The 115,343-nt window shown below is 66.7% G+C and carries 99 protein-coding genes (2 of these 99 running past the window's edge); 34 read left to right on the top strand and 65 right to left on the bottom strand.

What is annotated here, in order from left to right; translation table 11 throughout:
* Together RMCN_RS20080 and RMCN_RS20075 are read right to left on the bottom strand one after the other, a co-directional pair.
* A protein-coding gene (locus RMCN_RS20080) for an AMP-binding protein (protein WP_067392831.1) crosses the window boundary here: on the bottom strand, nucleotides 1-1,417 show its 5' portion. The gene continues 50 nt to the left of window position 1, outside the view; the window shows 1,417 of its 1,467 coding nt (coding positions 1-1,417); the start codon lies at nucleotides 1,415-1,417; its stop codon lies beyond the left edge, outside the window.
* A gap of 1 nt (nucleotide 1,418) precedes the next feature.
* Nucleotides 1,419-2,390 (bottom strand): phosphotriesterase family protein, encoded by a 972-nt coding sequence (locus RMCN_RS20075; protein WP_067392829.1) that lies wholly within the window; start codon nucleotides 2,388-2,390, stop codon nucleotides 1,419-1,421.
* A gap of 75 nt (nucleotides 2,391-2,465) precedes the next feature.
* Here RMCN_RS20075 and RMCN_RS20070 point away from each other — a divergent pair, with 75 nt between their 5' ends.
* Nucleotides 2,466-4,061, top strand: a complete 1,596-nt coding sequence (locus tag RMCN_RS20070; RefSeq protein WP_067392826.1) for an MFS transporter — start codon at nucleotides 2,466-2,468, stop codon at nucleotides 4,059-4,061.
* Here the strand turns inward: RMCN_RS20070 and RMCN_RS20065 are convergent.
* Nucleotides 4,054-8,199, bottom strand: coding sequence for an alpha-(1->3)-arabinofuranosyltransferase domain-containing protein (locus tag RMCN_RS20065; protein WP_067392824.1), 4,146 nt, complete (start codon nucleotides 8,197-8,199; stop codon nucleotides 4,054-4,056). The genes RMCN_RS20070 and RMCN_RS20065 overlap by 8 nt on opposite strands.
* Nucleotides 8,200-8,248: 49 nt before the next feature.
* Nucleotides 8,249-8,422, bottom strand: a complete 174-nt coding sequence (locus RMCN_RS20060; protein ID WP_066810839.1) for a DUF2613 domain-containing protein — start codon at nucleotides 8,420-8,422, stop codon at nucleotides 8,249-8,251.
* Nucleotides 8,423-8,530: 108 nt separating this feature from the next.
* Here RMCN_RS20060 and RMCN_RS20055 point away from each other — a divergent pair, with 108 nt between their 5' ends.
* Nucleotides 8,531-9,703 carry a glycoside hydrolase family 3 N-terminal domain-containing protein gene (locus RMCN_RS20055; RefSeq protein ID WP_165604462.1) on the top strand — a complete coding sequence of 391 codons (1,173 nt, stop codon included), beginning with the start codon at nucleotides 8,531-8,533 and terminating at the stop codon, nucleotides 9,701-9,703.
* 81 nt (nucleotides 9,704-9,784) lie between these two features.
* Nucleotides 9,785-10,414, top strand: a complete 630-nt coding sequence (locus RMCN_RS20050; protein ID WP_067392818.1) for a TetR/AcrR family transcriptional regulator — start codon at nucleotides 9,785-9,787, stop codon at nucleotides 10,412-10,414.
* Nucleotides 10,415-10,422: 8 nt separating this feature from the next.
* Here RMCN_RS20050 and RMCN_RS20045 read toward each other — a convergent pair whose 3' ends face one another.
* Both RMCN_RS20045 and RMCN_RS20040 read right to left on the bottom strand, forming a co-directional pair.
* A complete protein-coding gene (locus RMCN_RS20045) occupies nucleotides 10,423-11,244 on the bottom strand; it encodes a MaoC/PaaZ C-terminal domain-containing protein (protein WP_067393110.1) in 822 nt (273 codons plus the stop codon).
* Between the two features lie 22 nt (nucleotides 11,245-11,266).
* Nucleotides 11,267-12,619: a 3-oxoacyl-ACP reductase gene (locus tag RMCN_RS20040; protein ID WP_067392815.1), complete on the bottom strand. Its 1,353-nt coding sequence runs from the start codon at nucleotides 12,617-12,619 to the stop codon at nucleotides 11,267-11,269.
* 46 nt (nucleotides 12,620-12,665) lie between these two features.
* Between RMCN_RS20040 and RMCN_RS20035 the strand changes: the two genes are divergently transcribed.
* Nucleotides 12,666-13,964, top strand: coding sequence for an acetyl-CoA C-acetyltransferase (locus RMCN_RS20035; RefSeq protein WP_067392814.1), 1,299 nt, complete (start codon nucleotides 12,666-12,668; stop codon nucleotides 13,962-13,964).
* Between the two features lie 159 nt (nucleotides 13,965-14,123).
* Nucleotides 14,124-15,056: a TIGR03564 family F420-dependent LLM class oxidoreductase gene (locus tag RMCN_RS20030; RefSeq protein ID WP_067392811.1), complete on the top strand. Its 933-nt coding sequence runs from the start codon at nucleotides 14,124-14,126 to the stop codon at nucleotides 15,054-15,056.
* Nucleotides 15,057-15,287: 231 nt separating this feature from the next.
* Here RMCN_RS20030 and RMCN_RS20025 read toward each other — a convergent pair whose 3' ends face one another.
* Complete coding sequence (locus tag RMCN_RS20025; RefSeq protein WP_067392809.1) at nucleotides 15,288-17,123, bottom strand: acyl-CoA dehydrogenase; 1,836 nt, start codon at nucleotides 17,121-17,123, stop codon at nucleotides 15,288-15,290.
* A gap of 238 nt (nucleotides 17,124-17,361) precedes the next feature.
* Here RMCN_RS20025 and RMCN_RS20020 point away from each other — a divergent pair, with 238 nt between their 5' ends.
* Nucleotides 17,362-18,444, top strand: coding sequence for an NAD(P)H-dependent amine dehydrogenase family protein (locus RMCN_RS20020; protein WP_067392807.1), 1,083 nt, complete (start codon nucleotides 17,362-17,364; stop codon nucleotides 18,442-18,444).
* 23 nt (nucleotides 18,445-18,467) lie between these two features.
* Here the strand turns inward: RMCN_RS20020 and RMCN_RS20015 are convergent, their stop codons facing one another.
* Entirely contained in the window at nucleotides 18,468-29,309 is a 10,842-nt protein-coding gene (locus tag RMCN_RS20015) for a type I polyketide synthase (RefSeq protein ID WP_067393107.1), read from the bottom strand.
* Nucleotides 29,310-29,488: 179 nt separating this feature from the next.
* Between RMCN_RS20015 and RMCN_RS20010 the strand changes: the two genes are divergently transcribed.
* From RMCN_RS20010 to pe, 4 genes are read left to right on the top strand one after another with little or no spacing between them, the layout of a single operon-like run.
* Nucleotides 29,489-30,910, top strand: a complete 1,422-nt coding sequence (locus RMCN_RS20010) for a condensation domain-containing protein (protein ID WP_067393104.1) — start codon at nucleotides 29,489-29,491, stop codon at nucleotides 30,908-30,910.
* A gap of 27 nt (nucleotides 30,911-30,937) precedes the next feature.
* Nucleotides 30,938-33,949, top strand: coding sequence for an MMPL/RND family transporter (locus RMCN_RS20005; RefSeq protein ID WP_067392804.1), 3,012 nt, complete (start codon nucleotides 30,938-30,940; stop codon nucleotides 33,947-33,949).
* A 26-nt stretch (nucleotides 33,950-33,975) separates the two neighbouring features.
* Nucleotides 33,976-35,688, top strand: coding sequence for an AMP-binding protein (locus RMCN_RS20000; RefSeq protein ID WP_067393101.1), 1,713 nt, complete (start codon nucleotides 33,976-33,978; stop codon nucleotides 35,686-35,688).
* Nucleotides 35,685-36,824, top strand: coding sequence for an acyltransferase PE (gene pe, locus RMCN_RS19995; RefSeq protein ID WP_067392802.1), 1,140 nt, complete (start codon nucleotides 35,685-35,687; stop codon nucleotides 36,822-36,824). Before RMCN_RS20000 ends, pe begins: the two co-directional genes overlap by 4 nt.
* Before the next feature lies 1 nt (nucleotide 36,825).
* Here pe and RMCN_RS19990 read toward each other — a convergent pair whose 3' ends face one another.
* Nucleotides 36,826-37,494 carry a GAP family protein gene (locus RMCN_RS19990; RefSeq protein ID WP_067392799.1) on the bottom strand — a complete coding sequence of 223 codons (669 nt, stop codon included), beginning with the start codon at nucleotides 37,492-37,494 and terminating at the stop codon, nucleotides 36,826-36,828.
* 182 nt (nucleotides 37,495-37,676) lie between these two features.
* Between RMCN_RS19990 and RMCN_RS19985 the strand changes: the two genes are divergently transcribed.
* On the top strand, nucleotides 37,677-38,165 hold the full coding sequence (locus RMCN_RS19985; protein ID WP_064413889.1) for a flavin reductase family protein: 489 nt from the start codon (nucleotides 37,677-37,679) through the stop codon (nucleotides 38,163-38,165).
* A gap of 54 nt (nucleotides 38,166-38,219) precedes the next feature.
* On the opposite strand, the gene RMCN_RS31100 is transcribed toward RMCN_RS19985, so the two are convergent.
* The 5 genes from RMCN_RS31100 to RMCN_RS19965 form a co-directional block, all read right to left on the bottom strand.
* On the bottom strand, nucleotides 38,220-38,381 hold the full coding sequence (locus RMCN_RS31100; protein ID WP_090344556.1) for a hypothetical protein: 162 nt from the start codon (nucleotides 38,379-38,381) through the stop codon (nucleotides 38,220-38,222).
* 210 nt (nucleotides 38,382-38,591) lie between these two features.
* Nucleotides 38,592-39,344 carry a succinate dehydrogenase/fumarate reductase iron-sulfur subunit gene (locus RMCN_RS19980; protein ID WP_066848028.1) on the bottom strand — a complete coding sequence of 251 codons (753 nt, stop codon included), beginning with the start codon at nucleotides 39,342-39,344 and terminating at the stop codon, nucleotides 38,592-38,594.
* Nucleotides 39,341-41,257, bottom strand: a complete 1,917-nt coding sequence (locus tag RMCN_RS19975; RefSeq protein ID WP_067392796.1) for a fumarate reductase/succinate dehydrogenase flavoprotein subunit — start codon at nucleotides 41,255-41,257, stop codon at nucleotides 39,341-39,343. Before RMCN_RS19975 ends, RMCN_RS19980 begins: the two co-directional genes overlap by 4 nt.
* 33 nt (nucleotides 41,258-41,290) lie before the next feature.
* Nucleotides 41,291-42,130 (bottom strand): succinate dehydrogenase subunit SdhC, encoded by an 840-nt coding sequence (locus tag RMCN_RS19970; protein ID WP_067392794.1) that lies wholly within the window; start codon nucleotides 42,128-42,130, stop codon nucleotides 41,291-41,293.
* Between the two features lie 45 nt (nucleotides 42,131-42,175).
* Nucleotides 42,176-42,469 carry an Rv0250c family protein gene (locus tag RMCN_RS19965; RefSeq protein WP_064349304.1) on the bottom strand — a complete coding sequence of 98 codons (294 nt, stop codon included), beginning with the start codon at nucleotides 42,467-42,469 and terminating at the stop codon, nucleotides 42,176-42,178.
* 111 nt (nucleotides 42,470-42,580) lie between these two features.
* On the opposite strand from RMCN_RS19965, the gene RMCN_RS19960 reads away from it, so the two are divergent.
* Nucleotides 42,581-43,339 carry an isocitrate lyase/PEP mutase family protein gene (locus RMCN_RS19960; RefSeq protein ID WP_067392791.1) on the top strand — a complete coding sequence of 253 codons (759 nt, stop codon included), beginning with the start codon at nucleotides 42,581-42,583 and terminating at the stop codon, nucleotides 43,337-43,339.
* A 27-nt stretch (nucleotides 43,340-43,366) separates the two neighbouring features.
* The gene (locus RMCN_RS19955) at nucleotides 43,367-43,660 is read left to right on the top strand and encodes a hypothetical protein (RefSeq protein WP_064413893.1); all 294 of its coding nucleotides are present in this window, start codon (nucleotides 43,367-43,369) and stop codon (nucleotides 43,658-43,660) included.
* 56 nt (nucleotides 43,661-43,716) lie between these two features.
* Here the strand turns inward: RMCN_RS19955 and RMCN_RS19950 are convergent, their stop codons facing one another.
* The gene (locus RMCN_RS19950) at nucleotides 43,717-44,151 is read right to left on the bottom strand and encodes an Hsp20/alpha crystallin family protein (protein ID WP_064413894.1); all 435 of its coding nucleotides are present in this window, start codon (nucleotides 44,149-44,151) and stop codon (nucleotides 43,717-43,719) included.
* Nucleotides 44,152-44,361: 210 nt separating this feature from the next.
* Between RMCN_RS19950 and nirB the strand changes: the two genes are divergently transcribed.
* Entirely contained in the window at nucleotides 44,362-46,917 is a 2,556-nt protein-coding gene (nirB, locus tag RMCN_RS19945) for a nitrite reductase large subunit NirB (RefSeq protein ID WP_067393098.1), read from the top strand.
* A complete protein-coding gene (nirD, locus tag RMCN_RS19940; RefSeq protein ID WP_064413895.1) occupies nucleotides 46,914-47,261 on the top strand; it encodes a nitrite reductase small subunit NirD in 348 nt (115 codons plus the stop codon). The genes nirB and nirD overlap by 4 nt, the downstream gene beginning before the upstream one ends.
* A gap of 26 nt (nucleotides 47,262-47,287) precedes the next feature.
* Here nirD and RMCN_RS19935 read toward each other — a convergent pair whose 3' ends face one another.
* From RMCN_RS19935 to lysE, 11 genes are all read right to left on the bottom strand, one after another.
* Nucleotides 47,288-47,968 carry a sirohydrochlorin chelatase gene (locus RMCN_RS19935; protein WP_067392789.1) on the bottom strand — a complete coding sequence of 227 codons (681 nt, stop codon included), beginning with the start codon at nucleotides 47,966-47,968 and terminating at the stop codon, nucleotides 47,288-47,290.
* The gene (locus RMCN_RS19930; protein WP_067392786.1) at nucleotides 47,965-49,113 is read right to left on the bottom strand and encodes a uroporphyrinogen-III synthase; all 1,149 of its coding nucleotides are present in this window, start codon (nucleotides 49,111-49,113) and stop codon (nucleotides 47,965-47,967) included. The genes RMCN_RS19935 and RMCN_RS19930 overlap by 4 nt, the downstream gene beginning before the upstream one ends.
* Before the next feature lie 186 nt (nucleotides 49,114-49,299).
* Nucleotides 49,300-49,869, bottom strand: coding sequence for a GNAT family N-acetyltransferase (locus tag RMCN_RS19925; RefSeq protein WP_067392784.1), 570 nt, complete (start codon nucleotides 49,867-49,869; stop codon nucleotides 49,300-49,302).
* Between the two features lie 26 nt (nucleotides 49,870-49,895).
* Nucleotides 49,896-50,783 (bottom strand): 5-oxoprolinase/urea amidolyase family protein, encoded by an 888-nt coding sequence (locus RMCN_RS19920; RefSeq protein WP_067393094.1) that lies wholly within the window; start codon nucleotides 50,781-50,783, stop codon nucleotides 49,896-49,898.
* A complete protein-coding gene (locus RMCN_RS19915) occupies nucleotides 50,780-51,469 on the bottom strand; it encodes a 5-oxoprolinase subunit B family protein (protein WP_067392781.1) in 690 nt (229 codons plus the stop codon). The genes RMCN_RS19920 and RMCN_RS19915 overlap by 4 nt, the downstream gene beginning before the upstream one ends.
* Before the next feature lie 75 nt (nucleotides 51,470-51,544).
* A complete protein-coding gene (locus RMCN_RS19910; protein ID WP_067392778.1) occupies nucleotides 51,545-52,246 on the bottom strand; it encodes a queuosine precursor transporter in 702 nt (233 codons plus the stop codon).
* A gap of 12 nt (nucleotides 52,247-52,258) precedes the next feature.
* Complete coding sequence (locus RMCN_RS19905) at nucleotides 52,259-53,176, bottom strand: ABC transporter substrate-binding protein (protein ID WP_067392776.1); 918 nt, start codon at nucleotides 53,174-53,176, stop codon at nucleotides 52,259-52,261.
* A gap of 13 nt (nucleotides 53,177-53,189) precedes the next feature.
* Nucleotides 53,190-54,299, bottom strand: a complete 1,110-nt coding sequence (locus tag RMCN_RS19900) for a YeiH family protein (protein WP_067392773.1) — start codon at nucleotides 54,297-54,299, stop codon at nucleotides 53,190-53,192.
* Between the two features lie 147 nt (nucleotides 54,300-54,446).
* Nucleotides 54,447-54,740: an EF-Tu/IF-2/RF-3 family GTPase gene (locus tag RMCN_RS19890; RefSeq protein WP_067392770.1), complete on the bottom strand. Its 294-nt coding sequence runs from the start codon at nucleotides 54,738-54,740 to the stop codon at nucleotides 54,447-54,449.
* Nucleotides 54,740-55,543, bottom strand: coding sequence for an SDR family oxidoreductase (locus tag RMCN_RS19885; RefSeq protein ID WP_067393091.1), 804 nt, complete (start codon nucleotides 55,541-55,543; stop codon nucleotides 54,740-54,742). Before RMCN_RS19885 ends, RMCN_RS19890 begins: the two co-directional genes overlap by 1 nt.
* Before the next feature lie 52 nt (nucleotides 55,544-55,595).
* On the bottom strand, nucleotides 55,596-56,195 hold the full coding sequence (gene lysE / locus RMCN_RS19880; RefSeq protein WP_067392767.1) for an L-lysine exporter: 600 nt from the start codon (nucleotides 56,193-56,195) through the stop codon (nucleotides 55,596-55,598).
* 62 nt (nucleotides 56,196-56,257) lie between these two features.
* On the opposite strand from lysE, the gene RMCN_RS19875 reads away from it, so the two are divergent.
* Nucleotides 56,258-57,151, top strand: coding sequence for a LysR family transcriptional regulator ArgP (locus tag RMCN_RS19875; protein ID WP_409366062.1), 894 nt, complete (start codon nucleotides 56,258-56,260; stop codon nucleotides 57,149-57,151).
* Here RMCN_RS19875 and RMCN_RS19870 read toward each other — a convergent pair.
* From RMCN_RS19870 to RMCN_RS19835, 8 genes are all read right to left on the bottom strand, one after another.
* Nucleotides 57,108-57,926 (bottom strand): MOSC domain-containing protein, encoded by an 819-nt coding sequence (locus tag RMCN_RS19870; RefSeq protein WP_064413905.1) that lies wholly within the window; start codon nucleotides 57,924-57,926, stop codon nucleotides 57,108-57,110. The two genes, RMCN_RS19875 and RMCN_RS19870, sit on opposite strands and share 44 nt — an antisense overlap.
* Nucleotides 57,927-57,931: 5 nt before the next feature.
* Nucleotides 57,932-58,288, bottom strand: coding sequence for an STAS domain-containing protein (locus RMCN_RS19865; protein ID WP_067392761.1), 357 nt, complete (start codon nucleotides 58,286-58,288; stop codon nucleotides 57,932-57,934).
* Nucleotides 58,285-59,370, bottom strand: a complete 1,086-nt coding sequence (locus tag RMCN_RS19860; RefSeq protein ID WP_234787726.1) for a cobalamin B12-binding domain-containing protein — start codon at nucleotides 59,368-59,370, stop codon at nucleotides 58,285-58,287. The genes RMCN_RS19865 and RMCN_RS19860 overlap by 4 nt, the downstream gene beginning before the upstream one ends.
* A complete protein-coding gene (locus RMCN_RS19855) occupies nucleotides 59,367-61,022 on the bottom strand; it encodes a PP2C family protein-serine/threonine phosphatase (RefSeq protein WP_067392759.1) in 1,656 nt (551 codons plus the stop codon). Before RMCN_RS19855 ends, RMCN_RS19860 begins: the two co-directional genes overlap by 4 nt.
* Before the next feature lie 203 nt (nucleotides 61,023-61,225).
* A complete protein-coding gene (locus tag RMCN_RS19850; protein WP_067392756.1) occupies nucleotides 61,226-62,386 on the bottom strand; it encodes an NDMA-dependent alcohol dehydrogenase in 1,161 nt (386 codons plus the stop codon).
* Nucleotides 62,387-63,841 carry an aldehyde dehydrogenase family protein gene (locus RMCN_RS19845; protein WP_067393085.1) on the bottom strand — a complete coding sequence of 485 codons (1,455 nt, stop codon included), beginning with the start codon at nucleotides 63,839-63,841 and terminating at the stop codon, nucleotides 62,387-62,389.
* A gap of 28 nt (nucleotides 63,842-63,869) precedes the next feature.
* Nucleotides 63,870-64,658 carry an SDR family oxidoreductase gene (locus tag RMCN_RS19840; RefSeq protein WP_067392754.1) on the bottom strand — a complete coding sequence of 263 codons (789 nt, stop codon included), beginning with the start codon at nucleotides 64,656-64,658 and terminating at the stop codon, nucleotides 63,870-63,872.
* Between the two features lie 121 nt (nucleotides 64,659-64,779).
* Nucleotides 64,780-65,412, bottom strand: coding sequence for a TetR/AcrR family transcriptional regulator (locus tag RMCN_RS19835; protein WP_064414040.1), 633 nt, complete (start codon nucleotides 65,410-65,412; stop codon nucleotides 64,780-64,782).
* A 73-nt stretch (nucleotides 65,413-65,485) separates the two neighbouring features.
* Between RMCN_RS19835 and RMCN_RS19830 the strand changes: the two genes are divergently transcribed.
* Nucleotides 65,486-66,631 (top strand): ABC transporter substrate-binding protein, encoded by a 1,146-nt coding sequence (locus RMCN_RS19830; protein ID WP_064414041.1) that lies wholly within the window; start codon nucleotides 65,486-65,488, stop codon nucleotides 66,629-66,631.
* A 36-nt stretch (nucleotides 66,632-66,667) separates the two neighbouring features.
* Here the strand turns inward: RMCN_RS19830 and RMCN_RS19825 are convergent, their stop codons facing one another.
* Complete coding sequence (locus RMCN_RS19825; RefSeq protein WP_067392751.1) at nucleotides 66,668-67,756, bottom strand: dihydrodipicolinate synthase; 1,089 nt, start codon at nucleotides 67,754-67,756, stop codon at nucleotides 66,668-66,670.
* A gap of 125 nt (nucleotides 67,757-67,881) precedes the next feature.
* Here RMCN_RS19825 and RMCN_RS19820 point away from each other — a divergent pair, with 125 nt between their 5' ends.
* The gene (locus tag RMCN_RS19820) at nucleotides 67,882-69,120 is read left to right on the top strand and encodes a cytochrome P450 (RefSeq protein ID WP_067392748.1); all 1,239 of its coding nucleotides are present in this window, start codon (nucleotides 67,882-67,884) and stop codon (nucleotides 69,118-69,120) included.
* 12 nt (nucleotides 69,121-69,132) lie between these two features.
* Entirely contained in the window at nucleotides 69,133-70,185 is a 1,053-nt protein-coding gene (locus RMCN_RS19815) for an NAD(P)H-dependent amine dehydrogenase family protein (protein WP_064413911.1), read from the top strand.
* 16 nt (nucleotides 70,186-70,201) lie between these two features.
* Here the strand turns inward: RMCN_RS19815 and RMCN_RS19810 are convergent, their stop codons facing one another.
* Nucleotides 70,202-71,287 (bottom strand): NAD(P)H-dependent amine dehydrogenase family protein, encoded by a 1,086-nt coding sequence (locus tag RMCN_RS19810; protein ID WP_067392746.1) that lies wholly within the window; start codon nucleotides 71,285-71,287, stop codon nucleotides 70,202-70,204.
* A gap of 97 nt (nucleotides 71,288-71,384) precedes the next feature.
* Here RMCN_RS19810 and RMCN_RS19805 point away from each other — a divergent pair, with 97 nt between their 5' ends.
* A complete protein-coding gene (locus tag RMCN_RS19805; RefSeq protein WP_067392743.1) occupies nucleotides 71,385-72,227 on the top strand; it encodes an SDR family oxidoreductase in 843 nt (280 codons plus the stop codon).
* A gap of 62 nt (nucleotides 72,228-72,289) precedes the next feature.
* Here the strand turns inward: RMCN_RS19805 and RMCN_RS19800 are convergent, their stop codons facing one another.
* Genes RMCN_RS19800 through RMCN_RS19790 form a run of 3 tightly spaced genes read right to left on the bottom strand, consistent with a single transcriptional unit; the run spans nucleotide 72,290 to nucleotide 73,881 of the window.
* A complete protein-coding gene (locus RMCN_RS19800; RefSeq protein WP_064413914.1) occupies nucleotides 72,290-73,048 on the bottom strand; it encodes an SDR family oxidoreductase in 759 nt (252 codons plus the stop codon).
* Between the two features lie 12 nt (nucleotides 73,049-73,060).
* Nucleotides 73,061-73,240 (bottom strand): (2Fe-2S)-binding protein, encoded by a 180-nt coding sequence (locus RMCN_RS19795; protein WP_082680857.1) that lies wholly within the window; start codon nucleotides 73,238-73,240, stop codon nucleotides 73,061-73,063.
* Nucleotides 73,240-73,881 (bottom strand): hypothetical protein, encoded by a 642-nt coding sequence (locus tag RMCN_RS19790; protein ID WP_064413915.1) that lies wholly within the window; start codon nucleotides 73,879-73,881, stop codon nucleotides 73,240-73,242. Before RMCN_RS19790 ends, RMCN_RS19795 begins: the two co-directional genes overlap by 1 nt.
* Nucleotides 73,882-74,034: 153 nt before the next feature.
* On the opposite strand from RMCN_RS19790, the gene RMCN_RS19785 reads away from it, so the two are divergent.
* From RMCN_RS19785 to RMCN_RS19775, 3 genes are all read left to right on the top strand, one after another.
* A complete protein-coding gene (locus tag RMCN_RS19785) occupies nucleotides 74,035-75,264 on the top strand; it encodes a cytochrome P450 (RefSeq protein ID WP_064413916.1) in 1,230 nt (409 codons plus the stop codon).
* Between the two features lies 1 nt (nucleotide 75,265).
* Nucleotides 75,266-76,330 (top strand): spirocyclase AveC family protein, encoded by a 1,065-nt coding sequence (locus RMCN_RS19780; protein ID WP_201028885.1) that lies wholly within the window; start codon nucleotides 75,266-75,268, stop codon nucleotides 76,328-76,330.
* A gap of 199 nt (nucleotides 76,331-76,529) precedes the next feature.
* Nucleotides 76,530-77,486, top strand: a complete 957-nt coding sequence (locus tag RMCN_RS19775; protein ID WP_067393078.1) for a dihydrodipicolinate reductase — start codon at nucleotides 76,530-76,532, stop codon at nucleotides 77,484-77,486.
* Here the strand turns inward: RMCN_RS19775 and RMCN_RS19770 are convergent.
* Nucleotides 77,483-78,295, bottom strand: a complete 813-nt coding sequence (locus RMCN_RS19770) for a mycofactocin-coupled SDR family oxidoreductase (protein ID WP_067393075.1) — start codon at nucleotides 78,293-78,295, stop codon at nucleotides 77,483-77,485. The genes RMCN_RS19775 and RMCN_RS19770 overlap by 4 nt on opposite strands.
* Before the next feature lie 89 nt (nucleotides 78,296-78,384).
* Between RMCN_RS19770 and RMCN_RS19765 the strand changes: the two genes are divergently transcribed.
* Nucleotides 78,385-79,167, top strand: coding sequence for an SDR family NAD(P)-dependent oxidoreductase (locus RMCN_RS19765; RefSeq protein WP_084377579.1), 783 nt, complete (start codon nucleotides 78,385-78,387; stop codon nucleotides 79,165-79,167).
* On the opposite strand, the gene RMCN_RS19760 is transcribed toward RMCN_RS19765, so the two are convergent.
* Together RMCN_RS19760 and RMCN_RS19755 are read right to left on the bottom strand one after the other, a co-directional pair.
* Nucleotides 79,164-80,243, bottom strand: coding sequence for an NAD(P)H-dependent amine dehydrogenase family protein (locus tag RMCN_RS19760; RefSeq protein WP_409366061.1), 1,080 nt, complete (start codon nucleotides 80,241-80,243; stop codon nucleotides 79,164-79,166). The two genes, RMCN_RS19765 and RMCN_RS19760, sit on opposite strands and share 4 nt — an antisense overlap.
* 132 nt (nucleotides 80,244-80,375) lie before the next feature.
* Entirely contained in the window at nucleotides 80,376-81,986 is a 1,611-nt protein-coding gene (locus RMCN_RS19755; RefSeq protein ID WP_067392740.1) for a class I adenylate-forming enzyme family protein, read from the bottom strand.
* Between the two features lie 134 nt (nucleotides 81,987-82,120).
* Between RMCN_RS19755 and RMCN_RS19750 the strand changes: the two genes are divergently transcribed.
* The 3 genes from RMCN_RS19750 (at nucleotide 82,121) to RMCN_RS19740 (ending at nucleotide 85,170) form a co-directional block, all read left to right on the top strand.
* On the top strand, nucleotides 82,121-82,651 hold the full coding sequence (locus tag RMCN_RS19750) for a nuclear transport factor 2 family protein (protein WP_067393066.1): 531 nt from the start codon (nucleotides 82,121-82,123) through the stop codon (nucleotides 82,649-82,651).
* Between the two features lie 72 nt (nucleotides 82,652-82,723).
* A complete protein-coding gene (locus tag RMCN_RS19745; protein ID WP_067392737.1) occupies nucleotides 82,724-83,944 on the top strand; it encodes a CaiB/BaiF CoA transferase family protein in 1,221 nt (406 codons plus the stop codon).
* Nucleotides 83,941-85,170: a cytochrome P450 gene (locus RMCN_RS19740; RefSeq protein ID WP_067392734.1), complete on the top strand. Its 1,230-nt coding sequence runs from the start codon at nucleotides 83,941-83,943 to the stop codon at nucleotides 85,168-85,170. The genes RMCN_RS19745 and RMCN_RS19740 overlap by 4 nt, the downstream gene beginning before the upstream one ends.
* Nucleotides 85,171-85,175: 5 nt before the next feature.
* Here RMCN_RS19740 and RMCN_RS19735 read toward each other — a convergent pair whose 3' ends face one another.
* Genes RMCN_RS19735 through RMCN_RS19700 form a run of 8 tightly spaced genes read right to left on the bottom strand, consistent with a single transcriptional unit; the run spans nucleotide 85,176 to nucleotide 91,887 of the window.
* Nucleotides 85,176-85,778: a TetR/AcrR family transcriptional regulator gene (locus tag RMCN_RS19735; RefSeq protein ID WP_067392731.1), complete on the bottom strand. Its 603-nt coding sequence runs from the start codon at nucleotides 85,776-85,778 to the stop codon at nucleotides 85,176-85,178.
* Nucleotides 85,779-85,807: 29 nt separating this feature from the next.
* Nucleotides 85,808-86,977 carry a lipid-transfer protein gene (locus RMCN_RS19730; RefSeq protein WP_067392728.1) on the bottom strand — a complete coding sequence of 390 codons (1,170 nt, stop codon included), beginning with the start codon at nucleotides 86,975-86,977 and terminating at the stop codon, nucleotides 85,808-85,810.
* A complete protein-coding gene (locus RMCN_RS19725) occupies nucleotides 86,974-87,423 on the bottom strand; it encodes a MaoC family dehydratase (RefSeq protein ID WP_067392725.1) in 450 nt (149 codons plus the stop codon). Before RMCN_RS19725 ends, RMCN_RS19730 begins: the two co-directional genes overlap by 4 nt.
* Entirely contained in the window at nucleotides 87,420-88,532 is a 1,113-nt protein-coding gene (locus RMCN_RS19720) for an acyl-CoA dehydrogenase family protein (protein WP_067392722.1), read from the bottom strand. The genes RMCN_RS19725 and RMCN_RS19720 overlap by 4 nt, the downstream gene beginning before the upstream one ends.
* A 17-nt stretch (nucleotides 88,533-88,549) precedes the next feature.
* Entirely contained in the window at nucleotides 88,550-88,963 is a 414-nt protein-coding gene (locus RMCN_RS19715) for a Zn-ribbon domain-containing OB-fold protein (RefSeq protein ID WP_064413925.1), read from the bottom strand.
* A complete protein-coding gene (locus RMCN_RS19710; protein WP_067392719.1) occupies nucleotides 88,963-89,520 on the bottom strand; it encodes an FAS1-like dehydratase domain-containing protein in 558 nt (185 codons plus the stop codon). The genes RMCN_RS19715 and RMCN_RS19710 overlap by 1 nt, the downstream gene beginning before the upstream one ends.
* 13 nt (nucleotides 89,521-89,533) lie before the next feature.
* On the bottom strand, nucleotides 89,534-90,715 hold the full coding sequence (locus RMCN_RS19705; protein ID WP_067392716.1) for an acyl-CoA dehydrogenase family protein: 1,182 nt from the start codon (nucleotides 90,713-90,715) through the stop codon (nucleotides 89,534-89,536).
* The gene (locus RMCN_RS19700) at nucleotides 90,715-91,887 is read right to left on the bottom strand and encodes a cytochrome P450 (RefSeq protein WP_082680860.1); all 1,173 of its coding nucleotides are present in this window, start codon (nucleotides 91,885-91,887) and stop codon (nucleotides 90,715-90,717) included. The genes RMCN_RS19705 and RMCN_RS19700 overlap by 1 nt, the downstream gene beginning before the upstream one ends.
* A gap of 276 nt (nucleotides 91,888-92,163) precedes the next feature.
* On the opposite strand from RMCN_RS19700, the gene RMCN_RS19695 reads away from it, so the two are divergent.
* Nucleotides 92,164-93,621 (top strand): aldehyde dehydrogenase family protein, encoded by a 1,458-nt coding sequence (locus RMCN_RS19695; RefSeq protein ID WP_067392713.1) that lies wholly within the window; start codon nucleotides 92,164-92,166, stop codon nucleotides 93,619-93,621.
* Between the two features lie 47 nt (nucleotides 93,622-93,668).
* Nucleotides 93,669-96,026 carry a CaiB/BaiF CoA transferase family protein gene (locus RMCN_RS19690; RefSeq protein WP_067393064.1) on the top strand — a complete coding sequence of 786 codons (2,358 nt, stop codon included), beginning with the start codon at nucleotides 93,669-93,671 and terminating at the stop codon, nucleotides 96,024-96,026.
* Between the two features lie 64 nt (nucleotides 96,027-96,090).
* On the opposite strand, the gene RMCN_RS19685 is transcribed toward RMCN_RS19690, so the two are convergent.
* The 5 genes from RMCN_RS19685 to RMCN_RS19665 all read right to left on the bottom strand — a co-directional run bounded on the left by RMCN_RS19685 (nucleotide 96,091) and on the right by RMCN_RS19665 (nucleotide 100,569).
* A complete protein-coding gene (locus RMCN_RS19685; protein ID WP_067392709.1) occupies nucleotides 96,091-96,564 on the bottom strand; it encodes a MaoC family dehydratase in 474 nt (157 codons plus the stop codon).
* Nucleotides 96,561-97,757 (bottom strand): amidohydrolase family protein, encoded by a 1,197-nt coding sequence (locus tag RMCN_RS19680; protein ID WP_064413930.1) that lies wholly within the window; start codon nucleotides 97,755-97,757, stop codon nucleotides 96,561-96,563. Before RMCN_RS19680 ends, RMCN_RS19685 begins: the two co-directional genes overlap by 4 nt.
* 89 nt (nucleotides 97,758-97,846) lie before the next feature.
* Nucleotides 97,847-98,479 carry a cysteine hydrolase family protein gene (locus tag RMCN_RS19675; RefSeq protein WP_064414049.1) on the bottom strand — a complete coding sequence of 211 codons (633 nt, stop codon included), beginning with the start codon at nucleotides 98,477-98,479 and terminating at the stop codon, nucleotides 97,847-97,849.
* A gap of 60 nt (nucleotides 98,480-98,539) precedes the next feature.
* Entirely contained in the window at nucleotides 98,540-99,436 is an 897-nt protein-coding gene (locus RMCN_RS19670) for a TIGR03619 family F420-dependent LLM class oxidoreductase (protein ID WP_067392706.1), read from the bottom strand.
* 14 nt (nucleotides 99,437-99,450) lie between these two features.
* A complete protein-coding gene (locus tag RMCN_RS19665; RefSeq protein WP_067392704.1) occupies nucleotides 99,451-100,569 on the bottom strand; it encodes an acyl-CoA dehydrogenase family protein in 1,119 nt (372 codons plus the stop codon).
* Nucleotides 100,570-100,772: 203 nt separating this feature from the next.
* On the opposite strand from RMCN_RS19665, the gene RMCN_RS19660 reads away from it, so the two are divergent.
* The 4 genes from RMCN_RS19660 to RMCN_RS19645 are packed head-to-tail and all read left to right on the top strand — an operon-like array spanning nucleotide 100,773 to nucleotide 105,699.
* Nucleotides 100,773-101,966, top strand: a complete 1,194-nt coding sequence (locus tag RMCN_RS19660; protein ID WP_067392701.1) for an amidohydrolase family protein — start codon at nucleotides 100,773-100,775, stop codon at nucleotides 101,964-101,966.
* A 6-nt stretch (nucleotides 101,967-101,972) separates the two neighbouring features.
* Nucleotides 101,973-102,959 (top strand): acyl-CoA dehydrogenase family protein, encoded by a 987-nt coding sequence (locus RMCN_RS19655; protein WP_234787722.1) that lies wholly within the window; start codon nucleotides 101,973-101,975, stop codon nucleotides 102,957-102,959.
* Nucleotides 102,956-104,155, top strand: a complete 1,200-nt coding sequence (locus RMCN_RS19650; RefSeq protein WP_064413935.1) for an acyl-CoA dehydrogenase family protein — start codon at nucleotides 102,956-102,958, stop codon at nucleotides 104,153-104,155. The genes RMCN_RS19655 and RMCN_RS19650 overlap by 4 nt, the downstream gene beginning before the upstream one ends.
* Nucleotides 104,155-105,699: a class I adenylate-forming enzyme family protein gene (locus RMCN_RS19645; RefSeq protein WP_067392698.1), complete on the top strand. Its 1,545-nt coding sequence runs from the start codon at nucleotides 104,155-104,157 to the stop codon at nucleotides 105,697-105,699. The genes RMCN_RS19650 and RMCN_RS19645 overlap by 1 nt, the downstream gene beginning before the upstream one ends.
* Here RMCN_RS19645 and RMCN_RS19640 read toward each other — a convergent pair.
* Entirely contained in the window at nucleotides 105,696-106,829 is a 1,134-nt protein-coding gene (locus tag RMCN_RS19640; RefSeq protein ID WP_067393060.1) for an amidohydrolase family protein, read from the bottom strand. The genes RMCN_RS19645 and RMCN_RS19640 overlap by 4 nt on opposite strands.
* A 147-nt stretch (nucleotides 106,830-106,976) precedes the next feature.
* Nucleotides 106,977-107,501, bottom strand: a complete 525-nt coding sequence (locus tag RMCN_RS19635; protein WP_067393058.1) for a TetR/AcrR family transcriptional regulator — start codon at nucleotides 107,499-107,501, stop codon at nucleotides 106,977-106,979.
* Nucleotides 107,502-107,706: 205 nt separating this feature from the next.
* On the opposite strand from RMCN_RS19635, the gene RMCN_RS19630 reads away from it, so the two are divergent.
* Nucleotides 107,707-108,933, top strand: coding sequence for a cytochrome P450 (locus tag RMCN_RS19630; RefSeq protein WP_067392696.1), 1,227 nt, complete (start codon nucleotides 107,707-107,709; stop codon nucleotides 108,931-108,933).
* Nucleotides 108,934-108,944: 11 nt separating this feature from the next.
* Here the strand turns inward: RMCN_RS19630 and RMCN_RS19625 are convergent, their stop codons facing one another.
* From RMCN_RS19625 to RMCN_RS19590, 8 genes are all read right to left on the bottom strand, one after another.
* Nucleotides 108,945-109,703 (bottom strand): SDR family NAD(P)-dependent oxidoreductase, encoded by a 759-nt coding sequence (locus RMCN_RS19625; protein WP_067392694.1) that lies wholly within the window; start codon nucleotides 109,701-109,703, stop codon nucleotides 108,945-108,947.
* On the bottom strand, nucleotides 109,700-110,293 hold the full coding sequence (locus RMCN_RS19620; RefSeq protein WP_067392692.1) for an SDR family oxidoreductase: 594 nt from the start codon (nucleotides 110,291-110,293) through the stop codon (nucleotides 109,700-109,702). The genes RMCN_RS19625 and RMCN_RS19620 overlap by 4 nt, the downstream gene beginning before the upstream one ends.
* Before the next feature lies 1 nt (nucleotide 110,294).
* A complete protein-coding gene (locus tag RMCN_RS19615) occupies nucleotides 110,295-110,699 on the bottom strand; it encodes a hypothetical protein (RefSeq protein WP_110765895.1) in 405 nt (134 codons plus the stop codon).
* Between the two features lie 34 nt (nucleotides 110,700-110,733).
* The gene (locus tag RMCN_RS19610; protein WP_067392689.1) at nucleotides 110,734-111,393 is read right to left on the bottom strand and encodes a hypothetical protein; all 660 of its coding nucleotides are present in this window, start codon (nucleotides 111,391-111,393) and stop codon (nucleotides 110,734-110,736) included.
* Between the two features lie 412 nt (nucleotides 111,394-111,805).
* Nucleotides 111,806-113,251, bottom strand: a complete 1,446-nt coding sequence (locus RMCN_RS19605) for a class I adenylate-forming enzyme family protein (protein WP_067392686.1) — start codon at nucleotides 113,249-113,251, stop codon at nucleotides 111,806-111,808.
* Nucleotides 113,248-114,048 carry an enoyl-CoA hydratase/isomerase family protein gene (locus RMCN_RS19600; RefSeq protein ID WP_067392683.1) on the bottom strand — a complete coding sequence of 267 codons (801 nt, stop codon included), beginning with the start codon at nucleotides 114,046-114,048 and terminating at the stop codon, nucleotides 113,248-113,250. The genes RMCN_RS19605 and RMCN_RS19600 overlap by 4 nt, the downstream gene beginning before the upstream one ends.
* Nucleotides 114,045-114,857: an enoyl-CoA hydratase/isomerase family protein gene (locus RMCN_RS19595; protein WP_067392679.1), complete on the bottom strand. Its 813-nt coding sequence runs from the start codon at nucleotides 114,855-114,857 to the stop codon at nucleotides 114,045-114,047. The genes RMCN_RS19600 and RMCN_RS19595 overlap by 4 nt, the downstream gene beginning before the upstream one ends.
* Nucleotides 114,854-115,343: the 3' end of an acyl-CoA dehydrogenase family protein gene (locus tag RMCN_RS19590; RefSeq protein ID WP_067392676.1), read on the bottom strand. Its footprint extends 758 nt past the window's final position; the window shows 490 of its 1,248 coding nt (coding positions 759-1,248); its start codon lies off the right edge, out of view; it ends in the stop codon at nucleotides 114,854-114,856. The genes RMCN_RS19595 and RMCN_RS19590 overlap by 4 nt, the downstream gene beginning before the upstream one ends.

Below are 115,343 nucleotides of genomic sequence, written 5' to 3'. Positions count from 1 at the left end.
AACGGCGCGCTTTGCCGGCGTCGTCGCGCAACGGCGCCTCGGTGAATTCGACCGTGCGCGGCACCTTGTGGCGCTCGAGCCGCTCGGACAGGAACGCGACGACGCCCGCCTCGTCGAGACCGTCGGCCTGCACGAGCGCATACGGCACCTGGCCGAGGTCGTCGTCGGGGACGCCGACCACCAGACACGAGAGCACCGCGGGATGCTCGGACAGCGCGGACTCGATCTCGGCGGGATAGACGTTTTTGCCGCCGACGGTGAACATGTCCACCCGGCGGTCGTTGAGGTAGAGGAAGCCGTCGTCATCGAAGTAGCCGAGATCGCCCAGCGAGTCCCAGCCGTCGCGGGACTTCGCCGTCGCGCCGACGTAGCGGTAGGTGGGGGCGCTGCCCGGCGACGGCCGCATGTAGATCTCGCCGACCACCCCGGGCGGGCACTCGTTGCCGTCGTCGTCGAGCACCTTCATCTCCCCGGTGACCACGACACCCACCGAGCCCGGGTGGGCCAACCACTGGCTACCCGAGATGAACGTCAATGCCTGTAATTCCGTGCCGCCGTAGAGTTCCCACAAGGTGTCCGGCTGCAGTATCTCGATCCAGGCTCGCTTGACCGCGGGTGGACACGGTGCGCCGACATGCCAGAACCGCCGGATCGACGACAGGTCGTAGGCATCGGGGTCGGCCCGGTACACGGGCAGCAGGCGCTGCATGATCGTGGGCACCGTCGTCAGCCACGTCACCCGGTGCTCGGTCACCAGGCGCAGGAACTCGTGCGGTTCGAATCGCGGCATCAACACCAGGTGATGGCCCTGCACGAGTCCGATCGCGAACGTGGTGAAGCCGGTGTTGTGGCTCATCGGCACCGAGATCAGGTTGACGTCACCCTCCTGCGCCCCAAGCGGATAACCCACCAGCGGGGGGAAGCGGCTGTCGTTGCCGGCCTCGATCAGTTTGGGCCTGCCGGTGCTGCCGCCCGATGCCATCGCCTTGAACACCGGCGACACCTTTTCGGGCAGCGGTGCGTCCGACAATCCCCGATCCGGCGCGTAACCCGCTGGCACAGTTGCTATTCGGCCGGTGGGGTCGGCGCGGCCGACCACCAGGGCGCGGGGCCTCAGTTCGAGCAGCCCGCTCAGTTCGGCGTCGGGCAGCCGCGGTGAGAGCGGCTGCGGGACTGCACCCAGCTTCCAGATCGCCAGCATCGCCTGCACCCACTCGATGGAGTTCGGTAACACCACCGAGACGTAATCACCTTCTCCCACACCGAGTTCGGCGTAGGCACGGGCCAGCCGATTGGTCGACGCATCGAGCTCACCACGGGTGAGGGTGAGTCCGTCGCAGGTGACCGCGGGCGCGTCCGGTTCAGCCGCTGCCAGCCGCGACACCTGCGTGCTGATCGGCGGGGTCGGCTCCGGCATGTCAGTAACCGCCGCGCGTCTCGAAGATCCGGCGCGGGTTGTCGACGAGCATCGTCGTGAGCTGCTCGTCGGTGACCCCCCGCTGCTTGAGGGCCGGGATCACGTCGTTGTGGATGTGCAGGTAGTGCCAGTTGGGCATGGTCTGCTCGGCCAGCCCTTCCGGCAACCAGTCCATGTAGCAGGACGCGTCGTGCGACAGCACCATCTTGTCGGCGTGGCCGCGCTCGCACATCCGCGCCACCGTGTCCACCCGCTCCTCGAAGCCGAGGAACACGTCCACGCCGAACCGGTCCATCCCGATGTAGGACCCGGCGTCGATCAGCTGTTCCAGGTAGTCCAGATCGGTGCTGTCACCGGAATGCCCGATGACGACGCGCGAGAGGTCCACCCCCTCCTCGCTGAACACCCGCTGCTGATCCAGGCCTCGCTTGGTCGCGGCGTGGGTGTGCGTCGAGATCGGAACGCCGGTTTCCCGGTGCGCCTGGGCCACCGCGCGCAAAACCCGCTCGACGCCCGGTGTCAGGCCGGGCTCGTCGGTCGCGCATTTGAGGATCGCCGCCTTGACGCCGGTGCCGGCGATACCGGTGGTGATGTCGCGGACGAACATGTCGACCATCGGCTCGCCGAGCGGCGTTTCCGGCCCGCTGAAGTGGAAGAACATCGGGACGTCGTTGTAGGTGTAGACGCCGGTCGCCACGATGATGTTGATGCCGGTCTGCGCGGCGATACGCTCGATGCGCGGAACGTAGCGCCCCATGCCGATCACCGTGAGATCGACGATGCTGTCGACTCCGCGCGATTTGAGCTCGTTGAGGCGGACGACGGCGTCGGCTTCCCGTTGGGCCTCGTCGCCCCAGACCTCCGGATAGTTGGTGGTGATGTCGAGGGACTGGATGAAGACGTGTTCGTGCATGAGCGTGACACCCAGGTCTGCGGTGTCGATCGGTCCGCGGGCGGTGTTCAGTTCCGGCACGCGGCCGATGCTACGAGATAGCGGCCGATCAATCGGGTACTTGAAACTCGATTCATAGCGAAAGGCCAGAACCGTATGGCGGCATCGTCCAGCGTCCGCGCCGCGCCGTCTGCGTGGGCGCCGCTGCGGTCGCCGATGTACCGGGCGTTGTGGATCGCGCAGCTCGTGTCGAACCTCGGGACCTGGATGCAGACGGTCGGGGCGCAGTGGATGCTGGTCGCCGATCCCGGCGCCGCGGTGCTGGTGCCCTTGGTGCAGACCGCGACGACGCTGCCGGTGATGCTGTTGGCGCTACCCTCCGGCGTGGTCGCCGATCTGATCGACCGGCGGCGCCTGCTGATCGCCACACAGTCGGCGATGGCGGCCGGTGTCTCGGTCCTGGCGATCTTGACCGGGGTCGGATTGACGACGCCAGCGGTGCTGCTGATCCTGCTGTTCCTGATCGGCTGCGGGCAGGCGTTGACGGCCCCGGCGTGGCAGGCCATCCAGCCCGAACTCGTTCCGCGCGACCAGATTCCCGCTGCGGCGGCGCTGACCAGCCTGGCCATGAACACCGCGAGGGCGATCGGGCCCGCGATCGCGGGTGTGCTGGTGTCGCTGTCGGGGCCGACGATGGTGTTCGCGCTGAACGCGGTCTCGTTCGTCGGCATCGTGGTGGTGTTGTTCACCTGGCGCCGGCCGACGGAGGAACGGCTGCTGCCGACCGAACGGCCGTTGTCGGCGTTGACCGCGGGCGGGCGCTACATCCGCAGCTCACCGGTGGTGCGGCGCATCCTGCTGCGGGCGCTGCTGTTCATCGCTCCCGGCAGTGCGCTGTGGGGGTTGCTCGCGGTCATCGCCGATCGACAACTGCACCTGTCGTCAGCGGGCTACGGCGTGCTGCTGGGTGCGCTCGGTGTCGGCGCGGTGTGCGGCGCGACCGTGCTGTCCCGGCTGCAGATCCGGTTCGGGCGCAACGCACTGTTGACCGTGGGCGCGGTCGGCTTTGCGCTCGCCACCGCGGTGTTGGCCCTCGTCCCGGTGCTCACGGTGGTCATCGTCGCGATGATCGTCGGCGGACTGTCGTGGTTGCTCACCTTGTCGACGCTGAATGCGTCGATGCAGCTGAGCCTTCCGGCCTGGGTGCGGGCGCGCGGCCTGTCGGTCTACCAGCTGGTGTTCATGGGCGGGCAGGCCATCGGCTCACTGGTCTGGGGTCTGGTGGCCGGCGCGACCAACAGCGTGACGGCGCTGCTGATCGCGGCCGGGCTGCTCGCCGCCTGTGCGGTGTCGCTGCTGTGGTGGCCGCTGCACCCGGGCACCGGCAACCTCGACGTCGAACCGTCGGGGCACTGGCCGGAGCCGGCGCTGGTGTTCGAACCCGCTCCGCCCGACGGCCCGGTCGTCGTGCTCAAGACCTACCGGGTCGCATCGGAGAACGAAGCGGCGTTCGTCGCGGCGATGGATCGGGTGAAGCGGTCGCGCCAGCGCACCGGGGCCGTGCAGTGGCGGTTGTTCCGCAGCGGCGAATTCCCCAACACGTTCGTCGAGGCGTTCGTCGTGCGGTCGTGGTACGAGCATCTGCATCAGCACGTCGTCCGGCAGACGAACCAGGACCTGATCGCCGAGCGGGAGGTCGACAAGTACGTCATCGGCGAACCCAAGCTCGAGCATCTGATCGCGGTCAGCTGAGACGTTTCTCCGGCCGCACGGTCGATGCCGCGACCGCGGCCACCGAGATCAACGCCAGCAGCTGCACACCCCACGAATGCCCGACGTAGCCGTCGACCGAGCGCCACGGGTTTTGGCTCAGCACCGCACCGGCCAGGATCAACCCGCCAGCCGCGGTGCCGACCGTCACTGCCTCGCAGAGCTTTTCGCGATTACGCAGCAGCCAACGGACACCGACCACCAGCCCGACCACCGCGACGCCCGCGACTCCCGAGATCGCCGCACCGACAGCCAGCGTCGCGGCGCCGACGGCGACGGGGTGCGGTTGCCACACCGGCACCGGATCGGCCGGCGCCGGGCGCCTGCGCATCGGCAGAAAAGCGAGGAGCGCGAGCACCGGCAGCAGGGCCAACCCGCCGATCAGGCCGACACGGTAGGGCATGTTCGTCGGGAAGCTCAGCGTGACCGGGCCCGCAGTGCCAGGCGGCAGCACCCAGCCCTGCTGCCAACCGTTCACGGTGATCGGCGTCAGCCGTGACCCGGCGCTGTCGTGGGCGACCCAGCCGGGGTTGACGCTTTCGGGTACCACGAGCACCCGGGACGCCGACGACGGTGCGACCGTCACCTCGCGACGGTCTGCGCTCCACTGTCCGATTTGCACGGGAACGGTTGGCGCCGGGCGTATTTCACCGGCCCGTGGCCCGGCGAGTTGGGCTCCGTCGACGATGAATGCGGCACCGGGGCTGATCACCAACTCCTGTTGGCCCTCGGGCAGCAGGATCGGCTCGGCCCGACATGGGCGTGCGGCCACGGGCTCGCCGTCGAGCAGTGCGCCGACGGTGGTGGTGAGCGAGGTCTGCACGAACTCGCCGGCGACACCGATGACCGGTCCCTTTCCGCAGGGCATGTCGATGGTGCGGTTCCGGTTGACCGCGGCATCGGCGGCCGCGATCGGGTCGCCGCGGGTGTCGAGAGCCGTCACCTCGGCCAGGCCGGGCGGTTTGAGTTGGTCGAAGCCGAGCGCCGTGCGGTCGATGATGTCGTCCCAGTCGAGAATCGAAACCGTCACCGTGTCGGTGACTCTGGGTTTGAGATCCAGCGTCTGCGCACCCGCATCGCCGGCCACGGGCCGAATCTGCGGACCGTCACCGAGATCGACGGCCAGCAGCGTCGGGCGTGCCGGCAGCTCAGACGAACTCGGCGTCACCCGCAGTCCGGCGACCTCGCTCCGCCTCGGCAGTTTCAGTGTCAGGGTCGGCGGAGTTCCCTGCTGCACGACCCGCTGTGGGGCTGTCCACGCGGTGTCTGGGTCACCGTCTGCGGCGGCGTAGGCCGAGCCGAGCACGTCGATCGGATCGGCCTCGCCCACTGCGCGAGTGGTGCCGGGCGCGCTGATCAGGTCGGCCAGCTGGGGGCCCTGGCGGGCGCGCACCCACACGGTCGGCGTCACCGCGATCGGTGTCGGAACCGTCAGTGTCCGGCTGAGGTTCACCGGCTCCTCGGCCGAGAGCGCCATCAACGCCGCGCACCGGTAGCCGGTCGGGCTCTGCGCGCAACCGGATCGTCCCAGCAACTCCGAACCCAGGTCCCATTGCGCCACAACCGAATCCGGAGGGGGACCGGGAACGGCCACGGTGTGGCGCAGGCTGACGGGGTGGGCGAAGCCGTTCGCGTCGTACTGGGTGACCGCGAGGTCGGTGATCCCGAACTGCACGCCGGGGGAGCCGTCGTCGGTGGCCACCGCGGTGAGCCGCACCCACGGTGACTCGCCGTAGGGCAGTGCGGCGGTGAGCGGCTTGCCTGCCTCGTCGAACCGAAGGGTGCTGGTGCCGTTGACCGTCGAGATCTCGATGCGGCGGATCTGTGCGCCGACGGCGGTGGCGCTGGGCGTGACCGTGATGGTCGCGTTGGTGACGGGGTGGTCGAAGTCCACCTGCATCCACTGGCCGATCGCCGACTGCAGCGAGTTGGACACCCAACTGGTCGACGGGTCGGCATCGACCGCCGCGGCCGGACCGGCCGCCGGGGCGACGTTGGGGAGCGCGGTGGAATCGGCCGCCGAACTCGACACCGACACCCGGCCGCCATTCCACTGCCCGTAGACGAGATCGGTTCCGGGAGAGGGGTAGTCGATGACCCGGTTGTGGGTGTGCCGTGGATCGTCGGGGGTGCGGATCGCCGACGAGTGGTCGTCGACGCGGCCGTAGTCGGTTTCGCGCGCGAGTGGGGTGTCGGTGACGGTGACCAGCGGTGCCGGCACGCCCGCGCGCTCGGCGTCGGCGGTCAGGAGCATGGGGCCCAGCGGCGGGTGCTCGAGGAGTCGGCGCCGCTCGTCGAGCCGCAGCAGCGCCTCGGGTGCGCCATCGACGCGCGCCATGCGGTCGGTGTCGACGAGGTACGGCGTCACCGGGGTTTCGGCGTGTACCCGGTAGATCTCGACGGCGGGGTAGCGCGGCCGCAGACCGCTGTCGGAGACGAACCCGGCCAGGGTGCCCGCGCCGACCGGATCGCCGAACTCGGCGACCTTCTTCAGGCCCGGCGAGCCGTCGATCGCGCGGTGTACCAGCAGCGGTCGCGCCGACCGCGACGACTCCGGGTCGAGGTCGTTGCGCACCACCACATACGAAATGCCCTGGCGGGCAAGGGTGTCCGCGAGACCCGCAGATGGGCGGCCGGCGGCGAACAGCCGCTGCACGGAGTCCAGCGCGCGGATGGTCTGCGGCGGGGTCAGCGGGATGGAATCGCGCACGCCCCAGGCGCTTTCGCCCAGTACCTGCAGCGGTTCGTCGTGGCTGTTGCCCCACACCTGGGTGGCGAACGGAGCGCCAGGCGCCACCAGGACGCGGCCGCCGGTGTTGTGCTCGTCGAGCCAGTCGGCGGTGTCGTGCCAGTATTGCGGGATCGCGTCGAAAGCGCCTGGCGGCGTGAGGCGTCCGGTCCATGCGAGCGACGTGCCCGCTGCCAGTGCGACCAGCACCACCATCCCCACCGCGACGCGTTTGTCCCGCTCGGGGTGCGCCCACGCGCTCGTCCACTGCGCCCGCGGTGCGCTACCGGGAAGCGGAATGCGGCCGAGCAGATGCGCCAACCCCAACGCCAGGGGCAGCCGCAACAGGGGTTCGAGCTTGTGCAGGTTGCGCAGCGGCGTCCCCGACGCGTCGAGAAACGCCTGAACCTGCAGCGCGATCGGCGAGCCCAGCCCGCCGGAGTAGCCGACGGCGAGCAGCGTGACACCGGTCAGCAGGATCACGATCAGGCGACCGCGGGCGGGCATCGACTTCAAGGCCAGCCCCGCCAGGCCTGCAGCGGCGACCAGGGTCGTGGCCAGCACCGCGACCGAACCGGTCACCAGGGACGCTCCGGCGGTCGCGTTGGGCGCGACGAACGGTGTCCAGGCGTCGGTGCCGCGCAGCATCTCGGTCAGCGACATCCACCGCGTGGTGACGCCGGAGGATTCGATGAAGTCGAGAAACGGTGGGCTGACCCGGCCCAGCATCACCAGCGCGACCGCCCACCACAGCACCGCCAGCGTGATGCCGAGCGCCCACCACGCCGTGAACCGCCACCACAGCTTGGTGGGCCGATGACACGCCAGCCAGATGGCCGCGCACAGGCAGCCGGTGAGGGTGGCCACCGCGTTGACCGCACCCATCAACGCGATCGCCACCGCGGAGCGCATCGCCAGCACCCGGACGCGGGGATCCCCCTTCAACACGAGTATCACCGGCAGCAGCACCCACGGCGCCAGCATCATCGGAAGCGTCTCCGACGAGATCGCACCGAGTGTGGTCAGCGCCCGCGGCGACAGCGCGTAGGCGACCGCGGCGATCACCCGCGACGTCGGGCTGCCGATGCCGAGCGCCTCGGCCACCCGCAGCACACCCCAGAAGCCGACCACCAGCAGCAGCGCCCACCACAGCCGCTGGGTGACCCAGCCGGGCAGTCCGACGATGTCGCCGATCAGGAAGAAGGTGCCGTGCGGGAACAGATACCCGTAGGCCTGGTTCTGGGCCTGCCCGAAGGGCAGCTCGCTGTTCCACAGGTTGAACGCGCGCGCGAGGAACCGCAGCGGATTGGCGGTCAGGTCGAGCTTGGTGTCGGGTGAGATCTGTCCGGGTGACTGGGCGAACGTCAGGACCAGCGCCGCCGCAGCGGCCACCCACAACCAGCGCCGGGAGAGCGGGGCCGTCTCGGAGGCGGCCCGGGAGTCAGCTGCGGTCGCCGTACTCGACCCTGTTGAGCACCGAAGACGCCGGATCGCCCGCTTGCAGAGGAGGCTTGTTGTCCTGCTGCACCATCAGCGTCACACCGAACACGGCTGCCGCACCCAACAGCAGACCGACCACGATGCTGGCGGCGGCGGGCACGAGGAACCGATCCATGCGGCAAAAGTAGCATGCGGTCCATGTGCGCAGCTGAAGGCATGTTCTCGCCGCACACGCCGACCACGAGATAGAACTGAGCCACCACAGCCGTTAGTGTCGAGGCCCATGGCCTTGCCCCGCGCATTGTGTGCCCTCGCCGCCGCTCCCGTATTGCTGATGGCGTGCTCGCCTGCCGCGCAGGAAGCCGCACCCTCACCGACGTCCGCGCCCATCACCAAGGCGGCGACCGCCGTGCCCGCGGCTCCCGCGCCGGGTGCTCCCGCCGCTCCTGCGTGTGGCGCCGGGGAGTCGCTGCTGGCGGCGATGTCGACCCGCGACAAGCTCGCCCAGCTGTTGATGGTCGGGGTCTCGAACGCGGGTGACGCGCGCGCGGTCGTGGACACCCACCACGTCGGCGGCATCTTCGTCGGTAGCTGGACCGACCTGTCGATGCTGTCCGACGGCTCACTGGCAGGCATCGCTGCATCGGCGAACCCGCTACCACTCGCGGTCAGCGTCGACGAGGAGGGCGGCCAGGTGTCGCGGTTGGCCGGGCTGATCGGCAGCCAACCGTCGCCCGCCTCGCTGGCGGCCAGCAGCACGCCCGACGAGGTGTACAACATCGCGCTGAAGCGGGGCCAGGCCATGCGCGGGCTCGGCATCACAATCGACTTCGCGCCGGTCGTCGACGTCGACGGGGGCGGCGCGATCGGTGACCGGTCGTTCGGCTCCGATCCGGCCGTCGTCACCGACTTCGCCGGCGCGTATGCCCGTGGCCTGCGCGACGGCGGTGTGATGCCGGTGCTCAAACACTTCCCCGGCCATGGGCGCGCCTCGGGCGACTCGCACACGGGCGGTGTCACGACGCCACCGCTCAGCGAATTGCAGAACACCGATCTGGTGCCGTACCGCACGCTGACCAGTCAGGCGCCGGTTGGAGTGATGGTCGGTCACCTGCAGGTGCCCGGCCTGACCGGCAGCGATCCAGCGAGCCTGAGCCCGGCGGCCTACGCGCTGCTGCGGTCGGGCAATTACGGCGGCCAACCGTTCAACGGCCCGGTGTTCACCGATGATTTGTCCGGTATGCGGGCCATCACCGACCGGTTTGGGGTCGCCGAGGCGGCGCTGCGGAGCCTGCAAGCGGGCGCCGACGTCGCGCTGTGGCTGAGTACCGGTGAGGTGCCCGCCGTGCTCGACCGGCTGGAGAAGGCGTTGGATGCCGGTGAGCTGTCGATGTCCAGCGTCGACGCCTCGGTGCTGCGGATCGCTGGGATGAAAGGCCCCAACCCGCGGTGCTAGTTCCCACCCGCCACCCCTGCTGATTCCCGCCCACGCCCGTCGCTGACGCCTGCCGGGCAGGCGATTGCTTACCCTGGTGGGATGGCCGGAGGTACCAAGCGGTTGCCGCGCGCGGTGCGCGAACAGCAGATGCTGGACGCCGCCGTGCAGATCTTCTCGGTCAACGGCTATCACGAGACGTCGATGGACGCGATCGCCGCCGAGGCGCAGATCTCCAAGCCGATGCTGTACCTGTACTACGGCTCCAAGGAAGAGTTGTTCGCGGCGTGCCTGGATCGTGAGCTGGCGCGGTTCGTTGACGAGGTCCGCAGCCAGATCGATTTCAAGCAGAGCCCGAAAGACCTGTTGCGCACCGCGGTCCTGGCCTTCCTGAACTACATCGACGCCAACCGGGCGTCGTGGATGGTGCTCTACAGCCAGGCCACCAGTTCGCAGGCGTTCGCCCACACCGTGCGTGAGGGTCGCGAACGCATCATCGACCTGGTGGGCAGGCTGCTGCGCTCGGGCACCCGAAACCCCGAGCCCGACACCGACTTCGACATGATGGCCGTCGCGCTGGTCGGTGCCGGTGAGGCGGTGGCGTCGCGGGTCAGCACCGGCGACGCCGGCGTCGACGAGGCCGCCGAGCTGATGATCAACCTGTTCTGGCGCGGCTTGAAGGGCACCCCGTCCGACCACCCCGTCGAGACTGCGGCCAAAACGGCGAACTAGCGCGCGCCCTACAGCGAGCGGACAGTCCCGAACAGATGCGGCTCGCGCTTCTTCATGTCGCGCAACGTCAGATCCCAGCCGTCGGACACCCGTTCGACGTACAGGCCCGCGTTCGCGGGCAGCACCACGGGCTTGGCGAACTTCACCGAGTACTTGACCGCATCGGGCAGCTGACCCTCGATGTTCGCCAGAACCGCTGCCGCGCTGAACATTCCGTGCGCGATGACGGTCGGGAAACCGAACAGCTTGGCCGCGATGGAGTTGGTGTGGATCGGGTTGTGGTCGCCGCCCACCGACGCGTAATGCCGGATCTGTCCTGGCGTGATGCGCAGCATCGCGTTCGGCGGACCGAGTTTCGGCGGCTTCTGCGGCGGCGGCTTCGGCTCGTCGGACAGGCTCGTGCGCTGCTGGTGCAGGAACGTCGTGATCTGGTGCCACGCCTGCTCGTTGCCGACGTTGACGTCGGTCACGATGTCGACCAGCAGGCCGCGCCGATGCTCGCGCAGGTTCTCCGCGTGCACCTTCACCGAGACGGAGTCGGTCACCGCGATCGGGTGGTACTGGGTGATGTGGTTCTCGATGTGCACCGAACCCATTGCCGCAAAGGGAAAGTCGAAGCCGGTGACCAACGACATCAGCGTCGGAAACGTCAACGCGAACGGATACGTCAGCGGCACCGTGTCCCCGAACTGCAGTCCGGTGACCGCCGCGTAGGCCGCCACGTTCTCGGGGTCGATCTTCAGGTCCTCGACGGTCAGCGTGCGGTCGGGCAGCGTCTCGCCGCGCGGCACGAACGGCAGGGCGCCCGCCGCCGCGCGCGCCAGGTTCATCAAGCCGGACGGTTGCGACACGTCACGCCCCCAACCACGCCTGGCCGCACACCCGCACCGTGTTACCCGTGACGGCGTTGGATGCGGGGCTCGCGAAGTAGGCGATGGTCTCGGCGACGTCGACCGGCTGGCCGCCCTGGTACAGCGAGTTGAGCCGCCGGCCCACCTCGCGGGTCGCCAGCGGAATCGCCTCGGTCATCTTGGTCTCGATGAAGCCTGGAGCCACCGCGTTGACGGTGACGCCCTTGTCTGCGTAGGCCTCCGACAGGCTGTCGGTCAGCCCGATCATGCCCGCCTTGGTCGCGGCGTAGTTGGTCTGCCCGCGGTTGCCCGCGATGCCGGCCATCGAGGACAGGCCGACGATGCGACCGCCCTCGCCCAGCACGCCGTTGTTCACCAGACCTTCGGCAAGGGCAAGCGGCGCAACCAGATTCACCGCGACGACCGAATCCCAGCGCCCCTCGTCCATGTTGGCGAGCAGCTTGTCGCGGGTGATGCCGGCGTTGTTGACCAGGATGTCGACGCGACCGTCATAGTGGTCTCGCACATGCTCGGTGATGCGGTCGACGGCGTCGTCGGCGGTCACGTCGAGGGCCAGCGCGGTCCCGCCGACCTTCGTGGCGGTCACGCCGAGCGCTTCCTGCGCTCCCTCGACGTCGATGCAGATCACCTTCGCCCCGTCGCGGGAGAACACCTCGGCGATCGTCGCGCCGATACCGCGGGCGGCGCCGGTGACGATCGCGACCTTGCCGTCCAGCGGGCGGTCCCAGTCGGCGGGCGGCGCCGCGTCGTCGGGGCCGATCCGGAACACCTGACCGTCGACGTAGGCCGACTTGCCCGACAGCAGGAACCGCATCGTCGACTCCAGACCCGTCGCGGCGGGCTTCGCGTCAGGGGACACATAGACCAGGTTCACCGTCGCACCGCGGCGCATCTCCTTGCCCAGCGAGCGGGTGAAGCCCTCGAGCGCACGCTGCGCGATGCGCTCGTGTTCGTTGCCGGCCTGCTCGGGTGTGGTGCCGATGACGACGACGCGACCGGAGGGCCCGAGGTTGCGCAGCAGGGGGGTGAAGAACTCGTAGAGGCCCTTCAGCCCGGTCGGTTCGGTGATGCCGGTGGCGTCGTAGACCAGCCCGCCGAAGGAGTCGGCCCAGCGCCCGCCGAGGTTGTCGGAGACGACGTCGTAGTCCTCGGCCAGTGCGGTGCGCAGCGGTTCGACGAGTCGGCCCTCACCGCCGATCAGCAGCGTGCCCGCCAGCGGCGGATCACCGGGCTTGTAGCGGCGCAGCGTCTCGGGCTGGGGGATGCCGAGTTGCTTGGCGAGGAACGATCCGGGCGCCGAGTGGACGATTTGCGAGTACAGATCGGATGCCATGAGGACGAACTTACTCCAGAGTAAGAAGGGTGGGTACTATGGGTGCATGCCTAGTGATACCCGCCGACGCGTCGCCATCATCGGTGGCAACCGAATTCCTTTCGCCCGCTCCGATGGCGCCTACGCCAGCGCGTCGAACCAGGACATGTTCACCGCCGCACTGAGCGGCCTCATCGAGCGCTTCAACCTCGAGGGGGAGACGCTCGGCGCGGTGATCGGCGGCGCCGTGCTCAAGCACAGCCGCGACTTCAACCTGATCCGCGAATGCGTGCTCGGCAGCGCGCTGTCGTCGTACACGCCGGCGTTCGACATTCAGCAGGCATGCGGCACCGGCCTGCAGGCGACCATCTCCGCGGCCGACGGCATCTCCGCGGGCCGCTACGAGGTCGCGGCCGCCGGTGGCGTTGACACCGCATCGGATGCGCCGATCGCGCTCGGCGACGATCTTCGCCGCACGCTGCTGGGGCTGCGTCGGGCGAAGTCGAACGTCGACCGGCTCAAGCTCGTCGGCAAGCTGCCCGCGTCGCTGGGCATCCAGATCCCGGTCAACAGCGAGCCCCGCACCGGCATGTCGATGGGTGAGCACGCCGCCGTCACCGCCAAGGAGATGGGCATCAAGCGCGTCGACCAGGACGAGCTGGCCGCCGCGAGCCACCGCAACATGACCGCCGCCTACGACCGCGGCTTCTTCGACGACCTGGTCACGCCGTTCCTGGGCGTGTACCGCGACAACAACCTGCGCGCCGATTCGTCCGCGGAGAAACTCGCCAAGCTCAAGCCGGTGTTCGGGGTCCGCAACGGCGACGCGACGATGACCGCGGGTAACTCCACGCCACTGACCGACGGCGCCTCGGTGTCCCTGCTGGCGACCGAGGAGTGGGCCACGGCGCATGGCATCGAACCGCTCGCCTACTTCGTCGACGCGGAGACCGCCGCAGTGGACTACGTCAACGGCAAGGACGGGTTGCTGATGGCGCCGACGTATGCGGTGCCGCGGTTGCTGGCCCGGAACGGCCTGAGCCTGCAGGACTTCGATTTCTACGAAATCCACGAGGCGTTCGCGTCGGTGGTGCTCGCGCACCTGCAGGCATGGGAGTCCGAGGAGTACTGCAAGGAACGCCTCGGCCTGGATGCCGCGCTCGGGTCGATCGACCGGTCGAAGCTCAACGTCAACGGGTCGTCGTTGGCCGCGGGCCATCCGTTCGCCGCGACCGGCGGGCGGATCGTGGCGCAGCTGGCCAAGCAGTTGGCCGAGAAGAAGAAGGAGACCGGTCAACCGGTGCGTGGGCTGATCTCGATCTGCGCGGCCGGCGGACAGGGCGTCGCGGCCATTCTGGAGGCCTGACCAGCCCGGCGGGTGAGGAAAAAAGAATACTGACGGCAGCGTGTAACGCCCCCCGCAACCGCGCCGATACACCGGATAGCTCCGTGCTGCCGTCTGACCCCCCGACCCGACGGCAGTACGGGGCTCTTAACGTTGTGGCGCCCATGCTTCGATGGTGCGATGCAGATCAGCGTCGCCCTCACCGGACTCATCACCGATGCCGACGGCCGGTCGCCGGTCGACGGCGTCATAACGAAGCTGACGTCGTTGCGCGACGAAGGATTCCGCAGGGTCTGGATGGCGCAGCTGCCCTACGACCCCGACCTGCTGACGATCCTGGCCGTTGCATTCCGCGAGATCGACACCATCGAGGTGGCGTCGGGGGTCATCCCCATCCAAATCCAGCATCCCACCCAGCTGGCGCAGCGTGCGCTCACGTTGAACGCCATCGCCGGCGGCCGCTTCACCCTCGGCATCGGACTGAGCCATCGCATGGTGACCGAAGGAGTGTGGGGCATCTCCTACGACAAGCCGGTGCGGCAGATGCGCGAATACCTCGACGCGCTGCTGCCCCTGCTGGCTGGTGAGCCCGCCGACGCCTCCGGCGAGTTCTGGACGACGCGCGGATCGCTGAAGGTGCCCGGCGCCCCGCGGCCCGACGTCTACCTCGCCGCGCTCGGCCCACAGATGCTGCGCCTCGCCGGACGCCGCAGCGCCGGAACGATGACGTGGATGACGGGTCCCAAGACCCTGGCCGACCACATCGTCCCGACCCTGCGCACGGCCGCCGCGGAAGCCGGCCGCGACGAGGGCTCGGTTCGGGTCGTGGCGTCGTTGCCGATCAGCGTCACCGACGACGTCGACGCCGCCCGGGCCAGAGCCGCCGACGAGTTCGCCATCTACGGACAGTTGCCGTCGTACCGCGCCATGCTCGACCGGGAGGGCTTCGCAGAACCCGCGGACGCCGCGATCATCGGCGACGAGGAAACGGTGTCACAGCGGCTCGACCAATTGGCCGCCGCCGGCGTCGACGAGTTCGTCGCCAGCGTCTTCGACTCCGACCCCGAGGCGCGTGCACGCACCCGGGCGCTGCTGCGAGCCAAGGGCGAGTGAGCAGAAAATTCGCCCTGGTGTGATCTAGAACACCGGCGTACGATCGGTCGCACGACGGGTTCGGGAGTGGCTTTTCCGAAGAGTCGGCAAGGGTTGAAAGCCGACCGCGCGAGACTGATGTGACGCACCTAGTTGCCCTCCCGAACCCGCCCTTTTATGTCTTGCCTCCATGCAAAACGCCCCCGGGAAGAGTCCGGGGGCGTTTTGTCTCAGCGATGCGGCTGAAGGCTCTTAGAAGGCCGCCTCGTCGAGTTCCATCACCTCGTTGTCGAGGTTCTCGATGATCTGACGCGTGCTGGTCAGCATCGGCAGGAAGTTCTTGGCGAAGAACGACGCCACCGCGACCTTGCCCTCGTAGAAGGCGCGGTCGTCACCGCTGACACCCGCGTCGAGCTTGTCGACGGCCACCGCGGCGTGCTGCTGCAGGAGCCAGCCGATGACCAGGTCGCCGACGCTCATCAGGAAGCGCACCGAGCCCAGGCCGACCTTGTACAGCTCGGTCGAGTTCTCCTGCGCCGCCATCAGATAGCCGGTGAGCGAGGCCGCCATCGCCTGGACGTCCTCCAGCGCAGTCGCCAGCAGCGCACGCTCGGCCTTGAGCCGGCCGTTGCCCGACTCGTTCTTGACGAACTGCTCGATCTGACCGGCCACGTGAGACAGCGCCACACCCTTGTCGCGGACGATCTTGCGGAAGAAGAAGTCCTGCGCCTGGATGGCCGTGGTGCCCTCGTAGAGCGAGTCGATCTTGGCGTCGCGGATGTACTGCTCGATCGGGTAGTCCTGCAGGAAGCCCGAACCACCGAGGGTCTGCAGGCTCTCGGTCAGCTTGGCGTAGGCCTGCTCGGAGCCGACACCCTTGACGATCGGCAGCAACAGGTCGTTGACCCGCGCCGCCAACTCGGCGTCCACCTCGTGCACGGCCTTGGCCACCGGGGCGTCCTGGTAGGTCGCCGTGTAGAGGTACAGCGCGCGCAGACCCTCGGCGTAGGCCTTCTGGGTCATCAGCGAACGACGCACGTCGGGGTGGTGCGTGATGGTCACGCGCGGAGCCGTCTTGTCGGTCATCTGCGTCATGTCGGCGCCCTGCACACGCTCCTTGGCGTACTCGAGCGCGTTGAGGTAGCCGGTCGACAGCGTGGCGATCGCCTTGGTGCCCACCATCATTCGAGCCTGCTCGATGACATCGAACATCTGCGCGATGCCGTCGTGCACCTCGCCGACCAGCCAGCCCACGGCCGGGGTGCCGTGCTGACCCAGGGACAGCTCACAGGTGGCCGAGACCTTCAGGCCCATCTTGTGCTCGACGTTGGTGACGAAGACACCGTTGCGCTCGCCGGGCTCACCGGTCTCCGGGTCGAAGTGGAACTTCGGCACGAAGAACAGCGACAGACCCTTGGTGCCCGGGCCGGCGCCCTCGGGGCGGGCCAGCACCAGGTGCATGATGTTCTCGAACAGGTCGTCGGAGTCGCCCGAGGTGATGAAGCGCTTGACGCCGTCGATGTGCCAGGTGCCGTCGGGCTGCTGAACGGCCTTGGTGCGGCCGGCGCCGACATCGGAGCCCGCATCGGGCTCGGTCAGCACCATCGTGGCGCCCCAACCGCGCTCGGCGGCAAGTACGGCCCACTTCTTCTGCTCGTCGGTGCCGTTGTTGTAGAAGATCTCGCACATGCCCGCGCCCATGGCGTACATGTAGGCCGCGGGGTTGGCGCCGAGAATGTGCTCGATCAGCGCCCACTGCAGCGCGCGGGGCATCGGCATGCCGCCGAGCTCCTCGGAGAGGCCGACCTTGTCCCAGCCACCCTCGAGCAGCGCGCGCATCGACTTCTTGAACGAGTCGGGCAGCGTCACCGAGTGGGTGTTGGGGTCGAACGTCGGCGGGTTGCGGTCGGCGTCGGCGAACGACTCGGCGATCGGACCCTCAGCCAACCGGGCGATCTCGCCGAGCATCTCGCGGGCGGTGTCCACGTCCAGTTCGGCGTAGTCACCCTCGCCAAGCGCCTTGTCAACGCCGAAGACCTCGAACAGGTTGAATACCTGGTCACGAACGTTGCTCTTATAGTGGCTCACAGTTCCTCCTCGGTGAGACGGCCACTGTTGGTTGGGTACTTGTTGCTTAAGTTACCCACCAGTAACTGTCCGAACTATACCCATCAGTAACTTCAACTCAAACCACCTCGAAACAATTTCCGGGGCCTAACTAACCGCCCGGTTGGTCGGGGAACCGAAATCCGCAGTTGACAGGTGTCTGAGCAGGCGCTGAGGCCCATTGTGAGAATCGTCACGCCGGCCCGGATAGGGTGTTGCGATGCTTCGCATCGCGGTCTGGGGGACGGGCAACATGGGGTCGGCGGCCATCCGTTCGGCGGTGGCTTTCCCGGGGTTGACACTCGCCGGCGTCATCACGTCATCGCCGGACAAAGCGGGTAGGGACGCCGCTGCGTTTGCCGCACTCGACGGGTCGACCGGCGTCACCGCCACCACCGACGTCGACGCTGCGCTCGCCGACTGCGATGCCGTCGCCTATATGGCCTCCGGAGACATCCGACCGGACGACGCCCTCGCCGACATCGAGCGTTGTCTGCGCGCGGGCAGGCATGTGGTGACGCCGTCGCTGTACTCGCTCTACGACCCGCGCTCGGCGCCACCCGAGTGGGTCGACCGGCTCACCCACGCCGCCGAAGAGGGCAACTGCACCCTGCTCGTCAGCGGCGTCGACCCGGGCTGGGGCAACGACGCGCTGGCGGTGATCGCCGCCGGACTGTGCACCAGGATCAACAGCATCCACTGCCAGGAGATCTTCGACTACTCCACCTACAACCAGCCGCATTCTGTGCGGGTGCTGTGTGGTTTTGGGGGGTCCATGGACGAGACCCCGATGATGTTGCTTCCGTCGATCCCGACCATGGTGTGGGGCGGCAACATCCGCTTGGTCGGCCGCACCCTCGGAATGGAGATCGACGAGATCGCCGAGGAGATCGAACGACGCCCGCTGGAGGAACCCGTCGAGACGGTGATGGGCCGGTTTGACAAGGGCACCCAGGGCGCGTTCTGGTTGAAGGTGATCGGAAAGTCGGGCGGACGTGAACGCATCGTCATCGACCACATCACCCGCATCCACTCGTCGTGCGCGCCGGACTGGCCGTATCCCGACGAGGGCGTCGGCGACCACCGCGTGATCATCGACGGCGATCCGCAGCTGACCATCACCACGCGCGCCGACGTGCCCGGCGGTACCCGCGCCGACGGCGGCAACACCACCGCGGCCAATCGGTTGCTCGGCGCCCTTGCCTGGCTCGTCGAGCAGAAACCCGGCATCTACGACGGGCTCGACGCACCGCTGCAGACGACGCTGCCGCCCGAGGTGCAGGCCCAGCGCTGGGCTCAATAGCCTCCTCGCGTGTCTCGGCGAGGTCAGCCGGCCTCCGAAACTTCCTGCTTCTCAGCGGGTTCCGTGGTCTCGGCGTCGGGCAGCTGTCCGACGAGGTACTCGGCCAGCCCGCCAATCGTCGGATAGTCGAACACCGCGGTCGCGTTGATGGTGAACGCGCCACCGAACTGGCTGTGCAACCGGTTGCGCAGCTCGATCGCCATCAACGAATCGGTTCCGAGGTCCAGGAAGCGGCTGGTCGCCGCGGGCGGCTGGGCCAACCGCAGGAAGCCCTGCACCTCGCGTTGCAGGAACTCGGTGACGAACGCCGCGCGTTGCGGCACCGGAATCTCTTGCAGCTGACGCAGTAATTCGCTGTCGCCGACGGTTTCGCCTTCGGGACGGGGCAGCACGAGGTCCAGGATCGGCGGCCGGGCCGCACCCAACAGCTTCGCGGCCCGTTGCCAGTTGGCCTTCACGACGGTCGCCTGGCCGGTGCCGTTCGCCACGACCTCGCTGAGCGCGTTGAGCGCGGCCGACGGCGGCAGCGGCACCAGGCCTTGGGCGTTGAGGTTGGCGCGCACGGCTTCCGACGACGCCATGCCGCCCTCGGCCCACGGCCCGAAGTTCACGGAGGTGGCCGGCAAGCCCTCGGCGCGGCGCCGCGCGACCAGGCCGTCCAGCAGCGCGTTGGCCGTCGCGTAGTTGGCCTGCCCAGGCGAGCCGAAAACACTCGACACCGACGAGGAGACGATGAAGAAGTCGAGATCGTCGGCCCGCGTCAATCGGTCCAGGTGGTATGCACCGAAGGCCTTGGGGCGCAATGTCGTCCGGAAGCGGTCGAGATCCTGCTGGGACAGCAGGGCATCGTCGAGCACCCCGGCCAGGTGTGCCACACCGGCCAGCGGCGGCAACTCCGCGCGGATCCGGTCCAGTAACCGTGCCACCTCGGCCTCTTCGCCGACGTCGGCGGCGAAGACGTGGATGCGGCACTTGTAGCGTTCGGTGATCTCGTCGATCGCGCGCTGCGCGTCCGCGCCGGGTTCGCGACGGCTGGTCAGCACGATGTCGCCGGCCCCGAGCTGCGCCAGGTACGCCGCGGTATGCAGACCGATCGCCCCGAGGCCGCCGGTGATCAGGTAGCTCCGATCGGGCCTGGGCTGCAACGGGTTCGGGATCTGAAGCACGATCTTGCCGATGTGGCGGGCCTGCTGCATGCGGCGGAACGCTGCCCTCGCCTCGGTGATCGGGTAGATCTCGGCCGGAAGCGGTGTCCACTCGCGGGTGGCCATCCCGTCCGAGACTTCGATCAACAATCGCTTGACGTGGTCAGGATTCTGCAAGGCGGTGAGATCCAATGCGATGATCTCGTAGGCGATATCGGGTCGGGCGGCAGCCATCTGCTCGGGTGTCCAGATGTCGCGCTTGGCGATCTCGGCGAAGCGACCGTTCTGGGCGGTGGCCCGTACGGTGGCTTCCACGAAACCCTCATTGGTAAGGCTGTTGAGTACGACGTCAACGCCCACACCATCGGTGTCGGCCAGGATCTGATCAGCGAAATCCGTTGTACGCGAATCGTAGACATACTTCACGCCCATCTTGCGCAGCGTTTCACGCTTGTACTTGCTGGCGGTTGCGAACACGATCGCGCCGTGCTGCTGCGCCATCTGGACCGCGTAGAGTCCGACGCCACCGCTGGCGGCGTGGATGAGAACGCGATCGCCGGCCTTCAACTGCGCCCAGTCGAACGCGAGCCGAACCGTCAGCGCCGCGGCGGGAATCGTCGCCGCCGCAACGGCGCCCAGTCCGTCCGGCACCGGCGCGACCAGCTGCGCGGGCACGTTGAAGCGGCTCGCGAACGCGCCTTGCATGAAGCCGTAGACGTGTTGGCCCACCTCGAGGCCGGTCACACCGTCGCCTACGTGTGTGACCACGCCGGCGAAGTCGCCACCGATCGGCCCCGGGTCGCCGGGGTACAGGCCGAGAACGTTGAGCACGTCGCGGAAATTCAGCCCAGCGGCCTGCACACGGACCTGCACGTAGCCCGCTGCCGGTGGGGACAGCTCGGTTTCGGATAGCCGCAGATTGTCGATCGCACCGCGTTCGGTGGGCGCGAGGACGTACTCCGAGGACCGCGGCACCGTGAGGTGGCCGCTTCGCGCCCAAGGCAACAGTCGGGACGCCAGTAACTTCCCTTGACGCAGAGCGAGTTCCGGTTCGCCTACCGGTGCCGCCAACAGACCGGTTACCGCGCGCACCGCTTCCGGCGTGCCGTCACAGTCGACGAGCGTGCAACGTAGCGCCGGCTCCTCGTTGATCGTGGTGCGCCCGAGCCCCCACAGTGCCGCCTGCGCCGGGTCGACGGGCTCACCGGATTCAGTGGCCACCGCTCGTTCGGTGACGATCCACAGACCGTTCGGCAATTTCGCCTCACCACGTGCAACGGTGTGCACCGCGTCGAGGAGGTCGGCGATGTCGGCTTCGACCCGGGCTGCCGCTTCGGTGTTCGACTCTCCCGGCCGCGGCGGGGTTGCCCGCCATACCGCACCGGAGAAGGGAATTCCGCGTCCGTGCGCGTCGGCCAACTGTCGGCCCAGCGGTTGCGCGTCGGTCCGCCGGTCGTAGGCGATGCAGCCGGGTAGCGCAGCGGCCAGCTCGTCGAATCCCGCGACCAGCCAGGTGCCTTCGGGTCCGGCCGCGTCGGTGTCGGGCAGCGGTACCTCATGCCAGCCCAGGGTGTACAGCAGCCGGGTGGCATCGCCGCCGAGGCCCCGCAGCAGCGCCTCACGAGGTGCGCGTTTGACGGTGAACTCCCTGATGCCGCCGAGCGGACGCCCGTCCCGGCTGACGAAGTCGAGGTCGAAAACATATGTTTCGCTGGTGATTTCACCTGTGCGCCACCGAGCGCGGCAGTAGAACCGGCGCGGCATCTTCTCACGAAGAGTCACCTGCCCGTACCGCAGCGGCAGGAACAGGTCGTTGACGCCTTGTTCGATCGCCAGCTCCGATGGGAACGCGGGGAAGGTGACGCCGGTGCACAGATCCATCAGCACCGGATGCATCGGCTCGTCGCCGAGTTGTTCGGTCAACTCTTCGCCGACGAACAGGTCGCCGATGGCCTCACCCTCGGTGAACCACAGCGATTTCAGGGAACCGGACCAGGTCGGTCCCCACGCCAGCTCCATGTCGGCGAAGGTCTCGAACAGATCCTGCGGGCGCATGCGGTTGCACCGCTCGATCGCCTCGTCGATCGGATCCTCCGACGCCGGATGGTCACCGACACCGCTCACGACCGTTCCGTCGGCGTTCAACGACCATTCGCCGCCGCGTTCCCCGAACGGGCGGCTGTGCACCTGGAAGCGCCATTCGTCACCATCTCCCTCCGGCCGCAAGGTCAGCTGGACCTCGCGAGAAGCCTTCTCGGGCAGGATGATCGGTTCGTAAAAGATGACGTCGCGCACCTGCGCCGGTGCGCCGACCGCCGCGAGCGCCATCGCCGCATACGTCGCCCCGGGGACGACGACGGTCCCGTAGATGACATGGTCGGCCAACCACGGCTGTGACCTCACTGACAGCCTGCTGGTGAAGACGGTGTCGCCCGAGGCGAGTTCCTTCGCGCTGCCGAGAAGCCCGGACGCAGCGGCGCTGCTGGCCCCTTCGACAGGGATGCCGGACGTCCTCGGCCAGAACCGACGCCGCTGGAATGGATAGGTCGGCAGTTCCAGGCGGCGACGCGGCTTGGGGTGCAACGCCGCGAAGTCCGGTCGCAGGCCACCGACATATGCCGCGGCCAGTGCGTCGGTGATCTGGCGCCGATCGGCGACGCCCTTGCGGAGCGAGACGATCGGACGTGGCGCGGCCACGTGCTCCGGCCACACCTGCACCGCGGCGCCGGTGAGTACCGGTTGCGGACCTATTTCGATCAGCACCGAGCATCCCAGCGCCGCCACCGTGCGCACGCTCTCGGCGAACTGCACCGGTTGGCGCGAATGGCGCCGCCAGTACTGGGCGTCCAAACTGGCGTGGCCGGTCAGCACGGCCCCGGTGCGATTGCACACCAGCGGGACGGTCGGCGCGACGAACTCGAATTGTGCTGCGTAAGACTCGAACTCGTCGAGTACCGGGTCCAACAGCTCGGAGTGGAAGGCATGGCTCGTTTCCAGAGCCGTGCAGCGGATACCCTCGCCGGTGAACCGGTCGACGATGTGTTCGACGTCGTCAGCGGGACCCGACACCACCGTGTTGGGGCCGTTGTACGCGGCGACCGACACCCGCGGGTACTCGCCGACGATGTCCTCGACCTGCTTGGCATCGGCGAACACCGCCGCCATCCGCCCGCCCTCGGGCAGGCTGCCGAACAACCGTCCGCGCTCGGCGATGAGCCGGGCGCCGTCCTCGAGGCTGAACACCCCTGCCACACATGCGGCTGCGTACTGGCCGACGCTGTGCCCCAGCACGACGTCGGGTTCGATGCCCCACGACTGCCACAGGCGGGCCAGGCCCATTTCGACGGCGAAGAGCGCGGGCTGCGCGTACGACGTGTGCCGTAGGGCGGACCCGGTTTCCCGGTCGGCGGCAAACAGCACCTCGAGCAGCGGCTTCGGCAGGAGCCCGTCGACCGCATCCGCGCAGCGCTTGACGGTGTCGGCGAAAACCGGCTCGCTGTCGAACAATTCACGCGCCATGCCGGGGTACTGGCTGCCCTGCCCGGTGAACAGCCACGCGGTGGTCGGCGCATCGGCGCACTCACCGCGGAGGACGCCGGGACGGCTTCGGTTGTCGGCCAGGTCGGTCAGCAGCTCACCGGCGCTCTGCACCGAGTCGACCACCAGTGCGCCCCGATGCTCGAAATGCGACCGGCCGACACCGGCCGTGTAGCACACGTCGGCGATGTCGACCTTGGGGTTCGTGTTCAGCCAGTCGCCGTATCGCTGCGCCGACGCCACCAGCGCCTCTGGCGACCGCGCCGACAACGGCAACACCTGAAGCGGCTCGCGGAGATCGGCCGGTTCGGCCGGAGGACCGTCCGACGAGTATTCGTCCGCGGTGGCCGACTGTGGCGCCTCTTCGACGATCACATGCGCGTTGGTGCCGGTGAAACCGAAGGAGCTCACGCCCGCCCGGCGCGGCCTGCCGTTGGTCTGCCACGGTCTGGCCTGGTCGACCACCCGAACCGGCAGGGCGTCCCAGGGGATGTGCGGGTTGGGCTCCTGGAAGTGCAGGCTTTGCGGGATCGCCTCGTTCTGCAAGGACAGCACGACCTTGATCAGGCCCGCGGCCCCCGACGCCGACTCGGTGTGCCCGATGTTCGTCTTCACCGAGCCCATCAGGAGTGGGCGGTCGGGATCGCGCGAGGCGCCGTAGACAGCCGCGGCCGCCTGCACCTCGATCGGATCGCCCAATGGCGTGCCGGTTCCGTGCGCCTCGAGGTAGTCGATGTCGGCACCGGTCAGGTTTGCGCGTGACAGCGCCATGCTGATAAGCCGTTGCTGCGCACCACCGTTGGGCACGGTCAGACCGCTCGAGGCACCGTCCTGGTTGACTGCGCTGCCGGGGATGACGGCGCAGATCCGGTCGCCGTCGCGGTCGGCGTCACTGAGCCTCTTGAGCACCAGCATGCCGCAGCCTTCGCTGCGCACGTAGCCGTCGGCGGAGGCGTCGAAGGTCTTGCACCGCCCGACCGGCGACAGCATCCGGGCACGGGACGCGGCGATCACCGTGACCGGGCTCAGCAGGACGTTCACCCCGCCGGCCAGGGCCATATCGCAGTCACCCGAGCGCAATGCCTGGACGGCCTGATGGACGGCCACCAACGCCGAACTGCACGCGGTGTCGACGGCCACGGCCGGTCCCTCCAGGCCGAGGGCGAAGGCGACCCGACCAGAGACCGCGTTCAGCGCATTACCGGTGATGAAGTAGGGCTCGATCTTGTCGACGGACTCCGACGAGAGCAGGTGCGCATACTCGTTGGCGGCGACCCCGGCGAAGATGCCGGTTCGGCTGCCTCGGAGGTTCGCGGGGGCGTAGCCCGCTCTCTCGAGGCCCTCCCACACGGTTTCGAGCATCAGCCGTTGCTGCGGCTCGATCCACACGGCCTCACGCGGCGAGATGCCGAAGAACTCGGGATCGAATCCGTCGATGCCGTCGAGGAATCCACCGAACCGTGTGTACGTCTTCCCCGCGGCTTCGGGGTCGGGGTCGTAGAACTCGTCGATGTCGAACCGGTCTTCTGGGACCTCCCGGATCGCGTCGATGCCACCGGACAACAGTTCCCAGAACGCCTCCGGATTCGAGGCGCCGGGGAAACGGCACGACACCGCGACGATCGCGATCGGCTCATCGGTGCGCGGCGGCGCAGTGACTTTCGCCGGCCGAGATTCCGGACGGGCCTGCTTGGTCAGCTCGAGTACCTCCCCGAGCAGGTAGTCAGCGGCGTCGGACAGTCGGGGGTGGTCCATGACCAGCGTGACGGGGATCTCTCTGCCGATGCCCTGTTCCAGCCGTCGGCGGAGTTCGACGGCCATCAGCGAGTCCATGCCCAGGTCGAAGAACCCCGCGTCCTCGCGTATTTCCGCGGCGTCGACGCGGGTCACCTCCGCGACCGCGTCGCGCAGGTAGTTGGTCATCAGCCGTTTACGTTGTTGCGCAGGAGCTTTGGTGAGCCGCTCGACGAGCTCGGTCGGACCCGACTGTGCCGACGGCGCGGCAGCGGTCGACGCGGCGGACGCCTCAGGCTCCAACTCGGCCAGGAACCCGCGGCGACCCGCCTGCTGGTAGAGCGGCAGGAACCGGGCCCAGTCGATCCGGGCCACCACCCCCTGTGCCGAGGATGCCGACACGACATCGGCCAGGCCGGTGAGCGCCTCGGCGGGGGAAAGCGTCTGAACCCCACGCTGTTCCAGGCGGGCACGCGATTCCGCGTCGGCCATGCCAGCCGACCACGGCCCGAAGTTGACGCTGACAGCGGGGACGCCCTGTTCACGCAGCCGCCAGGCGAGCCCGTCGAGGAATGCGTTGGCGGCGCCGTAGGCCGTCTGGCCGAAGCCGCCCCACACCGATGCGATGGAGGAGGTGGTGACGAAGAAGTCGAGGCCCAGGTCGGCGGCTGCCTCACTCAGATGCCATGCGCCCCAAACCTTCCCGGAGAAGACGCGGTCGACTTCGGCATCGTCGAGGCCGCCGAGCGGTGTGGTGCTGATGACACCGGCGGCATGGACGATCCCCGTCAGCGGCGGGAGCTCGGCGTCCACGGTGGCCAACAGGCGGGCGACGTCGTGCGCGTCGGCGACGTCGGCGGTGATGACACGCACATCGGCGCCGTGTTGTGCGGCCAGCGTGTCGATGCGCTGCCCGATCGCGTCGCTGGGTGTGTGCCGGCTGGTCAACACCAGGTGCTTGGCGCCGTGCGCGGCGAGATGGGCAGCGATCTCCAGCCCGATCGCGCCCAGCCCGCCGGTCACCAGATACGTTGCGTCGGAGCGCACGTGCAGTGATGCGGGCTGTTCCACCCGGCGAGTCAATCGAGGTACATAGGCGTCCGGCCCGCGCAGCGCGAGCTGATCGTCCCTGACGCCGGAACCTTCGGACGCGGTGATCCGGGCGAGCAGACCAGACCATTCCTCGGCGGTGCACTCCGCCAGGTCGGCCAAGCCGCCCCACACCTGCGGCAGCTCCAGCGACGCGGCTCGTCCGAAACCCCACAGGCAGCTTTGGTCGGGGACCATGCTGTCCGCCGCGGTGACCCGCTGTGCGCCGCGGGTGACGATCCAGACCGGCGCGCGCCGTTCGGCCGCGGCCGCGGCGCGAAGGAGCCGCCGCGTTCCGCCCAGCACGCGGTGCTGCATGCGCAACAACGACCGCATGGACGGTGCCGCGGGGGAGTCCAGCGCTGCGGCGTGCAGTATCCGCAGTGTCGGTGCGTCGGCACCCGCAGCGCGCAACGCATCCGTCAGCGCGGCCTCGTCGGCGTCGCTGGCCGGAAGACCGACGATCCGGAACTCCTCGCCCCGGGTCGTCAGCGCGTCGGTCAGCGGCCGGACGGTGTCGGGGTCATCGGCGACGACGATCCATTCGCATGCGGGAGCAGCCGTCGTTGGCGCCGCAGCGGCCCTGTCCCAACGGATCTCGTAGCGATCGGCCACCGGTTCAGCGGCGTGGTCCTGCGCCGGTCCGTCGCTGCGGGAGCGTTGCCCGGCGGGCTGCCGGTCGTCGCGGAACCAGTACTCGCGGTGTTCGAACGGATAGGTGGGCAGATCGACCTTCCGCACACCCGGTCGGCGCAGTGCATCGAACGCCGGTAGATGACCCAGCACATAGGCGTCGGCGAGCGCTTCGGAGATCTGCCGGTGGTCGGCAACGCCGGGCCGCAGGGACGCGATCGCTTTGGGCGCGGTGGCGGGGTCGGGCCATGCCGCCAACGCGGCGGCGGTGAGCACCGGCCGGGGTCCGATCTCGAGCAGCATCTTGCAGTTGATCTCGGCGAGCGTGCGCACGCTCTTGGCGAACTCCACCGGTTGACGCGCGTGCCGGCGCCAATAGGTTCCGTCGAGCTCGACACTCCTGCCGAGCGCGGCACCGGTGCGGTTGTCGATCAGGATCCGTTGTGGCGCAGCGAAACTGAACCGCTGCGCGTACGACTCGAACTCGTCGAGGATCGGGTCCAGCAACGCCGAGTGGAATGCATGGCTGGTCTCGAGCCACTCACACCGGACCCCGTCGGCCGACAGGCGCGCGACGGCCGCCTCCAGATCCGCTCCTGGCCCGGAAAGCACGGTGTTGGCGCCGTTGTAGGCCGCGACCGACAGGCTCGGGAAGTCGTCGGTCAGGTTCTCGACCCGCTCGCTCCCGGCGAACACCGCGGCCATCCGCCCGCCCGCGGGCAGGCTGCCGAACAGCCGCCCCCGCTCGGCGATCAGTCGCGCACCGTCCTCGAGGTCGAACACCCCCGCGACGCAGGCCGCCGCGTACTGGCCAACGCTGTGGCCCAGCACGACGTCGGGCTCGAAACCCCAAGACTGCCAAAGCCGGGCCAGTCCCATCTCCACCGCGAACAGGGCGGGCTGCGCGTACGACGTCTGCCGCAGCGTCTCGTCGGCCTGCGGGCCTTCGACATCGAAAATAACGTCGAGCAAAGGCTTTTCGAGCACATCGGCGACCGCCGCAGCGCACCGCCGCATGGTGTCGGCGAACACCGGCTCGGTGTCGAACAGCTCGCGGGCCATGCCGGGGTACTGGCTGCCCTGGCCGGTGAACAGCCACGCCGACTTCGGCGGCTCGTAGCATTCCCCGCGAACCAGGCCGGGCGCCGGACGGTCTTCGGCGAGCGCACCGAGAAGTTCGGTGGCCGAGTGGGCCGAGTTGATCACCAGCGCGGCGCGGTGCTCCAGGTGGGCGCGGCCTGCACCCGCCGTGAAGCACACATCGCTCAGCGCGGCATCGGGGTGTTCGGTCATCCAGGCGCGGTAGCGTTCGGCGGTCTGGCGCAGCGCGACCGGTGTGCGCCCCGACAGCGGGAGGACGCTGAACCGCGGCGCCGTCTGCACCGCTTCCGGCGCGGCGGCGGGCACCGCGGGCGCCTCTTCGAGGATGACGTGAGCGTTGGTGCCCGCGAATCCGAACGAGCTCACACCCGCGATCCGCGGGCGGTCGCCGCGCTTCCACGGGACCGTCTCGGTGACCACCTCGACCGGTAGCCGGTCCCACGGGATGTGCGGTGACGGGTTCTCGAAGTTGAGGTGCTTGGGCAGCGATTCGTGTTCGAGCGCCAGCACGACCTTGAGGACGCCCGCGATGCCCGCCGCCGCCTCCAGGTGACCGATGTTGGTCTTCGCCGAGCCGATCAGCAGCGGGCGGTCGGCGTCGCGCCCGGCGCCGAACGCCGCACCAGCCGCCTGCGCCTCGATCGGGTCGCCGAGCGAGGTGCCCGTGCCGTGCGCCTCCAGGTATCCGACGTCGCCGGGCCGCACGCCTGCGCGGACAAGTGCGTCGGTGATGACCCGCTGCTGCGCAACGCCGTTCGGCACCGTCAACCCGCCGGATGCGCCGTCCTGATTGACTGCGCTACCGCGGATCACGGCCCGGATCCGGTCGCCGTCGCGGACCGCGTCCTCGAGGCGTTTGACGGCGATGACGCCGCAGCCCTCACCGCGCACGTAGCCGTCGGCAGCCGCGTCGAAGGTCTTGCATCGGCCGTCGGGGGCGAGCATCCGGGCGTTGGAGAACGTGATCATCGTCGCGGGCGTCAACAGCACGTTCACCCCGCCCGCCAACGCGAGGTCGCATTCGCCCAGGCGCAGCGCCTGGCACGCCTGGTGAATGGCCACCAGCGACGAGCTGCACGCGGTGTCGACGGCCACGGCCGGACCCTGCAAGCCCAACCGGTAGCTGATGCGGCCCGCCGCTGCGGCGTTGGACGTCCCGATCGCCATGTAGGCCTCGATCTCGGAGTACGTCAGCTCGTCGGAGGCCATGCCGAGGTAGTCATGGGTCGACAGCCCCATGAACACGCCGGTGTTGGTCCCGGCCAGCGCCGTCGGCGCGATACCCGAGTGCTCGACCGCGCGCCACGCCGTCTCGAGCAGGAGCCGGTGCTGCGGGTCCATCATCCTGGCCTCGCGCGTGGACATCCCGAAGAACGGCGCGTCGAAGCCCGTCGCATCGTCGATGAAGCCCGCTCGGCGGGTCACCACCTTGCCCGGCGCCCCGGGTTCGGGGTCGAAGAAGTCGTCGGCGCTCCAGCGGTCGGCCGGCACCTCGGAGATCGCGTCGCGGCCATCGCGCAGCAGCTCCCAGAACTCGTCGGCGTCGCGTGCTCCGGGGAATCGTGCCGCGTATCCGACGATGGCGAAGCGGGGCGTCGGGTCGGTTCGCGGCTCAGCGGGTCCCATACCGTCCTTCCGTGCGTTGACGGTGACATTCACACTCTGGACTGCTGCAGTAGTAGCGTCCCGAGATCGGCGTCGACGAACACTATTGCACGTGCAACGATGGCGTGCGGTTCCCGCTTTCGGGATCCCACACGAGCGATGCCGGCTCCGGGTCGGCCGAGCTGGGAGGACGAGTCGGTTTGCGCATCGGCAAGATTACGGTTGGGGCGCTTGATGAATGGTCCCTCAAACCGGGTTCCGTCACGTCCTGGCATCCGACGCCCGCGGCCGCCGAAGCGGCGCGACGGGCGCCGGTCAGTTCGGTGCCGGTCAGCTATATGCAGCGTCAGCACCTCCGGAACTATTGCGAGCGGACCGCGGCGGGATTGAACTTCTCCCGGCAGATCATTGCGAGCTGCGAGGTCTCCGGCGAATGCGATATCGCGGCCATGGATCAGGCCGTGAATTCCTATCTGCGTCGGCACGACACATTTCGCAGCTGGTTCGAATACACCGATGACGGCGAATTCATCCGCCATGCGCTCGCGGATCCGTCCGCCATCGAATTCGTGCCGATCGACCACGGCAGGATGACGGCCGACGATATCCGCGATCACGTCGTCGGTATACCGAGCCCGTTGGAATGGGGCTGTTTTACCTTCGGAATCATCCAGCACGAGGACCATTTCACGTTCTTCGCGGCGATGGACCACATTCACGGCGACGCGACATTGATCGGTACGACGATGCTGGAAGCCAACGGGATGTATTCGGCGTTGAGCGGGGGCGGTGAGCCGCTCGAGCTGCCCGGGCCGGGAAGCTTCGACGAATTCTGTATCCGCGAGCGCGAACGCACATCCGAATTGACCCTTGATTCGCCCGAAGTTGCGGCATGGGTCGAATTCGCCGAAAGCAACGACGGCGGCTTTCCCGAATTCCCTCTGCCCCTTGGTAACCCGCGCGAGGCGACCAGCAGCGACATGACGTCGGAAGTGCTGATGACGCCCGCGCAGACGGAACGCTTCGAAGCCGCCTGCGCGGCGGCCGGCGCGCGCTTTGTCGGGGGACTGTTCGCCTGCCTCGCCCAGGTCGAACACGAACTGACCGGTGCGCTCACCTATTACGGCCTCACGCCGCGCGATTCCCGTGCGGCAACCGACAATTTCATGACCCAGGGCTGGTTCACCGGGCTCATCCCGATCACCGTGCCGATCGGAGCGGCCTCGTTCGCCGAGGCCGCGTGGTCGGCGCAGGCCTCGTTCGACTCGAATTTGAATATGGCCAAGGTGCCGTATTACCGCGTGCTGGAATTAGCGCCCTCGTTGAATTGGCCGCGACCGAATTTCCCCGTGTCCAATTTCTTCCATGCCGGGGCCGCACCGTTGAATGCGGTTCTGGCGGCTGCGGACATGGGGCTTGCGGACAATATCGGCATCTACCCCGACGGCCGATTCTCCTATCAGCTGACCGTCTACATATTCCGCTACGGTGAAGGCACGGTCATGGCGATTATGCATCCCGACAATGCGGTCGCCAGCAAATCCGTTGCACGCTATATGAACACGATGAGATCGGTGTGCGAACGCGTCGCCGACTCGGGGCAGTGGGGGCGCGTCGCATAGCGTGGGGCCGGTCGAATTGAGGACGATATGCGTCGGCTAGCCGATCTCGTGGTGCGGTGGCCGTGGGTGGTCATCGGCGTCTGGGTCGCGATGGTCGTCGCGCTGCCGCTGGCGGTGCCGTCGCTGGGCGAGATGGCCCAGAAGCATCCGCTGGCGATCCTGCCCGCCGACGCGCCGTCCAGCGTCACCGCCGCCAGGATGGCCGAGGCGTTCGGTGAGTCCGGCAACGACGACTTGCTGCTGGTGGCGCTGATCAACGAGAACGGGCTGACACCCGCCGACGAGGCCACCTACCGCAAGCTCGTCGACGCGCTGCGCGACAACGTCACCGATGTCGTATCGGTGCAGGACTTCATTGCCACACCACAGCTGCGACCGTTCTTGACCAGTCAAGACAAGACGACGTGGGTGTTGCCGGTCAGCCTCGAGGGGGAGCTGGGCACACCGCGGGCGTTCGACTCCTTCAACCGGGTATCGGACCTGATCGAGCAGAACGTCGCAGGAAGCTCCGCCACCGCGTACCTGACCGGGCCGGCGGCCACCGTCGCCGATCTCACCGTCGCCGGCGAGAACGATCGCCTGCCCATCGAGATCGCGATCGCGGTCATGGTCCTTTCAGTGCTGCTGCTGGTCTACCGCAACGTGGTCACGATGTTGCTGCCGCTGGTGACGATCGGATCGTCGCTGTTGATCGCGCAGGCCGTCGTCGCGGGGTTCTCCGAACTGACGGGCGCGGGCGTCTCCAACCAGTCCATCGTGTTCCTCAGCGCGATCATGGCCGGTGCCGGAACGGACTACGCCGTGTTCTTGATCAGCCGCTACCACGACTACGTGCGGTCGGGCGACGGCTGCGACCATGCGGTCAAGGCGGCGATGATCTCGATCGGCAAGGTCATCACCGCGTCCGCCGCCACGGTCGGCGTGACGTTCTTGCTGTTGAGCTTCGCGCAGATGGGGGTCTTCCGGACCGTCGGTGTGTCGTCGGCGATCGGCATCGGCATCGCCTACCTGGCGGGCGTGACCCTGCTCCCGGCGATCCTGGTGCTGGCCGGGCCGCGCGGCTGGGTGAAACCGCGGCGCGAACTGACCGCGCGGTTCTGGCGGCGGTCCGGTATCCGCATCGTGCGCAGGCCCGTGCCGCATCTGGTCGCCAGCCTGCTCGCGCTGGCGCTGCTGGCCGGCATCGCCGTGTTCGCCGACTACAACTACGACGACCGCAAGGTGTTGCCGGCGTCGTCGCCGAGTTCGGTCGGGTACGCCGCGCTGGAAAGCCACTTCCCGGTCAACCAGTCCATCCCCGAGTACATCCTGATCCAGTCCCCGCACGACCTGCGGACGCCGCGGGCCCTCGCCGATCTCGAGCAGATGGCGTCGCGCGTCGCGCAACTGGAAGACGTCGGCCTGGTCAGCGGTATCACCCGCCCGGTCGGCGAGGTGCCGATGGAGTTCCGGGCGACCTTCCAGGCGGGCATCGTGGGGGACCGCCTGGCGGACGGGTCCGCGCAGATAGGCCAACGCAGCGGGGATCTGAACAAACTCAGGGACGGGGCCGACACGCTCGCCGACAGCCTCGCCGACGTGCGTGGACAGATCGACGCGGTCGCGCCCAGCATCCAGAACCTCGTCGACACGTTCTCCTCGGCGCGCACCCAGTACGGCGGTGACAAGTTGGTGCGTGACGTCGAGACCGCGGCCAAGCTCGTCGCGAGCATCAACGCGCTGGGCAACTCGATGGGCGTCAACTTCCGCGCGGTCAAGGACCTGTTCGCATGGATCGGCCCGGTACTGACCGCGCTGCAAGGCAATGCGGTGTGCGACGCCAACCCGTCCTGCGTCGACACCCGAATGCAGTTCCAGCGGTTGGTCGCCGCGCGTGACGACGGGAGCCTCGACGAGATCAACGGTCTGGCGCAGGAACTCCAAGGTGTCGAGGACCGCCAGACCCTCAACGAGGCGGTGGCCAAACTCAACGCCGCGATGGCCAGCGTCGCCCGGGCGGTCAACACGATGGGGTTGGACCAACCCGGCGGAGTGCAGCGCGGTCTGACCGACCTGCAGCGCGGTGCGAACCGCCTCGCCACGGGCAGCCGGGAAGTGGCGGGCGGGGTGGACCAACTCGTCGAACAGGTCAAGGTGATCGCCGCCGGGCTGAACGAGGCGTCGACCTTCCTGCTGACCATGCGCAGCAACGCCTCGGATCCCTCGCAGGCCGGCTTCAACATCCCGCCGGAAGTGCTGAACCTGCAGGACTTCAAAAAGGCGGCCGCAGCCTACATTTCGGCAGACGGCCGGTCCGTGCGATACCTGGTCCAGACCAAGCTCAACCCGTTCAGCGCCGAGGCGATGGACCAGGTGAATCAGATCCACGACGTCGCCCGCGGCGCGCAACCGAACACCGCGCTGGCCGACGCGACGATCTCGATGGGCGGCTTCCCGGCGGCGCTGCGCGACACCCGCGACTACTACCAGCAGGACATCCGGTTCATCATCGCCGCGACCCTGATCGTCGTGCTGCTGACGTTGATGGTGCTGCTGCGTGCGATCATCGCGCCGCTCTACCTGGTGGGGTCTGTGGTGGTGTCGTACTTCGCGGCGCTGGGTATCGGGGTGCTCACGTTCCAGCTGCTCCTGGGCCAGGAATTGCATTGGAGCGTCCCACCTTTGGCGTTCGTGGTGCTGATCGCGGTGGGCGCCGACTACAACATGCTGTTCGTGTCCCGATTGCGCGACGAGTCGCCGCACAGCGTCCGCTACGGGGTGATCCGAACATTGGGGTCGACGGGCGGGGTCATCACCGCGGCCGGACTGATATTCGCCGCGTCGATGGCCGGCCTGCTGTTCTCCAGCATCGGGATCGTCATCCAGGGCGGTTTCGTGATCGGGGTCGGAATCCTGTTGGACACGTTCGTCGTTCGCACCATCACCGTGCCCGCGGTCGCAGCGCTGGTCGGGCGTGCGAACTGGTGGCCGTCACGAGTCGCGGGCGTGCGGCGCCCCGCGGCGATGTCGTCAAGCCGAGTGGAAGCGGATACCTCGTGAGCCCGTCAGATTCCTCGATCCTGTCGATGCTGCACGGTCGCGCCAGCATGCGCCCCGACGACGCCGGCTTCACCTTCACCGAATACTCGCGCGACCCGGCAGGGTCCCGGGAAACCCTCACCTGGTCGCAACTGGCGCGGCGCACCGTCAACGTCGCGCGCGATCTTCGGCGACACGGCACCACCGGCGACAGGGCGGTGATCCTCGCCCCGCAAGGCCTGGAGTACATCTCGGCGTTCCTCGGGTCGATGCAGGCGGGGCTCATCGCGGTCCCGCTGCCGTTGCCCCATCCCGGCTCCGGACACGACCGGGTGAGTTCGGTGCTCGCCGACACTCAACCCACGGTGGTCCTCACGACGTCGGCGGCCGCCGGCGACGTCGGGGACTTCATCGACCGGTCACGTCTGGACATGGTGCCCAAGCTCGTCGAGATCGATGCACTCGACTTGGACGCCGAGGGGCACACGGGATCCGAGCCGGTCGAGCTTCCCGACATCGCTTATCTGCAATACAGTTCGGGCTCAACGAGGTTGCCGACGGGAGTGAAGATCTCCCACCGCAACCTCACGGCGAACTTCGATCAGCTGATGCGGGAGTTCTTCGCGCAGTCACCGCTGCCGCCCGACGCCACGCTGGTTTCGTGGCTGCCCTTCTACCACGACATGGGACTGGTGCTGGGGGTCTGCGCGCCCATCCTGTGCGGGCGACGCGCCGAGTTGATGAGCCCCGTCGCGTTCCTGGAGAAGCCGGCCCGCTGGGTGCGCGCGCTGGCCGAGAACCCGCACGCGTGGTCGTCGGCGCCGAACTTCGCGTTCGACCTCGCCGCCCGCAAGACCACCGACGAGGATCTGAACGGGCTCGATCTCGGCGGGGTGGTCGGTATCATCAGCGGTGCCGAACGGGTGGAACCCGCGACGCTGCACCGCTTCGTCGATCGGTTCGCGCACTTCAACTTTCGCGATCACATGATGCGTCCCGCCTACGGTTTGGCCGAAGCGACCGTCTTCGTCGCCACGGGAACGTGGGACGAAGACTCGCCCGCGGGCCATTTCGACACCGAGGAACTCGGCGCCGGCCGGGTCTTGCCCTGCGCAGCGGGAAAGGGCACGGCACTCGTCAAATACCGTGTGCCGCAGTCGCCCTCGCTACGTATCGTCGACGGCGAGACCTGCCGCGAGCGTCCCGAAGGCGCGGTCGGCGAGATCTGGGTGCACGGCGAGAACGTCTCCGACGGGTACTGGGGTAGAGGTCCCGACGCGCAGAGCTGTTTCGGGGCAACGCTTGTCGACCCGCCTCCGGGCACGCCGGCCACGCCGTGGTTGCGCACCGGCGACCTCGGATTCGTCCACGGCGGCGAGCTCTTCATCGTCGGCCGCATCAAGGACCTGCTGATCATCCGGGGCCGCAACCACTATCCCGAGGATGTCGAGGCGACGGTGCAGGAGCTCACGCGCGGCCGGGTCGCGGCGATCGCGGTTCCGGTCGACGGAACCGAGCGCCTGGTCACGGTGCTCGAGCTCAAGAAGCCCGATGAGCTCGACGACGAGGCGATCGGTCGACTGGCTGCGATCAAAAGCGAAGTGAAGGCGGCGATCTCGAACGTGCACGGCCTGAGCGTCGAGGACATCGTGCTGGTGGCTGCCGGTGCGATCCCCACGACCACCAGCGGCAAGATTCGCCGGGCCGCCTGCGTCGAGCTGTATCAACAGAATCAATTCGCGCGATTGGACTCCAGATGAAGCGGTTCCTCGCCTTCGGCGCTGCGCTGACCACCCTCGGCGCCGCGGGGTTTCTGGGACTCGGGATCGCGGTGGCCGACGAGCCGCCACCGCCGCCCGCCCCGCCGGGCGACGGTCCACCGCCTCTGGGCACGCCCGGCCGCGGATATGCGCTGGGCGGCGCCCACGTGCTGGGCATCCCGTACGACGAATACATCATGCGCACGGGTGCCGACTGGTTCCCGGGACTGGACAGTCAGATCGTCGACTACCCCGCCGGTCAGGTGCAGGGCCACACCCTGGAGCGGTTGTTCCCGGGTATCGGCGCGTTCGGGGACCGCTATGTGCCGGGCCTCGGACTCGACGGGCCCAGCGTCGGCGAATCGGTCGACGTCGGCGCGCCGAACCTGATCGACGCGATCAAGGCGGGTGGTCCGGGCACCGCGATCGGGCTGTCGGAGGGCGCGATGGTGCTCAACGACGTGCAGGCGCGGCTTGCCTACGACCCGGCCGCCCCGCCGCCGAACGAGCTGAGCTTCGCGACCTACGGCGACCCGGTGGCCCGGCACGCCTTCGGTGAGAGCTTCCTGACGCAGATGTTTCCCGTCGGCAGCGTCGTGCCGTCGCTCGACTACCGCATCCCGCCGCCCGTCGAAAGCCAGTACGACACTTATCAGTTCATCTCGGCCTACGACAGCATCGCCGACTGGCCCGACCGCCCGGACAACTGGATCTCGGTGGCCAACGCGATCGTGGGTCTGGCGACCGGTCACACCGCGGTCGCGTTCACCGGTCCCAGCATGGTCCCCCCGCAGAACATCCGGACGACCGTGAACTCCCGCGGCGCGAAGACCACGACGTTCATGATCCCCGAGGAACACCTGCCGCTGGTGCTGCCGTTCAAGTACCTCGGCGTGGACAAGGACACGCTGATCAAGCTGGACGCGGTTCTCAAACCCTATGTCGATGCCGGCTATTCACGTCACGACAACCCGCTGACCGCGCCCATCACCGTCGACCCCGTGAACGGTTACGACCCCGCGGAGGTCACCGCACCCGCCACCCAGGCCGCCTTCGGCGGTGGCGCGGACCCGGTGTCGCAGCTGCTCTCCGGGATGCAATACGTGTTGAACAACCAGCCGCCACCGAAGCCCTGAGCTATAGGCCGGCGAGCCCGACCGCGAGCAGCACGCAGCCGATCACGGCGAGCAGTGCGCCGACCCCGCGACGGCCTTGGGCCCGCAGCCAGTCGTACAGCGTCGTCAATGCGGTACGGGTGCGGTCCGGCGCCACCAGATAGCACAGCAGCGGGATCTCCACGAGAGCGAAGGCCACCACGTTGAACAACAGCAGGGCGCCCAGCTGGATGGCGGTGGCGGCGCCGGAGGCGACGATCAGCGCCAACGCGGCGAGGTAGTCGACGGACGGCAGCGCGATGCCGAGACCGGCGACTCCTGCGGTCCACAGCGAGCGGCCCTCGAGCACTCGTCGGGCGCGGCCGGCGAGCGGTCCGACCCTGGCCTCGGCAAGGGCCGCCGCATCGCGCCCGCGTGCCCATACGCCCGTGACCACCAGCGCCGCGTTCAGCAGCAGAAGTGCGCCGACCACGATCTGCACCATGGGCAGGGTGAAGCGCGCCGACCCCAGGGCCGGGCGCAGCATGAACAACACGACGACGCCCACGGCCGTGCCCATCGCGAAACCACCGCCGAGGAAGGCCAGCAGTTGGCGCGTCGGGTGCGGGCGGTTGAGCATCAGCACCGTCATCCCGACCCGAAACGGCTCCAGACTGACGGCAACGGCCATCAACAGGAGCGGTACCCACATGGGTTTCGTCGGTCCCCGGGCCTACCGGTCAACTGCGGATGGCTCGAGCATGCGCGTCACGTTACCTGTTGTGCTCACCACGATCCCGACCCTCACCGGCGCCGCATCCACAGCTGATGGCGTTCCGGTGGGTGACCCGGACGTGGCCACCGACTGCGGACGCGTGTGAAGATGGATGGGATATGAGCGCAACTGATCTCAGCCCGGCGACACTGCGCGAAGCGTTCGGGCATTTCCCGTCCGGTGTCATCGCGATCGCCGCGGAGGCGGAAGGCACCCGTATCGGACTGGCGGCGAGCACGTTCGTCCCGGTCTCGCTCGACCCGCCGCTGGTGTCGTTCTGCGTCCAGAACACCTCGGAGACCTGGCCCAGGCTCAAGGATCTCCCGTCACTGGGAATCAGCGTGCTCGGCGAGGCCCACGACGAAGCCGCGCGAACGCTGGCCGCCAAGACGGGTGATCGGTTCGCCGGCCTGCACACCGTGTCGCGGGAATCCGGCGCGGTCTTCATCGACGGCACCGCGGTATGGCTGGAAAGCGTGATCGAGCAACTGGTCCCCGCGGGCGATCACACGATCGTGATCCTTCGGGTCTGCGATATCACCGTGCACGCCGACGTCGCACCGATCGTGTTTCACCGCAGCACGTTCCGCCGCCTCAACAGCGGGTGATCCCGGTGCGCAACCGGTCGCCCGGCGAGCGGAAGCGCACTCAAATGGCCACGGTCAGGGCCGCGCGCTGAGCTCCTCGCGGTAGCCGGCCACCCGTCGCTCCAGCTCGTCGGCGTCGGCGACTCGGCCTTCCTTGCGGGCGAGAACCGCGCGGGTGCTGAGCTCGCGGATCGCGGTGCGAATGTCGTTGATGCTATGCGGGTGTCGAAGTGCCACGATGCAACCTTTCGTCGTTGATTGGCCGCTACCCGCAGGGTACCCACGTATCCGTGGATTTGTGTGTCGGCGGAAAGCCTTAACGGGTTGATCGCACGCACCTGGTGCATGCGATCAACCCGTTAGTGAGGTTCCGGCTCCTAGCGTCGCCGGCTCGCGTTGTCTTTTCCGGCTCCTACCGTCGCCGGCTCAAGCTGTCCTTTCCGGCTCCTACCGTCGCCGGAAGAGCTTGTCGCCGAGCCACACCACCGGGTCGTACTTGCGGTCGGCGGCCCGCTCCTTCATCGGGATCAGCGCATTGTCGGTGATCTTGATGTGCTCGGGGCAGACCTCGGTGCAGCACTTGGTGATGTTGCAGTAGCCCAAGCCATGCACTTCCTGCGCGTCCTCGGCGCGCCGCTCGTGCACGTCGAGCGGATGCATGTCGAGTTCGGCCTGGCGCATCAGGTACCGCGGGCCGGCGAACGCCTCTTTGTTCTCCTCGTGATCGCGGATCACGTGGCAGACGTTCTGGCACAGGAAGCACTCGATGCACTTGCGGAACTCCTGTGACCGGTTGACGTCCTCCTGCGCCATTCGGTATTCGCCGGGCTGCAGGTCCTTCGGCGGCGTGAACGCCGGGATCTCCCTGGCCTTCTGATAGTTGAACGACACGTCGGTCACCAGATCACGGATCACCGGAAAGGTGCGCAGGGGAGTCACGGTGATGACCTCGTTCTCGGCGAAAGTCGACATCCGCGTCATGCACAGCAGACGGGGCCTGCCGTTGATCTCCGCCGAGCAGGATCCGCACTTGCCTGCCTTGCAGTTCCAGCGCACGGCCAGGTCGCCGGTCTGGGTCTGCTGCAGCCGGTGGATGATGTCGAGCACGACCTCACCCTCGTTGACCTCAACCGAGTAGTCCTGCAGCGCGCCGGCGTTGTCGTCGCCACGCCACACTCGCATCTTTGCCTGGTAGCTCATGCGTCTCTCCTAGACGAGTGGTTGGCGAGTTCCTCGGGGGTGAAGTACTTCTCCAACTCTTCGATGTCGATCAGCTCCAGCAGGTCGTCGCGCATCGGCACCTGGTCCTGCCTGGTGATGTCAATGTCGGGAACCACGGTCTCACCTTCGGCGCGGCACACCAGCAGCGTCTTGCGCCACTCGGATTCCATCGACGGATAGTCGTCGCGGGTGTGCCCGCCGCGGCTTTCGGTGCGCTCCAGCGCGGCCTTGGCGATGCACTCGCTGACCAGGATCATGTTTCGCAGGTCGATGGCCAGGTGCCAACCCGGGTTGTAATGGCGGCCGCCCTCGACCCGGACCCGCTTGTACCGCTCGCGCAGCTCCTTGAGCTTGTCGATGGCCTCGGTGATCTCATCGGATTTACGGATGATGCCGACCAGGCTGTTCATCGTGTCCTGCAGGTCCAGCTGCAGGGTGTACGGGTTCTCGGCGTTGTCGCCGTTGGACGGGCCCTCGAAAGGATGCAGCGCCAACTTGGTCGATTCCTCGACCGCCGCGTCGGACACCGTCGGGCGCTCACCGAGCGCGCGCACGTAGTCGGCCGCGCCCATGCCGGCGCGCCTGCCGAACACCAACAGGTCCGACAGCGAGTTGCCACCCAGCCGGTTCGAGCCGTGCATGCCGCCCGAACACTCACCCGCGGCGAACAGTCCAGGCGTCTTGGCCGCACCCGTGTCCGGGTCGACCTCGATGCCGCCCATGACGTAGTGGCACGTCGGCCCGACCTCCATGGGCTCTTTGGTGATGTCGACCTCGGCCAGCTCCATGAACTGGTGGTACATCGACGGCAGCCGCCGCTTGATCTCCTCGGCCGGCAGCCGCGACGCGATGTCGAGGTAGACGCCGCCGTGCGGGGTGCCGCGTTCGGCCTTCACCTCGGAGTTGATCGCACGGGCCACCTCGTCGCGGGGCAGCAGGTCAGGGGTGCGCCGCGCGGAGTCGTTGTCCTTGAGCCACTGGTCGGCTTCCTCCATGCTCTCGGCGTACTGGCCTTTGAACACCGCCGGGATGTAGTCGAACATGAAGCGCTTGCCATCGGAGTTCTTCAGCACTCCGCCGTCGCCGCGCACACCCTCGGTGACGAGGATGCCCTTGACGCTGGGCGGCCAGACCATGCCGGTGGGGTGGAACTGGACGAACTCCATGTTGATCAGAGTCGCGCCCGCCCGCAGTGCCAACGCGTGGCCGTCGCCGGTGTACTCCCATGAGTTCGACGTCACCTTGTAGGACTTGCCGATTCCACCGGTCGCCAACACCACGGCCGGCGTCTCGAACAGGACGAAGTTGCCGCCTTCGCGGTAGTAGCCGAACGCGCCCGCGATCCGATCGCCGTCCTTGATGAGGTCGGTGACAGTGCACTCGTGGAAGACCCGAATGCGCGCCTCGTAGTCGCCGAACTCCTCTTTGTCTTCCTGCTGCAACGAAACGATCTTCTGCTGCAGGGTGCGGATGATCTCCAGGCCGGTGCGGTCACCGACGTGCGCCAGCCGCGGATAGGTGTGCCCACCGAAGTTGCGCTGGCTGATCTTTCCGTCCTTGGTGCGGTCGAAGAGCGCGCCGTAGGTCTCCAGCTCCCACACCCGATCCGGGGCTTCCTTGGCGTGCAACTCGGCCATGCGCCAGTTGTTGAGGAACTTCCCGCCGCGCATGGTGTCCTTGAAGTGGACCTGCCAGTTGTCCTTCGGGTTCGCGTTGCCCATCGCCGCGGCGCAGCCGCCCTCGGCCATCACCGTATGGGCCTTGCCGAACAACGACTTCGTGATCACCGCGACCTTCAGGCCGCGTTCGCGGGCCTCGATGACCGCGCGTAAACCCGCACCGCCGGCGCCGATCACGACGACGTCGTAGGAGTGCCGTTCCAGTTCCGCCATTAAGAAAACCTCACTACCGATTGAATTAGGCGCTCAGCCAATGAATCTCAGGTCAGAGATGGCACCGCTGGCCACCAACATGATGTAGAAGTCGGTCAGCATCAGCGTGCCGAGGGTGATCCACGCATACTGCTTGTGACGCACGTTGAGCCTGCTGATCTGGGTCCACATCCAGTACCGCACAGGATGTTTGGAGAAGTGCTTGAGGCGGCCGCCGGCGATGTGACGGCAGGAGTGGCACGACACCGTGTACGTCCACAGCAGGATCACGTTGCCGACGAGAATCACGTTGCCCAAGCCGAATCCAAAGCCCGAGGGCGAGTGGAACGCCGCGATCGCGTCGTAGGTGTTGATCAGCGAGATGAGCACGGCGATGTAGAAGAAGTAGCGGTGGGTGTTCTGGATGATCAGCGGCAGCCGCGTCTCGCCCGTGTAGTGCGCCCGAGGTTCGGGCACCGCACAAGCCGTCGGCGACTGCCACACCGACCGGTAATAGGCGCCGCGGTAGTAGTAGCAGGTCAAGCGGAACAGAAGCAGGAACGGCAGCGACACCGCCGCGTACGGCAGCCACCACACATCGGGCAGGAATTGCCCGAAATGGCTGGACTCCGGGATACACCCGGACTGCTCGGCTTCGTTCCACTTCGCCAGACACGGCGAGTAGAACGGCGTCAAGTAGTGGTAGTCGGCTACGTAGTACCACTTCTGCATGAACGCCCGCACCGTGGCGTAGATCAGGAAGGCCGCGAAGCCCAGGTTCACGATCAGCGGTGACTGCCACCACCGGTCGGTGCGCAGCGTGCGTTGCGGAATCTCGGCACGGCTCGGCGAAAAGACGCCGGTCGCCTTGCGGTCGGCGGTGGGTGCGCTCACTGTTGCCTTTCGGTGTTGAGTTGTCCCGGTGCCCGGGGGTCCGCGTCAGCGGACGCCGCCGAGCCCTTCGTCATCGACGCCGCGCCAGAAATCGGTGTCGTACTGGGTGTCCGGGATCGGGATGCGGTCTCCGGCGTGGTGGTGCACCACGCCTCGGGCCAGCTCCAGCTCTTCGGCGTCAATGTCGAGACGGTCGATGTCGTTGAGGATGCGTTCGGCGTCGTTGACGATGCGACGCGTCGCCGGGGTGTCCCCGTATCTCGACGCCAACGATGTCACGCACCGCCGCAGGCTTCCGATTAGCTCGTGCAGCTCGGCAAGTTCGGTAGTGCTGGACAATTGACCTCCTTGGGCTGAAGGGTGTCAGGCATCACAGTACGACACCCGATGCTAGCTACATCATGCAGTGCACCGTGAGACAGATCACGTCAAATCGAAGGAGACGGCCCGATGCCCGACCAGGTCCTCAAAGAACGCGCCGACGCCCTGCTGGCCTTGCACGTACCGGGGAACCCGGTGATCCTGCCGACCGTCTGGGACGCCTGGTCGGCACGGCTCGCGGTCGACGAGGGATTTGCTGCGCTCACCGTCGGCAGCCACCCGCTGGCCGATTCCGTCGGCAAGCCCGACCAGGAGGGCATGTCGTTCGATGACGTGATCGCCCGCGTCAAGCAGATCACCGCGGCGGTCGACGTCCCGGTCTCGGTCGACCTCGAGTCCGGCTACGCCCAGACGCCCGCGCGGCTCATCGAGGGGCTGTTGGAGGCCGGCGGCGTCGGGTTCAACATCGAAGACACCGTGCACAGCGAGGGCGGCCGGTTGCGCTCGGCGACCGAGCATGCGCAGCTTGTCGGCGCGCTGCGTGAGGCGGCCGATGCGACCGGCGTGCACGTGGTGATCAACGCCCGCACGGATCTGTTCCTGCGCCAGGACGGCGACGAGTCCGACCGCGTCGACCGTGCGATCGCCCGGCTGGCCGAAGCCGCGGCCGCCGGAGCCGACGTGCTCTATCCCGTTGGCCGCCACGATCCGGATACGTTGCGGCGCTTGACATCCGAATTACCTCTGCCGGTGAACGCGATCGGGCTGCCCGACCAGGACGACCCCGCGTCGTTCGGGCCGCTCGGCGTGGCGAGAGTCAGCTTCGGGCCGTTCCTGCAGCGCGCGCTGTCGGCACCGGCCAAGGAGATGTTGCAGCGCTGGGTTTAGCACGGCGCTGGACTAAGGACCGCAGACATGCCCGACGACGATCTGAACTGGCAGGACGACCAGTCGCTGGTGCTGGCCGCCGGCGTGGTCGCGGCCGTACTGGTGGCGATTCTGATCTACGCGGTGATCCGTACCTCGGACGCCGCGAGGGTGCCTGCCTCCGTGCCACCGCCGGCCGCCACGTCGATTCCGCTGACGTACACCACCACAACGACGACCACACCCAGCTACACCATGCCGAGTGTCGAGACGACGGAAGTTAGGGCCCCGGAGCCGCCGCCGACGGACACTTCTCCAGCCGTCACGACGACCGAACGCTGAGACGACGAAGCCGGTGGAACCTCTCGGGTTCCACCGGCCGCGGAGTCGGGGAGTGCTTACTTGCTTTCGATCGCGATCCGCTGCGTTTCGCGGCCCTTGTGGGCGTCGGTGATCCGCACCGTCAGCACACCGGCGTCGTACTCGGCCTTGATGTCCTGGCCGGTGACGTGCTCGGGAAGCTTGAACGATCGGCGGAACGACCCGTAACGCACTTCGCGCAGCGTGCGGCCGTCTCTGTCTTCGGATCGCTCGTCGCGCCGCTCGCCGTGGATGACGAGGTAGCCGCGGTCGACCTCGACGTTCACGTCCTTCTCGACGTCGAGGCCGGGAAGCTCGACGCGGACGAGCGCGTCGTCGCCGTCCCTGACGATCTCCGCCGCGGGGGTGAACGCCCCCGTGGCCCAGCCCTCGGCCGTCGCGGGGCCGAAGAAGTCGCGTACCCACCGGTCCAGATCCCAGGCGGGACGAGTCCGTAATGCCAACGTGCTCATGTCTGTCCTCCTCGCTGCGGGACCGGCACCGTGCCGGTCACTCATCCCATAGAACTTGAGTCACCCACGCTCATGTTCCAAGTCGGTGTTCGCTGGCAGCGAAGCCGCCGCACCGGTCTCACATCGGACGCCGGCGAATGTGAGCACACCGTGATCGCGGCTTCACACGAGGCGACATTGCGGCAATATCGGCTGCTTAGCGTCGGCGGCATGCAGTCAACGAGAAACGTGGTGGTGGTCGGCCACGGCATGGTCGGTCACCGATTCGTCGAGGCGCTGCGCTCCCGCGACGGCGACGGCCAATGGCGGGTGACGATCCTCGCCGAGGAGGCCGACGCCGCCTACGACAGGGTCGGGCTCACCGGATACACCGAACACTGGGACCGCGGCCGACTGGCGCTTGCGGGTAACGGCTATCCCGATGACGACCTGGTCGAGCTGCGACTGGGCACGCGGGTGACGGCGATCGATCGAACGGCGAAGGTGGTGACGACCGCCGACGGCGCGCAGGTGCCCTACGACGCCCTGGTGCTGGCGACCGGATCCTATGCGTTCGTTCCGCCGGTACCTGGCCGCGACCTACCGGCCTGCCACGTCTACCGCACCCTCGACGACCTCGACGCCATCCGGGCCGGCGCCGACACTGCGCTGGGCTCCAAGACGCCGGTCGGCGTCGTGATCGGCGGCGGTCTGCTCGGGCTGGAGGCGGCGAATGCGCTGCGCGCGTTCGGGTTGAAGACCCACGTCGTCGAGATGGCGCCGCACCTGATGGCCGCGCAACTCGACGAGGCGGGCGGCGCGCTGCTGAGCCGGATGGTCAAGGGCCTGGGCATCGAGGTGCACACCGGTGTGGGCACCGAGAGCATCGCACCGGCACAGCGCAACCGGCCGCTGCGCAAATCCGATCAAGACGACTCAGTGCGGTTGTCCCTCAATGACGGTAGCCATATCGACACCGGCCTGATCGTGTTCGCCGCCGGCGTGCGCCCGCGCGACGAACTCGCCCGCGAGGCCGGCCTCGACATCGCTCAACGCGGCGGTGTGCTGACCGATCTGTCCTGCGTCACAAGCGATCCCGACATCTACGCCATCGGCGAGGTGGCCGCGATCGAGGGCCGCTGCTACGGGCTGGTCGGACCCGGCTACACCAGCGCGGAGGTGGTGGCCGATCGTCTGCTGGGTGGTGCCGCCGAGTTCCCGGAAGCCGACATGTCGACCAAGCTCAAGCTGCTCGGCGTCGACGTGGCCAGCTTCGGCGATGCCAAGGGCCGCACGCCCAACTGCCTGAACGTCGTGGTCAACGACCCGGTCAAGCAGACCTACGCGAAGCTGGTGCTCTCCGATGACGCCAGGACGCTGTTGGGCGGAATCCTGGTCGGTGACGCGTCGGCCTATGGGGTGCTGCGACCGATGGTCGCCAGCGAACTGCCCGGTGATCCACTGTCGCTGATCGCGCCCGCTTCCGAGGGCGGGGCGGCGGGATTGGGAGTCGGGGCGCTCCCCGACATCGCGCAGATCTGCTCGTGCAACAACGTCACCAAGGGTGATCTGAAGGAGGCCATCGGCGGTGGTTGCACCGATGTGCCCGGCCTGAAGAAATGCACACTCGCTGGTACGTCGTGCGGTTCGTGTGTGCCGCTGCTCAAGCAGCTGCTGGAGGCCGAGGGTGTCGAACAGTCCAAGGCGCTGTGTGAGCACTTCTCCCAGTCGCGCGCCGAGTTGTTCGAGATCATCAGCGCCACCGAGATCCGCACCTTCTCCGGTTTGATCGAACGCTTCGGCACCGGAAAGGGTTGCGACATCTGCAAACCGGTGGTGGCCTCGATTCTCGCCTCGACGAGCAGCGACCACATCCTCGACGGGGAGCAGGCCTCACTGCAGGACTCCAACGACCACTTCCTGGCCAACATCCAGAAGAACGGCAGCTATTCGGTCGTCCCGCGGTCACCGGGCGGTGAGATCACATCCGAGCAGCTGATCCTGATCGGCGAGATCGCAAGGGACTTCGGCCTGTACACCAAGATCACGGGCGGTCAACGCATCGACATGTTCGGCGCCCGCGTCGACCAGCTTCCGCAGATCTGGCGCCGCCTCGTCGACGGCGGCATGGAATCCGGGCACGCCTACGGTAAGTCCTTGCGCACCGTCAAGAGCTGTGTCGGCAGCACATGGTGCCGCTACGGGCAACAGGACTCCGTCGACATGGCCGTCGAGATCGAGAAGCGCTATCGCGGTCTGCGCGCCCCACACAAGATCAAGATGGCGGTCTCGGGTTGTGCGCGCGAATGTGCGGAGGCCCAAAGCAAGGACGTCGGCGTCATCGCCACCGAACAGGGCTGGAATCTCTACGTCTGCGGCAACGGCGGGATGTCGCCCCGACACGCGCAACTGCTGGCCGGCGATCTCGACGACGAGACGCTGATCCGCTACATCGACCGGTTCCTGATGTTCTACATCCGCACCGCCGACCGGTTACAGCGCACCGCGCCGTGGCTGGAGGCGATGGACGGTGGCCTGGACCATCTCCGCGACGTCGTCTGCAACGACTCCCTGGGCCTGGCCGCCGAATTCGAGGCCGCGATGGCCCGCCACGTCGAGGGGTACGCCTGCGAATGGAAGGGCGTGCTCGACGATCCGGACAAACTGTCGCGGTTCGTGTCGTTCGTCAACGCCCCCGACGTCGCCGATCCCACTGTCGAGTTCACCGAGCGGTCCGGCCGCAAGGTTCCCGTTCCCATCGGAATGCCGAAGGTGCCGCAACAATGACAATTCTCAACGAGGTTCAGGTTTGGACCACGGCCTGCCATTACGACTTCCTGATTCCGAACCGCGGTGTCGGCGTGTTACTGGCCGACGGCAGCCAGGCGGCGCTGTTCCGTCTGGATGACGGATCGCTGCACGCGATAAGCAACATCGACCCGTTCTCCGGGGCCGCGGTGATGTCGCGCGGCATCGTCGGCGATCGGGGCGGCCGCCCGACCGTGCAGTCGCCGATCAAGAAGCAGGCCTTCGCGCTCGACGACGGTGTGTGTCTCGACGATCCCGAGGTCTCGCTGCCGGTCTACCCGACGCGCCTCACCGCCGACGGGCAGGTCGAAGTCCGCGGCTGACACTCCTCCTCATCCGCGGGCAAACCTCAGGCCGCCAGCGGAACGCGGGCCCGGCGGAACCGGTTGGCGATCAACCGCACCATCGCCGGATGGGTGCCGAGCGGATCGGCGACCGCATCCGCCCCGCTGTCGCGCAGTCTGTCCTGAAACAGTCCCTCGGCCAACAGGTACGAGGCCACCACCACCCTGCGCGCACCCCTACGACGTAGCCGCGCCACTGCGTCGGCGACGCGTGGTTCGCCGGTGGCGGCATACGCGAGCTCGACCCGATCGCCGAGCACCGCCGACAACAACGCCGACATCTGCCGCAAGTCCGACAACGCACCGGCATCCGATGTACCCGCCGCCGCCAGCACCACCGAATCACCGGGCCGCCAACCGCATTCGATCAAGCGGTCCATGAGTACACGCGTCAGCGCCGGGCTGGGCCCGAGCGCCTCGGCCACGGTCACGCCGCGATGTCCGCTGGCCGCGACGTGCGCGGGGATGTCGACGTTGACGTGGTAGCCGCGCGCCAGGAACGCCGGCACCAGGATCGTCCGATCGGCCAGCGTCTGCAGCACTTCACTCGGTGTCGGGCCAAGGACGTCGACGAACGCGACGTGGACCGCGGCGCCGAGCGCCGTGGACACCCGGTCGGAGAGGTATCCGATCAGCGCGACACCGCTTCGTTTGCGGGTGCCGTGCGCCACCAGTAGATAGCTCATGGTGCGTACGCCAAACCGTCCTCGACCGCCAGGCGGTAACCCCGCTTGACCACGGTCGACACGATGTTCTTGTCGCCCAACGCCGTTCGCAGTCGCAACACGGCTGTTTCAACGGCGTGGGTGTCTGTGCCGGTGCCGGGCAGAGCCCGCAGCAGGTCGGCGCGCGACACCACCGCTCCCGGGCGGTGGGCCAACGCGCGAATCGTCGCCATGCCTGCCGGCGACACCGGCTTGACGGCGCCGTCCACCAGGACACAGGTGCCGCGTATCTCGAGCAGGTGCCCGGCCACCCGAACGGTGCGCGAACACAACAGCGGAAGTTCATCGGTGATGTGACGGACCAACGCGCCCAACCGCATTCGCTCCGGCGCCGATGTCGGCACGCCGAGCCGGACCAGGGGCCGGGCGGTGACGGGGCCGACGCACATGGCGTGCACGTCACCGCGGAAGGCGGCGATCACCCGGTTCTCCAGGTCCATCTCTTTGGCCCGCAGCAACACCGACGCGACAGCGGGCGCCGAGGTGAAGCTGACCGCGTCGAACTTCTCGTCGGCGATGCCGGCCACCAGTTGGTCGAAGTCGCCGTTGTGCGGGGCCGGGTGCCACCGGTAGACCCGGATCGGCACGACCTCGGCACCGGCCGCACGCAACTCGTCGAGGAACTCGGGAAACGGGTCCCAGTCCTCGGTGGCTCCGTGCAACTGCACCGCGACCCGCTGCCCGGCGATACCGCCCTCGACGAGGTAGTGCAGCAGTTCGCGTGACGACTCCGAGTCCGGGGACCACTCCTCGGGTAGCCCGGCGGCGCGCAGCGCACCGGTCGCCTTGGGTCCGCGCGACACCACGCGCGCCTTTGCGAGCGCCGCGGTCAGGTCGTTCGCCAGCCCCCAGCCGTCGGCCGCGGCGATCCAGCCGCGGAACCCGATGCCCGTGGTGGCGATCACGATGTCGGGCGGTACAGCGATCAGGCTTTCGGTGTGGGTGCGCAGTTCGTCGTCGTCGGGCAACGGCACCATCTGGATCGCGGCCGCGCTGGTCACCGTCGCCCCGCGGCGGCGTAGCAGCGCGCTCAGCTCGTCGGCGCGCCGAGCGGACGTCACGGCCACCCGGAATCCGGTCAGCGGCGCCCAGTCCGGCTCAGTCATGGAACCTGTGTAGGCAGCGCATGTTTCCAAGCGATTACTTGGTCATTTCCGAGGCGTGTCGGCACCGCCCGAAGCCTGCAGCCCTCCATGAAATCGGACGTTAACGAGGCGTTATTGCATCAACATGCCGCGCGGTGACCCCGCCGTGAACTTCCCCTCACCTGACACGCGGCACGGGTGTGAGTCTCACCAGACGTCGCCGTCGCGCCAGTCGCACGTGATCTCGGCGCTGGTGTCGAGCTCGACACTGACGGGCAGCACGAACAGCGCGTTGTCGTCGTCGGGAGTGCGGGTCAACCCGGCCGGCGCCAACACCGACGTGGGCCCCTGCCACGACAGCCAACCGCGGGCCGTGTAGATCGGCCTGCCGGCGTCGCTCGCGCTGAGGGCTCCGAGCTGATACGCCCCACGGATCACCTGCTCGGCGGCGTCCATCACCGCGCGGGCCAGGCCCTGCCCGCGCCAGTCCTCACGCACCGCGACCGCTTCGACGTATCCACACCGCAGCGCGGTGTTGCGGTACAGCAGCCGGCGTTGCACCACCGCCGCGTGCGCGATCAGCGCGCCGTGGTCGAAGATCATCGCGTGCATGCCGCCGAGCGAGTGCTCCCAGTCGACTTCGGTGAACTCGCCTTCAAAGGCGCCGATGACCATGCGCTTGGCGTCCGCGCGGGTCTCCGGGTCGAGGTCGGAGGTATGGATCAGCCGTGCGCTGTGGATGCGCACGACGGAAGTCAGTGGATCCTGAACATGCACACTGCTTTTCTACCAGCGTCGTGTGACTAACGGTCCCCGAACGGTCGGCGCGGCTGCGACCAATGCATCCGCACAGTTTGCCCGGGACGCACCTGAGCGACCTTGTCAATGTCCTCGTCGGCGACCACACCGATCACCGGGTACCCGCCCGTGACCGGGTGATCCGGTCCGAGAATGACGGGAAAACCGTTCGGCGGCACCTGAATTGCGCCTCGTGTGGCGCCCTCGCTCGACAGTTGCCGGTCCGGCCAGCGGTACTCGAGCGGCCTGCCGACCAACCGCATGCCGACACGGTCGCTCTTGTTGGTCGCCTGCCAGTTCGTGCGGATCAACACCTCCGGGTCGACGAACCAGTCGTCGCGCGGGCCGGGCACCACGGTCAACTCGAGCACGTCGTCCTCGATGGCCGCGACCGGAGCCTGGTCGAGTTCGGGGAAGTCCTCGGTGTGTTCGCCGACGGGCAGCACATCACCCGCCCGCAGCGGTTGCGGGCCGATCGCCGACATCACGTCATACGACCGCGAGCCCAGCACCGGCTCGACGTCGATGCCGCCGCGCACCGCCAGATATGTCCGAAGACCGGAGCGCGGGGCGCCGAGCGAGATCACCTCACCGTCACGGGCGTAGTGAATGCTGTTGGTGCCGAACAACACTCCGTCGACCGACGGATCGGTGTCGGCGCCGGTGACCGCGATCGCGATATCGCCACCGTGCACCCGAGCCGCCAGCCCGCCGAACGTCACCTCGATGGTGGCCCGATCGCCGGGGTTGGCCACCAGGCGGTTGGCCAGTGTGTGCGAGCGGCGGTCGGCGGCCCCGGAGCGGCCCACCCCCATGTGCGCCAACCCGGGACGACCCAGGTCCTCGACCAGAGCCAACGGGCCCGAGCGCAAGATCTCCAGCGTCGTCATCATGACCGGACCGCCCGGAACTGCACCCACATGCCCGACGTCAGCAGCGCCGGGTTGTCCCTGTTGATGTCCCACAGCAGCGCTTGATCTTTCGAGGTGCGGCCGATCAACTGCCAGCCGCCGGGGGACTCGCGCGGGTAGACGCCGCTGAACTCGCCCGCCAGCCCCACGGCGCCGGCGGGCACTTTTGTCCGCGGCTCGGAGCGCCGCGGCACCTCGAGTCGGCGGTCACCGCCGACGAGATAGGCGAAGCCGGGAGCGAACCCGCCGAACCCGACCCGCCACAGGCTGCCGGTGTGCGCGGCGATGACGTCGTCGCGGCTCAGCCCCGTCAGCCGGGCCACGTCGTCGAGATCGGGCCCGTCGTAGACGACGTCGATGGTGACGTCGGCGCGGCCGTCGGTCGGCGGTGTCAACTCCGCCTCCGGATCGGCGTCGATGCGTAAGCCGCCGAGACGCTGACGTGTCGGCGCCTGGTACCGGGGACCCTCGAGTTTGACCAACACGGTGCGCGCGGCAGGCACGATGTCGAGGACACCGGGCAGGTCGGCCCGTCGGATCGCATCGGTCCACGCCAACACCTCGGCGGTGCTGTCGAACTCGAGCAACAGCGCCCGGTCTCCGTAGTCGCGGATCGGAACGGAGCCGGCGCCTCGCATGCCACGTTCCATTTCGGCTGTCACGGTCATACCTGAGAAATTACCCGCGAGTAGCCTGCAATACCCCTGCTCTATGAGCCTTGCCAGAGGAGTTTTAGCGATGCCTCAAGCGGCGGGCCGATACGTCGGCTCGCGACGCTTGATGAAGGCGATCACCCGGTACGTCACGGGCAGCGCGACCACTTCCACCCCGGTCTTGTAGACCCACCCCAGCGCCACGTAGACGGCGAAGTCGCGCCATGTGTTGATCCCGATGGCAGCCGCGGCGATGCTGCAGAACACCAGGGTGTCGGCGAACTCGCCGACGACCGTCGACCCGATCAACCGGGCCCACAGATGCTTCTCGCCCACCCGGGCCTTGATCTTCACCACGACCCACGCGTTGAGCGTCTGCCCGACCAGGAACCCGGCCAGCCCCGCGATCACCAACAAGGTGAACGGCTTCATCACGGCCTCGAACGCCGCCTGGTTGGTGTAGAAGTCGGCGGGCGGCAACACGGCGGTGAGCCAGAACGTGAACGCCGCCAGGGCCTCCATCACGAACGCGATGTAGATCGCGCGCCGGGTGGCCCTGAACCCGTACACCTCCGACAACACGTCGCCGATCACGTAGGTCAGCGGAAAGACGACGAATCCACCGTCGGTGATCAGCGACCAGTCCCCGATGATCGGGCCGAAGGCGACGCCCTTGGTCGCCGCGACATTGGAGATCAGCACCAGGCCGGTGAAGACCGCGACCAGCGTCGGATAGTAGGCCGATCCCGTGGTCGCGAACCCGCGGTGTTTGGCCTCGGCGTCGGCGGTCACCGCGCAATCTTCTCAGGCCAGCGCTTGGGCGATGCGCGGCGGCAGTTGATCGGCCACCAGGGGATAGGACAGCGGTGAGGCGAACGCGATCGCGCCGGCGAGTTCCTTGCCGGTGAAGATGTTCGCCGTGCCCCGCTCGGCGATCTTCGGGTCTGCCAGAAGCGCTGCCTGTTCCTCGTCGGACTCGGTGGCCCAGATCAGCACGTCGGCGTCGAGTCCGTCGGTGACGTTCAGGCCCATCGCGGTGAGGAACTCGGCGCGCCATGCGGGTGCGAGCGCCCGGGGTTCACCGCCGGACAGATGACCGTGCAGCAGCGCCGCCGTCCTGCCCGCGAAACCGGGATTGCTTTCGGCGACCGCGATGAACCGATCGCCGACGCCGACGATCAGGGCTTGCATCTCGTCGTGTTTGAACACCGCCTGCCCGATGGTGGTGGCCTGTTGTTTCCACGGCTCGAAAAACGCGTCGGCCCCCGATTGTGCGACGGTCGGCGCGATCTCCGACAGCCTCAAGTAGGTGTCCGAGTCGAGTCCGGCGTTGGTGGCGACGATGAGGTCGGGGTTGAGCGCGGCGATCTGATCGACCTGGACGCCCTCGGCGAGGCTGAGCACGGCTGGTTGCGCGGAGCCGAGTTTCGGTCGCGCCCAGGGCCACACTGCGAACGGTTCACCGCCGAACCATTCGGTCACTGCCACCGGTACGACGCCGAGCGCGAGGAGGTCGTCCTGCCCCGTCAGTCCGGCGCTGACCACCCGCGTGGGCGGTGCCGGGATCTTGGTCTCGCCGAAGGCGTGCTTGACGGTGACCGAGCCGTCCTTGGCCACGGTGCCCGGCTTGTCCGAACCGCATCCGGCCGCGAATCCCGCGGTGGCGAGCGCCGCGCCCGCGCTCGCCGTCAGGAACCCTCGCCGAGTCAGCCCCTTGGCCACCCGGCGAGCGTAGCTAACCGACCTGGAAGTTCCCGAACAACACGACGGCCAGTCCGAGGGCCGCGACGATGTTCACCACGGTCGCCGACGCGAACAACGCGATCGGGCGCCATCCGGCCTCCCTGAGTCCCTTGAGCGAGAACTCCAGGCCGATCGCGACGAACGCGAAGATCAGAAACCACGTCCGCAGATCGTTGAGGGTGCTGATCGCCGATTTGTCCCCGCCCCATGCCAGATACAGGGTGCCGACGATCGACGCGGCGATGAAGCCGAGCACGAACTTGGGAAAGCGTTCCCAGAACTGGCCGAGCGACGGCCGGGCCTCTGCCGCCGATCGCCGTTCGACCTTCAGCGCGAAGTAGGCGGTGAGCGCGATCGCGACCACCCCGATCAGCGCGTTCTGCGTGGTCTTGACGATCGTCGCGATCTGCAGCGCGTCCTCGCCGGCGATGGCGCCGGCTGCGGCGACGGCGGCGGTGGTGTCGATGTTGCCGCCGATCCAGGCACCGGCCACCGCGTCGGAGAGGTTGAAAACGTCTGCCAGCCAAGGCAACAGGAAGATCGAGGGCAGAGCGAACGCGATCACCAGGGACGCCGCATAGGCGAGTTGCTCGCGCTTGGCCTGCACGGCGCCGGCCGCAGCGATGGCTGCGCTCACCCCGCAGATCGACACCGCCGACGCGAGCAGGGCGCGCAGTTTGTCCTCCAGCCGCAGCACCCCGCCCAGCCACCAGGTGAAGCCGAACACGATCGAGATCAACAGCAGCGCCTGGACGATCGCTGGGCCCGCCGCGGTGACGAGCACCTTGAGGTTGATCGACGCACCGAGCAGCACCAGGCCGGTCTTGATGAAGAACTCGGTGCGAAAGCCGCGCGACAGCGCGTCGCGCAGGGCCAGGCGGGACAACACGAAGTTGCCCAGTAGTCCCAAAGCGATGGCGTACACCGGGAATTCGATGGATTTCGCGACTCGCTCGAACGCGGTGCCATCGGCCCACTGCGGCACCTGCGCTTCCAGGTAACGCGTCACCGCGCCCAGCGCGAGCACCACGAGCACACCGGCGACGGCGTAACCGACGCCCGAAGTCTGCGGCCTCGTCGTTGCGGTCGTCTGCTCGGTCACGGGATCACGCTTCCCGGGATCACCCCCACCAGGACGAGTGCGAGCAGCGAAAGGCCGACAATGACGGCGAGCCAGTCCTCATTCATGCGCGGACCGTATGTCGGGCAACGCGCGCAGGCATCCGTTGCGATCAGCGCGAATCGAACCTCAGCAGATGATGGTGGTCGATTCGATCGGCGGCGCCTCGCCGGACGCGGTGAGCACGTCGCCGCGGTTGATCTGCGTCCGCTCGATGTCCTTGAACAGCACGCCGACGTTCTCGCCGGCGCTGACCTCGTCGCGCTGCTTGCGAAACTGCTCGATGGCGGCGACGGTGATGCCGGGCCCCCCGTTGATGTGCACGGTGTCACCGACACGCAGGGTGCCCGCCTCGACCCGGCCGGTCGCCACCACACCGCGGTTGCGGATCGCGAAGACGTCCTCGACCGTCATCCGAAACATCAGGAGCGCGACAACTTCTTGTTGGCGTAACGGGTCAGCCAGCCCGGTGAGAACCGCGACGCCAACGTCATCACCTTGGTCTGCGTTCCGACCGGGAAGTGCACCTGGTGGATGGCGCGCCGAAGCCTCGACGGTTCGACGGCCTCCACGATCGCATCGGCGATGTCCTGCGCCGTCAACCGGATGCCGAGGGATTCCGTCGTACCGGTTTTGACGTCGTGGGTCATCGCGGTCTGCACGTACAGCGGCCACATCGCGATGACGCGGATGCCGTAGCGGTTCCACTCGATGTCGAGCGCCTCGGTGATCCCGCGGACGAAGAACTTCGTGGCGCTGTAATTGGCCAGCTCGGCCTGACCGTAGATCGCCGACGCGGACGACAGATTCACGACGACCGAGTTCGGGGTCTTGCGCAGGTACGGGAACGCGGCGTACAGACCGTTGACGACACCCTTGGCGTTGATGTCGATCTCCTTGTGGTGGCCGGCGATGTCCATCTCCTCGAAACGTCCGGCCCGCAGAATCCCGGCGTTGTTGATCATCACGTCGAGCCGATCGCCTGCGGCCGCGGCGAATTCGCCCACCCGCGTGGCCATCTCGTCGGGGTCGGTGACGTCGAGGTGACCCGTGTGTGCGACGCCGCCCAACCGGTCGATGTCGTCGGCCAGCGACTTGAGCCCGACTTCGTCGATGTCGTATCCGCCCACGACGAATCCATTGCGGGCGAACGTGAGCGCGGTGGCGCGGCCGATGCCGGCGGCGGCACCGGTGATGAATACGGCCTTGCGGGAGCTGGGAGGCATGGTCACCACCTCTTCATACCCGCTTGGGCGGGATCGGCATCACCCGATTGCGTCAGGCGAAGGCCAACGACAGCCCGAGCCCGACCATCGCGACCGCGATCACCCCGTCGAGGACGCGCCACGTCGTCGGTGTGGCGAACCACCGGGCAAGCTTGCGCGCCCCCAAACCGAGGCTGAAGAACCAGACCGCACTGGCGGTGACCGCGCCGACACCGAACAGCCAGCGTCCGTCGCGGTGTTCGTTGGCCAGCGCGCCGAGCAGCACCACGGTGTCGAGATAGACGTGCGGATTCAACCAGGTCAGCGCGAGGCAGGTGAGGAGCACCTCGAGCAGGCGCGCCGACCCCTCCTCGGAGGGGGTCAGCGCAGAGGGCCGCAGGGCGCGTCGCGCCGCGAGGACCCCGTAGCCGACGAGGAACGCCGCCCCGCCGTATCTGGCCACCTCCACTGCACCGGGGTGTGCGGCGGTCACCAGCCCGAATCCGGCGATGCCCGCGGCGATCAGCACGACGTCGGACACGGTGCACACCGCGGCGACCGCCAGCACGTGCTCACGCCGAATCCCCTGGCGGAGCACGAACGCGTTTTGCGCGCCGATCGCGGCGATCAGGGCGAACGAGGCCAGGAAACCCACCAGCAGCGGAGACGTCACGCCCCCGACGTTAAGAGCGTGGCGAGCATCAGTACAGCTAAATATTCTGCATATGAATTAGCATTGCTAATGTGACCGTCGATGCTGCGCAGTTGGCGGCGTTCGCCGCGGTGATCGAGCACGGTTCGTTCGACGCGGCGGCGGCGCGGCTGCACGTCACGCCGTCGGCGGTCAGCCAGCGCATCAAGGCGCTCGAACAGCGGATCGGACAGGTGCTGGTCGTGCGCGAAAAGCCCTGCACCGCAACCGCAGCCGGTATCCCGCTGATACGTCTGGCGGCGCAGACGGCGTTGTTGGAGGCCGAGGCCCTCGCGGAGATGGGCGGCGGAGGTGGCGCCGCTCCGCGAATCGCCATCGCGGTCAACGCAGATTCGATGGCCACGTGGTTCACCGAGGTGCTCGCCGCCCTGGACGACGTGCTGTTCGACATCCGCATCGAGGACCAGGACCACTCGTCACGTCTGCTGCGCGAGGGTGTCGCAATGGGTGCGGTGACAACCGAGCGCGCACCGGTGCCGGGTTGCCGGGTCCAACCGCTGGGGGTCATGCGCTATGTCCCCGTGGCCAGCCCGGAGTACCGCGACCGGTATCTGCCCGACGGCTTCACCGCGGCGGCGGTCGGTCGGGCGCCGTCGCTGGCGTGGAATCGTGACGATGCGCTGCAGGACATGTTGGTGCGCAGGGTGTTTCACCGCGACATTTCCCGACCACAGCATTTCGTGCCGACCGCGGAGGGCTTCGGCGCCGCGGTCGAAGCCGGTTTGGGGTGGGGTATGTTCCCCGAGGCGCTGGCCCGGCCGCAGTTGGACGACGGATCGTTTGTGCGGATCGCGAGGGCACATCTCGATGTCCCGCTGTTCTGGCAGTGCTGGAAGCTGGACAGCCCGATCGTCGGTCGTGTCACCGAGGCGGTCACCGCTGCAGCGGGCGTACTCGCACCTCGTCGCCGGCGCTGACGGTGCCGACGGCGACAACTTCGGCGTAGACCCCCGCGCAGGGGAGCTTCCCTCCGCCGGGGACCTCGACGCGATTGTGTTCCAGCAGGTAGCGCACCGCATCCGGGAGTCGCTCGGTCGCACCGTGTTTGAGTGTCGGAACGGCGCAGCGCGGGGTGGGGAGGGTGACGCGCAGCGTGACCTCGCCGAGTTCGATCTCGGCTCCCACCCATTCGTTCTCGACGAAGGGCTCAGACCCGACGTCGACGACGACGTTGGGCCGGTACCGCAGTGCCTCGGATATGCCCACACCGATCGCGTCGAGCGTGGCCGTGGTGATCAGATGCACCGGGGAGTGGTCGACGAACGCGCCGCCGGGTGCGCCCTGCCCGAGTTCGAGCAGCACCGGATCGAACTCGGCGTCGATGCCGTGTTCGAGCACCTCCAGTGGGTCGGACCGCTCGAGAACCACGCCGGCAGCCCGCTCATCGGCGATATGCACTGTGCGCCCGAGTAGCTCGGACAGCGGAGCGGCAGCCTCGGTGACCGGCACGCTGCGCCCGTCGGGCAAGGTGACGGTGACGCTACCGTCCTCGCTGGTGGTCGACGCGCACTGCAGCAGTGTGCTCCACCGCCTCGGGTGCTTCGCGGTGGCGACGCGCCCGGTCTCTTCGTCGATGAGGGCGTACCGGCGGTCGCCGTCGACGCCCAGGGGCCCGATTCGAACCCGGTCGCGTACTTCTCCGAGCATCGATTTCACCGGGTAGCGCTGCAGCGCGGCCACGCGTCCGGTCATGTCGGTCAACCGATCTCGATTTCATCAGGGTGTGGGGGTGCGGTGGCCTCACCCGAGGTGAAATGGTCGACCAGGCCCGTGATCTCCAGGACGCGGTCGAGCTGCGGCGGCCGGTTGTCGAGGTGCAGCACGGCACCGCTGCGTGCCGCCTCCCGATGGATCACCAGCAGAGCCGACAGTCCCGTGGAGTCGAAGAACCCCAGCTCGGTGCAGTCGAGGCGCAGTTCTTTCACGCCGGCGTCGGTGGACAGCAGCTCGGAGACGACATCCAGAAGGGGTGCGGTATGTCCGTAGTCGAGGTCGCCGGCGAGGTGGATGCGTGCCGACGGAATCGTGACGTCGGTCTTCAGGGTGAATTTCATGCGGTCGGTGTGGTGTCGGGGGTAAGGGCGGTACGCGCAGCGGCCAGGTGACGCTGAGCTCGTGGAAAGTCTTGCAGCTGGGCGGACAGCAGATCCAGTGCGGGGATCAGCGACGTCGCCGGGACGTCGCGGGAACTGAGCACCTCGGCCGTCCACGCGATGAAGCCGGTGAACAGGTCGGGGTCGTCGATGTACAGGGCGGTCGCGAGAAAGTCGACGATGTGGGCGATGTCCTCGGTGGTGTGGTCGCGTTGCGCTTCGCTGTAGTCCTGCATCGCGGGGAATCGGTTTTCCAACTCGGCGACGGTGAACTTGACCAGCTGCGGTTTGGCCGTGCTGACCATCGAGTACTCCTGGTCGGCCAGGTGCGGCAGTTCGTCCGTGGCGGGCCGGTTCGGGGTGAGGCGAAGCCGGCCGACGCCTGCGCGCAGGCACTGCGCGGCGGCGCGGGCATCGGGTGCCCACGCGTCGGCACCCAAGAGTTGCGCGTACCGGCCGTCCGGTCCGAACGCCGCACCGCCGACGAGCACGGAGACGCCTGCGGCCTGGCACGCACTGATCGCGGCATGCGCTGTGGGTAGACGGGTCGGGATCGAGCACGACAGCGCGACCGCGTCGGGCGCGTGCTGATGCAGGTGCGCGACCAGGTGGGGCGTCGGCACCTGCGCACCGAGGAAGTCCACCCGCCAGCCGCGTAGACGCAGAACTTCGGCGAGCAGCCGCGCGGGTAGCGCGTGCCATTCGCCGTCCACGCAGGCCACGGTGACGCGCCCGGCCTCGTCGGGGGATCCGGCGGCCGGGTGCTGCGACAAAGCCGCGATGACGCGATCGTTGATCGCCGTCGCCGCGTGCTCCTGCGCAACGGTGATCCGGTTGGTCGCCCACTCCGTCCCGACCCTGCGTTGAACGGGCGCGATCACCTCGAGCAGCGCGTCCTCGGGCGTCATGCCCGAGTCCACAGCGGCGAAGACGGCGGTGACCGCGGCCTGCTCGTCGGCGTCGAGCGCCGCTTCCCACAGACGTTCGCGCACCGATGCGGGATCGGTCGCGGTCACTCCCGCGCCGATGTCCGATCCGCTCACGCTATGTACCTGCCTGCGGTGTGGCCGTCGACCGCGCTGAGATGTGTCCGGCGCGGCGCCGTGATGGCCACGACGGCCATGTCGTCGTGTTCCCGACCGGTTACCCACTCCGACGCGAGCATCATCATCCGCTCGACAACTGCCTCGGCGGGCAGTTCTGCGCATTGCGCCAGCGCGCCGATCAGGCGCTCGTCGCCGAAGGCCTCCTGACCGAGTGGGCCGCCGCGGGCCTCGGACAGGCCGTCTGTGTAGAGCAGGCACGTCTCACCCGGTGCGAGCGAAACCTCGGTCGACCTCGCTTTGAACTGCGGCAGGGCGCCGACCAACATGCCGCGGGTGTCTGCCTGCTCCACTGTCCCGTCGTTACGCACGATCAGCGGGGGCGGGTGCCCGGCACAGGTCAGCCGCAGCCTCAACTGACCCTCGCGGCGCGCGACGGAGGCGAGCACCATCGTGGCGAAACGGCTGTTGTCGGGGGTCAACAGCGCGCTGTTGAGCAGCTTGAGCACCGCTTCGTGCTGGTCGGCGAGCGGCGCCAGCGCTTGCAGCGTGTTGCGGATCTTGCCGCTGAGTACCGCGGCCTCCAGACCCTTGCCGCAGACGTCACCGAGGACGACAAGCGTCTCGCCATCAGGGTCCGCGGCGGGATGGACGTCATAGAAGTCGCCACCGACAAACTCATGGTCGGCTGACGCACGGTAGCCGCCGGCAAGCTCGAAATCCCCGTTCGGTCCCAATTGAGGCGGCATCAGGTCGCGCATCAGGGTGCGTGTGATCGCCGACTGTTCGGCATACAGCCGCGCCGCGGAGAGCGCCGCACCCGCACGGGTCGCGAACAGCCGGGCGAATCTTTCCTCGCTCTCGGTGAACACCGTGTGAGTGTCGCGGCGTAGCAGCACCAGCGCGCCCGCGGGAACGCCGTGCCCGGGCAGCGGCGTGATGAGGACCGACCCCACCTGCCCGACGAAATGCGAGGGAATCAACCAGTCCGGCACCGAGGCGGGATCGATCCAGCGGGATGGCACCGGCGGGAACCCGCGAAGCGCCTCGCCCAGGCCCGACACCTCGGCCGGGTCGGCATCCACGCTGCGGTGTTCGGCGGCACCATCGGGTCCGCTGCAGACCACGGGCATCCGCGCACCTCTGACAGGCGCGACGACCACCGCCGCGTCCGCCAGATGGCGGTCCGCCATCTGCGCCGTCGCCTCCATACAGCGCTCGAGGTTCAGCGACGCCATCAACACCGCCGAGACGTCATCGAGAAGTGCCGCGCGTTTCCGTTCCCTGGCCAGCTCCTGCTGCACGTCCCACAGCGACCGGTGGGCGTCCTCGACCAGCCACCACGCGACCTCGCCGCCGGCCAGCGCCGCGGGGCGTGCCTCGAAATCGCGCCCATTGAGCTTCCCGGTGGTCGACGCTTTCCCGGTGTCGGCCGACTGATCGCTTAGAAAGCGGTCGTGGGCGCGCGCCAGCCACGGCGTCGCGTCCGCCAGCCTGGTGCCGATCTCAGCGTCGGTCAGCAAGGCGCGCGCGGACGCACTCAAACCCTGGATGACTCCCGAGCGGTCGACCTTCACCACGGGGTGAGGAACCGACTGCCAGGCGGCTGCCTCGTCGGGCGCCTCGGCTCTCACGCTCCCGTCGCTGCTCATCGGTCAGCCGCGCTGACGATGCATTGACGCGAAACGAGCGGTCGCGTTCGGGTCGTCACCGTGCAAAGCGACGTCGGAACTGGAAAGCATCACACCCCTGCAGACAGGCACATCATTGGGAGGGCGTGGGCTCAGCCCCTGATGAAAGCGACTCTACCCTGCACTGGCCCGGCGTTGTCTTGAAAAGACGCCGCACCGCTCGTTCAGAAAGCGATGACGCCGCGGATGTTGCTTCCGGATCGCAGATCCTTCATCGCCTCGTTGATGTCGTCGAGCTTGTACTTCTGCGTGACCAATTCGTCGAGCTTGAGAGTGCCGGCCTCATACATCGACAGCAGTCTGGGCATGGCTTCGCGGGGATTCATCTCGCCGTAGAGGACCCCTTTGAGGGTCTTACACGAACTCACCATGTCTGGCAGGCTCAGCGGAACCATCAGGTCGCTGACCTTCGCCATGCCGGTGAGCACACAGGTGCCGCCCTTGCGCAGCAGCATCAGCGCCACCATCACGAGGTCGACCGGCACCACACCCGGTGTCAGCACGACACGGTCGGCCATCACACCCCAGGTGATCTCCTTGACCAGTTCCAGCGCCGCGCCGGCATCGACGGCGGTATGCGTCGCCCCGAAGGTGGGCGCGATCTCGCGTTTGAACTCGTTCGGGTCGACGGCGACGATGTGCTTGGCGCCGGCGACTCTCGCGCCCTGCACGGCGTTCATGCCGATGCCCCCCACTCCCACCACCACGACGGTGTCACCGGGTTGGGTTCCCGCCGCCACGGAGCCAGAACCGAAACCCGTTGTGACGCCGCAGGATACGAGGGACGCAGCCTCCAGCGGGATCCAGTCGTTGACCTTCACCAGCGAGCGTTCGGACGCCACGACGTACTCGGAGAAGGTGCCGACCTGCATCATCGCCATCAGGTCTTCGTCGCCGACATGGCGTCTGCACGTGCCGTCGGTGGTCATCGCCTTGCTGTAGATGTCGGCGCCGACGTCGCACAAATAGGTGTGTCCGGTCACGCACCAACGGCAGGTCCCACAGGCGGGGAAGAACGAGATCGCCACGTGGTCACCGGGTTTGAGCGTCTTCACCTCAGGGCCGACCTCTTCGACGACGCCCGATCCCTCGTGGCCGCCGAGCATCGGGAACCATTCGGGCACCGGCACGCCGGACGCGCGCATCAGCTCTTCCATCTCCGGGCTCGGCACGCTGTCGCCGGTGTAGAAGTGCTCGTCGGAATGGCAGATCCCCGCGTACGCCATCTTGACCAGAACCTCGCCTGCGCGGGGCGGGTCCAGCTCGACGTCGGTGACTTCCCAGTCGATGCCCACTCCGCGCAACACGGCCGCTCGTGTCTTCATCTACGACTCCTTCGGCCAGCCGACAGTTTTGGTTTCGGTGAAGATTTCGAGGCCTTCGATGCCGCACTGCCGTCCGACACCGGATTGCTTGTAACCGCCGAACGGGGCGTCCGCGCCGTACCAGAGACCGCCGTTGATTCCGAGGGTCCCGGTACGGATCCGGCCGGCTACGGACTTGGCACGGTCCAAGTCGTTGGCGAACACCACCCCCGACAATCCGTAGATGGAGTCGTTGGCGATCCGCACCGCATCGTCGTCGTCGTCGAATCCGATGACCGACAGCACCGGGCCGAAGATCTCCTCTTGGGCGATCGTCATCCGGTTGTCGACGTCGGCGAAAACAGTTGGCTCGACGAAGAACCCCTTCTCGAGGTGTGCCGGAATGTTGCCGCCGGTGACGACCCGTGCCCCTTCCTGCTTGCCCTTCTCGATATAGCCCATCACCCTGTCCTGCTGGCGTTTCGATACCTGGGGGCCTTGCAGCACGGAGGGGTCGGTGGGGTCACCGTACTTGTTCTTCTCCATCGCGACCTTGACGATTTCGACCGCCTCGGCGTAGCGACTGTTGGGCACCAGCAGGCGGGTCGGCATGGCACAGCCCTGCCCGGCGTGCATGGAGATGAACGCGCTGCCGCCCACTGTTGCGCTGATGTCGCCGTCGTCGTCGAGCACCAGATACACCGACTTGCCGCCGAGTTCGAGGAATGTGGGCTTGACGGTGTCGGCGGCCGCCTTCATGATGCGTCGCCCCGTCACCGTCGACCCGGTGAAGGCCACCATGTCGACGAGGGGAGAGGTCGAGAGCACTTCGCCGACCAGATGGTCCGACGAGGTGACGATGTTGATCACTCCCGGCGGAATGTCGGTCTGCTCGGCGATGATCCGGCCGATACGGGTGGCGTTCCAGGGCGTATCGGGAGCCGGCTTGAGCACCATCGTGTTGCCCATCGCCAGGATCGGCCCGATCTTGTTGAGGATGATCTCGATTGGGAAGTTCCAGGGCGTGACGACGCCGACCACCCCGACGGGTTCCTTCCAGACCTCACGTGCGGCGAGGGTGCCCATGCCGAAGGCGTCTTTGTCGGGAAGCGTTCGCTTCCAGGGGAACTCGGCGATCATATCGGCCGGCCAACTCAAGGCCTCTCTGAGTGGAACGTCGAGCTGCGGTCCGAAGGTGCTCAGCAGTGGGCAGCCCGCCTCTGCGATGAGCTCTCCGCGGATCTCCTCGCGCTCGGCCTCCAGCGCCGCCTGCAGTTGACGCAGTCCTGCGGCCCGGGCTTCACCGTCTCGCGACCAGTCGCTGTGGTCGAAGGCGTGGCGGGCGGCCGCCACCGCCCGTTCCATGTCGGCACGGGTGCCGTCGGCGGTGCCCCCGAGAACCTCCTCGGTCGCGGGGTTGATGTTGTCGAACTGCCGGCCCGTTTCGGATTCGACGAGCTTGCCGTCGATGAGCATGCGTGATTCGTGTGTCACCGGGTGTCCTTCACCACTGTCGAAGTTCGGCCACGGCGCCCGACGGTCTGGGAGCCAATGTCAGATAGGGAATGAAACTGCTGTTACCGCAACGAAGTACGTTGTGCACGACGTCAACGAGGTGATCGGCCTCGACGAGACCGCCCTGCATGTAACCGTTGTCCATCCAGAACCGGATGGCGTTCTCGAGCGCCTGCGGATCCCAGGTCTTGTTGAACTCGGTCTGGGAATCTCCCTCACCGCCGAAGCAGTCGCCGACCGCCAGGCGGGTGAAGCCGATGTTCGGGTGTTCGATGCGCCAGGCCTCGACCAATTTGTCCAACGCCGCCTTCGATACGGCGTAGGCACCCAGCAGGGGCCATGGGGCGGAATAGGAAGCGCTGAGCGACGAGAGGTACACCGCCGAACCCGCGTTGGCGGCCAGGTGAGTTGCCGCCGCCGCGGTGATGAGTGAGGCGCCGGTGACGTTGGTGGCGAATAGATTTGCCCACTGCTCACCCGTCACCTCGGCCAGCGGGGCGAGGACGCCGACGCCGGTCGTGTAGACGAGGGCGTCGAGACCACCGAATTCTTCGACGACGGCTGTCATCGCGCGTTCGCAAGCGTCCGCGTCCGTGACGTCACACGCGACGGCTACCGCACCGCTGCCCGCCTCCTTGGCGGCGTTCTCGAGGCGGTCACGACGCCGCGCGAGGAACGCGACCCGGGCGCCCTCCTTCGCGAGCCCGATACCGATGCAGCGGCCGAGACCCGCGGACGCTCCGACTACGGCGACTCGCAGTGATGGCGCGTCTGACATCAGATCTCCTTGAGACGAGGGCGAAGCAACATTATCAGTCTGGTAGAAGAACGATAATCAAAAACGGAAACGCTCATTTCCGTACGGTAGGCGATCACCCCGAGACGCGAATTGATCATTACTACCGCCTGACCACCTTGCGCGGCTCCGTCGCGAAGCTGAGCAGAAGCCGGTCGAGGATCCGTGCCGCACGACCGCGTGCTCGGCCGGGGCTTTTCGCGTGTGCCACCAGGAGCGCGCCCTCCTCGAGCGATGCGACGAGCATGTGCGTGAGCTCGGCAACGGGCAGATCGTCGATGCTGCCTTCGGCGATGGCATTGCGCACCATCTCGTTGATCAACGCGATGCTGTTGTCCTCCTGGATCGCGCGCAGGGTCCGCCAGCCCAGGACGACGGGTCCGTCAACCAACATGATGCGCTGCACCTCGGGTTCGAGCGCCGACTCGAGGAAGCCGTGAAGACCGGCGCAGAGGCGTTCCCACGAGTCCGCGCCGCGCGGCGGGGAGGACAGCGAGCGCAATGTGAGGTCCCGCTCGACCTCCTCGAACACCGCGCGGAAGAGTTCGGCCTTGTCTTTGAAGTGGTGATAGAAGGCGCCGCGGGTGCCGACGCCCGAGGTCTCGACCAAGTCGCCGATGCTGGTGTTGAAGTAGCCCTTCTGCACGAACAGGATGCGCCCGGCATCGATGAGATGGCGACGGGTTTGATCTCCGCGAGCACGTCGTTCGGAGTCCGTGCCACCACGCTTGGCCATGCCGAGCATGGTAGCAACATTCACGGTGTAGGTTAGCGTTGCCAGATAACCTGCATGTTGTATGTTGCTGGATGTGGCAGACGAAGGTGTTCGCGCGTACGGATCGGTCGCCCCGCTGAAAGTCGGCCTGCTCAACGACTATCCGACCAGGTCCGGCACCGAGGACGACACGCTCGACACGCTACGGCTGGTATTTGACGAAGCGGTATCCGCCGGGCTCGTCGACCGGCCGATCGAGGTGGTACGCCGCGACGTCATCGGCCTGCCCAACGGCACGTACCACGCCGTCGAACGCGGTTACGACGAGCTGGTCGCCGAAGGCTGCCTGGTGATTTTCGGCCCGTACGTCTCCGACAACGCGGTGCCGCTGTCCGCGCACGCCAACCGGGTCGCCACGGTCCCGAATCTCATCCTGTCGGGATCGGAGGAGGCGCTCGGGGAGTGGACGTTCGCGCTCAACAACGGGTCGATGCCCGAGGAGCCCGTCATGCTCGCCGCGGTGATGCTCGGCGATGAAAGGTCGCGTATCGCCATCGCATATGAGGCCTCTCTCATCGGCAAGGAGTATCTGACGTTCGCCGAGAAGGCTTATTCCGCAGCGGGATTGAAGGTCGTGGCCACGGCGGCCATCCCGCAGGTCGAAGCGGACAAGGCGGCGGTGGTCGCCGAACTCCGGGCCACCGGTCCCGATGCCCTTGTCCACGTTGGCTTCGGCCACGGGTTGTGGGGCTTCTCGGACGCCCTGGAGAGTGCCGGCTGGGATCCGCCGCGCTACACCACGACGGCGTTCGAGATGGCGCACATCAACGCCGAGTGGATGCGCCACCTGCGCGGCTGGGTCGGTCTCGACAGCTACGACGAGCGCAACGATGTCGGGCAGGCCTTCCTCGACCGATTCGAAGCGCGTTACGGCCGCCGGCCGGCGCACTCGATGCCGGGCCTGTGCCACGACGTCGCGACCGTGATCGCGCGGGGTCTGGCGGCGGCGAGGCCGCTGACCGGCGGAGGGGTCAAAGAGGGAATCGAGCAGGTGAAGCTCGTGCCGTCGGCGAGCGGAGCCCCGGGTACCTTCCTCCGGTTCGGCCGTTACATCAGGCAGGGTTGGCTGGGCTCCGATTACCTGATCGCGCGGCGGGTGCTGCCGGATGGAAGCGGACACGTATTCCACGCGGCGCCGAGCGACAACATTTCGCGCGCGGTCGGTATCCGCCGAGACTGAGCTTGTGCCCGACGATGGCGCGAATTTCCCGCAGGCTCAGTTTCGGCGTTGGCTACCCAGCTGGATCGCACCGAACACCGGCGCCGTGACGATCCCCGGCGGCTGGGCCCTCACGTAGGGGATCGCCCGGACAGCGCCCATCGCGATCATCAGATGCCCCGGTTGGGCGTGCTGTCCGCTGGGCACCTGGCCGTCCCAGCCGACGTCGAGTGCGAGCTCGAAACTCGGTTCGCCCTTGATGACGGCGCGGATCAACGGCGCCTTCTCTCCGGCGGCCAGCGGCTTCAGTCCCCACTGGGGTAGATCGCGCGTCAGCACCCATTCCTCGTGAATCGCCAACAAGGGGCGGCCTGACCAGTGTCCGACCCATGAGAACCGTTGGCCGACGACCGTTCCCGCTTCGATGGTGCCCGCCAGCACCTCGAGGTCGTGCGGAAGCGTGGTGGCGTCGACGGACACCTCGACGTGCGAGAGCGTGACGCCGAGAACGTCGGCGGTGGCGTTGAGCGCCTGGCGGTACGCCATGTCGAGCTTCTTGATGATCGGCGAGTCCACGCTGACGTCCTCGGGCGGTCTGCCCATGCCCATAAGATCGACGAGCATGGGTCGGCTGTCGACCGCCGAAACATCGGTCGCTTCGTAGAGGTCGATTCGATCGATCGTCTTGCTCAGCCCCGTCACGGTCGCCACCAGGCGTTCGAACATGAAGCCCGGATTCTCGCCCGCGGCGTGGAATCGGGACTGTCCCGCGCGACAGGCTTCCGCGAAGGCCGCTTCAGTCTCGGCGCCGTAGGTGGGCAGGTGGTTGTAGGACGTCGTCGTTATGACGTCGGTGCCCCCCGCGAGCAGTCGGCAGATGTCGTCGGCGTTGGTGTCGACGGCATGGGCCTTGCTGGCGGCATGGATGACGACGTCAGCGCCGAGTCCGAAGATCTCGTTCTTGTCCGTGGTAGCGAGCACGCCGGTGCTCGCCGGAAGGCCGCAAAGCGACCCGGCATCCTGACCGGCCTTCGCCGGGTCGTACACCAGCACCCCGGCCAATTGATAATCAGGGTTCTCAATGAGTTCCGCCAGCGCCGCGCGACCGACGGCGCCCGTGGCCCATTGAACGACTCGAGTTACCAATCGAACGCTCCCGGTGTGCTTTTCGCTGAGACAATGGCTTGGCTTCGGCCCAACGTACATGATGGAGGTCGGCAACCACCAGGGTGTATGTTGATAGCGGCCGATCCGCAGTGAGGAGTCGTCGCATGTTCGAGCCGGCGAGCGTCGAGGATCTCGAGCAGAGCATTCGAGACGCCCAAGACAAATTCAATGCAGGCATGGGCGCCGACGGTGACGCCACCCCGTATCCCTTCCTCAAGGAGCTGCGCGCGCAGGCGCCGGTGCACGCCGGGTGGCCCGAGATGGGCATGATCGGCAATTCGGGAGACGGCCCGCCGACCTTCACGGCGTACACGTTCGACACCGTCAAGGCGATCTTCACCGACAACATCACCTTCAGCACCCGCTGCTACGAGGACGTCGTGCGGCCACTGCAGGGCCCGACCATCCTCGAGATGCAGGACCCCGAACACGCGATCTACCGCAAGCTCCACGAGTTCGCCTTCGCTCGCTCATCGATGAAGCGTTGGGATACCGAACTCGTCGGCCCGCTGGTCGACCGAACAATCGCGAAAATCAAGGACGCCAAGCGTGCCGACCTGGTCGACGCGGTGTTCATGCCGATTCCGGTGCGGGTGATCGCAGCCCTACTGGGACTTCCCGATTCCGATGTCCTGCACTTCCACCGGCTGGCGATCGACCTACTGGGCTTCCGCGGCGACATGGACTGCGCGATGCGGGCATCGGCGAAGATGAAGGAGTATTTCGTCGGGATCCTTGCCGACCGGCGCAACGAGCCCAGGGACGACATGGTGTCCATCCTCGCGGCCGCAGAGGTCAACGGCGTGAAGATGTCCGACGAGCAGATCTACGGTTTCATGCGCAACCTGCTGCCCGCCGGCGCCGAGACCACATCACGCTCGACCGCCAGCCTGGCCTACGCACTGCTGACCCATCCCGATCAGCTCGACGCGGTTCGCGCCGACCGCACCCTGCTGCCGCAGGCCATCGAAGAAGGCATCCGCTGGGAAACCCCCCTGCTCAACTTCATGCGCGAGGTCACCTGCGACACCGAGATCGGCGGAGTTCGCGTACCCGAAGGCGCGACGATGATGCTGAGCCTCGGTAGCGCGAACCACGACGTAACACGGTGGAACGAACCGGAGAAATTCGACATCTTCCGGGAACGCAAGCCGCACATCGGGTTCGCGCACGGGGCCCACGTCTGCCTGGGCATGCATCTGGCTCGGCTCGAGACCACGAAGATCTTCAACGCGTTGTTCGACGAATTACCCGGATTGCGGCTCGATCCCGACGCGCCGGCGCCCTACATCACCGGAACGATGTTCCGCTCGCCCCCTCGACTTGACGTCGTGTGGGATTGAGGTAGCGACCGTATGACGCGAGTGATTCAGTGGGCGACCGGAGTGACGGGGATGATGGCGCTTCGCCACATCCTCGGCAGGGCCGATCTCACGGTCGTCGGTGTTCGTGTCTACGATCCGGCAAAAGCCGGTGTCGACGCGGGCACGTTGTGCGGCGTCGGCGAGGCGGGAGTGGTCACCAGCGACGACCGCGACGCCATCATCGCCACCGACGCCGACGTGGTGCTCTACATGGGCAAGGTCGAGACCGACACCCCGGGCTGCTTCGCTGACGTCTGCGATCTGCTTGCCTCGGGGAAGGATGTTGTCGCCACGGGCAGCAGGTTCATCCATCCGCGCTCACTGCACGATTCGCTGGCCGACGGCATCGAAAATGCCTGTGAGGCAGGCAAATCATCGTTCCTCGGGGTGGGCCTGTACCCGGGCTTCTTCGGCGAGTCGATCGCGCCCCTACTGTCGCGGCTCACACAGCAGACGAACCGGATCACCGTCCGCGAAGTGCTCAACTACTCCACCTACGCCAGTCACGACCTGATCTTCAATGCCATGGGTTTCGGGCACGCACCCGACGACACAACCCCACTGCTCGCCAACGCCGAGTACGCGGCGAGTGCATGGATCGGTAGCGCGACGGTGCTTGCTCAGGCGCTCGGCCTGCGAATCCGTGCGGTCGAGGGCTTCCGTGAGGTCGTGACGACGCCGCGCGCGCTGACCGTCGCCGCGGGTGAGATCCCCTCGGGCACCGTCGGTGCCATGCGGTTCGGCGTGGTCGTCGACTGCGGCGAGACGACGATATCGGTCGAGCATCTCACCCGCATGGCTGACGATCTGGCCCCGCATTGGCCGAACGAGATTGGATACGAGCTCGCCTTCGAGGGTGAGCCGAATATGCGAATACACCTCGAAATCGGTTCCCGCGGTGAAGACCACGCCGAACAGGGGTGCCTGGCCACCGCGATGCATGCGATCAACGCGATACCCACGGTCATCGCGGCTGAGCCGGGGCTGTATGACCTGTCGGTCATCGCGCCGTTTGTCGCGCACTGGACCAGCCGCAGCGGCTAACTGACGCCGAGCGATGTCAGGGCTTGTTGCCGAATCCCGTGTAGCTGCGAATGAGTGGCAGGTCCGCCATCGTCGCGAACCCTGCGGGCGCCGCGCAGACCGCCGGGATGGCATTGACGACCTGCATCGCCACCGTGATGAGGCCCGCGCGGACGTGCTCCTCAATCGACGCCTCGCGCGAGAAGCTGGCCAGCGGAAAGAAGTGCGTGCGCATTGAGGGATCGCCCTCGATGGTCAGAGTCCAGCCATCGAGCGGTTGCGGCCAGTGGTCGGGATACTCACCGCCGACGGTCCAGAGCGTTTCGAATTCGATCAACGGTTCACCGTTCCGATGTCCGATGAAATTCCAGCGCTGTCCGGCCGTGCTGCCCTGCCGCACCACGTGATCGAAGACCTGGAGGTCTTTGGTTGCCGGCACCGTTTCCAGGGTCACCGAGACGTCGTCGATGTCGGCATTCAAGCTGTCGGAGATGAACCAGGTCTGCTCGACGAACAGCTTCGTCAGAAAACTCAGGTACGTGTTGGCCGTGGGGGTCACCTCGTCAACCGGTCGGCCGAACCACATTCCATCGAAGGTGATTCCGGTGCTCTCCCACAGCGTCCAATCGGCCCTCTCCTGGAGCGTCAGGCGATCGATCGTGCGACTCATGCCCGACAGCGCCAGCGGCAGCACACCAGACAGATTGCCCGGGTTGAGCCCACTGCCGTGGATGGTGCTGTTGCCCTTCTCGCACGCCGCCAGGATCTTGTCCCGGTCGGCCTCGGGAATGCGCCGAGGGTGGAACAGAAATGACGGCGTTGCCACGTTCTTTCCGCTCTCGAGCAACGCACAGACATCGTCGAGGTCGGTGAAAGACGGTGCGTACAAGACGAGGTCGGCGTCCAACTCGAGGATTGCGGCGACATCAGTGGTGGCGGTGACGCCGATGGGGGCTCTGTCGACCAGGGTCCCGATGTCGACCCCGTTCTTGGCGTCGGAATACACGCGGGCTCCGACCAACTCGAGGTCGGGGCGGTGATCGAGGATGGTGGTGATCATTTCGGAGCCGACAGCGCCGGTGGCCCATTGAATGATCCGCAGTGGGCGGCTGCCGGCGGTCATGGGGCGGCCCCGTTCGAAACCGTCACAGTGCGACAGTACACCGGTGATAACGTAGGTTCTCACAATCGGTAAATGAAATTCTCTACAGGAGCGCGCCGTGGACGATGTGCTGAGGTACCGGGGCAAGTCGGTGGTTGTAACAGGTGCGGCGTCGGGCATGGGCCAGGCGACCGCGCAAATCCTCGCCGATCTCGGTGCGACGGTCACCGCCCTGGACATCCAACCGACGACCGTTCCCGTTGCCCGCGCGCTACAGATCGATCTGCGCGACGCCAAGAGCATCGAAGAGGTCGCTGCGTCCATCGACGGCCCCGTCGACGGGCTCTTCAGCTGTGCGGGGCTGCCCGGTCCGCCGTTCAGCGAATGGGACACGATTCTGGTCAACTTCGTCGGGGCACGTCACCTGGCCGAGCAGCTCGTGCCGAAGATGCCCGAAGGGTCGGCGATCAGCGTGATCTCATCGTCGGCCGCGATCGGTTGGCAGGACCACATCAAGGTCATCACAGGCCTGCTCGAAACCAAGGGGTTCGAGGCCGCTGTCGAATGGCTCACCGCCAACGAAAAGTTGTGGTCGTGGAGCGGCTATGCCTACTCGAAGTACATCATCGATGCGTGGGTGGGCTGGTGGTATCCCGAACTCGGCCGCCGCGGCATCCGCATCAACTGCATCAACCCCGGCCCGACCGAGACGGCGATGATGCCGGCCTTCCAGAACCTGATGGGCAAGGAGACCGTCGATGAGGCGGTCGGACCGGTCGGACGCTATTCGACTGCCGAGGAACAAGCCTGGCCGCTGGTCTGTCTCGGCAGCCCGCGGTTCAGTTATGTCGGCGGTGAGGTGCTGTGGACCGACGGCGGGTGGAACGGCGCCATGACGATGGGCCGGCACCACGCGCAGTGGGCCGACACGGCCGCCGCAGAGATGTCGAAGAACAGCTGACCGTTCCCTCGCACCCCCGATGGAGCCCAGCCGCCGAATCCAAATCCCCCGACTGGCAACGTCTATCGGCCGGCGCTCAGGCGGGGGGCCAGGTGCACGATGTCGCTCACGACCGTGGGATTGGCGCGGGACATGGCGATCAACGACAGCATGGCGTTGGCCACGTCGTTGACGGCGGACATCTTCGCCGGAATCTGACCCTCCTGTGCCCAGGCCCGGTAAAGATCGGCCAGTAGGTCCCGGTCCGCCCCGCGGAGGATCTCGGTGCCCTCCGTCGGGCCGACGCTGACACGGATGACGGCCAGTTCCGGATGCTCGGCCCGCCATGATCGCAGAATCTCGTCCAGCGCGGCCTTGCTGGCGTGGTAGGCCGCGACGCCCGCGCGTGGCCTACCGACATCGTGACTGGACGCAACGAGCACGACCGCGTCGTCGGCGAGGTGGGGGAGCGCGGCACGCAGCACATGCGATGCGCCCACCGCGTTGACGGCGTAGGCGTGCAACCACGTCGTGACGTCGGTTTCCTCGATCAACGCGAACGGCACCACGGCGCTGGTGAACACCACCGCATCGAGGTGGCCGAACGTCGTGGCCACCTCGTCGACGACCCGCTCGATCGCGCGTGGATCGGAGACGTCGAGCTCGTGCGCGGAACCGTCGAGCTCTTCGGCCAGCCCGGACAGGAGCTCGACCCGTCTGGCCGCGAGCGCGACACGGGCACCCCTGGTGTGAGCCGCCCGCGCAAGCGCGTGACCAATGCCCGAGGATGCGCCGATCACGAGCATCCGCGCGCCCTCGATATTGGAGTGTCGATCGCTCATGCCGTGCTTCTCCTACCTGATTTGTGTTTCCGCTTCCGCGGATTTGATGATCGAGCGGATCGTTCGTCGGCACCTGCCACAGTCCGATCCGGCACCGCAGGCGTCGGACACCTGACGCGACGTCCTGGCGCCTGAGGCGACGGCATCGGAGACCGCCTCGATCGTTATGCCGAGACACAAGCAGACATACATCAATGCAGATCCGTCCCGGCCGTCTCGGCCAGCCGCATCGCATGGACGAACCGCCCGACGAAGACCGGCGGATATGCGCCGACGCCGGCGGAGGTCAGCCACTCCGAAGCGATGTCGGAGTCCGCGATCCACTGCAACGCCGTACGGGCCGTCGCAAGCTGATGAAGGAAGAGCACTTCGCGAGGGGTGTCGAAGGCGCGGTACACGAGTGTTCGGCGAATTCCTGAGCGGTCGAAGTCGGCGAGTGATTCGCGCACGCGAGCCATGAAGACCTCGACGTTCTGGACCCGGGTGACGGCGGCAACCACCACCTCGGTACCCGGCTCGGGGGGCTCGCCGAGGTCGAATCGCTCGACGACTTCGCCGGCGAAGACGGCGGGGAGATCTTCGATGCCGACCGCGTCGAACCAGTCGAAGAAGTACGGGGAGCGGAGGAGGTCGAGCAGCGGCCGCTCGGTTCGGATCCCGATGACGACCAGAACCTTCCCGGGGTCGACCACCGACTCGTACACGAACGCATACCGCGCGCCGAGATCGCGAAGACTTTCCTCGTGCTGCGCGAGCACCGGTCCCACGCGCTCGGATTCGGCGATCCGGAACTCGACGGCGAAGATGAAGTTGCGTACGGCGGCTGGAGCCATTGCCGCCTCCTTCGATCCCGTTCTCTGCAGTCGCACCCGACCTCTCCTCGATGCGAGAATTCATATTCTCATACGGGCGTTTGTGACGGTAGACGACTGCGACGCGGGCGCTCGGCGGCGCGCACCGGGAGGCCGTGCCGCGAGAAATCAGCCATGACGACGACCGATAAAGCCTATTCTCACAGGGTGACCTACAGGGTGAAGGTTGAGCCGTACTACGACCCGTTCGACTTCGACATCGACGACGATCCCTACCCCGTATGGAAGAGGCTGCGCGACGAATCGCCGCTCTACCGCAACGACAAATACGGTTTCTACGCGCTGACCAGGCACACCGACGTCGCCCGTGAGCTGGCCAATTGGCAGGATTACCGCTCGGGCAAGGGCACCACCATCGACATCATCCTCAACGGCGTCGAGGTACCGCCGGGCATCATCCTGTTCGAGGACCCTCCGATCCACGACTTTCATCGCCGCCTGTTGTCGGGTGTGTTCACGCCACGGCGAATGGCTGCTATCGAACCGTTGGCGCGAGAGTTCTGCCGGCGCGCCTTGGAGCCACTCGAGAACGCCGAGACGTTCGACTTCATCGCCGACCTCGGAGCATGGATGCCGATGCGCACCATCGGATATCTGTTGGGCATACCGGAGGACAGGCAGATCGCGATCCGTCAGAACACCGACCGGCTTCTCGAACTCAAAGACGGTGAACTGGTCGAAGTGGCCGACGACATGCTGACGCGACAAGGCTCGATGCTGGAGGAGTTCATCGATTGGCGGTATGACCACCCATCAGACGATCTGATGACCGAACTGGTCAACGCCGAGATCGAGGAACGTGACGGTAGCCGCAGGCGGTTGACTCGCGGAGAGGTGTTGACCTACGCCGGCACGCTCGTCGGCGCGGGAAACGAAACGACGACGCGGCTGATCGGCTTTGCCGGACAACTGCTGTCGGACCACCCGGACCAACGCCGTGAATTAGCAGAAGATTTCAGTCTGATCCCCGCGGCGATCGAGGAGGTGCTGCGCTACGAGGCACCGTCGCCTGTACAGGCACGCTATGTCGCTCGTGATGTCGAACTCTATGGCCAGACGGTCGCCGAGGGTTCGGTGATGTTGCTGATCAACGGTTCGGCGAATCGGGACGAGCGCCAGTACCCGGACGCGGACCGGTTCGACATCCACCGGCAGGCCACTCATTTGTCATTCGGTCGCGGAATTCACTTCTGTCTCGGCGCCGCCCTCGCGCGGATGCAAGCGCGGGTGGCGCTCGAGGAGGTTCTGAGCCGATGGCCGGACTGGGAAGTCGATTACGCGGCGGCCAAACGCGCTCACACCACCAGCGTCAGAGGGTGGGCCACGCTTCCGGTGGCGGTATGAGGTGACCAATACCGTTGACCGCACACCGGACTCCGCTCCCGGAGAACCGACCGAAACACACTTCTCCCCGTGGCCCGCCAGGATCGGGTGGTCGCTGTTCTTCATCGCCTACCTGGCGTTCGCCATCGTGACGATCGCGAACATTCAGACAGGTCTGCACGGGGACCCGAAAAAAGCGAACCCGGATCCCGGCCCCGATCCGTATCCGCCCTTTCTCGGCTTCGACAACTGGCCGCTGGCCGTCTCCATCAGCTCGATCCCGTTGGCGATCGGCCTGATCACCGTTCTGGTGTGGTTGTCGTGGCGGCAGCGAAAGGTGCACTGGGCGGTCATCATCGCGTTCGCCGGCCTGATCACCGGGGCGCTGGATCCACTGGCGAACTGGGCGACGTTCGCGATATTCGATCCCCGCATGTTGCACTTCCCGCTGTCCTGGCCGTACGTGAACATCTCGCCGAATCTCGAACCGGCGCTGGCGTTCCTGGGCGGCTACGCCGCTTACTATCTGCTGAACGGTTTGGGGTTCTTGAAGTTGCACGACCGGTTCTTGGATCCGGTGATGCGTTGCATCGGCTGGTTGGCGCCGCGCAGACTGCTGCGGGTGTTCATCGGTGCGACGATCATCGCCGTCCCGATAAACGGGCTCATCCAGTTCACCTGGATGAGAGCCGGAATCTTCTACTACACAGAGGCAGTCGGTCCGGTGCTGCACATCGGTCATATCCACTTTCCCCTGATCATGGCGGTCTACGACGCTCCGATCTTCGCCATGGTCGCCGTGATGTGCGTGCGGGACGAGAGTGGCGAACTGGTCTTGATCAACCGCCTTGCGTGCTGGATGCCCGCGAGGCGGGGGCGCCCGAAGGTGACGCTGACCCGGCAGTTGTTGATATCTGCGACGGTGGGCCTGGTGTCGTTCGCTGTGCCGCTGGCCGTGTTGTCCGGGCTGCGGGAGGCAGGTCTGTCGCGGCCTTCCTTCGATCAGAACCCCTATCCGAATGTAAACCTGTACGACCCATACGGTCATCTCGAGGAAGCCGGCAAGCCAGGACCGTTCTACCGCTGACTGACCTGTCGTCAGTCCCACGATGACGCGAACTGTTGCCCTGTAGGGGCGAGGAGGAAGAACCGTGACCGACTGCCGTCGCTATCGAGTCGTCCACGTCGGCACCGGACTGACCGGCAGGGAGGCGTTGCGCGCGGTCATCGAGGACCCGTCGCTAGATCTCGTCGGGGTCAAGGTATCGACACCGTCGAAGGCCGGGATGGACGCGGGAGAACTATGCGGTGCACCAGCTGTCGGAGTTCGTGCGACCGATGATCTCTCAGCTGTTCTCGCGCTGAAACCCGACTGCGTGACGTATTGCGCGACCGCGGTCCGACGCGAAGAAGAGGCGATCGCGGACATCGCCACGTACCTCAGAGCCGGCGTCAATGTGGTGACGTTCTCGCTGATCCCGATGATCTATCCCCCGGCCGCTCCCGCGCCGTGGAGAGAAGCCATCGAAAAGGCGGCCGCTGAGGGTAATTCAACGTTCTATGCCACCGGTAGCGAGCCGGGGTTCATCAGCCTGAACATCCCCACGGCTCTGCTGGCAGGAGCGGGTCGAGTCGACTCGTACCGGATGGACGAATACGCGGTCGACCTCGACAAGGCATACCCGATATGGGACGTCCTCCATGAGTCGATGGGATTCGGTAAGCCCGACGGCCACGTGCCGGTTCGAATCGCGTCTGGAAAGGTCGACAAGGACTGGCGCACGGTGGTGACCTACATCGCCGACATCCTCGGACTCGAACTCGACGGGATAGAGCTGGATTGGGAGACTCTGCTCGCGCCGACGGACCTTCCGACCGCGCTCGGTGTCATCCCCGAGGGGACGATCTGTGCGCACCGGTGGCAACTCGCCGGGATCGTCAGAGGTCGCCCTGCCGTCGCGGTTCAATACTTCGCGACGGTCAGCAGTACGCCGTGGCCCGATCGTTGGCCCAAGTCGGCACGCGAAGGCCAAGGCGGAATGGTGTTCCGCGTCAACGGCAATCCCAACATGAGCCTCGAACTGCACCTCGAGCAATCGAGCGACGACCGGGTGAATCCCGGTGTCGTGGCGACGGCGCTCGCGGCGGTGAATGCCATCCCGAGCGTTGTCGGAGCTCCACCGGGCGTGATCTCCAGCCCCCTGTCGGGGCCGTCGGTCGTCACCCGGCAGTCCAGCGCTTAGCTGCCCGTCACGCCGACGTCCACCGGAATGGCGGCAGCCGTGACGAATCTCGCCTCGTCGGATGCCAACCACGCGACCGCATTGGCGATGTCCTCGGACGTGGTGATCGCGTCCGGCAGGAGTTGCTTTGTGAACCCGGGACGCAGCGCCGGATTCGACTTCGCCGCCTCGGCCATCGCCTCGATCATCCGACCGCTTCCCATCGGCGTCGCCACCGAGCCGGGGTGCAAGCTGTTCACTCGGATGTGGTACTTGCCGAGTTCGGCGGCGAACGAACGGGCCAGCGCCGTGACGGCGTGCTTACTGGCCGTGTAGGCAATCATGAACGGCTCCAAGGTGAGGCCGGCGGCCGACCCGACGAGGATGATGGAGCCACCCCGCCCGCCGGCGATGATGTGCTTGGCTCCTGCCATCACCGTGTTCCAGGTGCCGACGATGTTGATGTCGATGGTGTCCCGGAAGTCACGCGGCGACACGTGATCCCACGCGGCCGGCACGCAGATTCCCGCGTTGGCAACGATGACATCGAGTCGGCCGAGCTCGGCGACCGCGTTGTCGACGGCGGTACAGAGGCCGTCGTAATCTCGGGTGTCGACGACCGCCGTCACCGACCGCCGGCCATTGACTTTCACCATCTCCGCCGTCTCGGCCAGATCCTCGGGCGTGGCGGAATCGTAGGGGACACTCGGCGGTAGCGGGCCGGCGATGTCAACGAGAATGACGTCGGCGCCATCGGCGCTGAGCCTTTCGGCGTGAGCGCGTCCCTGTCCGCGGGCCGCCCCGGTGATGAGCGCGACTTTGTCGGTCATGTCGGGCACACGCGCACGCTACCGCACCTGAGAATTCGGATTAACGGTTTTGGAGAGCGTCCGTTGCGTAAGTGATAGCTTCTCCGATCATGGGTGTGCTCGACGGTCAGACGGCGTTCGTTCTCGGTGCATCGGCCGGGATCGCTCAGGCTTCAGCCAGACTGCTGGCGATCGACGGCGCGACACTGTACCTGCTCGGACGATCCATGAAACGGCTGGAAGCGACGCGTGACCGAATCCACGAAGCCGCGCCGGACGCGGAGATTGTGTTGCACAAGGGGGATCCCGAAGACGAGGACACCGTGAGGGCCGCGGCACAGTCGGCCCACGATGTCCACGATCGGCTGAACATCGTCATCGGCACCGTGGCCAGCGGCGGCACGGGGCCGCTCATCGAACAGGATCTCGAGACCTTCACGAATTTCGTGATGGGCAACCTGCGCTCGAACTTTCTGGCGCTGCGCTATTCGGCGCCGCTGATGACGGACGGCGGTTCGATCGTGTTCGTCTCGTCGACATCTGCCAAGATTCCGATGGAGGGGCTGGGGCACTACTCGGCGGGCAAGGCCGCGCTCGAGATGTTCATCCGCGTCGCCGCCTCAGAACTGGGCTCGCGCGGCATCCGAGTCAACGCGGTACGTCCGGGCCTGACAGAAGCGGCCACGACCCAGGGCTACATCCACCTCGAGGAGTTGACGAGCAGCTTCCTGGAGCGGGTGCCGCTGGGCCGGCTCGGTGTGTCAGACGACATCGCTCCCGGGGTGCGCTACCTGGCTGGACCCGAGTCCGGCTGGATGACGGGGCAGAGCTTTGCGATCGATGGAGGAAACGAGGTCCGCGGCGCGCCACGCGGACCGATGTTCACGCTCTAGCCGAAGTCAAGTGCGTTGCGGGGCGCCGTGATCGGCAGATCCAGCGACGTGGCGATTCCCGGCGCCGCTTCGACGACGTAGGGGATGGCGTTGACGACCCGCATGGCCGTCGCCTCCATTGCGTTGGCGTTGCCTGACTCCGGTGTGTCCTCGGTGCCGAGTTTCAGGTCGCACCGAATGTGGGGTTGGCCGTCGATGATGAGCCGGTAGGTGCCGTTGGGCGCCGACGCCCACTCGGGCGCCAGGTCGGGGGCCATCCGGTTGATGTGCTCGATCGTGATCACGGGGTGGCCATCGACGACGCCGGTCGTCTCCGCTCGCACCGCGCCGCAGGTTCCCGCGGGAATGGTGCCGCACGCGACATGCAGATCTCGCGGGGTGAGGACCCTCTCGTAGGATTCGGTGACCTTCTCGAGCTCGACACCGAGAGCCTTGGCCACCAGCCCGATCGGCGGTCCCCAGGCGAACTGTTGGGCACCGTCGAGTTCGAGGAGCGGCGTGAAATCGAGCGGCTTGCCGAAGCCCATCGCGTCGATCATGAGGTCCCGGTTGGGGTATGCCGAGTAGTCGAAGATCTCCTGCGCCCGTATGGACCGGATGGTGTTCGACAGCGTGCTCAGCAGCACGGCCAGCTGGTCGCCGGCGAAGCCGGGTTCGATACCCGACGTGTAGATCGTGGCTCCTCCGGACAACGCGGCGGCACGGACCTGATCGGCCAGCTGCGGGATCCATCTGTCGGGGAACATCATTCCCGGGGTGTTGGTGGTCACCACGTTTAGCCCGGCATTGAGCAGACGGACGTAATCGCGCACCGCGGCGGCGTCCATCTCCGGGCTGGCCGCACCGTAGACCACGCAATCGGGCTCGGCGGCGATGATGTCGTCGAGATCGCCGGTCGTGGCCACCCCGAGGGGACCCAGTCCGACGATCTCGCCGGCGTCGCGCCCGACCTTCTCGGCGCTGTGTACCCACACCCCGACCAGGTCCAGGTGCGGCCGTCGGACGATCGCACGGATCGACAGGCTGCTGATCCAACCGGTGGATATGACGGCGACCCGTAATGGCTTGTCAGTCACGGATTGAACTCCTTCGGTATCCCAGGGCGGGGATCGGGGAGGTGGCCCGGTTCCAATGCCTCGTCGCGAATGTACCGGAGCGAGAATGCAAGTTTCCGATAATGGGAAACCGTCTTCGCGAAAGCTACGGACTCACTTCTTGGACAGGAGATCACTGAGCTGTTTGGCAAGGTCCGACTTCTTGACCTTGCCGGTGGCGGTGAACGGCAGCGCCTCTTTGTCTGTGACCCAGATGAACTTCGGCACTTTGTATGCCGACAGCCGGCTGCGGAGGTCTGCCCGCAGAGCCTCGGCATCCAGCTGCGCGTCGCCGCGCGGAACCACCGCCGCGGCCACGATCGTTCCGTTGTGGCCATCCTCGGCGCCGACGACATAGGCCTCGAGAACGCCGTCGCACCCGGTCAGGGCCGATTCCACTTCTCCCGGTGTGACGTTGGTTCCGCCACTGGTTTTGATCAGGTCGCCCAACCGCCCGGTGAACGTGATCCAGCCGTCGTCGTGCTGAACTCCGCAGTCACCCGTTCGGTAGTAGCCGTCGGGTGTGAACACGTCCTCCCGCTCACGCTTGTACAGCCGCTGCATGAGCGAGTAGCCACGCACCCAGATTTCGCCGTGCCTACCCGGGGGGACGGGGTCTCCCGTCTCTGGGTCGACGAGAACATGCGACAACCCCTCGATCGAATAGCCGCCCGTCACCGAGCGATCGACGGGTTGCGGTGGATACGGGTCGACGCCGATGTGGTTGCCGCAGAGTTCGGTCATCCCCAGTGCATTGGGCCCCTTGGGCCGGCGTTCGGGGGGCACCATGGCGGGCATGCTGGTGCGCTGCACCGAGGTCAGGTCGCGCCGCGCGAAGTCCGGGTGCTCGGCCAGCGACTTGCCTTGCTGTGGCCAACCCAGCGTGATGGTCGCGCGATGACGCTCGATCAACTCCAGCGCGTCAGCGGCGTCGAACGCCGGCTGGGTCACCAGCGTCGCACCGTGGTGGATCACCGCATGGATTCCCGTGATCAATCCACCGACCCAGAAGAACGGCATCGCCGTGAACATCACCGTCGTGTGCTCAACGCCGTAGTCGAAAGTCAGGTTGTACGTGTGGCGCACCAACGTACCGTGCGTGTGCACAGGGCCTTTCGGGTCTCCGGTGCTGCCCGAGGTGTAGATGATCATCGCGTCGTCGGCCGGTGTCACGCACGACTCGACCTCCGCCAAGAAGTCGGCGCCGTATCGCCCGTCCGCGCCGACCGGCAGCGTCGTCGCCCACGGCCGGTCGCAGCGTCCCCACACCGCGATCGTGCGCAGAAACGGCGCACCCGACACGGCCAGCCTGCCGGGACTGCACTGGCCGGCGAGGCCGGGCAGCGCCTCCTCGAGGCGGTCGAGGAAACTGTGGCCGCGGAAGTCCGCCAGCGCGACTATTGCGCGCAGATCGGCATGACGGGCGGTCCACGCCAACTCGGAGGCCTTGTAGAAGGTGTTCAGCGGCACCGCGACCGCGCCGATACGGGTGGTTGCGAACCAGACGATCGCCCAGTCGACGCTGTTGGGCATCAGAATGCCGACGTGGTCGCCCTTGCCGAAGCCCTCGCCGAGCAGCGCCGTCGCCAACCGAGCGGACTGCAGATCCAGGTCGGCGTAGGTCAGCGTCTGACCCTCCGAGACGAGAAACGGCTTGTCTCCGAACCGCGCCGCAGACGATCTGACGAGGGCGGGGATCGTGGGCGTGAGTGTCGGGAAGGGCACGGGGTGGATTCCTTAGCAGTCCTGCGCTCGGACGGGCTGGCCTCAACAGGATAGCCATCATCTCCGGAAACGAGAATATCGGTTCTCGCTGATTCCTCCGGCTTTAGACTCCGGCCATGTCGGTATCCGACCGGGTGGATCGACTCGAGTCCAGCCTCGAAATCGCCCAACTGCCCAGCCGCTACGCCATGGCGCTCGATGCGCGGGATCTCGATGCCCTGGTGGCGTTGTTCGTCGACGACGTGCACGCCGGGTCGCACGGCGTCGGTAGGGCAGCCCTAAAACGGTGGTACGACGAGGTACTTCGCAGGTTCTATCGAAGCATCCACCTGATCTGCGGGCATGCATTCGATTTCGCCGATCCCGACCATGCGACGGGTTCGACATACTGCCGGGCCGAGCATGAGGACGGCGACGGGTGGTATGTCATCACGATGCGTTACGACGACGTCTACGAGCGTCGCGACGGCGCCTGGTACTTCGTCAAGCGACGCGAGCATCCCTGGTACTCCGTCGACGTGACCGAGCGGCCCGGCCCGGAATTCATCCGGTGGCCCACCGATGTGCCGCTGCGCGCTCAGATGCCACACCGCATGCCGACCTGGCGGGCATTCTGGGACAGCGGTGACCCGGCGCTTCCCGAGCGCCTGTCCCGGCGGCCGTAGCGCGCACGCAAGCCCCACGATAGTGTGATTCTCAAATCTGAAAATGCCCGTTAACGCCTGTAGGAGGACGACATTTCCGTCGATAACGTGCTCAGCGGAGTTCGGGTGCTCGAGGTCGCCGCATGGACCTTCGTGCCGTCAGCAGGTGCAGTGCTCGCCGAGTGGGGTGCCGAGGTCATCAAGGTCGAACCGCGTGACGGCGGTGATCCGCAGCGTGGTCTCGTCACCATGGGGATCGTCGACGAGGGCGGTGGTTCGGTCAACTACATGATCGAGATCCCGAATCGCGGCAAGAAGTCGATCGGTGTGGATCTGAGCACGCCGGGCGGTCGGGAAGTGGTGCACGCGCTGGCCAAGACCTGTGATGTGTTTCTGACCAGTTATTTGCCGGAGCGCCGCCGGAAGTTCGGGATCGATGTCAACGACATTCGCGAAGTGAACCCGAGCATCGTGTACGTGCGGGGATCCGGCCACGGCCCCAAGGGACCGGACGCCGACAAGCCGGGCTACGACGGCGTCTCGTATTGGGCGCGCGGGGGGATCGCCACCGCGTTGACGGAGGAGAAGGACGAGCTCGTCCGCTCTCGCCCGGCATTCGGTGACCTGCTCGGCGGCATGACCATCGCGGGCGGTATCGCCGCGGCGCTGTACAAGAAGGCCACGACCGGCGAGGGATCGGTCGTGGACGTGTCGCTGCTCGGCCTCGCGGCCTGGAACCTCAGCCCCGACGTCGCGGTGAGCCAAATCCACGGTGGCAGCGCCATTCCCAAATTCGGCCATGCGGATGCGCCCAACCCTCTCGTGGGGACGTACCGCACGAAGGACGGACGCTACGTCCAGTTGATGATGCTGCAACTCGACAAGTTCTACGCCGAAGCGATGCGCGTGATCGGGCTTCCGGAATTGATCGACGATCCCCGATTCGCCGACCCCGCGTCACGGTTCGAGAACCGGGTCAGCCTCATCGCCTTACTCGACGAGGCATTCGCCAAGCGCACCCTGGCCGAATGGCGGGAGACGCTGGCAGTGCTCTCGGGTGCGTGGGGAATTGTGCAGACTCCGGGTGAGCTCTGCGAGGACCCCGCCATCACAGCCAACGGATATGTCGCACACACGGAAACCGTCAATGGCGTGCCGTTCTCGCTGCCCACCAACCCCGTTCAGTTCGACGAGCGGTCGGTCACCCCCGGTGGTGCCCCCGAGCACGGTCAGCACACCGAGGAGATCCTCATGGACGCCGGAATCGAGTGGGACACCATCGAAGAACTCAAGGAATCCGGAGCCATTTTGTGAGCGCGACGCCGCATCGCGTCGCTGGGCGGCCCGTCGAGTTCGACCCGTTTTCGCAAGACTTCTTCGACGGCGCGTACGACACCTACCGCCGCCTGCGCAACGAGGCGCCGATCTACTACAGCAGCAAGTGGGACTTCTGGGCGCTGACGCGCTACGACGACGTGGCACCCGCCACGAAGGATCACGAGACCTTCTCGTCGGCCAGGGGCGCCACCCTGGACATGGTCAAGGCGCACGACGACGCCATCCCGGTGCCGAAGGTGATCATCTCGATGGATCCGCCGGAGCATCAGAAGATGCGGCGACTGGTCAGCAATGTGTTCACTCCGCGCGCGATCGCCGCGTTGGAGAACATGGTGCGCGAGAAGGTGTACGAGCGCATCGACGCCGTGAACCCCGAGCAGTTCGACGTCGTCGCCGACTTCTCCGCGCTGTTCCCGAACGAGGTCATCACGACCATGCTCGGTGTCCCGAAGGCGGATCGGGACCAGATCCGACGCTGGCTCGATCTCCTACTCGAACGCCGTCCCGGTGAGATAGCGGTTCCCAGAGACGGATACGAGGCCTCAGTGAACACCGGCCTCTACTATTACGACCTCGTGCGACAGCGTCGCGCGGGACCGCAGGACGACATGATCAGCCGTCTCATCGAGACTGAGATCGAGCGTGACGGCGTGGTCGAGAAGCTCTCCGATGTCGACATCACCGGATTCGCCACGATGCTCGGAGGAGCGGGCGCCGAAACGGTCACGAAGTTGGTGGGCAACGCGATGGTCGCGTTCGCCGACTTCCCCGATCAGTGGCGCAAACTTCGCGATGACCGCAGCAAGATCTCCGCCGCGGTCGAGGAACTGCTGCGATACGAAGCGCCGTCGCAGTATCAGATCCGCACCGCGACGCGCGATGTCACCTACTACGGCACCACGATTCCGAAGGATGCCGCCGTGTTGCTCGTGACCGGGTCCGCCCTGCGCGACGAGCGGATGTTCGATGATCCTGACCGACTCGACATAGATCGGGACCGAAAAATGGGCTTCAACCTCGCTTTCGGTTACGGCGTACACAGTTGTCTCGGAGCGGCCCTGGCGCGAATGGAAAGTCGTATCGCGCTCGATGCCCTGCTCGACCTCATCCCCGAGTACGAGGTCGACCGAGACGGACTCCGTCGCGTGGCCATGTCGAACGTGTGCGGCTATTCCAACGTCCCGGTGCGCCGGAAGGGCTGAAGCAGCTACCGCCGGCGCCGGGAGTTGTCGACGAATCCGTTCACGGCGTATGCGCGTACGAATTCGGCCACGGCATCGTCATCGCGCATGTCGATCACGGCTGACGGAGTGGTGAACAGCGAGAACAACATTCGGGCGAACCACTCACACGCCGACGGCACATCGAGGTCCGAACGAACCTCACCAGTCAGCTTGGCCGCGGTCACATAAGGGGTCAGGAAATCGGCACATTCCTTCAGCAGCGTGGCGGCGTTCTTGGTCATCATGAGGCTGACTTCCGCTGCGTCGAAGTAGACCTCGGGTTCGACCACCCGACGCGCCTGGGCGACGAAGACCGCGGCGCGTACCAACCGCCCCTCCAGCGTGCTGCCCCCGTGGCGGTCGATGGCCTTGGCCATGTTGCGGTAGAACCGTTGCGACGCCGCCTCGGCGCACGCTTCGACGACCGTCTCCTTGTCCCGGAAATACTCGTAGAAGGTGCTGCGTGACACGTCGGCCGCGCGGGCGATGTCGACGATGGTCGTCTTGGCCAGCCCGCGCGTCCGGAAGCAGGAGAAGGCGGCCGAGATGATGACATCCCGGGTGTCGACCGCCACCGACTGAGTCATATCAGACGCCACCGCACGACATTAACCGCTCAGCGGTCCGGCGCCAGGATGAGGCCGCTGGTCGGGACGCCGGTGCCCGAGGTCACCAGCACGTGTTCGGCATCGTCGACCTGGTTGTACGAGGTGCCACGGATCTGGCGGACGCCTTCGGTGATGCCGTTCATTCCGTGGATGTACGCCTCGCCCAGCAGCCCGCCGTTGGTGTTGATCGGCATCCGGCCACCCAGCGAGAGTTCGTCGACCGAGACGAAGTCCTTGGCCTCGCCCCGTCCGCAGAATCCGAGTTCCTCGAGTTGAGTGAACACGAACGGGGTGAAGTGGTCGTACAAGAACGCGGTCGAGATGTCCTTGGGCTTCAACCCGGAGTTGCGCCAGAGCTTGTCGCCGACCACGCCCATCTCGGGAAGGCCGGTGATGTCCTCGCGGTAGTAACTGGTCATCACCTCGCCGTCGTATGCGGCGCCCTGGGCCGCGGCCGTGATCACGGCGGGCGGCTTGGCGAGATCACGCGCGCGCTCGACACTGGTAACCACCATCGCCACCCCGCCATCACTCTCTTGACAGCAGTCGAGCAGACGCAGCACCGGCTCGATGATCCAGCGTGATTCCTGATGCTGTTGGAGGGTGATCGGCTTGTCGTAGAACCAGGCATCGGGATTCTTGGCCGCATGCTTGCGGTCGATGACGGAGATCTTGCCGAAGTCGGCGTTGGTGACGCCGTACGTGCTCATGTAGCGCTGAGCGTGCAGAGCGACCCACGCCGCCGGTGTCATGAATCCGAACGGGGCATACGGGGCCATCCACAGCGGGGTGACACCGGGTTGGCGTCCGGCGCCACCGAACCGAAACCCGGAGCGCTCGTTGAAAGCCCGGTAGCAGACCACGGCCTCTGCTGCACCCGTCGCGACCGCCATCGCGGCCTGCATCACGGTGCCCGCGGCGGCACCGCCTCCATGCGGTACCCGGGTGAAGAAAGTGAGGTTCTCGATACCGACGTTGCGGGCGACCTCGATCTCTTCGTTCTCGTCGACGGAGAACGTGACCATGCCGTCGATGTCCTTGGGGCTCAGGCCCGCATCCGCGATGGCGGCCTTGACCGCCTCACAGGCCAGTTGCATCTCGGTCCGGCCGGATTCCTTGGAGAATTCGGTCTGACCGATGCCGACGAGCGCGGCCCTGCCGCCGATGCCGTCTTTCACGAGACACCCTCGAGCAGGCTCAGCACCGCCGTGCCCTTGACGTGATCGCCCAGGCTGTTGGTGCCCTTGAAGGTGACCTCGACAAGCCCCTCGCCGTCTGCCGAGGACTTGTCGGTGACGCTGCCTTCAAACCGCAGCGGGTCGTTCGGATAGGCGGGCACACCGAGCCGGATGGACAGCTTTTTGACCATGGCCTCGGGTCCGGCCCAGTCGTGCAGGAACTTCACACACAGCCCGTTGGTGGTCAGGATGTTGAGGAAAATGTCCTTGGAGCCTTGGGAATTGGCGAAGTCGCGGTCGTGGTGCACCGGCATGTAGTCACGCGACGCGATCGCACCGGCGACGATCAGCGTGGTGGTGACGGGAACGTCCAGCGGCGTCACCTGGTCGCCGACGTTGACGTCGTTCCACGCGAGCGTGGTGGTGCGGTTCAGGGTCGAGGTCATTGGTTTGGTCCTTCCGCGTATGCGTTGCCGAGCCGAGCCAGTTGCTGTGATGCCGAGCCGAGCGCGAGTTCAATCTGCTTGGCCCACAGGAAGTAGCGGGACAGGGGGTAGGTGACGTCGATGCCCATGCCGCCGTGTACCTGCTGGGCGGAGGCGGTGACCCGCGCGCCTGCCTCGGCGGCCCAGAACTTGGCGATGGCCGCTTCGCGCTCGGCGGGCCTGCCTTCTGCGATGAGCCAGGCCGCGTGCCACGTGGTCCAGCGGATCGCTTCTGTGTCGATGAATGCGTCGGCCAGACGCTGTTGCACGGCCTGAAACGATCCGATCGGGCGGCCGAACTGCTCACGCTCGCTGGTGTAGGACGCGGCGAGCTTCAGTGCACGGTCGGCGACCCCGACCTGCATCGCGCACAAACCCACCAGCGCTCTGCTGTACAACGCGCGGACGATGTCGGCATCCGCATCCTCGGTGAGCCGCGATCCGAGGGCATCCGTCAATTCGACATCGGCGAACGGCTCGCCGTTGGTCGTGGGCGCCGGCGTCACATCCACGCCGTTGCCGTCGGTTTCGACGACGAACAAGCCGGGTCCGTCGTCCGTCGTGGCCGATACGACGACGGCCGACGCGATCTGCGCCGCGGGCACCAACTCCTTGACGCCGGTGAGCCGCCAGCCCTGCCCGTCGGGGCGTGCGACGGTTCGCGGTGCGGTCGGATCCGAGTTGCCCGGTTCGGCCAGCGCCGCCGTCAACAGGATGCTGCCGTCGACCACCCCGGGCAGCCACCGCCGTTGAAGCTCCGAATCACCATGCCGGGCAATGGTATCGGCGCCGAGGGCGAGCGTCGCGTAGACCGGGACCGGCGCAACGCTGTACCCGACCTCGCTGAGCAGCACGCCCAACTCGAGAAAACCTCCGCCGGTGCCGCCGACGGATTCGGGCAGCGCGATTCCGAGCAAGTCGGCCGACGCCAACTCGGACCACAGTGCGGCGTCATACCGCACCTCGCCGGCCTCGAGGACGGTCAGATGCTCTGGGGTGGCGCGGTGCTCGAAGAGCTGTCGGGCGACCTTGGCGACGGTCTCCTGCTCCTCGGTGAAGGTGAAATCCATGTGTGGCTTCCTCTAGTTCAGCGCGCGGGCCGAAACTGATGCAACACCAGTTCTTCCCCGCTTGGCAGAGCCTCGAAGGTCTCGTAGAAGACTTCGACGGGCATTCCGACCTCAATCGCCTCGGGCTCGATATCGCACAGGTTCGACACGATGCGAACACCTTCATCGAGTTCGATCAGCGCGACGACGTAGGGATACTCGAGGAAGGGCAGCGGCGGGTACTTCGGCATCACAAAGCTGTAGACCGTGCCGCGTCCGCTGGAGACGACGTAGTCCCAGTTGAGCGACTGGCAGCTCCCGCACATCGGTCGCGGCGGAACGCGGAAGGTCTTGCAGTCGGTGCAGCGCTGGATGCGAAGCTCGTGGTCCTTGAGCCCGGACCAGAAAAACTCCGTGTCCGGACTGATCGAGGGGGCGAGTCTGCTGGCCATCAATCACTCCCACCCGTCTTGAACCGCAGCGTGCGGAACCACTGGCGGCCGACGACTTCACCGTTTTGATCGCGGTAGGTGGTCACCCATGTGACGAAGAACCCGTTGCCCATGGCCGTCTTCTTCTCATCGGAGATCGAGTCGAAAACCGTCTCGGAGGTGATCTGGTCTCCTACCCGCGGATAGCGCTCGATCTCGAATTCGGAGTTGGTCGCGATGATGCCGGTGTAGCCGGCGTCGGCGAGAAACTGCAGCGGATTCTCACCCTTCATCTCGATCGGCACACCGCCGCGCTCGTGGATGCCCTCCAGCTTCGGCGGCGGCATCGTCCAGGTCTGCAGCATCACCGGCGGCGACACGATGTCGCCGTAGCGCGAGTTCTGCGCGAACTCGGGGTCGAGGTAGGCCGGGTTCATGTCGCCCAGGGCGTACGCCCAGTGCCGGATCATCGCGGCGTTCACCGGATCCGGTGCGCGCACCGGCTTGCCGACGCCGTCGGTGGGCGTGCCGATGAGTGCGTCGAGGCGCTCGCGCAGTTCGTCTTTCGCTGTGGTCACTGCCGGATTCCTTTCAGGACGCTCGCATGTCGCGGGGTGCGCGTGGCATCCCGAGGCCCGCCATGGCGATGATGTCTCGTTGCAGTTCGTTCGCGCCGCCACCGAACGTGTTGATGACGGCGAGGCGGTAGGCGCTTTCGAGGTCCCCCTTCAGGGGCGCGTCGGAGCCCTTGCGGGTGCCGGCCTGCCCGAGGACGTCGAGAAGCTCGCGGGCCACCTGCTGGGTGAGCTCAGTTCCGAAAACCTTTGCCGCCGAGGCTTCCCCCATCCCAAGTGCGCCCGAGCTCATGTTGCTGTTGACCCGCAGGTTCAGCAACCGGTAGGCAGCGACCTGCGCCTCGACACGCGCGAGGGCCTGTTGAACCCACGGCTGGTCGATGACGCGCCCGTCGTCCAGCGGTGTGGTCCTGGCCCATTCCACGGTCTTGGCAAACAACGGCTCCAGGGCGCCGAGGTTGCCGAGCGCTGCGCGCTCCAGGTTCAGCTGGTTGGTCACCAGCTTCCAGCCTTGGTTCTCGCCGAGCACGATCGCGCTCTCGGGGACCCGCACGTCATCGTAGAACGTGTAGTAGGTCGATACGCCCGGCATGGTGTGCAGGGGTTTCCACGAGAACCCGGGCGCGTCGGTGGGCACGATGAACACGGTGATGCCCTTGTGCTTCTTGGCTTCTGGATCGGTTCGCGCGGCCAGCCAGATATAGTCGGCGAACTCCGCGCCGCTGGTGAACATCTTCGAGCCGTTGATGACGAACTCATTGCCGTCGCGCACCGCGGTCGTTCGCAGCGAGGCGAGATCGCTGCCCGCCCCTGGCTCGGAGTAGCCGATCGCGAAGTCGACGGTGCCCTTGAGTATCGCGGGAAGGAACTTCTGCTTCTGTTCCTCGGTGCCGTACTGAATCAGAGTGGGTCCGACGGTGTTGAGCGTGATCATCGGCAACGGCGCATGCACGCGGCGCGCCTCCTCGCTGAAGATGTACTGCTCCAGCGCGGTCAGTCCGCGTCCGCCGTACTCCACGGGCCATGCGACACCGAGCAGACCGGCCTCCCCGAGTGCGCGCCTGCATTCGGCCATCGCCGCGCCACCCTCCATCAGGCCGGAGACCGCCGCACGCCGCTCGGGGGTCATCACCGCCTCGAGGCGCTCCCGAAACTCCGCGCGGAGTCGCTCTTGTTCGGGGGTGTAGTCGAAGTCCATCACACACTCGCTTTCAGGCGCACCGGCATGCGTTTGACGCCCGGCACCATCGTGGCGCGCAGGCGGGTCACGTCCCCGGTCAGCTCGATGCTCGGATAGGTACCGAAGAGCACCTCGAACATGATTCTGGCCTCGAGCCGTGCCAGTTGCGCGCCCAGACACGCATGCTCACCGGCGCCGAAGGCGATGTGCGGGTTCGGGTTCCGGGTGATATCGAACTCCTCGCTGGTGGGTCCGAAGATCTCCTCATCGCGGTTGGCCGCGCCGTAGAGCATCACCACCGTGTCGCCGGCCTGAATCTTCTGGCCGCGGATTTCGACGTCGGCGGTGGCCCTTCGCGCCATGTGCGTCACCGGACTGGTGAAGCGCAGCATCTCCTCGACCGCGCAGGTCAGAAGCGACGGGTCCGAACGAAGCAGTGCGAACTGATCGGGATGATCCAGCAGCACAGCCGTACCGAGCGCGATGAGATTGCGGGTGGTCTCGTTGCCGGCCACCAGGAGAAGGAAGGAGAAGTTGAGCAGATCGGCGTCGGTGAGGCGTTCCCCGTCTACTTCGGCGGCGGCCAGGATGCTCAACAGATCGTCCTGTCCGGAGACCTCGCCGGAGCGCCGGGCCTCGATCAACTTGGTGAAGTATTCGTACAGCTGACCGAGCGCGACCAGGTGATCCAGCTCGATGTCGGGGTCGGCGGTGCCGACGGCGGCATCGGACCAGGTGCGGAACTTTTCCCAGTCTTCCGGTGCGGCGCCGAGCATTTCGGCGATCATCCGGGTGGGTAGGGGAGAAGCGATCTCTTCGGCGAACTCGTACTCGCGAGAAGGATCGATGTCATTCACAATGCCGTCGACGATCCGCCGGATCGTGGGTTCCAGCAACGACACTTGCCGGCGGGTGAACCCCGCGTTGATGAGTTTGCGCAGCTGCCGGTGGCGCGGCGGATCGGTGAAGATCAGGTTGCCTTCTTGAACCGGCTCCGGCTGGCTGGGATCCGGAATGGTGATGCCGTGTGTCGACGAGAACAACATCGGGTGACCCGAGACGAAGCGCACGTCCTCGTACTTGGTCAACGCCCAGAAGTTCGTGACGTCGTTCCACACCACCGGCGTCGTCGCGCGCAGTTCTCGGTAGGCCGGGTAGGGGTCGCCGGCGTAGAAGTCCGGAGAGTGCAGCGGATGAGCGGAGGTCGGTCGGGGCGTGGATTCAATGGGCACGCAGGCTCTCCTCAACACATGGGCCATCGGACAAATAAGACATAACTGTCCGGTGAGACTGTGTCTACAGCACGCAAGATCACCGTGTCAATGTGCATTGCCGCAGGATAATCGCCACTAACGTTGACTATGCGGCATTGGCCGGTGTACACACAAGGCGCAGATGTCGGGCATTTGAGTTGGGTGAGATGGCTCGACGGCCCGCAGCCGTAACTAGGAAGGTCCAGTGATCTGATGGCCGCATCCACCCTTGTCGACGACTACGACCTCTACATCAACGGCAGTTGGGTGAAGCCGGAGAGCGGCCGATACGACGTCATCGATCCGGCGACCGAGGCCGTCATCGCGTCGGCGCCGGATGCGGGGGTGGCGCAGGTCGAACAGGCGATCGCCGCCGCGCGAACCGCGTTCGACACCGGGCCGTGGGCGACGGCCACACCGGAGGAGCGGTCCCGATGCTTGCAGCAGTTGAGCGATGCGTTGCTGGCCCATGGCGACGAGATCTACGCGCTCGCGCAGTCCGAGTGGGGTTGCACAGCAAACGAACGGTTGATCCACGTCGACGGTCCCGCATTCATGGCGGGACACTCCGCCGAACTGGCACTCGAGCCGGCCGAGGCGCCGATGGACGCATGGGGCGCCGCGGGTACCACCCTGTTGCGGTACGAACCTCTCGGCGTGGTGGCGATCATGACGCCGTGGAACTTTCCCCACACCCTCAACGTGATGAAGGTGGGTGCGGCGCTGGCCGCGGGCAACACGGTTGTGCTGAAACCGTCACCGCTGACGCCGCTCGCCGGGTTGGCCCTGGCCCGGATCATCGACGACGAGACCGATATCCCGCCCGGAGTCGTCAATGTCGTCACTCCTGCCGGCGTCGATGCGAGCAAGGTGCTGACCCTGGACCCGCGGGTGGACATGGTGAGCTTCACCGGTAGCTCCGCAGTCGGCCGCGACGTGATGGCGGGCGCGGCGGGGACGATGAAACGGATCCTGCTCGAATGCGGCGGCAAGTCGGCGTCGGTTCTGCTCGACGACGTCGAGGTCACCGACGAACTGCTCGAACGGTTGTTGTTCGAAGGGTGCACGCTGCATGCGGGGCAGGCGTGCATCCTCAACAGCCGGCTCGTGGTGCCCGCCGCACTGCACGACGAGGTCGTCGGCCGGCTCGCCGAGAAGGCGCGCGCCGTGACGGTCGGCAATCCCGCCGAAGACGGGGTGGACATGGGGCCGCTGATCAGCAGGGCGCACCTCGAGCGGGTGGAGGGCTTCGTCCAGCGCGCCGAGTCCGATGGCGCGAAGGTAGTGGCGGGTGGCGGCCGTCCCGAAAACCGCTCGGGTGGGTTCTATTTCGAGCCGACGATACTGACCGACACCAGCCCCGATTCGTACATTGCACAGGAGGAGGTGTTCGGGCCGGTATTGACCGTTCTGCGCTATGACGGCGACGACGAGGCGGTGGCGGTGGCGAACAACTCGGCGTACGGGCTCGGCGGAGCGGTGTGGGGCACCGATATCGAACGCGCCGTCGGCATCGCACGACGCATCAGGACGGGTCAGGTCTCGATCAACGGCACCATCCCCGGCGACGCCCCCTTCGGCGGTTTCAAACAGAGCGGCATCGGTCGTGAGGGCGGGATCATGGGATTGCGTGCGTACATGGAGCCCAAGGCGATCGGGGTTCCGGCGTGAGCGACACTTGCGAGCGAACCATCGATCCGGGCGAAGCCCTGGCCGGACTGCGGGTTGTCGAACTGGGCAGCGACATCGCGGCGCCGTACTGCACCAAGCTGCTGACCGACCTCGGCGCCGAGGTGTGCAAGATCGAGCCGCCGACAGGTGATCCGCTGCGCACGTGGGGGCCGTTTCGCGAAGGTTCGCAGGAGCACGGCGGGCTGTTCGAGTACCTCAATGCCGGAAAGCACGGTGTGACACTAGATTTGCGGACCGCTGCCGGCATTGAACACGCCCACGAACTGATTTCGGGGGCCGACCTACTGGTCGAGGATCTGCCCGCCGGGTCGGCCGGACGATTCGACTGGGGACTCGATCGCGATTCACTGCAACGGATCAACAGCGACCTTGTCGTCGTGAGGATCTCGGACTACGGGCAGGAGGGTCCCCGGCGCGACCAGCCGTCGACGTCACTGACCCTGCAGGCGGCCTCGGGTTGGGTGAACCTCAGGGAGTTCGGCCGACCGCCCGTGCAGGCCGGAGCGCGCATACCCGAGTACATCGCGGGAGGCTACGCGGCGCTCGCAGCGCTGACCGCCCTGCGCATCGCGGACGCCGAGCCGGGTCGGCTCGTGGAGGCCGACATCTCGGCATTCGAGTCGTTGTTGTGCACGCTGCCCTACCCCATGCTGATGGCCGAGCGGCTGAAAAGCATGGGACTGCCGACGAATTCGAAGGCAGCACCGATGCTGGGCATCGTCCGCGCGGCCGACGGCTGGATCGGCATCAACTGTCTGACCGGGCAGCACTGGCTGGACGTCTGCGCGATGATGGGGCTCCCCGAATTCGGCGAACACCAGCTTGCGATCATGTTGGGCGGGCCCGAGCGCGATGAGTTCTTCGCCAAGGCGCAGCCCTGGCTGGACACGATCTCGGTCGGCGACCTCGTCGAGCTGAGCCAGGCCATGCGGATTCCGGCCGCCCCCATCAACGACGGTTCGTCGATTCAGGGCTGCCCGCAATACCGCGACCGCGGCTTCTTCGTCGACGGAGGACCCGAGGATGCACGCTTTCGACGGCCAGGGGCACCGTTTCGGTTGTCGAGGACGCCGGTGGGTGCTCCGAGACCCGCACCGACCCTGGGGATGGCTGGCACGCGGTGGGAGACACAGCGCAAACCCGCCGGCGAGGGTGACGCATCGCAACCGTTCGCGGGATTGAAAGTCTTTGACCTGAGCACGTTCTGGGCCGGGGCGTATCTCACCTGCTATCTCGGCGCGTTCGGCGCCGACGTCGTCAAGGTGGAGTCGGTTCAGCGCCCCGATGGGCATCGGTATTCGGGTTCGCTACTGCGCAACAGCGACGACTGGTACGAGATCGGGCCGTTGTGGCAGGGCACGAACCTCAACAAGCGCGACATCACCCTCGACCTCGGTACCGAGCTCGGCCGGGAATTGGCATTGCGCCTCGCGGCCGACGCCGACGTGGTGATCGAGAACTTCTCGCCGCGCGTTGTCGAGCAATTCGGGTTGGACTACGACTCACTGGTCCAGATCAACCCGGGTGTGGTGATGGTGCGCATGCCCGGGTTCGGTCTCGAGGGTCCGTGGCGGGACTACGTCGGCTGGGCACTGAACATCGAACAACTTGCCGGGATGTCCGCGGTGACCGGCTACGCTGACGGTCCCCCGTGCAACCTGCAGGGTCCGGCCGACCCGATCGCAGGCGTTCATGCCACGGTGGCGCTGCTCGCAGCGCTCGAACACCGGCGCCGAACCGGTGAAGGCCAGCTGATCGAGGTGGCGCAGATCGAGGTCGGCGCGGCGGTGACGGCCGAACCCGTCATCGAGTATTCGTTGACGGGACGTGTGCGCGAACGCGCGGGCAATCGGCACCGCCGATACACACAAGGCGTCTATCCCGCTGTGGGAGAAGACGATTGGATTGCCATCTCCATTCGAGACGATGCCGACTGGGTCGCCGCGACGGAAGTGCTCGGCCGGGCCGACCTCCAGCACGACCCGAGATTCGCGTCGGCGGAGGCACGGTTGCGCCACCACGACGAGTTCGACGAGGTGATCGCGGAGTGTACGGCCACGCGGCAGGCCGACGATTTCGCCGAAGCGTTACTTCAGCGCGGTGTGCCGGCGCAGCGGCTGATGACCGCCGACCGGATGTACGACGTCGACCAGCTCGAGGCGCGCGGGTTCTATGAAGACCTGGACCATCGGATCGCCGGTCGGCAGCGGTACCCCGGATGGCCGTTCCGGATCATGCCGGGGCCGTCGCGGCACCACCGAACCCCCTCACCGACTCTCGGACAGCACAACGATGAGGTACTCGGCTCGCTTGGGTTGAGCCCTGAGGAGATCGCCGCCCTGCGTGAGCGGCAGGTCATCGGCGAACGCCTACTGAACGGTTAGCTTCGTCGAGATTGAAGTGATGCAGGGAAAGTTCGAGTGAACATTGCATGAGTGCAATTTCGCGCTACGGCACCATCGCGGCGATGGTGTCGACGACGCAGGCCGGCCGTTCGGAGCCCTCGACCTCGACGGTGACCCGCACCGTGGCCCTCGCGCCGTTGTTGGTTCGGTCCACCTTGATCAGCTCTGCGCCCGCGCGGATGCGCGAGTCGACGGGAACGGGCGCGGGGAACCGTAGTTTGTCGACGCCGTAATTCACCTGCATCGACAAGCCGGTCACCTTGTAGATCTGTTGGACGAGAATCGGCACCAACGACAGTGTGAGATAGCCGTGGGCAATCGTCTTGCCGTAGGGCCCGTCCGCCGCCTTCTCGGCGTCCACGTGGATCCACTGGTGGTCACCCGTCGCCTCGGCGAACAGGTCGATCTCCCTCTGGGTGACCTGTCGCCATGCGCTGTACCCCAGATGCTCGCCCACGTGCTCTTCGAAAGCAGCGATCCCGTCGTACTCCGTCGGCGACGCGGTCGTCTGCGTCATGCCGGGACCTTTTGGAGGCCCAGTTGCTCGATGGCGTTGCCACCCATGATCTTCGCCTTCGTGGTCTCCGACAGGCCCTCCAGCCGGTCGACGAAGCTCAGCGGATCGCCGATGCCCTCGGGGTGGGGAAAGTCCGAGCCGAACATCACGTGGTCCTCACCCATGATCTCGATGATTCCCTTGATGTCGTCCTCGAGGAACGGGTGGATGTAGACGTTGCGCTTGAACACCTCGACAGGATGCTCGTCGAATTCCTTCGGCATCGTCCGGTACGCCTTGTCCAACAGCCGCAGAAGGTTTCGCACCCAGCCGCTACCGTTCTCCACGACGAGAACCTTCAAGTCGGGGAAGCGCGAGAGCGCACCGTGGCAGATCAGGGCGGCCAGGGTGTCCTCCATCGCTCGGAAACCCATCACCACCTCGCGCAGCGCGCTGGGCTTGAACGACAGGTACTCGTCGCCGCCCTCCCATTCCATGAGGTGCTTCTGGTAGCCGCTGTCTGCCGCGTGGAAGGTCACGGGGATGCCTGCGTCGACGACCTCCTGCCAGAACGGGTCGAACTCCGGCAGGCCCATCGAGCGCGAACCTCCGAACCGGCTCGGCACCGGGGCAGGCCGCACGAGGAAGGTCTTCATGCCGCGCTCGAGGCACCAGCGGAACTCCTTGATGGCCTCGTCGACCAGCGGCAGGCAGATCACCGGCGTGGCGAAGATTCGGTCTTGGTAGTTGAACGTCCAGTGTTCGTGCATCCACTCGTTGAGGGCGTGGATGATCGCATGGGTCAGGACGACGTCGTCGGTAGTGCGTTCCTCGATGAGGCTGGCCAGCGTGGGGTACATGACGCACTGGTCGATACCGAGCTCGTCCATCAGCTCCAGCCGGGGTGCGGGCGCCTGGAAGGCCGGGATGACATTCATTGGCTCCCCGACGAACTCGCGAAAGTTCAGTCCCTCGGGATTGTTGCCGAGGAAGTAGTCCTCGGCGCTGCCCGGGCGAGCGACGCGTTCGAACGTGGGGTTGGGGATCATATGGCTGATGTGGTCCTTGACGACCAGCTTGGGCCGCCCGTTGACCTCGACGTAGCCGACCTTGCCGCGGTGCTGCTTCGGCAGGTACTTGGTGAGCGCGTCGGTGGTCTCGTACATGTGGTTGTCGATGTCGAAGACCGGGTACGGCAGGGACCGGGGTGACATGTTGCCGACCTCCTAAGAGCAGCGAATATGATCATTTACGGCTAGTGAGAACGACGTTATCACCCTGCGTTGGTGACATCCATATCGGCTCAGCTGCCGACTTCCTTCCAGGCTTGGACGACGTCGTCCGTCGTCGTCACCGTCGCAAGCAGCGCCAACGAGTTGTCGATGACCGACTCCGCATACTCGCGCGGATACCCGCTCACCGCATCGCGGGGCAGCACGAACTGGTAACTCCGGTTGACGGCGTCCATGACGAAGTTCGGGATGGCGATGTTGACCGAAACACCGACACCCACAATGGTTTTGATGTTCAAGTTCCGAAGGACCGAGTCGAGGTCCGTGCCGGTCATGGGCCCGACGCCATGTAGACGGGTGAGGACGATGTCGCTAGGGGTCTGATTCAGTTCCGGCAGTACCGAGGCGCCCGGGCTTCCTGGCGTCAGGTCTGCGGCGAAGGACTTACCCGCCATGAACAGCCTGGCGTTGGTGTTCGAACCGCGATTGTCGGGGCGCTTCTGGATCAGGCAGTGCACCACTGTCACCCCGGCCGCGCGGGCCGCGTCGAGCAATCGCGCGATGTTCGGGATCGCCTCGCGGCGTGCCTCTTCTGCGAGCATCGGTAGACCGGCCTGCGGGCCGATCACTCCGCCCTGGCACTCCTGGGTGACCAGCGCGGTCGTGGCGGGATCGAGGAGGTCTTGCAGGCGTGGTTGCGGCATGAGAACACACATTATCGCGTGGCGGCAACTTGTGTTTACATCACCACGAGATGGATGGCCTTATGCGATGAACTCCTTGGCGAACGCCCGCGCGTGATCGATCACCTCGGCGCGGTCGGCGCCGGCAGGTGCGATGGTCAACCATGTCACGCCCATGGCTTCGAGCTTCGCGATGGTGGCGTGCCGTTCGTCGGCGGACTTGCTGTCGTCGAGCAGGTTCCCCGCCGAGAAACAGATGTCCAGCGGCTCGGTTCGACCGACTTCAGCAGCGTATTTCTTGGCCCACACGATTGCGGCCTCGAGGTCCTCGAGGGAGGAGATCTCCGCGGTTCGGGACGCCGCCGCGTAGCCGAAGGTGTTGAACGGCGCCCACCCCTGGGCGCGAGACACCGCGCGCCGCACAGCGGGCTTGCTGTTGCCGCCCACCCAGATGGGCGGGGCCGCAGGCAGCGGTCGCAGACGCACACCGCGCGCGGCGAATGACGACCCTTCGTAGGCGACGTCATCACCGGTCATCACCCGGCTCAGCACGTCGAGCGCCTCGTCCAGCAGCGCACCCCGGGCGTCGAAATCGATTCCGAGCGCCTTGAACTCCGGTTTCAGATAGCCGGCCGCCGTGCCGAGGATGAGGCGGCCGCCGGACAGGACGGCGAGGCTCTGAATCGACTTCGCACCCAGGAAGGGGTTGCGGTAGGCGGCGATGTAGACATTGGTCAGTAGCTTCACGTCGGTGGTGGCCGCTGCGGCGAACGAAAGCGCGACGAACGGATCGAGGGCGTGGTGCCCGCCGTGGTCGAGCCACTTGGCATCGGGCGCCGGGTGGTCGGTGACGTGTACGGCGGCGAATCCGCAGCACTCGGCGGCGCGCGCTACCTCGGCGATCGCTTCGGCATTGACGAATTCCGATGCCTCCTCCACCCGCTGAGTGGGGATTTCGAGCGAATATGAAACGGTCACGGTGGTCCTTCCGGCTAGTGGCTTGATGATGTGACGAGCTCTGCCAGGCGTTGCGCGTGGTAGTCGGGGGTACCGAAGATCAGTTGGGTGGCTTTCGCACGACGGACGTAGAGGTGTGCGTCGTGCTCCCACGTGAATCCGATGCCACCGTGGATACGCATGTTGTCCAGCGCCACCTGAAGAAACGCCTCCGAACAGGCCAACTTGGCCACCGAGGCCGCCACCGCCTGGTCCTCACCCTCGGCCAGGCCGGCGGCGTGCCGCACGGCCGAACGCGCCCCCTCGACCTGTACGAGCATGTCCGCGCAGCGGTGTTTGACGGCCTGGAAGCTGCCGATGGCACGGCCGAACTGTATGCGTTCTTTCGCGTAGCCCACGGCCATGTCGAGGCATCGCTGCGCCGCTCCGAGCTGTTCGGCGGCCAGTGCGATGACCGCGACTCGGTGTGCGCGCTCGAGGGCGGCCGCGGCGGCGCCGTCGGTACCGATGAGCCGCGCGGCGACGCCGTCGAAGGTCAGCCTTGCGACCTTGCGCGTCCGGTCGAGTGTCGCCAACGGTTCACGGCCAAGCCCGTCAGCGTCCCCGTCCACCGCGAACAGCGAGATGCCCGCGGCTGTATTCGCCGTTACCAGAACGGTATTCGCTGTGTGACCGTCGAGGACCAGTTCGGCGTTCCCGTGGAGCCGGTGGGAGGGGCCGTCGCTGTGTGCCGACAGCGTAACGGCGTCGGAGTTCCATGGATCGAGGCGTCCGTTGAAGATCACGGTGGCGGTCCGTGACCCGTCGAGGAGTGCGGGTAGGTACTCCTGCATCGCGGCCGCGTCACCGCTGGCGAGCAGCGTCGGGATCGCGAGCGCCACGGTGGAGAAGAACGGGGCGCACAGCAGCGCCGCGCCCATCTCTTCGAAGACGACCGCGAGTTCGGGCAGGCCCGCGCCCGCCCCTCCGAACTCTTCGGGCACGGCGATCGCGGCCAGCCCGAGGTCGGCGGTCAGCTCGCGCCAGACCCGCTCGTCATAGCCGGTAGGAGAATCCATCGCGGCTCGCACGGCGCTGCTCGGCGACCGGGTGGTGAGGAAATCGCGAACCGCCTCGCGCAGGTCGCGGTGATCGACCACCTCAGCCGTAGACATGCACACCGTCCACGCCAGCTACGGCGAATACCGTTGGTGCAGTCATGTTTTCCTTCCGCACTGACGCGGTGACCTGCGACGAGGCGACCGATCCGACGGCGACACCATCCGATCGAAGGTAACCCCGGATAGGCATTACCGATCGAGGATAGTATCTTTTCCTGAAAGAGAGAATAAGCATTCTCGCATGAAGGAGCGGCGCGGTGACGACCATTGACTACGGCATTTTCGACTGCGACACGCACTGCTATGAGACGCGCGACGCTTTCACCCGATATCTACCCGAGGAGTTCAAGGACCGAGCCATCACGACGGTGCGGGGCGCAGACGGTGTGGAGGTGATTCTCGCCGGTCACCGCGTCGCGACGTTCAACAGCGAAGGCGGCCTCGGCCTGGACGTGGCGTATCGCCCCGGTTCGCTCAAGGAGATGCTGCGCCAGATGGGCTCGGGCAACCCCGAGGAGTCCTACGAGCCACAGCCCATGCAGCCGGAATACATCGAACGTTCCGCGCGGCTCGCGGTGATGGCCAAGCAGAACGTCGAGCGGATGGTGATATATCCGAGCGGAATGGCGCTGGCCGCCGAACACTACGTCGACGACACGGCGGCGCTGTACGCGAACCTGCGGTCGTTCAACCGCTGGATCGACGACGAGTGGGGCTTCGACTTCGAGGGCCGCATCTACGCGACCGCACTGTTGTCCCTGCGCGACCTCGACTCCGCGATCGCCGAGACCGAGGCGATCATCGCCGAGGGTGCGAAGTTCGTGATGCTGCCGACCGGACCCGCCTACGGGCGGTCGCCGGGCGATCCTTATTTCGATCCGGTGTACGCGCGGCTGCAGGAGGCCGGCTGCGTGCTGGTGTACCACATCATGCCGTTCTGGTACTTCAATGCGATCTCCCCTGCCTGGGGACACAATCCCGACCCTGCGTCCTGGCACATGTCGGCATGGCAGTGGATGAACATCTACGGTCAGCGGCCGATCGAGGACACACTCTCGGCGTTGATCTTCGACAACCTGTTCGGCCGCTTCCCGAAACTGAACGCGTTGGTCGCCGAGCACGGCGCTGAGTGGGTGCCGTTCTTCCTCAAACACATGGACAAGAGCCGCGGCATGGGTCGCAACGGGCCGTGGATCGGAGGCAAGCTGACCGAGCGGCCGTCGAACATCTTCCGACAGCACGTCCGCGTCGTGCCCTACCCCGAGGACGACATCCCGGGCATCGTCACCAGCCTGGGTTACGATGACGTCCTGGTGATGGGTTCGGATTTCCCGCACGCCGAGGGCCTGGCCGAACCGGCGGACTTCCTCAAACTCCTCGACCCGCTCGATGACGCGGCGAAGCGACGCATCATGCGCGACAACGCCGAACAGCTACTGCTGCGGAGCTGACCACCGGTGGGCACTGTGGGAGATGCCGCCCTCGACGATGCAGTCGACATCGAACTGGTACGTCGCGCGGCGCGAGACTTCCTGGCCGGGTGCGGAACGCACGACTCCCTCAAAGACCTCGCCGCGATGGACTGGACGGGACTGCTGGTCGACGAGGATCTCGGCGGCAGCGGGTGGCGCCCCGTGGAGACGACGGTCATCGCAGAGGAACTCGGCCGGTCGGGAAACTCGACGCACTGGCTCGGCAGCGTCATCGCTGCTGCGGCCCTGAGTTCGGCCCCACCCGAACCCCGTGACCGATGGTTGCCCGCCATGCTGGACGGGACGGGCGCGGCGGCCTGCGCACTCGGCGCCGATGTCACGCGGGTGTCGGGCGCTGATTCGGTGGACATCATTGTCACGTTCGGCACCAGCGGAATTCAGCTGTTCGAGGCGGCGAACACCCTGCCACGGGAAGTCGACGAAGAGCTGTTGGACGTCAACCGGCCGGTATGGCGTGTCGACCTATCCGGAGCGCAGAGCACGCCCATCGGTGGACCCGAGCGAGCGGAGCAACTACTCGCACTGGCCAGGATCCTGCTGAGTGCGGATTCGCTCGGCGCACTGTCGGCCACCTTCGAGCGGCTGGTGGCCTATCTCAAGGAACGAATCGCCTTCGGTGCGCCGATTGCGAGTTTCCAAGCGGTACAACATCGTTTGGTCGAGCTGTTGGTGTTCGAGGCCAAAGCCCGCGCGGTCCTCACCAAGGCCGCCCGCGCGCTGTCCGCAGACAGCGCCACGAGCGATGCGGTCACTCTGTCCGTCGTTGCGCATTCCTTCATCGCGGCGAACACCACGGCGGCCGTCGACGAGGGCATGCAACTTTCGGGTGGCATCGGATTCACCTGGGAATACCCGCTGCATCACGAACTGCGCCGGGTGTTCACGAACGCGTGCCTTCTCGGCACGGCGCGTTCTAGCCGCGCCCTGTTCGCCGACAGGGCCGGCTGGTGAGCGCCCCGCGGACCCGGCCCACCGAGGCCGAGCTTGCCGAGTTCCGGGACCGGGTCCGGGCGCACATCGCTGAACACGCACCGCCGTTCGAGGCCCGAGAGGGACATCGGGCGCCGGAGACCGGCGAGCAAGAGGTACTGCTGCGCACATGGTTCGCCTCGCTGTTCGACGCGGGATTCGTCGGCGCGGACTGGCCCGTCGAATACGGCGGCCGTGCCGATCACCATCCCCTGCACGATCGGATCGTCTCCGAGGAGATCCTGCGTGCCCGCGCTCCGCGCCCCGTCGATCAGGTCAACCTGGCCGCCCACGTGCTGTTGCATTTCGGAACCGATGAGCAGAAATCCGCTCTGCTGCCGCCGATCCGGAGCAGCGAGCACGTCTGGTGCCAGCTGCTCAGCGAGCCCGATGCGGGCAGCGATATCGCAGCAGTGCGCTGTAAGGGCACCCCGCGGCCCGACGGGTCATGGGTGATCGACGGGCAGAAGACGTGGATCACCGACGGGCACTGGGCCGACATGGGCCTGGCCCTGATCCGCACCGACCCGACGTCGTCGCGTCATCACGGACTGTCGGCGTTCATCGTGCCGTTGAACGCACCGGGTGTCGAAATCCGCCCGATCCGCACGATCAACGAGGCGATCGAGGTCAACGAGGTCTTCTTCGATGATGTGACGATCCCTCCCGACAGCCTGATCGGGGAGCCCGGCCAGGGTTGGTCGATCATCATGGCGGGCCTGGACTTCGAACGGTTCGGCATCGGCGGCAACGTCATCCTGCTGGAACTTCTGATCGACGATCTGGTCACGGTGGCCCGCCACGGTCGCATCGACGACATGCCGGCACTGCAACATGCCGACATCCGGCACCAGGTCGCGGAGTTGGCCGTCGAGGTCGAGGTGGCGAAAGCCTTCATCGACGACCATGTCGAACGGCTGGTGGCCGGCGCCGAGCAGACAGGCGACGGTTCCATCGCCAAGCTCAGTTTCGCCGAGACGTATCACCGGGTTTCGGCCTACGGCGCGCAGTTGTCGACGATGGTCTGCACCCTCGCCACCGATCCGGATGTGGCGCTTGCTAAACAGCGTCTGAAAGAATGCTGGCTGTGGTCCCGTGCATACACCGTGTCCGGTGGCAGCTCTGAGATGATGCGCAACATCCTGGCCAAACGACGCCTCCTACTGCCGACTCACTGATGGCGCAAACCTATTGGGGTTTGATCCAAGCGGCGGCCCAGAACCACCCCGACCGCGTCGTACTCGTCGACGACTACGGTCGCAGCCTGACGAACAGCCAGTTGCACGATGCGGCGCAACGCACTGGCGCGGCGTTGTTCGAACGTGGGGTCACCAGAGGCACCGTCGTGACGTGGCAGTTGCCGACCACTCTGGAGACGATGGTCGTGATGGTGTCTTTGACCCGTCTGGGCGCGGTCCAGAACCCTGTGTTGCCGATTTGGCGCGAAAGCGAAATCCGTTTCGTCACTGCGCAGCTCGGCGCGGAGGTCTTCATCGTTCCCGGTGTCTGGCGCGACTTCGATCATGTCGCGCTCGCCGACGAGTTCGTACGCGAACGACCGATGACGATCGTTGTGGTCGACCACAGCGCGCCGATCACCGGCGAACTCCGCCTGCCGTCGGGTGATCCAGCGCTTCTGCCGGCGCCCCCAACGGACGCCGAGGAAGCGCGGTGGGTGTACTACTCGTCGGGCACGACCGCGGCCCCGAAGGGTATCCGGCACTGCGACCGCTCGGTGATCGCCGGGTCGGCCGGGGTGGTGGGCATGTTCGGCGCCTCGAACAACGACATCAACCCGATCGCGTTTCCGGTCTCGCACATCGGCGGCGCCGCGATGCTGGCCGCCAGCCTGCTGACCGGTATGCGCCTGGTCCTGTTCGACACCTTCGATCCGGTCGCCACGCCGAAGGCCGTCGCCGCGCACCGTCCGACGATGCTCGGTTCGGCGACCCCGTTCTTCGTCGCCTACATGGCTGCGCAGCGGCAACATGGCCCCGAACCGCTCTTCCCCGATCTGCGCGGGTGTGTCGGGGGCGGCGCGCCGATCACACCCGAGCTGGGGCGCCAAGCGCGCGAGATGCTTTCGGTAGCGGGAATCGCGAACTCGTGGGGCCTGACCGAGTTTCCGGTGGTGACCTCGCCGCCGCCGGACGGGGCACCGGAGGTTTTGGATCACACCGTGGGACGGCCCGTTCCGGGGGTTTCCATACGCGTGGTCGACGAAAACGAGCGCGAGGTAGGAGTCGGCGAGGAAGGAGAATTGCGCCTCAAGGGGCCCCAGTGCTTCCTCGGCTACGTCGATGCGTCACTGGACGCCGACGCCTTCGACGCCGACGGGTGGTTTCGCAGCGGTGACCGAGGACGGATCGACGACGACGGCAACGTCGCGATCACCGGGCGCATCAAGGACGCCATCATCCGCAACGCGGAGAACATCTCGGCGCTGGAGATCGAGGGCGTCTTGGCCAGCCACCCTGCGGTCGAGGACGTCGCAGTCATCGGAGTACCGGATCCGCGCACGGGCGAACGGGTGTGCGCCGTTGTGGTGGCCCGACCCGGCACCGAGGTGACGCTGGCCATGCTGGCCGAACACTGCCGGGCGCGCGGGCTGAGCAAGCACAAGTCTCCGGAGAGCCTGCAGCTGGTGGAGTCGTTGCCGCGCAACCTCACCGGCAAGGTCTTGAAGAACGAGTTGCGCGCTCGATTCGGCGGACCCGGCTAGACGCCGATCAGTTGTTTGAGGTTACCGCCCATCACCCGGGCGGTGGTCTCAGCGGGCAGCCCTTCGAGTTCCTTGACGAAATCCGCCGGTTCGGCGAGGCCCTCTGGATGCGGGTAGTCCGAACCGAACATCACGCGGTCGGCGCCGAGAATATCGATGAGGTGCGACATGTCTTCCTCATGGAAGGGGTTGACCCACACGTGTCTGCGGAAGACGTCGCTGGGATGCTCGCTGAAGTCGTACGGCCGCTTGCGGTAGACGCGGTCGAAGACGTCCAACAACCGGTGCGCCCAGGAGCCCCCGTTCTCGATCACCCCGATGCGTACCCCGGGAAAGCGCTCGAACACGCCGTGCGCGATGAAGGCGGCGAGGGTATCGAAGATATTGCGGCTCTCCTCGTAGATGAAGCCTCGTAGCTTGCTCAGCGCGAATCCGTTGAATTCCGCTGGGTCCTCCCAGTCGTCGACGTAGCGCTCATAGCCGGAGTCCGAATTGTGCATCTGCACCGAGATGCCCGACGACTCGACCAGTCGCCAGAAGTCGTCGAACTCAGGCAGGGCGGCCGAGCGCGACGTGCCGTCTTCGCGGGGAACCGGGGCCGGGCGGATCAGTACCGTCTTGGCGCCGTTGTCCAGGCACCATTCGAGCTCTTTGACACCCAGTGAGGGGTCGTTGAGGGAGATGGCTGGGACGGGGAAGATCCGGTTCTGGTAGTTGAACGTCCAGTCCTCGAGCAGCCAGCGGTTGAAGGCGTGGGTCACCGCGTGCGTCAGCTCGGTGTCGGATTTCGTGCGTTCCTCGAGCATGCCGGCGGTGGTCGGAAACATCACGGCGCCGTCGACACCCTGACGGTCCATCAACGCCAGGCGCAGGTCGGGGCGGCGGAACTCATCGGGGCATCTGATGGGCGCGGCCAGCTCCCGCAGCGTCTTGCCTTCCGGATTCACCCCCCGGAAGTAGTCGGCCCAAGCGCCGGGGGTCGGAATCACCTCATAGGTCGGATTGGGGATGGTCTCGGTGATGACGCCGAGGATCTGTAGTTTCTTGCGGCCGTTGACGTCGACGAACTTCAGTGCCTCCGAGTACTTCTCCGGCAGATACCGCGTGTAGGCGTCGATGGTCTCGTACATGTGGTTGTCGGCATCCCACACCTCGAACTGATTGGTGCTCACCCGGCGACTCCTCTAGGACCATGCATCCAGCAACGGTAACGATGTTATCGCAGAAAGAGAAGACAGATTCTCACCGGGTGGTTTCCGCGACGGGAACCGCTCACCTCAGGTGAAGGCCGGAGCCACGAACCGTCGAAGCATCTCCCGTTCCGTGCCGGGGTCTGCGGGAGGCCAGAACGCCAACGACACGACGATGCGCACGATCCACTGCGCCGCCAGCGGATCGTCGCCTGTGATGCCGGTGAGGTCGGCAGCGAGCCGGCTGAGCATGGGAGACGAGTGGAGGTCGGCCAATCCCGGTGCTTTCGGCGCATGGAGCGCGAGTTTGCGAATCGGGTCGGATCTGATCTGCTCGAGGGCGACATCGATGGCGGCAGTGACGCGGGCCGCACCACTGAGTCCGTCGACCGCGTGCCTGACCGTCTCGATCACGCCGGCCGCGAGCCGCATCAGAACCGCGTCCCGAATCTCGGCCTTCCCTCCCGCATATCGGTACACGGTCGCCCGCGAACAGTGCAGCCGCGCAGCGAGCTTGTCGATGTCGAGGGCATCGAGCCCGCCGGAGATGACCAGCTCGGTGGCGGCGGCATGGATCCGGTCCGCCGCCGCGGTGCGGCGGTCGCGGCCCATCACCCAGTCGTCGGGCACCGGCACCAGCCTCCTCGTCGCTAGAGCACCATGATCTCAGACCTGAGACAAACCGCAGAGCGTGTTTCGGCATTTCCGCAGCTTGCGGCAATGCGGTGAGACATCCGCGTGCGAAATCACCATCAGCGAATTTCGACTTCGTCTTCATCCGTTGACGCGATGGGAGGGCGTCGCTCAGCGTTGGGGCATGAATGTTGTGGATGGCGAGCTCGGGATCGCGCTGTACGACGATCGGTTCATCCAAGACCCTGCGCCGCTGTACGCGCGGATGCACCAGGCCGGACCCGTCCACCGCATCGGGGACTCCGGATTTTTCGCCGTGAGTGGTTGGGATGCGGTGAACGAGGCGGTCGCGCGCTGTGACGACTTCTCGTCGAATCTGACGGCCACGATGACATTTCAATCCGGGTCGGTATCCGCATTCCCGATGGGTGAACTCGGCGGGCCGATGCAGGTACTGGCGACCGCTGACGATCCCTCACACGCCATCCACCGTAAGACGCTGTTACCTGCGCTCGCCGCCAAACGAATTCGCGAACTCGAGCCGTTCATCGCAGACACGTCCGCCGGTATCTTCGACTCCTGTGTCCGGGGCGGCGAGATCGACTGGATGGCAGCCATGGCGAACCGGCTGCCGATGATGGTCGTCTGCCGGATCATCGGTGTTCCCGACTCCGATGTCGACATGCTCACCCGGTTGGGCTACTCCGCCACCCAGTTCGTCGAGGGCTTGGTGACCGAGGAGCAGTTGGCGGCAGCGGGTAAGGATGTCATGGAACTCGGCGCTTACATCACCGAACAGTTCGGTCAGGCATCGCCAGGTGAGCACGACAATCTGCTGGGCGATCTGGCCGCGGCCTGTGCCGAGGGAATCGTGGACCACACCGGGGCTTTGGCCATGTTGATCACGCTGTTCAGCGCCGGCGGGGAATCGACCGCGTCACTGATCGGGTCGGCGGCTTGGATCCTCGCCACCCAGAAGGACATTCAACGACAGCTGCGCGACCGGCCCGAACTGCTGGGGGCGTTCCTCGAGGAGGTCCTTCGCTCCGAGCCTCCGTTCCGCGGCCACTATCGTCATGTCACGCGCGACACCGAGCTGTGCGGCGTGGAGCTCTCCGCCGGGTCGCGGCTGTTGCTGCTGTGGGGTGCGGCCAATCGTGATCCGACGCATTTCGATGAACCCGACACCTTTCGGCTCAACCGGGTGGGCGGCAAGGGACACATCGCATTCGGCAAAGGCGCGCACTTTTGTGTGGGGGCATCATTGGCGCGGTTGGAGGCCAGAATAGTGATCGGCCAACTGATCCAACGCACCGTGAACGTCGATGCCGCAGACATCGGCCGCTGGCTGCCGAGCCTGTTGGTGCGCCGGCTCGAGCGACTGGACCTCGTGCTCGCTGGGGACTGTTGACGACAGCGGCGCTAGAGGCTGGTGAAATGGCCGCCGTCGATACCCAATGTCTGTCCGGTGACATACCGCGCCGCAGGGCCGACCACGAAGGCGACGGCGGCACCGATATCGCGCTCTGGGTCACCGATACGCCCCAGCGGGATCCGTCGCGCTAGCCGCTCTTCCATGGCCGGCTCGGCCTCGATCGCGGCGGTCATGGCGGGTGAATAGGCCAGGGGCGACACGCTGTTGACCGTTATGCCGTAGGGCGCCCACTCCCGCGCCAGGCTCTTGGCGAATCCCCGCAGTGCTCCCTTCATCGTGGCGTAGAGGGGCAGCGTCGCACTGCCTTCCATGCCCGCCGGCGAGGTCATCACGATGAATGTCCCGCCGCCCTCCCGAAGCGCGGGGAAGGCCGAGACCGCGCAGTGGTGGGCACCGCCCAGCGACACCGAGGAATGGTGGGTCCACAGCGCGTGGTCGACGTCGGTCAACTGGTGCGGTTGGCTGGACATACTGCTCGTGGCGTTGTGCACCACCGCGTCGAGTCGTCCGGTCGTCGTCACGGCGAGGTCGACGGCTCGGGCAACGGAGTCGGAGTCGGTCACGTCACAGCGCGCCCACATCGAGTGATGACCTCGTGCGGCGATCTCGTCGACGACCGCCTGTCCGGTCTCGGACCTGGTGGCGACGATGACGTGGGCTCCCTCGGAGGCCAGCGCCACCGCTATACCACGGCCCACCCCGCCGCCGGCACCGGTGACCATGGCGGTCGTGCCGGTGAGATTCACGGCAGCATGACCGATCCGCCATCGGCGACGATCGTCTCCCCGGCGAGATGGTCGAGGTCGGACCGCAGCAGGAACTTCACCGACTCGGCGACGGTGTGCATCAGAGTTGAATCGTCTGGGACGGCCGCGGCGGTCAGATGCCCAGCCGCGGTCGCGTCGCCGGAGAACATGGGCAACGGCACGGCGATGAGATTGGCACCGATGCCGTGCGAAGCCCACTGCCGGGCAGCAGATTTCACCATGGCCCGGATGCCCTCGACTGCGGTGGTATACGCGACGAGCCCTGCGGCACCCGCGATCCCGATCGTCGGAACAACCACGACGATTCGCCCGCCGGCCGACAAACCTGCCCGTGCGTGTTGCAGCGCGGTGAGCGTACGCCACATTGATTCGTCGACGAGGCGATGCCAATCGTCACCGCCTACAGCTACAACGTCGACCGGCCGCGGGCAGGGGTCGGCGATGATGACCACACGCTCGACATCCGTCGGTAGCTGGCCTCCCGGAGCCACGGTGACCGCATCGAGTGTCGTTGCCAACGTGTTCAATAGCGCGCCGGGCAGACCCGTCACCACGGTGGAGGAGGTCACGTCACCGGCTCGGCGCAGATGCCACGCGTTCTTCGTGGATCCTGACCAGTTCGCGGAACCCGATGCTTTCGTACCTGGGCTTGGGCTGGATGCCCCACTCGTCGCGAGCGGTCTGCTGGCCGGCCGCTTCGGGTGCTCCGCCGAACGGCGGGCCGCCTATCGGATAGGGCTGTTGGCACTCCAGGTTGTCGTCGGAGAAACGCACCTTGAGAAGTTCGCTGCAGATTTCGTTCAGTGACAACGTCGGCCACCCGTACCAGATCGCCATCACCGGCACGGTCAGCGACCCCTCGATGACCAGGCCGAACAGGCAGACGAACAGCCCGCGCTTGAGCCACTTGTGCATTCGCGCCCAGGTGGGCGTGGTGCCCAGCGGTAGCGACTCGGCCGAATCCTTCGGTTCCACAGCGGAGTTGGTCACGATGGTCCTTTCTCGGCTGCTAGTCGGAGAAGATTTCGCGGTTGACCGTGTGCAGGTACGGGATAGCCAGGAACGGAGTGATGTAGAAGATGTTGAACGCCCACCACCCGAAGACCGGCAGTCCGACCGCCGTGTACCGGACATCGGCATACAACGTCATATTGAGGATGTAGCCGGTCCACAGAATCACGCCGAACCAGCACGTCACGATCGTCCACTGGTGACCCCAGCGTTTCATCTGCAACAGCGCGATCGCGGCCGCGATCCGCATGGGAAACGCGATCAGCACACAGACGATCACCCAGGCCTTCTCGCCGGGCGCGCCCGCGCCGCCGATCCAGAGTTCGTTGTAATGCCAGAAGTAGCCCGCGTCGATGAGGTTGCCCCACGCGGTGAAGACCGTGCGGGTGATCAGGGCGTGGTTGGCGAACAGGTCCAGGGCCCAGCCGATGCTGTTGAGCGCGGCGTCGAGGATGATCACGTATCCGATGAGCGTCACCATCATCGGCCGGACCGACAAGCCGTCGCGCTGGGCCTTGCGCAACAGATAAATGCCGCGGCAGAACACGGGTAGGCCAACGATGCCGAGGACGAGGGTGCCCATGAGCGCGGTGCCGGCGATACACCATCGATCGGCGCGTCGTTGCGCCGCACGCGTCTGCTCCTGGTGCTCATCCATGGTGAGCGACTGCCTGCCGCTTATCGATGTCATCGGGCTACCAGTCCCTGGTGAAGAACATCTGGACCTGAATCGCGAACATCGCGATCAGCACGCCGTAGATGAAGATCTGAAACGCGATCAAACCGCGCTTACGGCGTCGATCCTGATCATCCATGACTCCCCTAACAGTGCTCGATCAAGAACACGATCGATCAGAACGTGCCGATGTTGCCCAGCATCCAGTAGAAGAACGCGACGAGCCCGCACATCACGATCCAGGTCACGGTCAGCCGCACCAGCTCCTGCCACATCGCCGGCTCCTTCGTCCGTAAAAGCGCAACGCCGAACGAGAGTAACACCATTCTCACAAACGAGAAGCTACGTTTTCAGGCCGGCTCGACGGCCGCCGGTCAGCCGTGCCGGCTCCGGATCATGCGTCGGCGAGGGTGAGAAGCTCGCGCTTGACCACCTTGCCCACGTCGTTGCGCGGTAGCCGCTCGACGAAGACCACCCGCACGGGAACGCGGTACGGCGTCAGTCGTTGACGGCACCAGGCGATCAACTCGTCCTCGCTGACCCGGTCGTCGGCGCGCACCACGAAAGCCCACGGAACCTCGCCGAGTCGTTCGTCGGCGATTCCCACGACAGCCGCCTCGCGTACGCGGTCGGCGGACAGAAGCACCTCTTCGACGGTTCCGGGGAACACCTTGAGCCCGCCGCGGTTGATCATGTCCGACACGCGCCCGTCGAGCCACAGAAATCCGTCGTCGTCGAACCAACCGAGGTCGCCGGTGTGAAACCACCCGTCGTCGGTGAGCCTGTCGAGGAACGCGGGGTCGATCTTGCGGGCGGCTGTCGTCGGTGTGCGGACCATGACCTCGTCGTCGGCGATCGTGACGTCGATGCCCGGAAGCGGGCGTCCGACGGAGCCGAGTTTCGTCTCCCCCCATTCGCGGGCGTCGGCGGCCGACCATCCGACGACCTCGCCACCGAGTTCCGTTTGACCATAGGAGTTCAGTACAAGCACACCGAACTTGTCGCGGAAGCGGGCTGCGTGGACGGGGGACAGGGGAGCGGTGATGGAGCGGACGATCTTCAGGGGGGACAGGTCGGTGACCGAATCGTCGTGGAGCACCATCGTCAACGCGGCGGGTGGCAGGACGGTGGATCGCAGTTGGTGTCGCTTCACCAGCGCTGCGAAGTCCGCTGCCGAGAACTTGTCCATCAGCACGACACCGGAGCCCGCGCGAAAGGCGAACAGCACCTGGTAGATGCCGGCCCACAACGACAGTGAGAGCGGTACCAGGTTCGGCATCGGCGGTGTGTTCCGGGGGGCACGGTTCGACCCGCGAAGTTTCTCCAGCAACCGGTCGATCAGGTCCAGCACCGTGGAGTGGCGCAGCGGCACCGGCTTCGGCGGGCCGGTCGTCCCCGAGGTGAACTGCAACAGCGCCACATCGGGGTCGTACCGCCGGGCCGCGTCGGCCGGGGTGGAGTGTGGCGCCAGTGACCACGCCAAGCTCGATCCGGTGACGACCGGCAACGCGAACTCCGAGAAGCGATGGGCCAGTTCGGGCGTCGTGATCACCGCGACCGGTTCGAGGGTTTCGAGCTGGGCGGCCACCTCAGCGTCGGCGGCCCGCGGGTTGAGCGGTGTGTAGACACCGCCGGAGCGCCAGACGCCGAACATCGCCGCGACCGTGGTGGCGTCGTTGGGCAGCATCGCCGCGACCACCTGACCGGTCATCAGCCCGCAGTCGGTGAGAACCGCGGCCAGGCGGTCCGCACTGGCGGTCAGGTCGGCCCGAGACACGTCGACCGCCAGGGTGTGTACCGCGACAGCGGGCAGATCGTCCAGCAGGTCGGAGAGGCTCACGAGTCCGGCTCCAGGGGCAGCCAGCGTGGTGTTCGCTTGTCGGCGAACGCTTTCGGGCCCTCGTCCTGGTCCGGGTGGCCCCACATCGACGTCAGGTGCTTGGCCCCTTCACGGCAGGCGTCGGTCAGTCCGTGCTCGAGCGCTCCCCACAGCGCGCGTTTGGTGGCCCGCATCGCGGCGGGTGAGTTTCTGGCGATCTTCTCGGCGAGCTCTTGTGCGACATCGCGAAGCTTGTCGGGGGGATCGACGATCTGGCTGATCATGCCGAGCTCATATGCGCGCTGCGCGGTGAGCCGTTCGTGGCTGCCGACCAGTGCCATCCGCAACACCGCCTCGGCGGGCATCTTGCGCATCAGCGCGATCGTCTCCAGGGCGCTGACCTGACCGATGGATACGTGCGGGTCGACGAAGGTGGCATCCGACGCCGCGATGACGATGTCGGCGTCGGCGACCCAGTGCAGGCCGCCGCCGGCGCACACCCCGTTGACGGCGGTGATGACGGGTTTGCCCACATTGCAGTGCCAGCCGGTCAGGTTCAGGTCCAGCGTCTGCATGGTCTCCTGGTATTGCTTGATTCCCTCGCCGTCGAGATCGTCGACGTCGGCGCCGACCTGAAAGGCCCTGCCGTTGCCGGTGTGCACGATCACCCGCACGTCGGGATCGGTGTTCAACTCGGCCCACGCGGCGGGGAATTCCTTGCGCATCAGCGCGTCGTACGCGTTGAGTCGATCGGGCCGGTTGTTGATGATCCAGCCGACGGGACCGCGGCGTTCGACGATCAACCTCTGATAGCTCACGAAGCCTCCACCGGTTCGAGCGGTTGCCAGTCGGCCGGGCGCTTTTCCCGCCACGCCCGTACTCCCTCGGCGTGGTCAGGGTGATTCCGCAACCGCCAGATCTCCTCTGTGGCCGCAGCCTTGGCCTCCGACAGTCCGACTTCCAGCGAATGCCACAACGCCTTTTTGGTTGCCCGCATCGCGGTGGGGGAGTTGGTCGCGATCGCGCCCGCCAACTCGGCGGCCGCCGCCCGTAGCTCACCGGCCGCCACCACCTGCGAGACGATGCCCAACTCGTATGCGCGTTGAGCGGAGATCCGCTCACCCTTGCCGCTCAACGTCATCCGGGTGATTGCCTCCATCGGCGACTTCCGTAGCAGGGTGATCGCCTCATACGCGACCGCCTGCCCCACCGAGACATGCGGGTCGACGAATGTCGCCTCCTCTGCCGCGATGACGATGTCGGCGTCGGCGACCAGATGTAAGCCTCCTCCCGCGCACACCCCGTTCACCGCCGCGATCACCGGCTTCCACACGCCGCAGTGCCACGAGGAGATCTTCAGCTCGGCGTCGCGGGTGCGGCGTGAATGACGTCGCATGGCCTGTTTGTCGCGGGCCACCTGGACCACATCCATGCCCGTGCAGAACGCCTTGCCGTTCGCGACGTTGACGATCACGTGCACGTCGGGGTCGGCATCCAGCTGTGCCCACGCGGCCTCGAGTTCGTCGAGCATCAACGCGTCGAATGCATTGCCGGCCTCGGGCCGATTCAGCACAAGCCACCCGATGCCGTCCGATCTGTCGACGACCAACCGCTCGTATTCGGTCAAGAGCGCGGAATCTCCCTCCAGGGCTTCCCTTTCCACGGGTCTGGCTCCCTGGGTAACCCCAGTACGCGCTCGCCGAGGATGTTTTTGTTGATGTCGGTGGTGCCACCCTCTGTGCCGTTGGCGAGGCTGCGCATCATGCCCTGCACCTCGCGGGGCATCGCATCCGGATCGTCGGTGGCGGCCCACGCCACTGCGGCGGTGCCCAGCAGGTCGACCATGAGATCCTGGATCTGCTGGTTGAGCGTGGCTTGGTGGACCTTGCCGATCGAGGAAGCCGCACCGGGGGATTGCCCGGCCGAGAGTGCCGCGCGGACACGGGCGTTGGTCCATCCCCGGATCTGTTCTTGAGCCCAGAGCCGCATGATCTTGTCGCGTGTCACGGGGTCGTCCCACCGGCCGGTTTCCCTGGCCAATGAGATCAGTCGCTCCGCACTGGACCCGCCGAGCCGGCCCATGCCGCCCGATCCGGAGCCCGACACCATCTGG

Origin of the sequence: Mycolicibacterium novocastrense, assembly GCF_001570485.1 — a bacterium.
GTDB lineage: Bacteria > Actinomycetota > Actinomycetes > Mycobacteriales > Mycobacteriaceae > Mycobacterium > Mycobacterium novocastrense.
The sequence above is the reverse complement of the archived record's forward strand: the minus strand, read 5'-3'. Positions and strand labels throughout refer to the sequence as shown.

Coding starts and splice junctions, on each gene's coding strand:
- RMCN_RS19870 (WP_064413905.1), bottom strand. CDS start 57,926: ATGACCGGACGCGTGGCCGCGCTGCAGCGCTACCCGGTGAAATCGATG.
- RMCN_RS19685 (WP_067392709.1), bottom strand. CDS start 96,564: ATGACGCAGACGACCGCGTCGCCGACGGAGTACGACGGGATCGCTGCT.
- RMCN_RS19935 (WP_067392789.1), bottom strand. CDS start 47,968: ATGAGCTATCTACTGGTGGCGCACGGCACCCGCAAACGAAGCGGTGTC.
- RMCN_RS19835 (WP_064414040.1), bottom strand. CDS start 65,412: ATGGCCAAGCGTGGTGGCACGGACTCCGAACGACGTGCTCGCGGAGAT.
- RMCN_RS19890 (WP_067392770.1), bottom strand. CDS start 54,740: ATGTTTCGGATGACGGTCGAGGACGTCTTCGCGATCCGCAACCGCGGT.
- RMCN_RS20070 (WP_067392826.1), top strand. CDS start 2,466: ATGGCGGCATCGTCCAGCGTCCGCGCCGCGCCGTCTGCGTGGGCGCCG.
- RMCN_RS19720 (WP_067392722.1), bottom strand. CDS start 88,532: ATGGATTTCACCTTCACCGAGGAGCAGGAGACCGTCGCCAAGGTCGCC.
- RMCN_RS19715 (WP_064413925.1), bottom strand. CDS start 88,963: ATGGCCAGCAGACTCGCCCCCTCGATCAGTCCGGACACGGAGTTTTTC.
- RMCN_RS20015 (WP_067393107.1), bottom strand. CDS start 29,309: ATGGGACCCGCTGAGCCGCGAACCGACCCGACGCCCCGCTTCGCCATC.
- RMCN_RS19765 (WP_084377579.1), top strand. CDS start 78,385: ATGGGTGTGCTCGACGGTCAGACGGCGTTCGTTCTCGGTGCATCGGCC.
- RMCN_RS19680 (WP_064413930.1), bottom strand. CDS start 97,757: ATGTCACCCCGGTCCCTGCCGTACCCGGTCTTCGACATCGACAACCAC.
- nirD (WP_064413895.1), top strand. CDS start 46,914: ATGACAATTCTCAACGAGGTTCAGGTTTGGACCACGGCCTGCCATTAC.
- RMCN_RS20050 (WP_067392818.1), top strand. CDS start 9,785: ATGGCCGGAGGTACCAAGCGGTTGCCGCGCGCGGTGCGCGAACAGCAG.
- RMCN_RS20060 (WP_066810839.1), bottom strand. CDS start 8,422: ATGGATCGGTTCCTCGTGCCCGCCGCCGCCAGCATCGTGGTCGGTCTG.
- RMCN_RS19920 (WP_067393094.1), bottom strand. CDS start 50,783: ATGATGACGACGCTGGAGATCTTGCGCTCGGGCCCGTTGGCTCTGGTC.
- RMCN_RS19990 (WP_067392799.1), bottom strand. CDS start 37,494: ATGTGGGTACCGCTCCTGTTGATGGCCGTTGCCGTCAGTCTGGAGCCG.
- nirB (WP_067393098.1), top strand. CDS start 44,362: ATGCAGTCAACGAGAAACGTGGTGGTGGTCGGCCACGGCATGGTCGGT.
- RMCN_RS19960 (WP_067392791.1), top strand. CDS start 42,581: ATGCCCGACCAGGTCCTCAAAGAACGCGCCGACGCCCTGCTGGCCTTG.
- RMCN_RS19770 (WP_067393075.1), bottom strand. CDS start 78,295: ATGACCGACAAAGTCGCGCTCATCACCGGGGCGGCCCGCGGACAGGGA.
- RMCN_RS19695 (WP_067392713.1), top strand. CDS start 92,164: ATGGCCGCATCCACCCTTGTCGACGACTACGACCTCTACATCAACGGC.
- RMCN_RS19855 (WP_067392759.1), bottom strand. CDS start 61,022: ATGAGCAGCGACGGGAGCGTGAGAGCCGAGGCGCCCGACGAGGCAGCC.
- RMCN_RS19705 (WP_067392716.1), bottom strand. CDS start 90,715: ATGGACTTCGACTACACCCCCGAACAAGAGCGACTCCGCGCGGAGTTT.
- RMCN_RS19800 (WP_064413914.1), bottom strand. CDS start 73,048: ATGAGCGATCGACACTCCAATATCGAGGGCGCGCGGATGCTCGTGATC.
- RMCN_RS19735 (WP_067392731.1), bottom strand. CDS start 85,778: ATGACTCAGTCGGTGGCGGTCGACACCCGGGATGTCATCATCTCGGCC.
- RMCN_RS19985 (WP_064413889.1), top strand. CDS start 37,677: ATGAGCGCAACTGATCTCAGCCCGGCGACACTGCGCGAAGCGTTCGGG.
- RMCN_RS19795 (WP_082680857.1), bottom strand. CDS start 73,240: ATGTATGTCTGCTTGTGTCTCGGCATAACGATCGAGGCGGTCTCCGAT.
- RMCN_RS19630 (WP_067392696.1), top strand. CDS start 107,707: ATGAATGTTGTGGATGGCGAGCTCGGGATCGCGCTGTACGACGATCGG.
- RMCN_RS19610 (WP_067392689.1), bottom strand. CDS start 111,393: ATGGATGAGCACCAGGAGCAGACGCGTGCGGCGCAACGACGCGCCGAT.
- RMCN_RS20035 (WP_067392814.1), top strand. CDS start 12,666: ATGCCTAGTGATACCCGCCGACGCGTCGCCATCATCGGTGGCAACCGA.
- RMCN_RS19950 (WP_064413894.1), bottom strand. CDS start 44,151: ATGAGCACGTTGGCATTACGGACTCGTCCCGCCTGGGATCTGGACCGG.
- RMCN_RS20030 (WP_067392811.1), top strand. CDS start 14,124: ATGCAGATCAGCGTCGCCCTCACCGGACTCATCACCGATGCCGACGGC.
- RMCN_RS19815 (WP_064413911.1), top strand. CDS start 69,133: ATGACGCGAGTGATTCAGTGGGCGACCGGAGTGACGGGGATGATGGCG.
- RMCN_RS20005 (WP_067392804.1), top strand. CDS start 30,938: ATGCGTCGGCTAGCCGATCTCGTGGTGCGGTGGCCGTGGGTGGTCATC.
- RMCN_RS19790 (WP_064413915.1), bottom strand. CDS start 73,881: ATGGCTCCAGCCGCCGTACGCAACTTCATCTTCGCCGTCGAGTTCCGG.
- RMCN_RS19820 (WP_067392748.1), top strand. CDS start 67,882: ATGTTCGAGCCGGCGAGCGTCGAGGATCTCGAGCAGAGCATTCGAGAC.
- RMCN_RS19975 (WP_067392796.1), bottom strand. CDS start 41,257: ATGGCGGAACTGGAACGGCACTCCTACGACGTCGTCGTGATCGGCGCC.
- RMCN_RS19840 (WP_067392754.1), bottom strand. CDS start 64,658: ATGTCAGACGCGCCATCACTGCGAGTCGCCGTAGTCGGAGCGTCCGCG.
- pe (WP_067392802.1), top strand. CDS start 35,685: ATGAAGCGGTTCCTCGCCTTCGGCGCTGCGCTGACCACCCTCGGCGCC.
- RMCN_RS19885 (WP_067393091.1), bottom strand. CDS start 55,543: ATGCCTCCCAGCTCCCGCAAGGCCGTATTCATCACCGGTGCCGCCGCC.
- RMCN_RS19775 (WP_067393078.1), top strand. CDS start 76,530: ATGGACGCGGGAGAACTATGCGGTGCACCAGCTGTCGGAGTTCGTGCG.
- RMCN_RS19845 (WP_067393085.1), bottom strand. CDS start 63,841: ATGCTCATCGACGGCAAGCTCGTCGAATCCGAAACGGGCCGGCAGTTC.
- RMCN_RS19645 (WP_067392698.1), top strand. CDS start 104,155: ATGGCGCAAACCTATTGGGGTTTGATCCAAGCGGCGGCCCAGAACCAC.
- RMCN_RS19980 (WP_066848028.1), bottom strand. CDS start 39,344: ATGAGCTACCAGGCAAAGATGCGAGTGTGGCGTGGCGACGACAACGCC.
- RMCN_RS19635 (WP_067393058.1), bottom strand. CDS start 107,501: ATGGGCCGCGACCGCCGCACCGCGGCGGCGGACCGGATCCATGCCGCC.
- RMCN_RS19865 (WP_067392761.1), bottom strand. CDS start 58,288: ATGAAATTCACCCTGAAGACCGACGTCACGATTCCGTCGGCACGCATC.
- RMCN_RS19810 (WP_067392746.1), bottom strand. CDS start 71,287: ATGACCGCCGGCAGCCGCCCACTGCGGATCATTCAATGGGCCACCGGC.
- RMCN_RS19955 (WP_064413893.1), top strand. CDS start 43,367: ATGCCCGACGACGATCTGAACTGGCAGGACGACCAGTCGCTGGTGCTG.
- RMCN_RS20020 (WP_067392807.1), top strand. CDS start 17,362: ATGCTTCGCATCGCGGTCTGGGGGACGGGCAACATGGGGTCGGCGGCC.
- RMCN_RS19930 (WP_067392786.1), bottom strand. CDS start 49,113: ATGACTGAGCCGGACTGGGCGCCGCTGACCGGATTCCGGGTGGCCGTG.
- RMCN_RS20045 (WP_067393110.1), bottom strand. CDS start 11,244: ATGAACCTGGCGCGCGCGGCGGCGGGCGCCCTGCCGTTCGTGCCGCGC.
- RMCN_RS19640 (WP_067393060.1), bottom strand. CDS start 106,829: ATGTACGAGACCATCGACGCCTACACGCGGTATCTGCCGGAGAAGTAC.
- RMCN_RS20000 (WP_067393101.1), top strand. CDS start 33,976: ATGCTGCACGGTCGCGCCAGCATGCGCCCCGACGACGCCGGCTTCACC.
- RMCN_RS20040 (WP_067392815.1), bottom strand. CDS start 12,619: ATGGCATCCGATCTGTACTCGCAAATCGTCCACTCGGCGCCCGGATCG.
- RMCN_RS19675 (WP_064414049.1), bottom strand. CDS start 98,479: ATGCCGCAACCACGCCTGCAAGACCTCCTCGATCCCGCCACGACCGCG.
- RMCN_RS20055 (WP_165604462.1), top strand. CDS start 8,531: ATGGCCTTGCCCCGCGCATTGTGTGCCCTCGCCGCCGCTCCCGTATTG.
- RMCN_RS19665 (WP_067392704.1), bottom strand. CDS start 100,569: ATGTCTACGGCTGAGGTGGTCGATCACCGCGACCTGCGCGAGGCGGTT.
- RMCN_RS19785 (WP_064413916.1), top strand. CDS start 74,035: ATGACGACGACCGATAAAGCCTATTCTCACAGGGTGACCTACAGGGTG.
- RMCN_RS19915 (WP_067392781.1), bottom strand. CDS start 51,469: ATGACCGTGACAGCCGAAATGGAACGTGGCATGCGAGGCGCCGGCTCC.
- RMCN_RS19850 (WP_067392756.1), bottom strand. CDS start 62,386: ATGAAGACACGAGCGGCCGTGTTGCGCGGAGTGGGCATCGACTGGGAA.
- RMCN_RS19725 (WP_067392725.1), bottom strand. CDS start 87,423: ATGACCTCGACCCTGAACCGCACCACCACGCTCGCGTGGAACGACGTC.